General features: G+C 60.6%; 96 protein-coding genes, 1 tRNA gene and 1 pseudogene (2 of these 98 only partly in view). 39 read left to right on the top strand and 59 right to left on the bottom strand.

Annotated features, from left to right (window positions below):
• The 3 genes in view from CORGL_RS02760 to CORGL_RS02750 are tightly spaced (at most 60 nt apart) and all read right to left on the bottom strand, a layout consistent with a single transcriptional unit that may run on beyond the window.
• Window positions 1-1,860 carry the 5' portion of an FAD-dependent oxidoreductase gene (locus CORGL_RS02760; RefSeq protein ID WP_013708399.1) on the bottom strand. The gene continues 138 nt to the left of window position 1, outside the view, so only the first 1,860 of its 1,998 coding nucleotides appear in the window; it begins with the start codon at window positions 1,858-1,860; its stop codon lies off the left edge, out of view.
• 9 nt (window positions 1,861-1,869) lie between these two features.
• Complete coding sequence (locus CORGL_RS02755; RefSeq protein WP_013708398.1) at window positions 1,870-2,652, bottom strand: 3-ketoacyl-ACP reductase; 783 nt, start codon at window positions 2,650-2,652, stop codon at window positions 1,870-1,872.
• A gap of 60 nt (window positions 2,653-2,712) precedes the next feature.
• Complete coding sequence (locus CORGL_RS02750; RefSeq protein WP_013708397.1) at window positions 2,713-4,083, bottom strand: oxidoreductase; 1,371 nt, start codon at window positions 4,081-4,083, stop codon at window positions 2,713-2,715.
• 304 nt (window positions 4,084-4,387) lie between these two features.
• On the opposite strand from CORGL_RS02750, the gene CORGL_RS02745 reads away from it, so the two are divergent.
• Both CORGL_RS02745 and CORGL_RS02740 read left to right on the top strand, forming a co-directional pair.
• A complete protein-coding gene (locus CORGL_RS02745; RefSeq protein ID WP_013708396.1) occupies window positions 4,388-5,395 on the top strand; it encodes a LacI family DNA-binding transcriptional regulator in 1,008 nt (335 codons plus the stop codon).
• Window positions 5,396-5,504: 109 nt separating this feature from the next.
• A complete protein-coding gene (locus CORGL_RS02740; RefSeq protein WP_083809973.1) occupies window positions 5,505-6,602 on the top strand; it encodes a LacI family DNA-binding transcriptional regulator in 1,098 nt (365 codons plus the stop codon).
• Between the two features lie 71 nt (window positions 6,603-6,673).
• Here the strand turns inward: CORGL_RS02740 and CORGL_RS02735 are convergent, their stop codons facing one another.
• The 4 genes from CORGL_RS02735 to CORGL_RS02720 all read right to left on the bottom strand — a co-directional run bounded on the left by CORGL_RS02735 (window position 6,674) and on the right by CORGL_RS02720 (window position 10,094).
• Window positions 6,674-7,336, bottom strand: a complete 663-nt coding sequence (locus CORGL_RS02735) for a class II aldolase/adducin family protein (protein ID WP_013708394.1) — start codon at window positions 7,334-7,336, stop codon at window positions 6,674-6,676.
• A 67-nt stretch (window positions 7,337-7,403) separates the two neighbouring features.
• On the bottom strand, window positions 7,404-8,819 hold the full coding sequence (locus tag CORGL_RS02730; RefSeq protein ID WP_013708393.1) for a PTS galactitol transporter subunit IIC: 1,416 nt from the start codon (window positions 8,817-8,819) through the stop codon (window positions 7,404-7,406).
• A gap of 432 nt (window positions 8,820-9,251) precedes the next feature.
• The gene (locus tag CORGL_RS02725; RefSeq protein ID WP_013708392.1) at window positions 9,252-9,533 is read right to left on the bottom strand and encodes a PTS sugar transporter subunit IIB; all 282 of its coding nucleotides are present in this window, start codon (window positions 9,531-9,533) and stop codon (window positions 9,252-9,254) included.
• 93 nt (window positions 9,534-9,626) lie between these two features.
• Complete coding sequence (locus CORGL_RS02720) at window positions 9,627-10,094, bottom strand: PTS sugar transporter subunit IIA (RefSeq protein WP_013708391.1); 468 nt, start codon at window positions 10,092-10,094, stop codon at window positions 9,627-9,629.
• 324 nt (window positions 10,095-10,418) lie between these two features.
• On the opposite strand from CORGL_RS02720, the gene CORGL_RS09595 reads away from it, so the two are divergent.
• From CORGL_RS09595 to CORGL_RS02690, 6 genes are all read left to right on the top strand, one after another.
• Entirely contained in the window at window positions 10,419-12,140 is a 1,722-nt protein-coding gene (locus tag CORGL_RS09595) for a dihydroxyacetone kinase family protein (RefSeq protein ID WP_013708390.1), read from the top strand.
• Window positions 12,141-12,630: 490 nt separating this feature from the next.
• Window positions 12,631-13,980: a PTS sugar transporter subunit IIC gene (locus CORGL_RS02710; protein ID WP_013708389.1), complete on the top strand. Its 1,350-nt coding sequence runs from the start codon at window positions 12,631-12,633 to the stop codon at window positions 13,978-13,980.
• Window positions 13,981-14,018: 38 nt separating this feature from the next.
• Window positions 14,019-16,670 (top strand): glycoside hydrolase family 38 N-terminal domain-containing protein, encoded by a 2,652-nt coding sequence (locus tag CORGL_RS02705; RefSeq protein WP_013708388.1) that lies wholly within the window; start codon window positions 14,019-14,021, stop codon window positions 16,668-16,670.
• Window positions 16,667-17,956 carry a glycoside hydrolase family 125 protein gene (locus CORGL_RS02700; protein WP_013708387.1) on the top strand — a complete coding sequence of 430 codons (1,290 nt, stop codon included), beginning with the start codon at window positions 16,667-16,669 and terminating at the stop codon, window positions 17,954-17,956. Before CORGL_RS02705 ends, CORGL_RS02700 begins: the two co-directional genes overlap by 4 nt.
• Window positions 17,953-18,861: an ROK family protein gene (locus tag CORGL_RS02695; RefSeq protein ID WP_013708386.1), complete on the top strand. Its 909-nt coding sequence runs from the start codon at window positions 17,953-17,955 to the stop codon at window positions 18,859-18,861. Before CORGL_RS02700 ends, CORGL_RS02695 begins: the two co-directional genes overlap by 4 nt.
• 94 nt (window positions 18,862-18,955) lie before the next feature.
• Window positions 18,956-19,264, top strand: coding sequence for a PTS sugar transporter subunit IIB (locus CORGL_RS02690; RefSeq protein ID WP_013708385.1), 309 nt, complete (start codon window positions 18,956-18,958; stop codon window positions 19,262-19,264).
• Between the two features lie 85 nt (window positions 19,265-19,349).
• Here the strand turns inward: CORGL_RS02690 and CORGL_RS09330 are convergent, their stop codons facing one another.
• Window positions 19,350-19,994: a TetR/AcrR family transcriptional regulator gene (locus CORGL_RS09330; protein ID WP_013708384.1), complete on the bottom strand. Its 645-nt coding sequence runs from the start codon at window positions 19,992-19,994 to the stop codon at window positions 19,350-19,352.
• Between the two features lie 140 nt (window positions 19,995-20,134).
• Here CORGL_RS09330 and CORGL_RS02680 point away from each other — a divergent pair, with 140 nt between their 5' ends.
• From CORGL_RS02680 to CORGL_RS10070, 3 genes and pseudogenes are all read left to right on the top strand, one after another.
• A complete protein-coding gene (locus CORGL_RS02680) occupies window positions 20,135-21,613 on the top strand; it encodes a radical SAM/SPASM domain-containing protein (RefSeq protein ID WP_013708383.1) in 1,479 nt (492 codons plus the stop codon).
• 592 nt (window positions 21,614-22,205) lie between these two features.
• Window positions 22,206-22,298 (top strand): annotated as a pseudogene (locus CORGL_RS10135) (GntR family transcriptional regulator); the annotation flags it as partial.
• Between the two features lie 32 nt (window positions 22,299-22,330).
• Complete coding sequence (locus CORGL_RS10070; RefSeq protein WP_245526942.1) at window positions 22,331-22,471, top strand: hypothetical protein; 141 nt, start codon at window positions 22,331-22,333, stop codon at window positions 22,469-22,471.
• Between the two features lie 77 nt (window positions 22,472-22,548).
• On the opposite strand, the gene CORGL_RS02675 is transcribed toward CORGL_RS10070, so the two are convergent.
• Together CORGL_RS02675 and CORGL_RS09925 are read right to left on the bottom strand one after the other, a co-directional pair.
• Window positions 22,549-25,092, bottom strand: a complete 2,544-nt coding sequence (locus tag CORGL_RS02675) for an ATP-dependent helicase (RefSeq protein WP_013708382.1) — start codon at window positions 25,090-25,092, stop codon at window positions 22,549-22,551.
• A gap of 386 nt (window positions 25,093-25,478) precedes the next feature.
• The gene (locus CORGL_RS09925) at window positions 25,479-25,625 is read right to left on the bottom strand and encodes a hypothetical protein (protein WP_172633520.1); all 147 of its coding nucleotides are present in this window, start codon (window positions 25,623-25,625) and stop codon (window positions 25,479-25,481) included.
• 159 nt (window positions 25,626-25,784) lie between these two features.
• On the opposite strand from CORGL_RS09925, the gene deoD reads away from it, so the two are divergent.
• The 9 genes from deoD (at window position 25,785) to CORGL_RS02630 (ending at window position 35,232) form a co-directional block, all read left to right on the top strand.
• Window positions 25,785-26,516 (top strand): purine-nucleoside phosphorylase, encoded by a 732-nt coding sequence (gene deoD / locus CORGL_RS02670; protein ID WP_013708381.1) that lies wholly within the window; start codon window positions 25,785-25,787, stop codon window positions 26,514-26,516.
• 75 nt (window positions 26,517-26,591) lie between these two features.
• Window positions 26,592-27,674 (top strand): BMP family ABC transporter substrate-binding protein, encoded by a 1,083-nt coding sequence (locus CORGL_RS02665; RefSeq protein WP_013708380.1) that lies wholly within the window; start codon window positions 26,592-26,594, stop codon window positions 27,672-27,674.
• 148 nt (window positions 27,675-27,822) lie between these two features.
• Window positions 27,823-29,352 (top strand): ABC transporter ATP-binding protein, encoded by a 1,530-nt coding sequence (locus tag CORGL_RS02660; RefSeq protein ID WP_013708379.1) that lies wholly within the window; start codon window positions 27,823-27,825, stop codon window positions 29,350-29,352.
• Complete coding sequence (locus tag CORGL_RS02655; RefSeq protein ID WP_013708378.1) at window positions 29,349-30,626, top strand: ABC transporter permease; 1,278 nt, start codon at window positions 29,349-29,351, stop codon at window positions 30,624-30,626. The genes CORGL_RS02660 and CORGL_RS02655 overlap by 4 nt, the downstream gene beginning before the upstream one ends.
• Window positions 30,616-31,533, top strand: coding sequence for an ABC transporter permease (locus CORGL_RS02650; RefSeq protein WP_013708377.1), 918 nt, complete (start codon window positions 30,616-30,618; stop codon window positions 31,531-31,533). The genes CORGL_RS02655 and CORGL_RS02650 overlap by 11 nt, the downstream gene beginning before the upstream one ends.
• The gene (locus CORGL_RS02645) at window positions 31,530-31,985 is read left to right on the top strand and encodes a cytidine deaminase (protein ID WP_280985033.1); all 456 of its coding nucleotides are present in this window, start codon (window positions 31,530-31,532) and stop codon (window positions 31,983-31,985) included. Before CORGL_RS02650 ends, CORGL_RS02645 begins: the two co-directional genes overlap by 4 nt.
• A 6-nt stretch (window positions 31,986-31,991) precedes the next feature.
• Window positions 31,992-33,320, top strand: coding sequence for a thymidine phosphorylase (locus CORGL_RS02640; RefSeq protein WP_013708375.1), 1,329 nt, complete (start codon window positions 31,992-31,994; stop codon window positions 33,318-33,320).
• Between the two features lie 44 nt (window positions 33,321-33,364).
• Window positions 33,365-34,036: a deoxyribose-phosphate aldolase gene (gene deoC, locus CORGL_RS02635; RefSeq protein WP_013708374.1), complete on the top strand. Its 672-nt coding sequence runs from the start codon at window positions 33,365-33,367 to the stop codon at window positions 34,034-34,036.
• Window positions 34,033-35,232 carry a phosphopentomutase gene (locus tag CORGL_RS02630; protein ID WP_013708373.1) on the top strand — a complete coding sequence of 400 codons (1,200 nt, stop codon included), beginning with the start codon at window positions 34,033-34,035 and terminating at the stop codon, window positions 35,230-35,232. The genes deoC and CORGL_RS02630 overlap by 4 nt, the downstream gene beginning before the upstream one ends.
• Before the next feature lie 61 nt (window positions 35,233-35,293).
• Here the strand turns inward: CORGL_RS02630 and CORGL_RS02625 are convergent, their stop codons facing one another.
• Entirely contained in the window at window positions 35,294-36,259 is a 966-nt protein-coding gene (locus CORGL_RS02625) for an undecaprenyl-diphosphate phosphatase (RefSeq protein WP_013708372.1), read from the bottom strand.
• A 218-nt stretch (window positions 36,260-36,477) separates the two neighbouring features.
• Here CORGL_RS02625 and CORGL_RS02620 point away from each other — a divergent pair, with 218 nt between their 5' ends.
• A complete protein-coding gene (locus CORGL_RS02620) occupies window positions 36,478-36,915 on the top strand; it encodes a universal stress protein (RefSeq protein WP_013708371.1) in 438 nt (145 codons plus the stop codon).
• A gap of 22 nt (window positions 36,916-36,937) precedes the next feature.
• On the opposite strand, the gene CORGL_RS02615 is transcribed toward CORGL_RS02620, so the two are convergent.
• From CORGL_RS02615 to purH, 4 genes are read right to left on the bottom strand one after another with little or no spacing between them, the layout of a single operon-like run.
• A complete protein-coding gene (locus CORGL_RS02615) occupies window positions 36,938-37,990 on the bottom strand; it encodes a sensor histidine kinase (protein ID WP_013708370.1) in 1,053 nt (350 codons plus the stop codon).
• A 4-nt stretch (window positions 37,991-37,994) separates the two neighbouring features.
• Entirely contained in the window at window positions 37,995-38,660 is a 666-nt protein-coding gene (locus tag CORGL_RS02610; RefSeq protein ID WP_013708369.1) for a response regulator transcription factor, read from the bottom strand.
• Between the two features lie 11 nt (window positions 38,661-38,671).
• The gene (locus CORGL_RS02605; protein ID WP_013708368.1) at window positions 38,672-39,481 is read right to left on the bottom strand and encodes a hypothetical protein; all 810 of its coding nucleotides are present in this window, start codon (window positions 39,479-39,481) and stop codon (window positions 38,672-38,674) included.
• 10 nt (window positions 39,482-39,491) lie between these two features.
• Window positions 39,492-41,123, bottom strand: coding sequence for a bifunctional phosphoribosylaminoimidazolecarboxamide formyltransferase/IMP cyclohydrolase (gene purH, locus CORGL_RS02600; RefSeq protein ID WP_013708367.1), 1,632 nt, complete (start codon window positions 41,121-41,123; stop codon window positions 39,492-39,494).
• Window positions 41,124-41,407: 284 nt separating this feature from the next.
• Here purH and CORGL_RS02595 point away from each other — a divergent pair, with 284 nt between their 5' ends.
• Window positions 41,408-42,040 carry a GNAT family N-acetyltransferase gene (locus CORGL_RS02595; protein WP_013708366.1) on the top strand — a complete coding sequence of 211 codons (633 nt, stop codon included), beginning with the start codon at window positions 41,408-41,410 and terminating at the stop codon, window positions 42,038-42,040.
• Between the two features lie 131 nt (window positions 42,041-42,171).
• Here CORGL_RS02595 and CORGL_RS02590 read toward each other — a convergent pair whose 3' ends face one another.
• The 6 genes from CORGL_RS02590 to CORGL_RS02565 all read right to left on the bottom strand — a co-directional run bounded on the left by CORGL_RS02590 (window position 42,172) and on the right by CORGL_RS02565 (window position 49,753).
• Window positions 42,172-44,157, bottom strand: a complete 1,986-nt coding sequence (locus tag CORGL_RS02590) for a DUF2207 domain-containing protein (RefSeq protein ID WP_245526941.1) — start codon at window positions 44,155-44,157, stop codon at window positions 42,172-42,174.
• Window positions 44,158-44,341: 184 nt separating this feature from the next.
• Window positions 44,342-45,655, bottom strand: a complete 1,314-nt coding sequence (locus CORGL_RS02585; RefSeq protein ID WP_245526940.1) for a PTS sugar transporter subunit IIC — start codon at window positions 45,653-45,655, stop codon at window positions 44,342-44,344.
• Window positions 45,648-45,950 carry a PTS sugar transporter subunit IIB gene (locus CORGL_RS02580; protein WP_013708363.1) on the bottom strand — a complete coding sequence of 101 codons (303 nt, stop codon included), beginning with the start codon at window positions 45,948-45,950 and terminating at the stop codon, window positions 45,648-45,650. The genes CORGL_RS02585 and CORGL_RS02580 overlap by 8 nt, the downstream gene beginning before the upstream one ends.
• Before the next feature lie 18 nt (window positions 45,951-45,968).
• Window positions 45,969-47,363, bottom strand: coding sequence for a glycoside hydrolase family 1 protein (locus CORGL_RS02575; RefSeq protein WP_013708362.1), 1,395 nt, complete (start codon window positions 47,361-47,363; stop codon window positions 45,969-45,971).
• A gap of 29 nt (window positions 47,364-47,392) precedes the next feature.
• A complete protein-coding gene (locus tag CORGL_RS02570; protein ID WP_013708361.1) occupies window positions 47,393-47,734 on the bottom strand; it encodes a PTS lactose/cellobiose transporter subunit IIA in 342 nt (113 codons plus the stop codon).
• A gap of 75 nt (window positions 47,735-47,809) precedes the next feature.
• Window positions 47,810-49,753, bottom strand: coding sequence for a BglG family transcription antiterminator (locus CORGL_RS02565; protein ID WP_013708360.1), 1,944 nt, complete (start codon window positions 49,751-49,753; stop codon window positions 47,810-47,812).
• Between the two features lie 267 nt (window positions 49,754-50,020).
• On the opposite strand from CORGL_RS02565, the gene CORGL_RS02560 reads away from it, so the two are divergent.
• Window positions 50,021-51,415: an NAD(P)/FAD-dependent oxidoreductase gene (locus CORGL_RS02560; protein ID WP_013708359.1), complete on the top strand. Its 1,395-nt coding sequence runs from the start codon at window positions 50,021-50,023 to the stop codon at window positions 51,413-51,415.
• A gap of 47 nt (window positions 51,416-51,462) precedes the next feature.
• Here CORGL_RS02560 and CORGL_RS02555 read toward each other — a convergent pair whose 3' ends face one another.
• Window positions 51,463-53,433: a glycoside hydrolase family 127 protein gene (locus CORGL_RS02555; RefSeq protein ID WP_013708358.1), complete on the bottom strand. Its 1,971-nt coding sequence runs from the start codon at window positions 53,431-53,433 to the stop codon at window positions 51,463-51,465.
• Window positions 53,434-53,461: 28 nt separating this feature from the next.
• On the bottom strand, window positions 53,462-54,874 hold the full coding sequence (locus CORGL_RS02550; RefSeq protein ID WP_013708357.1) for a glycoside-pentoside-hexuronide (GPH):cation symporter: 1,413 nt from the start codon (window positions 54,872-54,874) through the stop codon (window positions 53,462-53,464).
• Window positions 54,875-55,158: 284 nt separating this feature from the next.
• Between CORGL_RS02550 and CORGL_RS02545 the strand changes: the two genes are divergently transcribed.
• Together CORGL_RS02545 and CORGL_RS02540 are read left to right on the top strand one after the other, a co-directional pair.
• Window positions 55,159-56,112: a helix-turn-helix domain-containing protein gene (locus tag CORGL_RS02545; protein WP_013708356.1), complete on the top strand. Its 954-nt coding sequence runs from the start codon at window positions 55,159-55,161 to the stop codon at window positions 56,110-56,112.
• A gap of 21 nt (window positions 56,113-56,133) precedes the next feature.
• The gene (locus tag CORGL_RS02540) at window positions 56,134-56,337 is read left to right on the top strand and encodes a hypothetical protein (protein WP_013708355.1); all 204 of its coding nucleotides are present in this window, start codon (window positions 56,134-56,136) and stop codon (window positions 56,335-56,337) included.
• 46 nt (window positions 56,338-56,383) lie between these two features.
• Here CORGL_RS02540 and CORGL_RS02535 read toward each other — a convergent pair whose 3' ends face one another.
• From CORGL_RS02535 to CORGL_RS02500, 8 genes are all read right to left on the bottom strand, one after another.
• Entirely contained in the window at window positions 56,384-57,223 is an 840-nt protein-coding gene (locus tag CORGL_RS02535) for a dicarboxylate/amino acid:cation symporter (RefSeq protein WP_049777669.1), read from the bottom strand.
• A gap of 105 nt (window positions 57,224-57,328) precedes the next feature.
• Window positions 57,329-58,297: a glycyl-radical enzyme activating protein gene (locus CORGL_RS02530; RefSeq protein WP_013708354.1), complete on the bottom strand. Its 969-nt coding sequence runs from the start codon at window positions 58,295-58,297 to the stop codon at window positions 57,329-57,331.
• On the bottom strand, window positions 58,263-60,671 hold the full coding sequence (locus CORGL_RS02525; protein WP_280985027.1) for a formate C-acetyltransferase/glycerol dehydratase family glycyl radical enzyme: 2,409 nt from the start codon (window positions 60,669-60,671) through the stop codon (window positions 58,263-58,265). The genes CORGL_RS02530 and CORGL_RS02525 overlap by 35 nt, the downstream gene beginning before the upstream one ends.
• Before the next feature lie 59 nt (window positions 60,672-60,730).
• A complete protein-coding gene (gene dhaM / locus CORGL_RS02520) occupies window positions 60,731-61,111 on the bottom strand; it encodes a dihydroxyacetone kinase phosphoryl donor subunit DhaM (protein WP_013708352.1) in 381 nt (126 codons plus the stop codon).
• A complete protein-coding gene (gene dhaL / locus CORGL_RS02515; protein ID WP_013708351.1) occupies window positions 61,104-61,748 on the bottom strand; it encodes a dihydroxyacetone kinase subunit DhaL in 645 nt (214 codons plus the stop codon). The genes dhaM and dhaL overlap by 8 nt, the downstream gene beginning before the upstream one ends.
• Window positions 61,749-61,820: 72 nt before the next feature.
• A complete protein-coding gene (locus CORGL_RS02510; RefSeq protein ID WP_172633519.1) occupies window positions 61,821-62,759 on the bottom strand; it encodes an alpha/beta fold hydrolase in 939 nt (312 codons plus the stop codon).
• A gap of 58 nt (window positions 62,760-62,817) precedes the next feature.
• A complete protein-coding gene (dhaK, locus tag CORGL_RS02505; protein WP_013708349.1) occupies window positions 62,818-63,813 on the bottom strand; it encodes a dihydroxyacetone kinase subunit DhaK in 996 nt (331 codons plus the stop codon).
• A 60-nt stretch (window positions 63,814-63,873) separates the two neighbouring features.
• On the bottom strand, window positions 63,874-65,013 hold the full coding sequence (locus CORGL_RS02500; RefSeq protein WP_013708348.1) for a glycerol dehydrogenase: 1,140 nt from the start codon (window positions 65,011-65,013) through the stop codon (window positions 63,874-63,876).
• Window positions 65,014-65,252: 239 nt separating this feature from the next.
• Between CORGL_RS02500 and CORGL_RS02495 the strand changes: the two genes are divergently transcribed.
• Window positions 65,253-66,299, top strand: a complete 1,047-nt coding sequence (locus CORGL_RS02495) for a PocR ligand-binding domain-containing protein (RefSeq protein WP_013708347.1) — start codon at window positions 65,253-65,255, stop codon at window positions 66,297-66,299.
• Here the strand turns inward: CORGL_RS02495 and CORGL_RS02490 are convergent.
• From CORGL_RS02490 to CORGL_RS02465, 6 genes are all read right to left on the bottom strand, one after another.
• Window positions 66,259-67,155, bottom strand: coding sequence for an L-ribulose-5-phosphate 3-epimerase (locus CORGL_RS02490; protein WP_013708346.1), 897 nt, complete (start codon window positions 67,153-67,155; stop codon window positions 66,259-66,261). The two genes, CORGL_RS02495 and CORGL_RS02490, sit on opposite strands and share 41 nt — an antisense overlap.
• Before the next feature lie 92 nt (window positions 67,156-67,247).
• Complete coding sequence (ulaG, locus tag CORGL_RS02485; RefSeq protein ID WP_013708345.1) at window positions 67,248-68,366, bottom strand: L-ascorbate 6-phosphate lactonase; 1,119 nt, start codon at window positions 68,364-68,366, stop codon at window positions 67,248-67,250.
• Between the two features lie 69 nt (window positions 68,367-68,435).
• Window positions 68,436-69,461, bottom strand: a complete 1,026-nt coding sequence (locus CORGL_RS02480) for a hypothetical protein (protein ID WP_245526939.1) — start codon at window positions 69,459-69,461, stop codon at window positions 68,436-68,438.
• Window positions 69,462-69,532: 71 nt separating this feature from the next.
• Entirely contained in the window at window positions 69,533-69,841 is a 309-nt protein-coding gene (locus CORGL_RS02475) for a PTS sugar transporter subunit IIB (RefSeq protein ID WP_013708343.1), read from the bottom strand.
• 102 nt (window positions 69,842-69,943) lie between these two features.
• A complete protein-coding gene (locus CORGL_RS02470) occupies window positions 69,944-71,491 on the bottom strand; it encodes a PTS ascorbate transporter subunit IIC (RefSeq protein ID WP_013708342.1) in 1,548 nt (515 codons plus the stop codon).
• 69 nt (window positions 71,492-71,560) lie between these two features.
• Entirely contained in the window at window positions 71,561-72,022 is a 462-nt protein-coding gene (locus CORGL_RS02465; RefSeq protein WP_013708341.1) for a PTS sugar transporter subunit IIA, read from the bottom strand.
• A 295-nt stretch (window positions 72,023-72,317) separates the two neighbouring features.
• Between CORGL_RS02465 and CORGL_RS02460 the strand changes: the two genes are divergently transcribed.
• Complete coding sequence (locus CORGL_RS02460) at window positions 72,318-73,115, top strand: DeoR/GlpR family DNA-binding transcription regulator (RefSeq protein ID WP_013708340.1); 798 nt, start codon at window positions 72,318-72,320, stop codon at window positions 73,113-73,115.
• Window positions 73,116-73,356: 241 nt separating this feature from the next.
• Complete coding sequence (locus CORGL_RS02455; protein WP_013708339.1) at window positions 73,357-74,037, top strand: hypothetical protein; 681 nt, start codon at window positions 73,357-73,359, stop codon at window positions 74,035-74,037.
• Between the two features lie 239 nt (window positions 74,038-74,276).
• On the opposite strand, the gene CORGL_RS02450 is transcribed toward CORGL_RS02455, so the two are convergent.
• From CORGL_RS02450 to CORGL_RS09320, 7 genes are all read right to left on the bottom strand, one after another.
• Window positions 74,277-74,367 (bottom strand) — tRNA-Ser (locus CORGL_RS02450).
• Window positions 74,368-74,516: 149 nt separating this feature from the next.
• Window positions 74,517-75,494 carry a tRNA glutamyl-Q(34) synthetase GluQRS gene (gene gluQRS / locus CORGL_RS02445; protein ID WP_013708338.1) on the bottom strand — a complete coding sequence of 326 codons (978 nt, stop codon included), beginning with the start codon at window positions 75,492-75,494 and terminating at the stop codon, window positions 74,517-74,519.
• Between the two features lie 23 nt (window positions 75,495-75,517).
• Window positions 75,518-76,036, bottom strand: coding sequence for a ferritin (locus tag CORGL_RS02440; protein ID WP_041738993.1), 519 nt, complete (start codon window positions 76,034-76,036; stop codon window positions 75,518-75,520).
• Between the two features lie 104 nt (window positions 76,037-76,140).
• Window positions 76,141-78,048 carry a tetratricopeptide repeat protein gene (locus CORGL_RS02435; protein ID WP_013708336.1) on the bottom strand — a complete coding sequence of 636 codons (1,908 nt, stop codon included), beginning with the start codon at window positions 78,046-78,048 and terminating at the stop codon, window positions 76,141-76,143.
• Window positions 78,049-78,799: 751 nt separating this feature from the next.
• Window positions 78,800-79,924, bottom strand: a complete 1,125-nt coding sequence (locus CORGL_RS09325) for an urease accessory protein UreH domain-containing protein (protein ID WP_013708334.1) — start codon at window positions 79,922-79,924, stop codon at window positions 78,800-78,802.
• Window position 79,925: 1 nt separating this feature from the next.
• Window positions 79,926-82,268: a heavy metal translocating P-type ATPase gene (locus CORGL_RS02415; protein ID WP_049777668.1), complete on the bottom strand. Its 2,343-nt coding sequence runs from the start codon at window positions 82,266-82,268 to the stop codon at window positions 79,926-79,928.
• 6 nt (window positions 82,269-82,274) lie between these two features.
• Complete coding sequence (locus CORGL_RS09320) at window positions 82,275-82,793, bottom strand: hypothetical protein (protein WP_172633518.1); 519 nt, start codon at window positions 82,791-82,793, stop codon at window positions 82,275-82,277.
• A gap of 527 nt (window positions 82,794-83,320) precedes the next feature.
• Between CORGL_RS09320 and CORGL_RS02405 the strand changes: the two genes are divergently transcribed.
• On the top strand, window positions 83,321-84,028 hold the full coding sequence (locus tag CORGL_RS02405; RefSeq protein ID WP_013708331.1) for a copper homeostasis protein CutC: 708 nt from the start codon (window positions 83,321-83,323) through the stop codon (window positions 84,026-84,028).
• A 77-nt stretch (window positions 84,029-84,105) separates the two neighbouring features.
• On the opposite strand, the gene CORGL_RS09580 is transcribed toward CORGL_RS02405, so the two are convergent.
• The 10 genes from CORGL_RS09580 to thiS form a co-directional block, all read right to left on the bottom strand.
• Window positions 84,106-85,641, bottom strand: a complete 1,536-nt coding sequence (locus CORGL_RS09580) for a class C sortase (protein ID WP_013708330.1) — start codon at window positions 85,639-85,641, stop codon at window positions 84,106-84,108.
• A gap of 107 nt (window positions 85,642-85,748) precedes the next feature.
• Window positions 85,749-87,359 carry a SpaH/EbpB family LPXTG-anchored major pilin gene (locus CORGL_RS02395; protein ID WP_013708329.1) on the bottom strand — a complete coding sequence of 537 codons (1,611 nt, stop codon included), beginning with the start codon at window positions 87,357-87,359 and terminating at the stop codon, window positions 85,749-85,751.
• 674 nt (window positions 87,360-88,033) lie between these two features.
• Window positions 88,034-91,384 (bottom strand): leucine-rich repeat domain-containing protein, encoded by a 3,351-nt coding sequence (locus CORGL_RS02390; protein ID WP_013708328.1) that lies wholly within the window; start codon window positions 91,382-91,384, stop codon window positions 88,034-88,036.
• Window positions 91,385-91,751: 367 nt separating this feature from the next.
• The gene (locus CORGL_RS09315) at window positions 91,752-95,087 is read right to left on the bottom strand and encodes a leucine-rich repeat domain-containing protein (protein ID WP_013708326.1); all 3,336 of its coding nucleotides are present in this window, start codon (window positions 95,085-95,087) and stop codon (window positions 91,752-91,754) included.
• Window positions 95,088-95,465: 378 nt separating this feature from the next.
• Window positions 95,466-96,995, bottom strand: a complete 1,530-nt coding sequence (locus CORGL_RS02380; RefSeq protein ID WP_013708325.1) for a hypothetical protein — start codon at window positions 96,993-96,995, stop codon at window positions 95,466-95,468.
• A gap of 7 nt (window positions 96,996-97,002) precedes the next feature.
• Window positions 97,003-97,668, bottom strand: coding sequence for an ABC transporter ATP-binding protein (locus tag CORGL_RS02375; protein WP_013708324.1), 666 nt, complete (start codon window positions 97,666-97,668; stop codon window positions 97,003-97,005).
• Window positions 97,669-97,811: 143 nt separating this feature from the next.
• Window positions 97,812-98,432: a thiamine phosphate synthase gene (locus CORGL_RS02370; RefSeq protein WP_013708323.1), complete on the bottom strand. Its 621-nt coding sequence runs from the start codon at window positions 98,430-98,432 to the stop codon at window positions 97,812-97,814.
• On the bottom strand, window positions 98,429-99,235 hold the full coding sequence (locus CORGL_RS02365) for a thiazole synthase (protein WP_013708322.1): 807 nt from the start codon (window positions 99,233-99,235) through the stop codon (window positions 98,429-98,431). The genes CORGL_RS02370 and CORGL_RS02365 overlap by 4 nt, the downstream gene beginning before the upstream one ends.
• A gap of 116 nt (window positions 99,236-99,351) precedes the next feature.
• Window positions 99,352-99,981: a sulfur carrier protein ThiS adenylyltransferase ThiF gene (gene thiF / locus CORGL_RS02360; protein WP_013708321.1), complete on the bottom strand. Its 630-nt coding sequence runs from the start codon at window positions 99,979-99,981 to the stop codon at window positions 99,352-99,354.
• A 1-nt stretch (window position 99,982) separates the two neighbouring features.
• On the bottom strand, window positions 99,983-100,180 hold the full coding sequence (gene thiS, locus CORGL_RS02355) for a sulfur carrier protein ThiS (RefSeq protein WP_013708320.1): 198 nt from the start codon (window positions 100,178-100,180) through the stop codon (window positions 99,983-99,985).
• 218 nt (window positions 100,181-100,398) lie between these two features.
• Between thiS and CORGL_RS02350 the strand changes: the two genes are divergently transcribed.
• A complete protein-coding gene (locus CORGL_RS02350; RefSeq protein WP_013708319.1) occupies window positions 100,399-101,181 on the top strand; it encodes an alpha/beta fold hydrolase in 783 nt (260 codons plus the stop codon).
• Here the strand turns inward: CORGL_RS02350 and CORGL_RS02345 are convergent.
• On the bottom strand, window positions 101,150-101,461 hold the full coding sequence (locus tag CORGL_RS02345; RefSeq protein WP_013708318.1) for an N-acetyltransferase: 312 nt from the start codon (window positions 101,459-101,461) through the stop codon (window positions 101,150-101,152). The genes CORGL_RS02350 and CORGL_RS02345 overlap by 32 nt on opposite strands.
• A gap of 150 nt (window positions 101,462-101,611) precedes the next feature.
• Between CORGL_RS02345 and CORGL_RS02340 the strand changes: the two genes are divergently transcribed.
• The 3 genes from CORGL_RS02340 to CORGL_RS02325 all read left to right on the top strand — a co-directional run bounded on the left by CORGL_RS02340 (window position 101,612) and on the right by CORGL_RS02325 (window position 104,022).
• The gene (locus CORGL_RS02340; RefSeq protein ID WP_013708317.1) at window positions 101,612-101,794 is read left to right on the top strand and encodes a hypothetical protein; all 183 of its coding nucleotides are present in this window, start codon (window positions 101,612-101,614) and stop codon (window positions 101,792-101,794) included.
• A 206-nt stretch (window positions 101,795-102,000) separates the two neighbouring features.
• Window positions 102,001-102,840, top strand: a complete 840-nt coding sequence (locus CORGL_RS02335; protein ID WP_245526938.1) for a GntR family transcriptional regulator — start codon at window positions 102,001-102,003, stop codon at window positions 102,838-102,840.
• A 432-nt stretch (window positions 102,841-103,272) separates the two neighbouring features.
• Window positions 103,273-104,022 (top strand): GntR family transcriptional regulator, encoded by a 750-nt coding sequence (locus CORGL_RS02325; RefSeq protein WP_013708315.1) that lies wholly within the window; start codon window positions 103,273-103,275, stop codon window positions 104,020-104,022.
• A 98-nt stretch (window positions 104,023-104,120) separates the two neighbouring features.
• Here CORGL_RS02325 and CORGL_RS02320 read toward each other — a convergent pair whose 3' ends face one another.
• The 4 genes from CORGL_RS02320 to CORGL_RS02305 all read right to left on the bottom strand — a co-directional run bounded on the left by CORGL_RS02320 (window position 104,121) and on the right by CORGL_RS02305 (window position 108,510).
• A complete protein-coding gene (locus CORGL_RS02320; protein WP_172633517.1) occupies window positions 104,121-104,402 on the bottom strand; it encodes a DUF4928 family protein in 282 nt (93 codons plus the stop codon).
• A gap of 55 nt (window positions 104,403-104,457) precedes the next feature.
• Entirely contained in the window at window positions 104,458-105,519 is a 1,062-nt protein-coding gene (locus CORGL_RS02315; RefSeq protein ID WP_013708313.1) for a DNA cytosine methyltransferase, read from the bottom strand.
• Between the two features lie 144 nt (window positions 105,520-105,663).
• Window positions 105,664-107,040 carry an MFS transporter gene (locus tag CORGL_RS02310; protein ID WP_013708312.1) on the bottom strand — a complete coding sequence of 459 codons (1,377 nt, stop codon included), beginning with the start codon at window positions 107,038-107,040 and terminating at the stop codon, window positions 105,664-105,666.
• A 213-nt stretch (window positions 107,041-107,253) separates the two neighbouring features.
• Window positions 107,254-108,510, bottom strand: a complete 1,257-nt coding sequence (locus CORGL_RS02305) for a DUF2130 domain-containing protein (RefSeq protein WP_013708311.1) — start codon at window positions 108,508-108,510, stop codon at window positions 107,254-107,256.
• A 175-nt stretch (window positions 108,511-108,685) separates the two neighbouring features.
• Between CORGL_RS02305 and CORGL_RS02300 the strand changes: the two genes are divergently transcribed.
• The 6 genes from CORGL_RS02300 to CORGL_RS02275 form a co-directional block, all read left to right on the top strand.
• Window positions 108,686-109,390 (top strand): response regulator transcription factor, encoded by a 705-nt coding sequence (locus CORGL_RS02300; RefSeq protein ID WP_013708310.1) that lies wholly within the window; start codon window positions 108,686-108,688, stop codon window positions 109,388-109,390.
• Between the two features lie 43 nt (window positions 109,391-109,433).
• A complete protein-coding gene (locus CORGL_RS02295; protein WP_049777666.1) occupies window positions 109,434-111,056 on the top strand; it encodes a sensor histidine kinase in 1,623 nt (540 codons plus the stop codon).
• A gap of 177 nt (window positions 111,057-111,233) precedes the next feature.
• Window positions 111,234-112,859 (top strand): amino acid adenylation domain-containing protein, encoded by a 1,626-nt coding sequence (locus CORGL_RS02290; RefSeq protein WP_013708308.1) that lies wholly within the window; start codon window positions 111,234-111,236, stop codon window positions 112,857-112,859.
• Window positions 112,852-114,066 carry a diaminopimelate decarboxylase family protein gene (locus CORGL_RS02285; RefSeq protein WP_013708307.1) on the top strand — a complete coding sequence of 405 codons (1,215 nt, stop codon included), beginning with the start codon at window positions 112,852-112,854 and terminating at the stop codon, window positions 114,064-114,066. Before CORGL_RS02290 ends, CORGL_RS02285 begins: the two co-directional genes overlap by 8 nt.
• Window positions 114,067-114,112: 46 nt before the next feature.
• Complete coding sequence (locus CORGL_RS02280) at window positions 114,113-114,346, top strand: phosphopantetheine-binding protein (protein ID WP_013708306.1); 234 nt, start codon at window positions 114,113-114,115, stop codon at window positions 114,344-114,346.
• A 10-nt stretch (window positions 114,347-114,356) separates the two neighbouring features.
• Window positions 114,357-115,343 carry the 5' portion of an MBOAT family O-acyltransferase gene (locus CORGL_RS02275; protein WP_013708305.1) on the top strand. It continues 591 nt past the right edge of the window, so the window shows 987 of its 1,578 coding nt (coding positions 1-987); the start codon lies at window positions 114,357-114,359; its stop codon lies off the right edge, out of view.

Below are 115,343 nucleotides of genomic sequence, written 5' to 3'. Positions count from 1 at the left end.
ACTTTTCTTTGTGATAATCCTGAGATTTGAAGAGACGCGCGTTTGCGCGCCCATTGAATTCAGCTCGATATTCCCACCAGATCTTTTGACAAATGCCGAACCTCTAGAACCGAACGTTTTTGCAGAGGCGTCGATGGCACTGATGACAGCTGCCTGAGAGATGATTGCATCGCGCGCCTTCACCAGATGTGGAAGATCTTCCACACATCGGACCCCCAGCAACTCTCCGCGCTCAACCGCCACTCTGATACCTGAAAGCTTCTCGCGAAAACGCTCGATCGCGTCCATATCGCGAACTTGGGCTGCAAAGGTGCTCATCGTCTTTTGCAATTCACTGACGATGGGACGGCACGTATCGGAGCCAGTTATATGCAATGCCAGCTTTCTTAAACAACTCTCAGCCTCTTTTAGAATGGCGGAGTTCTCAACAGTGAAAGACCCGAAATGTGCTTCGCTTGTAATCACGATGTGCTGAGCCGCTCTCATGGAGCCGACTTGCGTCGAGTTGAGTGCGCTCCCCCCTGGGCGGTAAGCGCCAAATGTGCCTGCAGCCTCTCCGGCGACATAGAGCCCCCGTATGCTTGACTGCCAGTTGTCATCCACTCGAATCCCACCGTTGCAATGCTGCGCACACATCGCGATTTCAACCATCTCATGTTCAAGATCGATTCCGTGATCCCAAAACAACTTGACAGCAAGCGGATTCATCTTCGTCAAACGATTGAAAGGATTGCCGAACAGCACACCGGATCTCTTCAGGTATTCAAAAGCCTCACCTGAAAGCTCGCTGAAACCGTTCTTAATGCCAAGAGGATTTCTGCGAAAATCCAGAAAGACGCGGTTTCCCTTGACCATCGTCTCCTCATAGACCGCTAGATCGATCCTCGACGACCCATCGCATTTCCCGACGTCGAACGGCCATTGATAGCCCTTGTAGAAGGTCATGTCCACAGCCTCGATCGGAGTTAAACCGTAATCCGAGAGAAACTCTCGTTCGTTTCCCTGCGAATCTATCGCGACATAGCGTGGTAGAGCCTGCTGATAGGTGCCTGAAATATTCCAGCGAAAACCAACAGATGCAAGTCCATATTGCCAATCTTGGAGATTCGCCGCCTCAGCTCCTGCCTGAAGTGCTGCACCGCTCATACCAGTCTGACTTTCGGGATATGCCACGACTTCGTATATGCTCGCCGGACTTCCCGTGCACCAGATCAAGTTCGAGCAGACGAAGATCACCAGCTTCAATCGTCCTTCAGCTGCTGAAAGCAGATCGAGACAGATCACTCCGCGGATACCATCAGATGAGGTGAGAATGTGGAACGCCATAAGCTTGTCGCGGATCTCGATGTTCTTCATCCTGACTGAACGTTCTAGAGCCTCAGTCATGTATCTCGACGTCAGCGGGCCAGCGCTTGTGCCGCGTTGACAGGGATCATGGTCGGTCTTATAACCTATGAATTGGCCGTAGGCGTCAGTCGGAAAGTCGACCCCTAGGTTCACGAGCTTCATGAAGCACCTGACTGAATTAGCCGCCTCCGCAAGCGCGACCCTTCCGTCTACTCCCCCGCCCTCGAAGAGCGCGCGCGCCATATCCGCTGTTGAATCGGGGTTTCCAGGCCCGATAGAAAGCTTATAATATGTCTGCTTGTCCGATCCAGCGTTGCGAGAAGTGCCCATGTCCATACCCTCGGTCACTAGCACGCAATTTCGCTGCCCCAGATCGCATAACCAATCCGCAGCGTTCAATGCTGCGGCCCCAGATCCCACCACTGCAACTGCACGGTGGCAGATTTCAACTTTAGCTGAAATCTTTTGTCCGACTCCTGTGATAACCGAAACTCTCAGGTTCTCATCTAGCACAATCTGCTCCTAAAGGCGTTGAATATGAAAGCCGCCGTCGACATCCAAATAGCTCCCAGTCGTATACGGAAATGCACCGCGTGCGAAGGAGGAGACGGCGAGCGCGACGTCCTCAGGCACGCCCCATCTTGAGATTGGAAAGACGCCGTCATGTATGAGTTTGTCGTACTTGTCTTGGACGGCAGCGGTCATATCGGTCTTGATAACACCCGGGCGAATCTCATATACATTGATGCCCTCTGGAGCCAGACGGTCAGCGTACAGCTTCGTGAGCATTGCGATTCCCGCTTTGGAGACGCAGTACTCACCGCGTGATATAGACGAAACAACCGCCGAACACGATGAGATGTTCACGATGACACCCCGCTCGATGATACCTGCTTTACGCTCTTGAATCATCTCGATGGCAAACTCTTGGGTGGTGAACATATTGCCCTTGAGATTGATATCGAGGACCCTGTCCCAGCTCTGTTCGCTCACGTCTAAGATATCCGCTCGATATTTCGGGGCCACGCCCGCATTGTTCACCAGGCAATCTATTCGGCCGAACCGCTTGAGTGTCTCTTGCAACAAATGAGATCTGTCCCGTGGGATGGACACATCGGCTCGAACGAAGAACACGTCTCGTTGCGGCTCTTCAGCCCACTCCATCTCTCCTTTGTAGTAGCCCTCGTCGTGAGTCCCGACTATAACGACAGCGAAGCCATCGTCAGAAAGCTGTCTGGCGATCGCGCAGCCGATGCCGCGAGTGCTTCCAGTGACGACGGCGGTCTTGTTATCTTCTCGTGCCAAGATGACTCCTTCTCCTGAATTGATCACACCTACTTCAAGTTGTTCGGTCTGCACAGCTCTTTAGAGCCTCTTCTGTTGAGTCGTTCGTCTACGACCATTTTGATATACAGGCAGATAGACTTCTGAATCCCTCACGACACACCCAGTTGTTCCGTGGTCGCGCATGATCTGTGTACATTTTGAGCATGCTACGCAGCATTTGGCCGGATCCATAGATCCGAAGGTAAATATATCGTGGGCGGCATCGGGATATGCGAACGCTGAACGCCCCTGTCCCACGAAACCGCAGCCGCCAGCAGCAAGATTGGCGGCCCCGGCATTGGGAAGAAATTGTCGCAACCACGAATACCCGTTGCCAACAATAGGAACTTCACCTGCAACGGATTGCAGTTCTCGGGTATAGCGAAATATGCCCTCGATAATTTTGAGCTGAGAATCCTTCGACGCGGGAGACCCAGCAGGTGCGATATTAGAGGGCCTACCCCATTGAGAGAATCGATAATAAGGGTTGGAGGAAGACAGTCCCAGCAGATCCGCGCCCGCTTCGATCAAGACTCGGACGAGCCGTTTTGGTTCAGAAGCGTCCCAGACCATATAGTCATCATGATCGACTCCAAATCCGTACGGATAGGGATGCACATCGAACGCATTGAGCCGGACTGCAACGATGAAGTCGTCGCCCATTGCCGCTCGCACAGCTTTGACGGTCTGGAGCAGGAAACGCGACCGTCTCTCCAGCAAAGAGCCTCCGTAACGGCCTGGCCGCGTGTAACCGCCAAGTAGCTCACTTACGAGATATTTGTGTACCGCTTTTATATCAACACCGTCAAACCCAGCATTTCTCGCCAAATGGGCCGACTTGACAAATTGCTCCGTGAGCATATCGAGATATCCATCGGTAACCACGATGGCGTTGTTCCGTGTCACCTCTGATTGTTCGAGATATGGGTCATGATATGCAACTAGCGGCTCAGGCGCGCCTCGGGGCGCGCTATACCTACCTGAATGGGTCAGTTGTAAGATGTTCAGCGGTGCGGCACCGTTTGAAGCGCGAGCAGCTCGTTGAGTCTGCTGGACGAGATCCGCGAAGCTGCGAACGTTCTTCCCAGTCAGCATCATCGCGCGAGGGTTCGCGCGACCTTCCTCGACGACTGCATCGGCCTCCCACCACAAAAGCCCCGACCCACCACTGGCATAGCGCATATATCGACGACAGGTCAGCTCGCTTGGAGTGCCGTCACCGGTGCAGTCACACCCCTCCATCGGAAGAATCGCCATGGAGTTTTCCGCTTTTTTTTGTCCGACCTTGACGCTGCGGTGAAGAGGATCGAGATCCTCGCTCAACTCAATATCAAGCTTTTCTTCATTTATCTCGCGCCTGAGTTCTTCTAGGCTCCGATAGTGGAACCTTTGAAAATTTTGCTTTTCCATGGTATTCCCTCTGTTTCATTGTAGAGTGGACCATTCATTGCTTCTATCGTTCTTATAACGTGTAAGCGCTTACATATAGTATATTTATTTACTGACTCTAAAATAACAATTATATCTTTTGATCGATAAATGGTAGCTAATAAAATGTAAGCGGTTACAAATGACTAACTCATTATTTGATATCGCGTCCTTCGACGACGCTAGGAGCGAATACGGCCTTTCGCTGATACAGAAAATGCGATACGCTTGATTTTGCTTTTTCAATCAGATCCAAGGCGATTGCCATGCGCCTGCAAAGGATATCATGACCATATACGATATCGCACAACGAGCGGGTGTCTCCATTGCCACGGTATCCCGTGTTGTCAACGGCTCTTCGAAGGTGCGCGATGAAACGAGACAGCGCGTTTTATCTATCATAGCTGAATCCGGGTATCTGCCGAATGCGTTCGCCCGAGGCTTGGGAACCGATTCGATGAAGACTGTCGGACTCGTCTGCGCAGATATCGCGCACCCTTTCATGGCGCACGCGGTATCCTATCTTGAGCGGGCACTGCAAAGCAATGGGTACGATTGCATTCTCGTCTGCTCCGACCTTGATGGCGATTATAAGCGTACGAGCATTCAACGTCTGCTGGCTAAGCGCATCGATGCGCTAATCCTCATCAGCTCAAAATACGAGGACGCGATCTCTTCCGATAACGAACCAGATTATGTCGCAGATGCAGCACGTTGCGTTCCGGTCTTTGTTATCAATGGCCGTATCCCAGGGGATAACGTCTATTGTACTTTCAGCACTGATTTTGATATAGTTCGCGAGATCACGGCCTCGCTGATCCGTTCGGGAAGAAAGAGGATCCTGTTTCTTTCAGATGCTCCACGATTTGTAGTTCTTCGTCGTCTCAAAGGGTATGAGCAGGCTCTACGGGATGCAAAAAAACCGATTGATCCGACTCTTCAGATCGTCACGAGAAATGAGATTGCGTACACGGAGCAAATGCTAGTCGAACGAGTGCAAAATGGCTTGAACTTTGACGCGGTCGTTGCAAGCGAAGATGATCTTGCGATCGCCGCGATAAAGTTTGCGGCGCATACTGGCAAATCCATTCCCGAAGATCTTGAGATCTACGGTTTCAACAACACGCCACTCGCATCGAGCTGCGAACCCGAGCTGACGTCCGTGGACAACCAACTCGAACTCCAATGCGCCGAAACAGTGAGAAACCTGCTTGCCGTGCTCAATGGGGAGACTGATATACTGCAAGCAAGGGTTTTTCCTGCCCAAATCGTAAAACGACAGACAACGCGATAAAGTATCTCAAGGGTGTATCCGTCTATGAACCTGCTGCACAGTCATGGGCGAAACCCTTCAGCTACCACCTCACTCCTGCAGCATTCAATGCTCCATCTGCTAGAATGACATGCGAAAAGATCTTCTCTCAGATGGGCTGACCATGCCAAGCCAAGGTGATAACAACCGGAAGCGTCCGTCGATCTACGAGGTCGCGGAGCGCAGTGGCGTCTCGATCTCCACGGTCTCACGAGTCATCAACAACAACGGCAGAATTTCTGGTGCAACCCGCAAACGTGTCAAAGAAGCAATAAAAGAGGTAGGATACATCACAAATACCGCTGCCAAAAGTCTCAGGATGTCAAAATCGAAAACGGTCGGTGTGATCGTTCCGGACATATCTGATGGCTGGCTCTCAGCTGTGGTCTCGGCTCTAGAGGGATTTTTGTTCGAAAAGGGCTATTCGACGTTTATATGCAATTCAGCTCGAGACGAGTCGAAAGAGGAGACGTATTTTTCGACTCTTGATGCGAAATATGTCGACGGGATCATCTGCGTTGCCGGACTTTCATCGTTTCCGATTGACGTGCTTACACGAGATGTCGCTCTAGTTTGCATTGATCGCAGGCCAGAAGGATTGAAAACCTACTACAGCGTGGAATCGGACCATTTCGAAGGTGGCTACCTTGCCGCCACAGAGTTAGCCGATGCAGGCTGCAGACATATTGCTTTCATCTCTCGTTCCCGAAAACTATCCACCAACCTCCTGAGATATGAGGGGTTTCGACAGGCTCTTCTTGAGCGAGATATGAACTGCGACAATCTTCTCGTTGAAATCGATGACAGGATGCCGAGTGCCGAAGCATCGCAAGCCGGCATGGGCAAGCTGCTGGATTCCGGGTGCCAAGTGGATGGCGTCTTTGCGACGAATGATTGGCGCGCCCTGGGAGCAATCTCCGCCCTCGTTGATCGAGGACTCAGGGTGCCCCAAGATGTGCGAGTCGTCGGATTCGACGACTCTGCCATCGCTTCTGCCATGCGTCCGTCTTTGACGAGCATCAGACAAGATATCGAGGGCATCGCACGCGAGGCGACCGATTTGCTCATCGCTTTGATGGAGCGCGCCATTCTTTCTGGATCTGGCAAGCGAATCGTTCTTCCCGTGAAACTTATTCGACGCGAATCATCCATGTCCGTGACTTCCGCCCCCCGCGCAAACGATATTTGATTTACGCGAAGCAGTCGCGATGCGGACTGCCGACGCTGTCATTGAAGCAGCCCACTTGGTCACGAAAACCATTACCCTTTACGATTTGACTCGCGAATCTTCATAAGAGCCTCGATTTCACATGCCGGAAGATCGCACATCGATTCCGGGAACAGCATTTTGCGGGTGAAGTATGTCTGGAGCAGCATCTCGACAGACATGATTTTCGAGTACGCTTCAAGAGGCGTCTCCCCCACTGCAAGCACACCATGCTGGGCCAGAAACACGACATCAAATTCCGCGATATAATTCGGCAACTCATCAATGATGTCCGGAGATCCAGGCGTCCCATACCCAAGACACGGCACGCGACCGAACAGAATTTGAAACTCAGGAGACGCCATATCCACATAATCCTGACCCGCCTGCGCAAACGCTGTACAGTGCGGGGCATGACAATGAACAACTGCATGTATGTCGTTGCGAAGTGTATAGCACTTCGTATGCATCGGAGTCTCCGAAGTAGGCTTGAGCTCCCCTTCCAACTGTTCTCCATTCATGTCAACGCAAATGATCTTTCCTTCTGTCAGCAGCTCCTTGCTCTGCATCGTGGGAGTCTCATATACTTTTCCCTTCTTTCGAACGGAAATGTTTCCCTCGTAGGTACCGACCAAACCTTTTCGATTCATCATCTTCGCGACTTCGACGATCTGACGCTTTATCTCATAATCCGGTACTTCATCGTATCCAATCATTTTCTCTCCCTTGAAATGATTTCATTTTCAAGAACTTATTCGATGTCATTCGATCTCATCCGTGCAGTCAAGCCGATGCAACCTCTACGGACCCATGCAGCTGCTCATTGATCTTCTTGTTGCGATGCTTGAAAACACGACAGAATAGGAAAAACAAACCTATAAACATAACAAGGACCAACCCCGCTATGATATTGCCAGAGAATCCGTTCGCAGCCGCCCATCTGAAAACCGGCGCTTCCATAGTCGCATATGCTATCGTCGCGCTATCTCCGATGCCTGCGAGAGCTGAGGGTGAGAACTGTCGGGCGAGCTGTGTCGCATAGGGAGCAAACGACGTCGAGACCATAAGGTAGATCGGTGTTGCAACAACTCCCATGATGAGCATCTTTACCAGATTTCCGCCAGCGAGGAACAAGACGCTTACGCCAACACTCAAGTTGAGAATTGACGCAAAGGGCAATACCGTGTTGCCAACTGGAACAAGTGCGATAGCCCATACGAGTTCGAACGGTATGAGCAGCACTGTGGTGACCCACAACTCGTTCGAGCCCGCCGTGATCGGCCAATCCAAACCTATGTAGAGATCTCGACCCCGGAATCGCTTTCTCATAAACTCACCGACATATTCCGATATCGGCGACAGAGCCTGCGAGAACAACTTTGAAACCATCGGGAAAAGTTGCATTGCGGTCGCTGCCTGCACAGCAAGCGTGAGCGCCTTTTGCAGATCAGCATATGCTACGATGCCGAGCACGAACCCGATGATCAAACCCATGACGGCGTTTTCCCCAAAGATGCCGATCTTGCTGCGCAGCCATTTGGCATCAAGCGAGCTGTTCTCAAGCGCAGGTATTTTCTCAAGCAGCAGCTCGATGGGAAGCAGCACGATCGCTGTAAATGTCATGCAATGAGGAACAGTCACATTTGGAATACCGGTGATCTTTTCGACTGTGGGAGCCCACATGTCCCCAAGCTTCAGCTCGATCACAACTTGGATGGCGGCCGCAGCGAAACCAACCCCAATTGATGCACCATCAGTAAATCCGGCACCCTTCGCAAGGTAATACGTCAGCACCGCCGTGAACAGTTTTGTCCAAGTGTTCCAAAGATCAACATTAAGCGTGTTGGTAAGCTTTGCCGAAAGCATGATGATGTTAATGCCAATCATCAGTGGGAAACACAGGACGCCAAGCGGCCATGCCCATGCGATAGCCGACATCGCCGGCCAACCAACATCAACTGTATTGAGTACCACGCCGGTTTTCTCTGCAAGTCCTTGTGCTGCCGGTGTCACGGCTGTTGTCATAAAATTGATCAGCACGTTCATACCCGTGAACGCAACACCGAGCGTCAGAGCCGCGATAAATGCATCACTTGGTTTCATGCGGACGAGCAATCCTACCGCCAGCATTATCAGGGGAACAAACACTGCGGCCCCGAAGGCCAAGATATAGTTCACGAAGTTTAAAAGAACATCCATCGATCAACCTCTCTTTACACGCGCGGCCAAGATTTGATCGCGCTGGCTTGTCAGGTCTCGGTCGAACTCCAACGGTGATGAGCTATTCTATTCGCGATCTCGCTTGACGTTTTCGCATCTTGTCTCGACGTGCGATGAATACCGCCCTGCAGGCCTGAATAGTTGTGAATCTCAATCCTTCTTGAGGAAGTCCAAGTTTTGCTCGACGATCCTGAAGACGGCGTTCGTAATCGGAAAACAATTGCCCTTGACCGTGTCGGTTGATGATGAGCGCGAGCCCAAGAGCAAGTAGTGAGGTCACCATGTTGCCGGACATCAAGGAGACGATGAGAGCTAACGCGTCAAGCCCGATAAGGCAAAGCCAGATGCATTTCGGTACTCCCACATCAATGGAATGCAAAGGAGCGGATGGCTTCTCCGGTTGCACGGCCGCTACCCCCGTAACGCATCGATGAGGTTTTGAAGCTCCGTGTCCTGCCCGACACCTGTCAGAAATGAGACACCGTTTATGACCGGGATTCCCCAGTCCGTATCATCTTTGACAATGGACACATATGCGCTCGCCCCACCGATATGGTGCTTGAGTGACTTGATATCGACAGCTTCGACTTCGGCGTCCACGTCTTTCTCTTTGAGCAGGCGAGCAATCTTGCTCGCAACCGCCTGAGATGTCGCAACTCCTGACCCGCAGGCTACGATGACTCTACCTCTCATACTGATCTCTCCTTTCATGAAAGCGCTTTGCGCGCTCTGGTTCGACCGACCGAGACCGAATACCATGCTTCGCTTTGCCAGACAAGGTTCATTTCATGAGAACTTTTCAGTGAGCGCATGCAAAAGAGCCTGCGGGGTGGTCTGACGCATGATCCTAATTACCAGTTGCTCATCCATAAACGTGCTCATGAGCGTCTGAAGGACTTGAACCTGTCCTCCATCACGACGCACACCAAGATTGATTACGATCCGCGCCGGAACAGGATCGCCTATCATTGCCATCGGTTGGAATATAATCGGATTTCTGGGTATCACCACCGCTATATACGGTTCCACAATGAATTCCGGATCCGTATGCGGAATGGCGCACCCTGTCGTTACGGTCATAAGACCCGTGGGATAAGATCGTTCCCGGGCACATATGCTCGACAACCACCCTCGTGTGACAAATCCCCTCTCCAGCAAGATTTCCCCGAGCTGAGTGAAAAGATCCTCAGGATTCACCGCTTGAAAGTCGAAAAAAACAAGATCAGGCTTGAAGAGACCTTTATCCGATCCCATGTTTCACCGCCTTGATTACGTGTTGCCATGAATAGAACAACGGATTTCCGAATGAGCGATGCACTGCTTCTTGCACGCAGATGACTATAGACAATTTCGAGCATTTTTGTGCAAACGTTTGCTCAAAGGTTAATATAATCCGGTAAACGGTAGCAAGATATTAGATTATGCTTAGTTTAATTTTCCGAATTTGACAAGTATTACCAGGAGTATTATTTCAGTGTTAGAAAGCTTATTGAGATTATCCATTGAGCAAACGTTTTTATTTCAGATTCGAGAAATCGACTTGAAAGATCCTCGTTCGGACTATAGGAGGAAAGCAGCATGAAAAAGTTGATGAATGATGCAGATGATTTTGAGCGCGAGACATGTGAGGGGGTAATCGCCGCGTATGCAGACTGCTTGGACACTCTCAGGGACAACGAACGAGTCATCATGAGCAGGTATCCCCAACAACCCGGAAAAGTCGGTATCGTCACCGGAGGAGGATCCGGGCATCTTCCGATATTCATGGGATATGTCGGCCAAGGAATGCTGGACGCATGCGCTGTCGGCAATATTTTCGCAAGTCCTTCTGCACGCACCATGGCAGATGCGATAGCGATGTCTGATCACGGATCAGGTGTCTTGTGCCTTTATGGCAACTATGGTGGAGATAAGCTGAACTTTGCTCTAGCTCGAGATATCGTCGCCTTGGACGGCATTGACACAAAGGAGCTCCTTGTCCACGACGACGTGGCTTCGGCACCAACCAACTTGGCGGGTCAACGACGAGGCGTGGCAGGGATGGTATATGCATTTAAAATCGCCGGTGCTGCTTCAGCTCGAGGTGATAACTTAAAAAAAGTCGCAGAGATCACCCAGCATGCGATCGATGCCACGCGTTCAATGGGATGCGCTTTGTCGGCATGCATCGTCCCTCGAGCAGGAAAACCAGGTTTTTCCATTGGGGACGATGAGATTGAAATAGGAATGGGAATCCATGGAGAGCGCGGCATTGAGGTCCGCAAAATGATGACGGCAAACGAGCTTGCAGAAGCCCTCTTTTCGAATATCGAAGGTGAGCTTGCGCTTTCCTCTGGAGACGAGTGTTCGGTTATGGTGAATGGCCTAGGCTCCACGCCGCTTGAAGAGCAGTTCATTGTGTATCGCAGGATATCCCAACTCATTGAATCCAAGGGAGCAAAAATCGTCCTTCCCCACGTAGGTGAATACGGCACGTCTCTGGAGATGGCCGGACTATCTCTAACGATTATCAAGCTCGACAGCGAACTAAAAGAACTCCTGCTCGCCCCTGCGCGAACCCCTTTTTACTCAAATCTCAATCGTATAGGCGTCAAGGGTTTTGCTGCTGATTCGTGGACTTCAATGAATGATGTTAAACCGGAAAGACACCATTCTGATATCGATAGTTCTGAGGAACGAGCAGCCCGCAGCACTCTTATCTCAAATGGAAGTATAGATGCAAGGGTCATAAAGCAGCGCTTTCAAGCTATTTCGAAAGCGATAGATGTAGAAAGCGAATACCTCACCGAACTTGATCGGCAAAATGGCGACGGGGATCTCGGCATCTCAATGAAAGCGGGTTTCAAAGCGATCTGCGGCAAGCTGGATTCCGAGAATGAAATGGATCTCGGAAGGCTTTTCTCCCTCGCATCTCTGACACTCAATGAAACGGCCCCATCGAGCTTGGGGACCATTCTCTCAATAGGATTGATGGGAATGGCAAAACTCATGCTGGGGAGAAGCAGTGTATCCATGAGCGAGCTGAGTTCTGCACTGCAAGAGGGTCTTGAAACGATAATGAGAAGAACGGGGACCAAGCCCGGAGAGAAAACCATCATTGACGCTCTCAGACCTGCAATCGAAACGCTTCAAGAAACACTTAGCCTGGATGAAGCGGCACGTGCAGCGGCAAATGGCTCCGAAGCAACCAAGCAGATGCTCGCGAAACATGGTCGGGCTGCATATTACGGAGCGAAAAGTCTAGGGGTACTTGACGGCGGATCTGCAGTTGGCCGCATCATCTTTGAATCCATTCGGTGAGACATCAAACGTAGCGCTGGCTGCGCATGTTGCGAACTCCACCTTGGATGTGAGATACATCTTGATCCAACCCCGAAGTCTTAATTGACGTAAGCTCCGCGCGCGGGCACCTTAACAGGTAGCGACAACAGCTAGAAGATGATAGGCTTCAGACTGTAAAGCGTGTATCGCGAAGACAGCGATTCCTGTCTATGGCCCCCCCCCGCGCGTATTCGCCTGTCGTTTTTATCTCATTGTGATTACGGTGCCTTGGAACGCCAGCGATCGACAGGCGGTCAATAATCTTCTGCGAGCGAAGTGCCAAGCGCCCCAGGTATGTCGTCTCCTGATCAATACTGCCTCATCGAACCAGTTAAAGAGGCAGTTGGGGGGATCCAGCAGAACGCAATAAATCTATTGACCTGCTGTGCCAGATGTTTATCTGGTTTAGGCATATACTCTATGTGATAAAGATTTTGTCACAATTGAATCGGAAAGGGGATTGCCACCTATGAAATTCGATCTCGAAAGGTTTCAAGACGCACTGCTCGGAGCATCCGCTTGGGTACAGCGCAACACGATCTTGCAAGCGATCAAGAACTCCTTCGTCCGAATCATCCCGTTTTCAGTCGTCGGCTCGTTCTCGAATCTGATAAAGATGCAGCTGGATGCGCTGATCAAGGCGAATGGCACAGACTGGGGCTGGGTGGGTTCCCTCAGCAACATGTTCGGATACATCGGCACCGCCACGCTGGGCATCGTCGGCGTCATCGTCGTGATCTCAAGTGCCTACGCCTATGCTGTCGAGATACAGCGCCGCGAGGAGAACAAGGGGCTGAACCTCATCATCGCGACGCTTCTGGCCCTCTCCGCCTATTTCGTGATGGTTCCGAACAACGTCAACTTCTCCGAGCCCCAGGCGAAGATCATCGAGGGCTTCGCGACCAGCTTCTTCAGTTACGAGGGTATGTTCACCGGTCTGATCGTCGGTATGCTGGCGGTTGCGATGTTCGCGAGATTCAGCCGCTCCAAGTTCACGATCAAGATGCCGGAGAGCGTGCCCCAGAATGTCTTTGACTCGTTCTACGCTCTGATCCCCATGGCCAAGGTGCTGATCATCTTCGCACTCGTTCGCCTCGGTATCCAAGCGATGGGCTTCACGAGCCTGATCGCGCTGATCTCCACCGTCATCATCAAACCCATGCTCGTCGTCGGCACCGGCCTTCCAGCCATCATCGTCGTCATCCTGCTCGAGCAGATCCTGTGGTTTCTCGGGCTGCATGGGTTCAACATCGTCTGGGGCGTTGTCTCTGCTTTCTGGTCTCCCCTGTTCTTGCAGGTCGTCGCCCAGTATGCCCAGACGCAGAGCTTTGATGGCATCCCCATCGCACCCAATACCATGACAAACGTCTACGCCATGATCGGCGGCTCCGGTGCCACATTCGGGCTGATCGTCGCAATGCTGATCTTCACCAAAAAGGGCGAACAGGAGCGTGAGGTAGCCAAACTCGCACTCGTTCCGGGCTGCTTCGGCATCAACGAGCCGGTCATCTTCGGGCTTCCCATCGTGCTCAACCCGATCATGCTGATCCCTTGGATCGTCGTTCCCCTGTTCAACGCTATCGTCGCCTATGTCGTGACTTCCATCGGATGGGTCGTGCCGCTGGTCGTCGCGAACTCTGGAAACGAACCGATATTCCTCAGCACGTGGATCCTCGGTGCCTTCCACTCAAGCCCGGTCGTGCTGACGCTGGTCCTCGTCATCATCGACGTCTTCCTCTATGCGCCGTTTGTTATCATCAACCAGAAGAACGAGAGGCGCATCGCTGCAGAGCAAGCGCAGCAGATCAGCGAGGCATGAACCGTCCGCCGAAACCGAAACGGAGCCGAGAGCACCCGATGAGAAGAGTACACGTCATACCGCACACCCACTGGGACTTCGAGTGGTACTTCACCCGGCAGCACGCGCGCGTGCAGCTCGCCTACCACATGGCCGAAGTGCTCGAGGCCCTGGAGACCAACAGGCTCGATTGCTATCTGCTCGATGGGCAGATGTCGATCCTCGATGACTATCTCAGTGACAATCCGAATAAGCGCGCGGCGATCATGCGCTTCGTGAGAGAGCGCCGGCTGTTCATCGGCCCGTGGTACACCCAGATAGACGAGATGGTGACCGGCGGCGAGGCGATCGTGCGCAATCTTCAGCTCGGCATCCGGATGGCAGACGAACTCGGTGGCGCTATGCGCATCGGATATCTGCCCGACTCGTTCGGACAGGGCCGCGACATGCCCAAGATCTATCGCGGATTCGACATCTCCGGCGCGGTCTTCTGGCGCGGCATGCCCATCGAGCGGAATGCTCGCTGCTTCCACTGGGAATCCGACGACGGCTCGAGCGTATGCGCCGTCGCTATCAAAGACGGCTACTACGCCGGCGCCGAGCTGATCGAGCGTGATGATTGCACCGATCTGCTGCATCGGCTGGACACCGACGAGGTTGACCACGATCTGGTGCTGCCGCTCGGGGGCGATCAGCGCTGTGTCGACCTCGACATAAGGGAGCGCATCGCCTGCGTGAACGCCTCCCAACACGAATTCGAGCTGGTGCAGAGCAGCTATCCGGCGTACTTCAGAGCCGTGGAGGCAATCCCGGGCCTGCCGACCTACACCGGTGAGTTCGTCGACGCCTCCTGCTCCAAGATCCATCGGGGAATCTATTCGTCCCGCGCTGATCTCAAACTCATCTACGACAGACTCGAGCACCTGATGATCGATGTGGTGGAGCCTATGATGGCGATCGCCGCGGATCACGGCATCGAACCGCAGCAGGGTCTGGTCGACAACATCTGGAAGGCGGTCGCACGCGGTCAGGCGCACGACTCCTCGGGCGGTTGCAACTCTGACGCAACGAACCGCGATATCGCCCATCGAGGCGAGGTCGCGATCGAGCTCGCGGAATCGCTGCGCGACTACCTGTTGCGCAAGCTCGCAAGCGGCGCGCCTTCGGGAATCGATCTGCTTTTCTGGAACCCGACCGCCGAGCGCGCAGACGACGTGAGACAGCTCGAGGTATCCACGAGAAATCCGACATTTCGCCTTGTCGACGAGGACGGCCAGCGCGTTCCCTTCGACATCCTCGCCCAGCGGCGCGTCGACCACGCGGTGCTCCGACGGGATCGGCACGCGATGATTCCCGATGTGATCTATCGCACCACCATCGCGCTCGGTCTAAAGATCGATCCCATGGACTGGACTGGGCTCAGCATACGCGAGGGCGACGAGCCCCGGGTGCCCCCAGAGACGGCCGCCTCGATAGAAAATAGCTGCTACCGACTGCGTTTCGAGCATGGGCATCTCTGGCTGAGCGACAAACGCAGCGGCCGGGAGCATCTCGACCCCATCGGCTTCAGCGATGGCGGCGACGAGGGAGACACCTATGACTTCTCCCCGGCCTTCGCGGACTGGCTGCTCGATCTGAGTTTGGCTGATGCGAACGCTACGGGCAGGCAGGGTGCCTATCAAAGCGAGTTGATTCTGAGCGGGACCTGGTGGCTCCCGGAGGACCTCGCCAAGCGAGCAGCTAAGACGGCCGACACCGCTGTGCCCTACACGCTGACGCTGACGCTGCGTGCGCAAGATCCCACCATCGGCTTCGATCTGCGCCTCGACAACACGGCGCGCGACCACCGACTCAGGCTCGTGCTCGCGACGCCGATCTCGGCGACCGAGTCCTTTGCCGACTCGCCGTTCGGGGTGGCCGCGCGCCCGGTCATAGACCCGCACCTGGATGTATGGCGAGATATCGGCTACTGCGAGGAGCCAACGGCGCTTCGCCCCATGATCCACTTCTGCAACACGCATGATGAATCCGCGAGCTGGTCGTTTCTCGCACTCGGCGAGAAAGAGTTCGAGCTGGTCGGAGATTCATTCGATCGGCTCGCCATCACGCTGCTTCGCGGAGTCGGCTATCTCGGCCGACCGGATACGCTGCGCCGGCCAGGTGACGCTTCGGGACTCCAGACCATGGCGGTCGAGACACCGGACAGCCAGCTCCCAGGCGCGCGTCGCATGAGAGGCGGCATCTGCATCGATCCGACCTTCGATGCAGCTGAGCTGCAGCGCAGGGTTCGTCGGCTCGCGATGGGCGGCCTTGGCTTCCAGAATCAGACCATCGACCGCTTCACCACGCCGCTGCAGTACTTCCCCATCAACGCGAACCCGACTCGCCTGATCCATCGAAGCCGGATGCGTCTCGAGGCTCCGAAACTGGTCGTCTCCAGTCTGCGCGGTACCAGATCGCGCGACGGATACGTGCTTCGCCTGTACAACCCGGCGGCGTCCACCTTGGTGAGTCCCGGATCCCTGAGCTTCTCGCGGCAGGCCAGCGTGCAGCTGATGAATCTGAACGGCGAGGTTCTGCAAGCGGTGGCCGCAGCTGTTGACGAGCTGGAACTCGAGGCGTTTGCGCCCGGGGAGATCAGGACGTACGGCATCTTCTTTCCGGTGGAGACCGGTCAGCGCGCGGCACTCGACGGGCGGGACGCGCGATGACGATCGATGTGAACGCTGCCGCCGGGGCCCTGCGCGCCTTCGCTGATCGGCACCCTCTGCCGACAGCTCAGACGCAGAGGATGTTTCGCGACCTGCTGCCCGATGCGCTCGAGAGAGCGGTAACGCTTCTCCCGGACGGAACCTGTTTCGTGGCAACCGGTGATCTGCCGGCGATGTGGCTGCGCGATGCGACCTTTCAGGTGCTTCCCTATGTGTATCTCGCCGATGAGATCCCCGCGCTGGCCGAACTCGCGCGTCGCGTGCTCCGTCGCGAGTTGCGCTTCGTGCGGCTCGACCCCTACGCCAACGCCTTCAATGAAACCCCCAGCGGGGCCCATTGGAGCGACGATGAGACCGATGTCGAGGTCAACCCGCAGGTGTGGGAGCGCAAGTTCGAGATAGACACGCTCTGCGCCCCCCTGCTGCTCGCGCTGCGCCTGATCGATCGCACCGGCGACACCTCGATCCTGGATGATGAGTTCTGGGCGACCTTCGATGTGATTCTCTCCACATTCGAGACCGAGCAGCGCCATGACAGCTCGCCGTACTTCTTTCGTCGCGCGGGGTGCGCGGAGAACGATACTCTGCCCTGCGACGGACGAGGAACCCCGGTCGAGCGCACCGGCATGATCTGGAACGGCTTTCGACCCAGCGATAACCGCTGCGAGCTCGGCTACCACGTGCCGGCGAACATGTTCGCGTCCAGCGTGCTCGGAGCGCTCCTGCCGCTGATCGGCGAGAGCAACCATGAGCTTGCGAGGCGCGCCTCGACGATGATCGCGGAGATCGAGCATGGGATCGAGGCGCATGCGGTTCTTTCGCTCCCCAACGGGCGTATCGGCTTCGCCTACGAGGTCGACGGGCTTGGTGGTGCCCGATTCATGGACGATGCCAACACTCCGAGCTTGCTCTCGCTGCCGTATCTCGGAGCGATCGACGCCGAATCTTCGCTCTGGCAGGCGACGAAGTCGTTTGTCCTGAGCGCTGAGAACCCCTATTTCTACCGCGGACGAGCGCTTTCCGGCATCGGCAGCGAGCACACACCGAAGCGCTACGTCTGGCCGATCGCCCTCGCTATGGAAGGGCTGGTCTCACGGGATCCGAGTGTCAAAGCGGATCGTCTGGAGCGAATCTGTGCGACGAGCGCGCAGACGGGCCAATGCCACGAGGGCGTGCACGCCGATGATCCGACCCGCTTCACGCGGACATGGTTCTCTTGGGCGAACATGACATACTGCCAGCTCGCCCTCGACTATCTGGACTACGGAAAAAGAGGGCGCATATGAGTCTCGCCGTCATCGATATCGGCGGCACCTCCGTCAAGTTCGCGCTCTATCGGCATGAGGGCGATGCGACCGGACTCTGCTGTCGAGCCGCCGTCCCGACTCCTTCGGATCTGAGCGCCTTCTACGCTGTTGTCGAGGACGCCGTCGCGCAGATGCGACGGATCGCCGACATCGAGGGTGTTGCGATCAGCAGCCCCGGTGCCGTCGACCAAGATGAGGGCCGCATCGGAGGAGCCAGCGCCGTCCCCTACATACACGGCTTTCAGATCGTTGAGGAGCTGGAGCGGCGCTTGGCGGCTCCGGTCGCGATCGAGAACGACGCGAACTGCGCCGCGCTCGCAGAATCGCTGTCGGGAGCCGCACGCGACGTCAAAGATGCGGTATTTCTCATACTGGGCACCGGCGTGGGCGGCGCCGTCGTGATCGACGGAAAGGTCCACCGTGGCCGACACCTGCTCGCTGGTGAGTTCGGTTTCATCCTGCAGGCCAGCGGACGCACCGTGAGCGACGCCGGCACCATCGTCAACGCGGCGAAGCGCTTCAACGCCGCCCGGGGCACCGTCTGCTCCGGAAAGGAGCTGTTCGAGCTCGCGCATTCCGGGGTCGCCGGGATCGAATGCGAGCAGGCGCGCGCGGAGGTGGATGCGATGTGCCATGTTCTCGCGACGACCATCTTCAATTTGCAGTACAGCATCGACCCGGACTGCTTCGTGATCGGCGGGGGCATCTCGCAGAACCCCGCACTTCTGCCAGACCTCGAGCGGGCACTCGATGATGTGATGGCGCGTGTGGCTATCGCTCGGGTGCGACCGGACATTCGGATCGCGAAGCACCAGGCTGAAGCCAACCTGCTGGGAGCAGTGTTCAATTTCGAACAGCAGATGAGACGAGGGAGGAAGCCATGATGACATCTTGAGCCCTCAGACGTTGGCAGACGTCGAGCTCGAGCACTTCAGCTGCCAACTTGGTGAGATCATCCATGCAACCAAGGAGAGAGACATGTCAAAGATCATGCTGGCTTGCGCCGCGGGAATGTCGACGAGCATGCTCGTCGGAAAGATGCAGCGCGCCGCCGAAGCCCTCGGCATCGATGTCGAGATCATAGCCGTCGCCGCAAACGATGTGGACGCGAAGCTCGCTTCCGAGCGACCCGACGTCTTGATGCTCGGACCGCAGGTGCGGTTCATGAAAGGCGAGATCCAAGCCAAAACGGAGATCCCCGTCAGCGTCATCGATATGAAAGACTACGGCAGGATGAACGGGGAAGCGGTTCTCAAGGCGGGTCTGGGCCTCATCGAACGTTTCTGAAACCATGAGGTGCGTCGCGATCTCGACAGCAAGTGACGGGAGCGTGCGGCTGCCGATGCATCGGCAGCTGGAATGGCACCCCGCGTCAGTGTCGGTCCCCGATCATGTCCACGTTGGTTCGAGTTGAGGCGTCCTCGGCGAGGATCCCGTTGATTCCCGAGAAGACGGCGGTGCTCGCCACCGCGGAGATGTCCTCGAGCGCGATCTCGGAGTCAGAGAGCAGCCAGCGACGATACATCGCCAGAAGGCCCGCTATGAAAAACGATACGCAGTAGCTGAGATAGGGCCCCATCGAGCCCAGACCCAGGTGGTCGTCCTCGATGAGCGCTTGGGTCAGCGGGCGCTCGATTCTCCTCAGAATGACTTCGACCGGCATATGCTCGGCGATTCTTTTCGTGCGAGAAAGATTCGGTGCCAGATTGGCGCTCAGATTGAAGAGCAGCAGGCCGACATCGATCGAGGATGTATCCTTCGCGAGGTCGGCCCGGAGCAGATCAACCAGGCGATCCGCCTCCTCGCGAAAGATCGCATCTGCCACATCCTCGATTGAGTCATAATGCAAGTAGAACGTCTTGCGATCGATATCGGCGAGACGGGCGAGCGCGGTGATCGTCACCTTGCGGTAGTCACGCTGCTCGATCAGGCTGAAAAACGCCTCATGGATGGCGCGTTCCGTTCGCGCGAACCTCCGATCCCGGTGCCTGCTGCTGCGATCTTCTCTCTGCACCATTGACTGCACCCCAATCTGTACGTATCTGTTGAATACACCCCAAGTGCTGACAAATTGGCAATTGCCCCACGATCACTGATTACTATAATCGCCAGAAAAGGGAATATTCAACGAGTGCTGAATACCCTAAGGAGGACTACATGAAAGCGACCGATCAGATCAAGCGCGCCGCACTCAACAAGACGATGGACTATCTCCTCGAGAACCCAGACCGCAATCTGGGCAAGATCATGGACATGGTGGACAAGGTGGTGCCGGCGGACTTCTTCGCGTCGCAGCGCAAAGCGATGCGCACCGCTATCGAGGGCGACAACAACTGGCATGATTTGCTTCTTCGCGTTCTCGATCTCAATCCGCAGATCCGCGACAGCCTGCTCAAGATGCTCGTGGTCGACGCCAATCTCATGGCGTGGCCACGACAGGAGGCGATGCGCGAAAAATACCGATGCAATATCCCCTGGACCGTTCTGATGGATCCCACGAGCGCGTGCAATCTCCATTGCACCGGTTGCTGGGCGGCCGAATACGGCGCGAAGGAGAACCTGACGCTCGAGGAGCTGGACTCCATCATCGAGCAGGGATGCGAGCTGGGCACCCACGTCTACATCTACACCGGCGGCGAACCGCTCGTGCGCAAGCGCGACCTCATCGAGATCTGCGAGCGACACCCTGACTGCGCGTTTCTCGCGTTTACGAACGCGACCCTCATCGATGAGGAGTTCTGTCAGGAGATGCTTCGCGTGAAGAACTTCGTGCCAGCCATCAGCGTCGAGGGCTTCGAGGAGGCGACCGACGCTCGTCGCGGGGCGGGAACCTACCGAAAGGTCCGCGATGCCATGCGGCTGCTGGCCGCCCACGGCCTGCCCTTCGGGGTATCATGCTGCTACACAAGCGAAAACGCTGACTCGATCGCCTCGGAGGAGTTCTTCGACTGGATGATCGAGCAGGGGGCGCTGTTCTGCTGGGTCTTCACGTTCATGCCCATCGGTGCCGACGCGCCGACCGAACTGATGGCCTCAGCCGAGCAACGCGAGCGGCTGTATCACTTCATGCGCGATATGCGCACAAAGAAACCCCTGTTCACGATTGATTTCTGGAACGATGGCGAATTCGTGGGAGGTTGCATCGCCGGCGGTCGGCGCTATCTGCATATCAACGCGGCAGGCGACGTGGAGCCCTGCGTGTTCGCCCACTACGCCAACGCGAACATCCGTGAGACCAGCCTGCTGGATGCGCTGCGCTCGCCGTTGTTCATGGCCTATTACGAGGGGCAGCCCTTCAACGACAACCTGCTGAGACCCTGCCCGATTTTGGACAATCCCGGCAGACTCGCCGAGATGGTCCAGCGTACCGGGGCCCATTCGACCGATCTTGAGCACCATGAGGATGCTTCGGTGCTCTGCGCGAAGTGCGAGCGGGCAGCCCGGGCATGGGAGAGCAGGGCCGAGCGCCTGTGGCGCGACCCCGGCGATCCCATGCATGATAGACGCAACAGCCCGGGGCAGGGCATGTCAGAAGCCGATATGCACAAGCTCGAGCGCCTGGAGCGCGCTCATCCGGTTGCGAGCGATGCGCGGAAGGACACGGCCGCGGAACGCGAAGCCGAGCCCGTTTCCTGAGAGGGGCTGATGTTAGGCCTCTGCTCGCGAATAAGCTTGATCAGGACGCCTCCAGAACCCACACGTCAAACCCTCGCGTCCATGATGCCCCTGTTCCGCGCGTCGGAGATGGGCGGTCGCACCGCTTCGCGATCTCGTTCAATACATCCCTGATCAGGCTCCTCGCCGGGTTCTCGGTCCCGGTGCCGATGTTCGCGCCTGCAGGATAAGATGAGGGCGCGGCCCGAAACAAAATGCCGCGCCCTCTTTAGTCTGCCATACTATCATGCGAGTGTATTGAATGCTCTTTTCGCGTCGCTGCTCATTCCACGTTGGCGTGTCTGAAATCCATCTGCTCCTGAGTCTGTTCGGTGAGTCGTTTGACGAGTCATCCGCTTCACCAATTGCGTGCCGCGACCAAAAAAATGAGAGCAAGCCAGCTATAATCACAGATAGAAAAATGAACCGCGGATTGACGAAAGGGTTCCATGTCACCGTTCAATATTGATCGTGATAACCCCACGCCCCTCTATTACCAGCCGCGAGAAAGCATAACAGCGATGATCGAGCAGGGGATCTACGCGGAGGGAACGCCGCTCACCCCGAGCAGTCGTTGATCGAGGAGTCGCAGTTGAGCCGCACAACCGTGCGACAGGCGATCGAACATCTCGTCAGGGACGGTATTCTGGAACGAAGACGAGGTGTCGGGACCTTTGTCCGAAGTCCGGAGCGAAATAAATGGCAGCCGTCGCCACCACGTACAGCCAGACCGAAGTGCCCGTCGATTACTCCATATCACGCGACCGGGGCGATCTGAGTCTGTACAAAGTTCATCTCGGCTACTGGTCCACCGAGCAGGTTCCCGATGCCGTCAGTTGATCTGACGATCACCATGTAGAAGTTCGAGGTCCGCGGCGCTGACGCATTCGCAGCGTGTCAGCGGTCGAGCGACGGCGCTACTCCAGCTTCACGATGGGCGCGAAGCCCTTCATGAGCTTCTTCGTCTTGCCGCTCTTGTCGAACGCTACCTCGATCATGTCGCCTGCGACGCCCACGACCGTGCCGGTGCCGAACGTCTTGTGGCTCACCTTGTCTCCCTCGGCAAACGTCGCTGCGGCTCTTGCGGCGTCGGGTCGCGGAGCCCGAGCGGCGGATGCGGCGTTCTCCGAGGCCTCTGCGCGCGAGGTGCCCAGGGCCGGCTTGAGTCCGGCGTCGGGGCTGATCGAGCCGCGACGGACGGCGTCGGAGCCCCCGGTTGAACGCGTGCGCGAGCCGAAAACCCTGCCGCCGTACATTTCTGATCCCATACCGGAGCCGAAGGTACCGCGTCTGTCGCCGCGCTTCTCCCAACCGGTGCCGGAAAAACCTGATGAACCGATGCCGGAGAAGCTGATCGTCTCGTCGGGGATCTCGCTCACGAAGCGCGAGCGGGGATTCGCCTGCGTCGATCCATATGTGCGCCTCGTCGCCGCATAACTCAGAAAAAGGCGGCGTCGCGCGCGCGTGATCGCCACGTAGGCCAGCCGGCGCTCCTCCTCGAGCTTGGCGGGATCATCGGAGAAGCCGTTGACATGGGGGAAGATTCCCTCCTCGAGTCCGGCGACGAACACGATCGGAAACTCCAGTCCCTTGGCCGAGTGCACCGTCATCATCGTGATGGCATGCGTGCCCCCGGCGAGCGCATCGAGGTCGGAGCGCAGCGCGAGCCACTCCATGAGAGCGGGCAGCGCCTTGCATGCAAGCGGTCCGTAGGCGTCCTCGATCTCAGCTGCTCGATCGCTCGGGGATACCTGCGCGCTCGGAGCAGAGGCATCTTCCGCGACGGCGTGCGGGCCCCGCACGGAGACGCCCGCGTCTGAGGCGGGCACTCCCGAGACGCCCGCGGCGCGCAGCTCGGCCAGACTCTCCAAGGTGCCCTCGATATCCTCATGGGTCTCCTCGAACTCGGCGGCCACACCCATGAACTCGCGAATGTTCTCGACGCGACCCTCCCCCTCGACCGTCATCTCGTTGTGGTGCGCGCGAATGAGACCGGAGCGATCGATGATCGCCTCGACGACTCGGACCAGCTCGCCATCCATACGCCTTCCCTCGTGCACGATCTGCACGAAGTCCGCCAGCGCCGAACGCACCTTGGCACTCAGGCGACCGGTCTCGGCCATCGCGATCTCGCACGCTTGGAAAAATGAGCAGCGGTTCTCGATCGCGATCTGCTCGATCTTGGCGATCGAGGTCGACCCGAGGCCCCGGCGAGGCGTGTTGATGACGCGTTTGACGCTCATCTCGTCGGCGGGGTTCACAACCATCTTCAGATAGGCCATCGTGTCGCGGATCTCGGCGCGATCGAAGAAGCGCGTACCGCCCACGATGCGATAGGGCACACCGGCGCGCAGAAACATGTCCTCCAATATGCGCGATTGCGCATTCGTACGGTAGAACACGGCGATGTCTTCGTAGCTCGCGCCGGAATCGTTGAGCCTGTCGATCTCCGAGGCGATCCAGCGCCCCTCGTCGCGTTCGTCGGATGCCTGATAGGCGCGGATGCGCTCGCCGTCGCCGGCATCGGTGAACAAGCGCTTCTCCTTGCGCTGCGCGTTGTTGCGCACCACGGCGTTGGCTGCGGCGAGAATGTTGCCGCACGAGCGATAGTTCTGCTCGAGCTTCACGACGCGCGCATGGGGAAAGTCCTTCTCGAAGTCCAAGATGTTGGCGATGTCGGCGCCGCGCCATGAGTAGATGGACTGATCGTCGTCACCGACGACCATGAGGTTCTCGTACTTCGCCGCAAGCAGATTGGCGATCTCATACTGGACATGGTTGGTGTCCTGGTACTCGTCCACCGAGATGTAGCGGAAGCGTTCCTGATAGTTCGCCAGCACCTCCGGCCGCGCGCGAAGCAGCTCGAGGGTGCGCACGAGCAGATCATCGAAGTCCATCGCGTTGGCGGCTCGCAGGCGACGCTCAAGTTCGAGGTAGACCTTGGCGGCTTTCTGCTCGGGCGGCGTGCTCGCCTGTGCGGAGAACTCCTCGGGACAGATCATCGCGTTTTTCGCAGCGGAGATCTTGCTTCTTATCATGTTGATCGGGAACTGCTTCTGCTCGATGCCCGCTCCCGCCATGATGTCGCGCACCAGACGGCGCGAGTCGTCGTCATCGTAGATCGTGAACTGGCCGGTGTAGCCGATCAGATCGGCGTCCTCGCGAAGGATCCGCACGCACATCGCGTGGAACGTGCACACCCACATGCCGCGCATTCCACCGTCCATGAGAGCCTGGATCCGCTCGCGCATCTCCGCCGCCGCCTTGTTCGTGAACGTGATGGCGAGGATCTGCCAGGGCCTGACCCCCAGGTCGGCGACCATATGCGCGATGCGGTAGGTGAGCACGCGCGTCTTGCCCGACCCCGCGCCAGCGAGCACGAGCAGCGGGCCCTCGGTGCTCAAGACGGCCTCGCGTTGCGCGGTGTTGAGCGATGCGATATCGATAGCTGAATCTGACATGGTCGACTCCAGAACGTGGGAGGGCGCGGCGCACCGGGTGCTGGCCCGCGACTCGATTTTGCCCAACCAGTATACCTGCCCACTCGGAAGGCGCGACGATTCGCATACATATGACATGGCACTCGAGTGGTCCATGCTCATCGCCCGCGTCCCGCGCTGCCCATCGTCCCGCGCAGCCACAGCCGCTCCCATTACCCCACAAAGATGCGCGCTTTTTGACTACCTCAGTTGAAAATAACCCCCTATTTTCAGTCAAAAAACGCGCATCTGCGCCGCATTCTCGGTCGATAGCATTCCTCAGACGATAGCATTCGAACCTCAGCCAGTCTGCCGAACGCAACGAAAACCTAGCCTTCGAAGAAGACCTTCTGCTCAGATTCTCCAGCTCAATTGATGAGCGCCAATGCACCTTCAAGCTCCTCATCATTGCTCCGCCGCGTATCAAGCTGCCTGATTTCAACGAAATCGAGATTCTCCAGCATGGCCACCTCAGCACCCGAGGGTGCGAATGGGATAAAGATCGAGATGGTCAAAGCGAGCGCACGCGATCGCTCGCGTGCTCATGGCCTTCTGCAGCGCCAACCAACATTCCACAGCTCGGAGCGGATCAAATGAATTAGAATCTCTAATGGTGGGGTCGAGATCGGCCGTACCGGTTTTCCCTGCAAACTCTTTTCCAAAGGAGATGGGCCATGGGATCTGCTCCCACCCCGCACATCGGTGCCGCCGCCGGCGACATCGCGAAGACCGTTCTCATGCCGGGCGACCCCCTGCGTGCGAAATTCATCGCAGACACCTATCTGAGCGATGTCCGCTGCGTCAACGAGGTGCGCAACATGCTCGCCTTCACAGGTGTCTACCAAGGAGCCCCCGTCACGGTCATGGGCGGCGGCATGGGCATGCCCTCGATCGGCATCTACTCCTTTGAGCTGTTCAACTTCTACGACGTGGGCGCTATCATCCGGGTGGGTTCAGCCGGCGGGGTGGCGTCAGACGTCGGTCTGAAGGACGTCGTGGCCGGCATGGGAGCCTGCACCGACTCGGCTTTTGCCGCACACTACGAGCTGCCCGGGACGTTCGCGCCCATCGCCGACTTCGGACTGCTCGCGGCCGCCGTCGACGCCGGCCGCGAGCGCGGCGTCGACGTGCGCGTGGGCAACGTTTTGTCGAGCGACCACTTCTACCTGGACGATCCCTCCTCCACCGAGCGGTGGCGCAAGATGGGCGTGCTGGCCGTCGAGATGGAGGCGGCCGCCCTCTACATGAACGCCGCGCGCGCCGGCAAACGGGCCCTGTGCCTGCTCACCGTCTCCGACCTTCCCCTCTCCGGTGAATCCCTGGACGCCTCCGAGCGCCAGACCGGTTTCACGCAGATGATGGAGATCGCGCTGTCTATCGCTGCGACGAGCAGCGAAGGAGCGTGATGCCGCTGGATTGGTACGGGCGTGGCAAGGCAATCCGATAGCAGAGTATCTCTGCGAGCAACTGAAGGGAACGGTATGAGAAAGATCGGCGGAATCGGCAAGACGCTCGTCGCGGGAGCTGCCAGCATCGTCGTCGCGGCGACACTGGTCGCATGCGGCGGAACGGCGAACAAAGGTGGAGGGTCGACAGGGTCGGCAGCCGATGGCGGCGGCACGTACAAGATCTCGATGGTGACCGATGTGGGCGGCGTGAACGATCAGTCGTTCAACCAGCTGTCTTGGGAGGGCCTGCAGAAGCTCGAGAAGGACGGAGGCGTCAAGGTCGGCTACACGGAGTCCAAGCAGGAAAGCGACTATCCCACGAACCTCGATCGCGCCGTCGACGGCAAAAACAACCTCGTCTGGGGCGTCGGCTACGCGATGGCGGATGCGGTGAAGACGGCTGCCAAGCAGAACCCCGATGTGAACTTCGCGATCATCGACGATGCGGGTGACACCTCCATCTCCAACCTCACCGGGCTGATGTTCCGCTCACAGGAGTCCTCGTTCGTCGCCGGATTCATCGCTGCGAGCCAATCCAAGACCGGTAAGGTCGGCTTCGTCGGCGGGCAGGTCAGCGACATCGTCGATATGTTCGAGTGGGGCTACAAAGCGGGTGTCGACTACGCGAACAAGGAAAACGGGACGAATGTGACCGTGAGCTCGCAGTACACCGAGAGCTTCACCGATGAGGCGAAGGGCAAGGCGATCGCTGCCAAGATGTACTCCGATGGCTGCGACGTCATCTTCCACGCCGCGGGTGGTGCCGGCAAGGGTGTCATCGATGCCGCAAAGGACGCGAACAAGCTCATCATCGGCGTCGACTCCGACCAGTACCGGTATGCGCCGAAGAATATGCTGACCTCGGCGCTCAAGAACGTGGACACAGCCGTGGTGGACATCTCGAAACGCATTCGCAAGGGCGAGAAGCTCGGTGGCAAGACCATCACGCTCGGCATGGAGGACGGCGCCGTCGGCCTGGCGCCCGAGCATGATCTCATGGACGACAAGGTCTACGATGCCGCCCAGAAACTGATGGACAAGATCAAAAAAGGTGACGTGAAGCCGCCCGCGAACGAGAAGCAGTACGACACCTGGCACGCAGAGCTCGAGAAGTAGCCTCGTTTCGCAAATGATCACGGATACGCATCAGGGACGGCTCGCGGACGCGAGCCGTCCCGTGGCGGAGACCTCGTTGCAGGTCTCCGCCACGGGACGTCCACAAGATCGGCGAGCGCTTTGTTTTGCCCTTCAGGAGAGGAGACACATGGAACCCGACCCTCGCTATGCCGTGCAGATGCATGGCATAGTCAAGCAGTTCGGCTCCTTCACCGCTCTCGATCATGTGCACCTCGATATCAGACGAGGCAGCGTGCATGCGATCCTGGGCGAGAACGGTGCAGGAAAAAGCACGCTCATGAACATACTCTACGGTCTGTATCAAGCCGAAGAGGGAACGATCTTTCTCGATGGCAGACCGACCGATATCAACAGCCCCGCCGACGCGATCGCCGCCGGTATCGGCATGGTCCATCAGCACTTCATGCTCGTGGACGACTTCACCGTAACCGAAAACATCATTCTAGGCGATGAGATCACACGCGGGCCCGGGCTGCTCGACATGAATCGCGCCCGCGAAGCGGTGCAGAAGATCATCTCCGAGTACGGTCTCGAAGTCGACCCGGATGCCAAGGTCGAGGATATCTCCGTGGGCATGCAGCAGCGCGTCGAGATACTGAAAGCGCTCTTTCGCGGCGCGCAGACCCTCATTCTCGATGAGCCCACCGCCGTGCTCACTCCTCAGGAGATTGACCGCTTGGTGGACATCATGCACGCGCTCGCCTCCCGCGGAAAGACGATCATCATCATCACGCACAAGCTGCGCGAGATCAAGGCATCCTCCGAGATGTGCACCATCATACGGCGCGGCAGCTACATCGACACGGTGCGCGTGGCAGACGTCAGCGAGCAGCAGCTCGCCGAGAAGATGGTCGGAGGCCACGTGAGCCTCATCGTAGAGAAGACACCGGCCGATCCCGGTGAGGTCGTGTTGGAGATCCGAGACCTCGTCGCGCATGACGAACGGGGTCTCGCTGCCTTGAAGGGTCTGTCGCTCGCCGTGCGCGCCGGTGAGATCGTCGGCGTGGCCGGCATCGACGGAAACGGACAGCGCGAGCTGGTCGATGCGATCGCCGGCATCACCCGCGCGCGAAGCGGCACCATCTCCGTGCACGGCAGCGAGATCCAGAACACGACGCCGAGAAACGTTCTCGAGCACGGTGTCGCGACCATCCCCGACGACCGGCAGCGCCGCGGTCTCGTGCTTCCGTTCACCGTGGCCGAAAACACGATCCTCGAGGGCTATCGCGATGCGCGCTTCGGATCCAACGGGATGCTCGATCGCAGGCGAATCGACGCGTACACCTCAAAGCTCATCAGCGACTATGATGTGCGTCCGGCTGACTGCGCCGATCTTCCGGCTGCGAGCCTGTCCGGAGGCAACCAGCAGAAGATCATCATCGGCCGCGAGATCGAGAGCCGCCCTGACGTACTCGTCGCCGCCCAGCCCACGCGCGGTCTCGATGTCGGCGCCATCTCCTATGTGCACGAGACGCTCATCGCCGAGCGCGACCGGGGAGCGGCGGTCCTGCTCGTCTCACTCGAACTCGATGAGATCATGAACGTTGCGGATACCATCGCTGTCATCTACGCGGGCGCGATCGTGGGCACCTTCAAACAGGGGCAGATAGACGAGAACCTGCTCGGCCTGCTCATGGCGGGAGGATCGCAATCATGAGGACTCTGATCAAGGTGGCCAGACGGCCCATCACCGGTACACTTGCCGCGATTCTGCTCGGTTTCATCGTTGCCGCGATTCTGCTCGGCGCTGCCGGGTTCGATCCCGGAGCATCGTTCACGGCGCTCTTTCAGGGTATCCTGTCGCGTCCCCGCTACATTTCCAATACGATCATCAAAGCGTCGCCTATCATTCTCACCGGCGTCTCGGTCGCCTTCGCGTTCAAAACCGGTCTGTTCAACATCGGCGCGGAGGGACAATACATCGCCGGCGCGGTCTGCGCCGTGCTCGTCGGCGCCAAGCTTGACCTGCCGGCGCCGATTCAGATCCCGATCGTGGTGCTCGCGGGCGTCGCCGGCGGAGCCATCATAGGCGCCATCACCGGCGAGCTCAAAGCGCGCTTCGGCATACACGAGGTCATCACGGCGATCATGCTCAACTGGATCATGCTCTACATCAACAACTTCATCGTCATGTCAGATCTCTACCATCGGCCCAATTCGACCGGAAGCCTCGCGGTGTCCCCTTCGAGCTTCACGACGATTCTCGGCGAATGGAAGATCTCACGAGCCGGACAGGATATGCTGCGCGGCATGGACTGGCTGCAGGACTTTCTCGTGCGGCCCGATGTGAACATCATGTTCGTCGCAGCGATTCTCGTGGCCGCGCTCGCGTGGTTCATGTTGCATCGCTCGAAGTTCGGCTTCGCGCTGCGCGCTGTCGGCTTCAACCGCGATGCGGCTGAATTCGCAGGCATCAGCGTGCAGAGAAGCATGCTTTGCGCCATGACGTTCGCCGGGGCCATCTCGGGACTCGCCGGCGCGCTCGTCATAACCGGAATGCAGCCGCACTCCCTGGCCACGCTCGCCGCCTTCGAGAACAACGGCTTCAACGGCTTCTCGGTCGCACTCATCGCCGGCTCATCCCCCTTGGCCTGCATCCCCGCGGGTCTGCTGTTCGGCGGACTCATCTACGGCGGCCAGAACATGCAGCTCGCTGTCGGGGCGCCGACCGAGATCATCAACATCATGATCGGCACGATCGTGTTCTTCGTTGCGCTCAAGCACGTCTTCTCGATTCTGACGTCTCGACTCGAGAGACGCGCCGAACGCGAGGCGCATCGCCTCGGCTCCGAGGATGGCGCCGCGCCCCCGCCGCCGGCTGAGCGGATGACGGAAGAGGCGAGCGCTGCGGAACGCGAAAGCGAATGCTCTAGAGCTCCAGGCGAAGATCGACGCGACGCTCGACAAGGAGGCGGCACCGATGCTCAATAACGTGACGCTGCTCATCGGCATCACTCTCATGTACTCGACGCCGCTTGTGTTCGGAGCGCTCGGCGGCACGATCTCGGAGCGCTCCGGTGTCGTCAACATAGGCATCGAGGGTATGATGAACATCGGTGCGCTCGCCGGTGTCGCCGGGACCTATCTGAGCGGAGATCCATGGTTGGGATTTCTCGCCGCAGGCGTCTGCGGAGGCGTGTTCGCCGTGCTCCACGCATTGGCAGCCGTGGTGTTCCGAGCCGATCAGAACGTGTCGGGAATCGCGCTCAACCTGCTCGGACCGGGACTCGCGCTGTTCATCGCCAGGCTCTTCTGGGGCGGCACGCAATCGCCAGCCGTGGCCGGGCTTCCCAAGGTCTTCGGCGCGAACGCGTTCTCGGACACGCCGTGGGCGAATCTGAACGTCGATTCCACGGTCGTGCTCGGACTGGCCGCCGCCGTCGCGATGTGGTTCGTGCTCTACAAGACGAAGTGGGGCCTGCGCATACGATCGGTCGGCGAGCATCCCGCTGCGGCGGACACGCTCGGAATCAACGTCAGTCGAACGCGCTTCGTCTGCGTCGTGATCTCCGGCGTGCTCGCAGGCTTGGGCGGAGCCTCGATCACGCTCGCGATCAGCTCGCAGTTCTCGATCACCGCCGTATCCGGCCAGGGCTTCATCGCGCTCGCGGCGGTCATCTTCGGAAAGTGGACGCCGCAGGGATCGTATTGCGCGTGCCTGCTGTTCGGAATGGCTCAGGCGCTGACCGTCGTTCTGGGCGGTGGGGCGATCGCGGTGCCGAGTCAGATCCTGGCGCTTCTGCCCTACGTGCTGACGCTTGTGGTGCTCGTCGTCTTCGTGGGCAAATCGGTGGCGCCGAAAGCCGATGGAACGCCCTATGAGAAGGGATCGCGCTGAGGGATCGACGCGAACGCGAACAGGAGGGAAATGCCATGGACGACACAGCATTGGTCCGAGCCGCCATCGAGGCGCGCTCGCAGGCCTATGTGCCCTATTCGCGCTTCTCTGTCGGCGCAGCGCTGAAGTGCGCTGATGGGGCGGTCTATTGCGGCTGCAACATCGAGAACGCGGCGTACTCCCCCTCCTGCTGCGCGGAGCGCACGGCGATCTTTCGGGCGATCTTCGATGGCAGACGCGAGTTCAGCGCCATCGCTGTCGTCGGCGGGCCCGCCGACGAGCCGATATCGCGCCTGTGCGCGCCATGCGGCGTGTGCCGCCAGGTCATGATGGAGTTCTGCGATCCGAAGACGTTTCGGATCGTGCTGGCGGCGCAGGCGGACGCGCCCCAGTCCCATCTTCTCGAAGAATTGCTCCAGCTCGGCTTCGGCCCGCTGGACCTGAAAGGCTGAGATCTCATGCGCATGTACGACATCATCGAGAGAAAACGCGACGGCCGTGCGCTCTCCGAGGACGAGATCAGCTTCTTCGTCAGCGGCCTTGTTGCGGGCGACATCCCCGACTATCAGGCTAGCGCCCTGCTCATGGCGATCTTCTTGCGCGGTATGGATGAGCGGGAGACCCTGGCGCTGACGCTGGCTATGGAGCACTCCGGCGACACGGTCGACCTGTCGCGCATCCCAGGTGTCAAGCTCGACAAGCACTCCACCGGAGGGGTCGGCGACAAGACGACGCTTGCGGTCGTGCCGATCGTCGCTTCGCTCGGCGTGAACGTCGCGAAGATGAGCGGACGGGGTCTGGGCCACACCGGCGGCACGCTTGACAAGCTTGAATCGATTCCCGGCCTGCTCACCTCGCTCGATCGCGAGCGCTTCGAGACGATCGTCAGGGAGCACGGTGCCGCCATCGTCGGTCAAAGCGGCAACCTCGTCCCCGCTGACAAGCTCATCTACGCCCTGCGCGACGTCACCGCTACGGTCGGCTCGATCCCTCTGATCGCTTCGAGCATCATGAGCAAGAAGCTCGCCGCGGGCGCCGACAAGATCCTGCTCGATGTCAAATGCGGTTCCGGTGCGTTCATGAAGACGCCCGCGGACGCTCGGCGGCTCGCCGAATGCATGGTCGGCATAGGAGCGGGCGCGAACCGTGCGTGCGTCGCGCTCATAACGAACATGGATCGCCCGCTCGGACGCGCCATCGGCAACGCGCTGGAGGTCGTTGAAGTCGTTGAGCTGCTGCACGGGCGCGGCCCCGCCGACCTCGAGCGCGAATGCGTCGAGCTGGCGGCGAACATGCTGCTGCTCGCCGGCCGCGTCCCCTCGCTTGAAGCCGGACGGACAGCAGCCGGTCGCGCCATCGTCGATGGATCGGCCTTTGAGAGACTTCGCGAGATCGTCGCCGCCCAAGGTGGCGATATCGGCTATCTCGATGACACGGATCTCTTTGTGCGCGCGCCCATCGAGTTCGAGGTCATAGCCCCGCGCGACGGCTTCATCACGGCGATGGACACGACCGCGCTCGGTGTCTGCGCAGTCGAGCTCGGTGCGGGCCGGGAGCATGTGGACGACGAGATCGATTACGCGGCGGGCATCACCCTGATCAAGACTCGCGGCGATGTCGTGCGCGGCGGAGAGCCGATCGCGCGTCTGCACACCTCCGATCCCGCGCGACTCGATGCCGCGCGGCCCATATTCGAGCAGGCGGTCTTCATCGGCCCCCAGGCACCGGCGGCCGAGCCGCTCGTGCTCGCGCGCGTCTGCGCATCCGGCTTCGAGCGCTTCGACTGAATCGCGGCGCGCGCTGCATACGACCACCAGAGAAAAGGACCATCATGAATCTGAACCGAACCGAGATCGCCCGCTACATGGATCACACCATGCTGAAACCGCAGGCGAGCGCCGACGACATCGACCGGGCCGCCGATGAGGCGAAACGCTTTCAGACCGCCTCGGTATGCGTGAACTCCTACTGGGTTCCGCGGGTGGCAACCGCACTCGCGGGATCTTCGGTCAAGACCGGTGCCGCCATAGGGTTTCCGCTGGGAGCCGCCTCCACCGCGGCGAAGGTCGCCGAGGCCACCGATGCCGTAGCCGCCGGCGCCGAGGAGATCGATATGGTCATGAACATCGGTGAGCTGAAGGGAAGTCGCGACCAGATCGTTCTCGCAGACATCGTCGCCGTCGCCGATGCGGTGCACGCCGGATCAGCCCTGCTCAAGGTTATCCTCGAGTGCTGCCTTCTCACCGATGAGGAGAAGCGGCGCGCATGTCGGCTGGCGGTGAGCGGCAGGGCCGATTTTGTCAAGACGTCGACCGGATTCTCAACGGGCGGAGCGACCGTCCACGACGTGGAGCTCATGCGCGCTGTCGTGGGGCCCGACTTCGGCGTCAAGGCCGCCGGCGGAATCCATACGGCGGCCGAGGCGCGCGCCCTCATCGAGGCCGGCGCGAATCGGCTCGGCGTCTCCGGGACCGCGGCGATCCTCGCGGAGGCGAGCGCATGAGATACGAGCGCATCCTAGCTATCGTCATGGACTCCATCGGCGTGGGAGGCGCGCCCGACGCCGAGAGATACGATAGCGTCGGAGCTGACACCTTGGGCCATATTGCGAAGTATTTCACCGACGAGCTGGGACGACCGCTTGATCTGCCCAACCTTGTCCAACTGGGACTCTCGAAGACCCATCCCGGCGGCTTGGCGGGCATCGATGCGGCCCCCGAGTCCAGAGGCGCCTTCGGTAGGATGCAGGTCGTGAGCTTCGGCAACGACTCCCTCGACGGCCACTGGGAGATGATGTGCCTGCCGGCGCGATTCCACGTCGACTACTTCCCCGAGGGATTCCCCGATAGCCTGCTCGGCGAGATCGAGGCCTTCTCCGGACGCAAGACGATCGTCAACAGGCCCTATTCGGGCACGCAGGTGATCTATGACTGGGGCGAGCGGCAGATGCGCACCGGCGAGCTCATCGTATACACCTCGGGAGACTCGGTGCTGCAGATCGCGGCGCATGAGGACGTCATCGATGTCGAGGAGCTCTACCGGATCTGCGCGCACGTCCGCTCGCTCGTGAACGGACCGGAGATCACGCTGGGTCGCGTCATCGCCCGGCCCTATATCGGACCCGATCGCGATCACTTCGTGCGGACGTCGCGACGACGCGACTACGGGCTCGAACCGACCGGGCCGACCGCCATCACGAAGCTGCAGGATGCCGGCTATGACACGATCGCGATCGGCAAGACGTTCGACCTATTCTGCGGTCAGGGTTTCGATCGCAGCTTTCACAACGAGAGCAACGCCGACGGCATGGACCACGTGGACGCCGTCATGGCCGAGGGCTGGACGGGGCTCACCTTCGTCAATTTGGTGGACTTCGACGCGAAGTACGGCCACCGCAGAGATGCGCGAGGCGATGGCGAGGAACTCGAGCTTCTCGATCGACGCCTGGGTCGGGTCATGGATGCGATGCACGATGAGGACCTGCTCATGATAAGCGCCGATCACGGCAACGATCCCACCTACAAGGGCACCGATCACACCCGAGAGCTCGTCCCGCTTCTCGTGTGGTCGCCATCGATGGCGCGCAGCGGCAGCGATCTGGGGCTGCGCAGCACCTGCTCGGATATGGGCGCGACGATACTTGAGAACTTCGACGTTCCGAACGAGGTGGGCACGAGCTTCCTCGAGCAGGTGAGCTGAACGAAGCGCGCATGGCCCGGGCGGCGTCGGCGGCGGCGAAGTGCCGTCGACGCCGCCGTCTTCAGAGCCCCAGTGCGGGCCGGACACCCACAAAGTACGCCAGCACGATGATGCCGAGCACGATGCGATAGACACCGAAGCCCTTGAAATCATGGCAGCGCACGAAATCCATGAGCCAGCGAATGGCAGCCAGCGACACGAGAAATGCCACGATGCAGCCGACGGCCATGATAGCCGTCTCGCTCGCCCCGAACGAGCCGCCCTTGATGAAGTACTTCACAAGCTTGAGCAGGCTCGCGCCGAACATGACCGGCACGGCCAAAAAGAACGTGAATCGCGCGGCCACCGAGCGCGTGCAGCCCAGCAGCAGCCCGCCGATGATCGTCGAGCCCGACCGCGACGTGCCCGGAACGATGGCGAGCACCTGGAACAATCCGATACCGAGCGCGGTTTTCCAAGTGATGTCCTGAAGCGTCGCGATCTCGCCGAAATCGCCCGTCTCTGAATCCGATCCGCAGATCGAGGTCGCCTCGGCGCTCGAAGCGAAATGGGTGCCGCCTTCCCGGATGCTTCGACCCGGCACCGCCTCGCATCCCGGCCCGAGATCGCGCGCGGCGCGCCGGTTCTCGATGATGATGAACGCGATGCCGTAGACGATGAGCGCGGCGGCGACCACGTAGGAGTTGTTGAGGTGCTCCTCCATAAAATCGTTGACCGCGAGACCTATGACCGCAGCCGGAATGCAGCCGACGATGATCTTGCCCCACAAAACCCAGGTCTGCCGACGCCCACGTGCTCCCTTGCGCGCAGAAAACGGGTTCAGATCGTGGAAGAACAGGACGCACACGGCCAAGATGGCACCGAGCTGGATGACCACCTCGAACATATTCCAGAACTGCGGTGTCACGTCAAGCTTCACGAACTCGTCCACGAGGATGAGATGACCCGTGGAGGAGATCGGCAGCCATTCGGTGACGCCCTCGACCAAGCCGAGAAACGCCGATTTGATGAGTTCCAGAAGATCCAAGGGAGCCTCCCCGAGTCGGTCGAGCGCGCGACAGGCGGCGTCGCCCGAATTGTCACTTTGCTCATTATCGCCCCTTTGGGGCCCGACGTCTGGAAAAGCGCCGCGTTCACAGAATAATAAGGGGTCCCGGGGGTCCTCGGGGTATAACCTGATGTTGACATGGCATACGTGCAGAAGCCGAGGTCCCACTTCGAGCTGCACCGTATCGAGGAGGTAACATGAACGAGGGCTATTCCAAGATCTTCGTATCGCTCGATGGCACCGAGCAGCAGGACTTCGTGCTCGCCCGCGCGATCAGAGTCGCCGCGAACAATCACGCGAAGCTGACATGCGGCCACGTCATCGATTCGACCGCGCTGGAATCCGCTGGCGCCTACCCGGCGGATCTCATCACGGGCCTCGAGACCGCCTTCAAGGAATCCATCGCCGCGCAGGTCGATGAGGCGCGCGCGAATCCCGAGATCGATGACGTCGAGGTCATCATTCGCGCCGGGCGCATTCGCGAGACGCTCAAAGACGAGATGCTCGATGTGATCCAGCCCGATCTCGTCGTGTGCGGCGCGCGCGGCCTCTCCTCGATCAAGTACGCCCTGCTCGGCTCGATATCAACGTTCTTGCTGCGGAACACCGAATGCGATATCCTGGTTGTGAAGTAGAACGGAGTCGGCAGCAGGCTCATCAGCAGAAATACTTGAACTTGTTCGTCGAGAAGGAGAGGGCGATCTCGAACCAGCTCCCCTCCTTCGACGCCGCCGAGATTCCGACATCCATCTTCTTGCAGAGCCGTTTGACCAGATAGAGACCGATACCGGTCGATCGCTTCACCTCTCGGCCGTTGAGACCGGTGAATCCCTTGTCGAACACGCGGGGCAGATCCGCTGCGCAGATCCCGCAGCCGTCGTCGCGAATTGACAGGATGACGGACTCACGCGCTTGTCCGGGGTTGTCGATCCTGCCGGAGAACGTGATCGTTCCCGCGCCTTCGCGGCGGTATTTGATGCTGTTCTGGACGATCTGGCCCAAGATGAAACCGATCCATTTCTCATCAGTGAACACATCGAGATCGAGTCCTTCGCAAACCGGCGTGATGTGGGCGCCTATGAGCTGAGAGGCGTTGGCCTTGATCGCATTCGATACGAGCCGGCCCAAGCTGTGCCGCCGGATGAGATAATCGCGCTCCAGAGCTTCTGAACGAGCGAAATACAGCGCCTGATCGATGTAGCCCTCCACGCGGTGCAGCTCCTCGCGCAAAGACGCGATGCTCTCGATCATCGCGGGGGCGTCGCTGTCGCGTTCGAGATTGTCAAGCGTGAGATGGGCTGCCGCGAGCGGCGACTTGGCCTCGTGCACCCAGGTCTCGATATACTCGCGATAATCCTCGACTTGATGCCGATGAGCTGCGATGTCGTCGTTGGCCGCCTTGGAAATGGCGCACAGGGCGTCATAGGCGATCTCGCCCTCGAGGTAATCGGGTCTCTCAACGAGTTCGGTGAGCCACAGAGGGTGCTCGATGTCAGACCCGCAGCGCTCCAGATCATCGAAGAACGGCCGTTTGCGAGCGTAGTCCCCTACCAAGAGGGCGAGCGCGCCCGCCGCCATGATGCCGCAGACGAGCAACGTGCTCGCGGTGCCCATCCTCGAGGTCAGCAGCACGAGGGCGCAGACCATATCGATGAGGGCGACGAAGCCGATCGCGGGAATCGCTGAGCGCAGATAGGCGGAGAGTTTCATGGCGCTACACCGAGTAGCCGCGGCCGCGATGCGTGACGAGGTAATCTCTCACGCCGATGCGATCAAGCGTGGCTCGCAGGCGATTGATGTTGACCGTCAGCGTGTTGTCATCGATGAAGGCGTCCGAGTCCCAAAGATCGCGCATGATCGCCTCGCGAGAAACGATCGAACCCGCCCGGGAGATGAGCAGCGCCAAGATCCGCACCTCGTTTTTGGTGAGTTCGACCTGGCGGCCGTTCGCACTCGCCGTGGAGCGACCGAGATCGATCGTCACGCCTTCGTGCGCGATCACGCCGCGCTCCTCGGGCGGTGCCGATCGACGGAGCAGGGCCTCGATGTGCGCTATGAGCACGCGCGCGCTGTAGGGTTTCGAGATGAAGTCGTCGGCGCCCATCGTCATGCTCATGACCTCATCGATCTCGGTGGTCCGGGATGTCAGCACGATGATGGGAACATCGCTGAGGCCTCGCAGCTCCCGCGCGATGAGTTGGCCGTCGGTCTTGGGCAATGTGAGATCGAGCAGCACGAGATCGGGTGCGGCCTCCACGATTTCTTCGACGATTTCATCAAATGCCGTGCACGCGGCGACGCTGAATCCGCTGCGTTCGAGCAGCCGAGTGAGCTCCCGGCGAATCGGCTCGTCGTCTTCGACCACGTAGATCAAAGCCATGTCGCTCCCCCTCATCCGCGGCCGCGCGCACCGCTCGCCGCTCGCAGCAGCTTGGAGTAGCATTCCTGCAGAAACGAGATGAATGCGGCGTCTCGCCGCTGCGCGGGAGTGTCCGGCACCGCATCCGAGGCGGCGACGATCCCGTGCTCATCTGAGACGAGAAAGACGGAGGCGGCCTCGCCGTTCGCTCCGCTGCGATCGACATCGTCGGCGTCGGCGAGCGCGATGCGCTCGATGCGATGCCCGCGCATGGCTGCCAGCTGCTCCACAAGCGTGAGACAGCCGCACGAAGCGAGAGGTGTCGAGGCGCCGTTATCCGATTGATCTCCGGCGGGCTTCGTGCACACCTGCAGCACCTCTCCGCGCGACAGGCACAGCACCTCGGGAGCCACGCCTGAGGCGTTCGCCTCAGAAGCCGCGCACATGGCGCGAGCGCGAAGCGCGGATGCCGATTCATCGGCCAGCGGCGCATAGGGGCCCGTCGACATCGCGGCGGAGCCATCGACATCGACCACGAGCATCACGACGCCGTCGAGCGCGTTCTCGGTGCCTCGATCGAGCGACAACTCGATGTGCTGGCCCACCCAAGCTATCAGGGCCGCGGGAAGCGCCCGCCCGTTGACGCGACGGGCCCGCAGCGCACGCAGGTGCCGTGCCAGCGCGGGCACCGATGCGCCCACCATGCGCCAGCGGCAGATGAGCGCCGGTTCCCCCAGTGCGAAGCCCTCTTCGGGTCGCTCCCGCTGAGCGCGGCAGAAGTCCTCGTAGGCACGGAGCTGCCCCGGATCGCCGATGAACTGGTTGTCGATCTCGTCGCTCAAGGAACGAATCCTAATGACGGAAGTGACGACGGCACGTGAAGATCATCGCGATCTCGTGATCGTCGCAGGCCTTGATGCACTCGTCATCGCGCACCGATCCCCCCGGCTGGATGATCGCCGTGACACCGTGGCGCGCGAGCACGTCGACGTTGTCCCGAAATGGAAAGAACGCATCGCTCGCGCAGGCCAGACCCGTCGGCGCGATTCCCATGCGCCGGCAGCACTCCTGCGCCCGCTGGCAGGCGAGCAGCGCGGAGTCCACCCGGTTCGGCTGGCCCGGACCCATTCCTATGCCCGCGCCATCTTTCGCGATCAGGATCGCATTGGATTTGACGGTCTTGCAGACGCGCCACGCGAACATGAGATCGGCCATCTCCCGGTCGGTCGGCCGACGCGTCGTGGGAAAGGTGAACTCCGATATGTCCTCGCTCACCGTGTCGACGCTTTGCAGCAGCATTCCGCCGTCGATCGATCGAGCCTCAATACGCGCGTGGCCCTCGGCACCTCCGCATGCGAGAACTCGCAGGTTCTTGCGCTTGGAGAGGCGCTCGAGCGCGCGAGGCTCAAAGGACGGGGCGATGATGACCTCGACGAACTGCTTGTTGCGATCGGCGAAGTGCTCGACGAGAGAGCGCGGCACCTCGCGATTCACGGCGATGATGCCACCGAACGCGCTTTTGGGATCGCATGCGAACGCGCGATCGTAGGCGCGGGTGACATCTGCGGCAACCGCGGAGCCGCAGGGATTCTGATGCTTCAAGATGATGACGGCGGGCTCATCGAACTCGCGCACGGCGTTCCACGCCGCATCGGCATCGAGCAGGTTGTTATACGACAGCGGACGGCCTTGGATCTGCTCTGCGCCGATCAGCGGACTTTGAGACGATCCGATGCGGGAGAACTCGTCGGCGAACCGATAGACCGCCGCCGCCTGATGGGGATTCTCGCCATATCGAAGATCCTGGCTCTTCACGAGATGAAGATCGAACTCCTCAGGAGGTTCGAAACTGATGTCCGAGTCGACGGAGGCCTCCTGATCGAGGTAGGAGTTGAGCCAGATCGAAATAGCCGTGTCATAGGCGGCGGTGCGCGCGTAGACCTTCGCGGCCAGTCGGCGGCGCGTCCCCGCCGTCGTGGAGCCCTCATGGATGCGCATCTCGCCGAGAACCCGATCGTAGTCTCGAGGATCGCACACGACCGTCACGAATCTGTTGTTCTTCGCAGCGGAGCGCAACATGGAGGGACCCCCGATGTCGATGTGCTCGATCGCGTCCTCGAACGTGACCTCCGGCTCTGCAACGGTCTTCTCGAACTCGTAGAGGTTGACGCAAACCAGATCGATCATCTCGATACCGTACTCGGCGGCCTCCGCCATGTGACGGTCCGAATCGCGTCGAGCGAGCAGACCGCCATGGACCTTGGGATGCAGCGTCTTCACGCGGCCGTCCATCATCTCGGGAAAGCCGGTGAACCGCTCGATCGGCTTGACGGGAATGCCAGCCTGCTCTAGAGAGGCGGCCGTGCCGCCTGTCGAAATGATCTCGACACCGAAGTCCTCGACCAGAGATCGTGCGAAATCGACCACGCCCGTCTTGTCCGTGACCGAGATCAGCGCACGGCCGATTTTCACATCTGATCCCATGCTGCCCTCCTTGTTTGGATCATGTGGCCCGCTCCTTGCCGGAGCGGGCGCGAAATATCATTGGACTACTGTATCGCAACACGACCCCCCTTTGGGCCGTCGCGCTCAGAGCAGTTGAAGAAACACGGGCGACGAGCGGGCGGGACCACCAGATGAGCCCATCGGGACGATGATGTTCCGTGGGTGTTCCACGGAGATATCGCGGCTGCGCCCATACACCACGAGAGCACCATCTTTCGCGACGCGATCCATGGTAAAACATGTCTGTCCCGAGGAGGAGCAGCATGTCCAGATTACTCTACCGATCATTCGAGGAAGCGGATTTCGACCGGATCGCGGAGATTCTGCGAGCGCTGTGGCATGAGGATGCCTGCGGACGCCCATTCGGATCCCTCGAGGCATCGCATGAGCTCGCCGTTCATCTGTCGCATTCGACGTTCTCTCAAACCGTGCTCGTCGACGATGTGCCGATCGGACTGGTGCTCGCCCGCTCCGGACACGAGCGCACCGCTCAGATGAGAGCATGGGAGCAGCGTTGCGAGGATTACCTCAAGAAGATGGCGGAGCTGGATTCTCGAGCTCAAGCGAGCTATCAGATGAAGCTTCGGGCCGAACGCCATGTGAACGCCGAGCTCCTCAAGGCCAGCGGCGTCTCGGATGACTTCGAGGTGACCCTGCTGATCGTCGGCGGGTCAGCCCATCATCGCGGCATCGGCAGCGTTCTTCTCGACGCGGCCCTCTCCTATCTGTTCTCCCAGGGAGCGCCGAGCGCGTTTCTCTATACGGACTCATGCTGCTCATGGGGCTTCTACGACCGCTGCGGGCTCAAGCGCATGGCGACTCATCGCGCGACCCGTGAGGAGCGAAAACTGCTCCCACGCGAGATGTATCTCTACGAGTACAAGCGATCGGACTGAGCGACGATAGGGCCACGTCTCGCTCCTGCGAGCCAGCTGCCCTGCGTGCTCGGCTCATCTGAAGGATCGCGATGCACTCCGCGATCCACCAGCTGAAATGATGAGATCGCGCCGCCTCGGCTCCGCCGGCTCTAGAACGTGCCGCCCCCGCCGCCTCCGACGCCACCGCCACCGCCGCCGGAGAAGCCGCCTCCGAAACCGCCGCCTGAGCTGCGCATGCTCGACGCCACATCGGCGACCGTGGCGCTGTAGACCGAGTGCATGGCGCTCACCGGAGCGCCCATCGAGCCATGAGGGTAGATCCACCAATACATCGGGAACAGATAGAGACCCTGGTCATCCTCGCGCAGATGTCTGGGAACGGCATCAGCCAGCTCGCGCAGCACCTCATCCGAGACGCCGAGCGCGACTCCCATGACGAGCAGCTTGTTCCACAGCACGAGATCGGCTGGTACGGCCTCGCCCAGACGCGTGAAATCCTCGAGCCATTTCTTGAGCGCCGCGCAGCGGGAGCGAAGCTCGACGCCCTCCTCCGAGTAGACACGGTAGGTCGCAGCAATCGCCACGGCTGCGACGAGCAGCGCGATCGAGATCGCGATCACGGGTATGTTCAGCCATCCGATCATGCCCGCGAACGCTACGTCGAGACCGAACATGACCAAGGCCAGCGCGCCCGCGCCGAGCTTCATGGCCACCCCGCGCGATTTGATGAACCCGCGCGCGCACAGCGCGCCGGACACCTCGGCCTTGAGATCATCGATGCGCGCGGTGTACTCCTTGGGATCGGCGTGGGCGAGGCTCTTGAGGTCCTCGAATCTCATCTCGGTCGTTCCGTCTGACTCCGGACCGAAATACAGCTCGATCGCCGCCCTGTCGATGGGGTCGACCGCGGCGCTGCGATCGATGAGCCTGATAGCATAGTCCTCGACGGCGCGGCTGCCGAACAGAGAGCGCTTGCTCACATGCTCGGAGCTCAGAGCGATCACGCGATCGTCGGTGAGCTTCATCAGCGTGGCGACGACGGCTTCGTCTCCGACCGAGCCGTCCTTCATGAACGCGGAGATGACCGCCGGATGATCCGCAGAGGGGACATCGCGAAAGTAGGTATCCTGAAAGAGCGGTTTGGGATTGCGGCCGCGCGTGAGCTTGAGCGCGATCACGCCGATAAGAAGAAGAGCCGGCAACAGGATCTCGGCGACGGTACCGATGGCGAGCAGCGCCCGCGCGCGTTCGCGTTCGCGGTTGGCCTCCTGCGCCCACGAGCGCTCCTCTGACAGGATATCCGGCAGTCTTTCGGTGGACGTCGCAGATGCAGGGACCGCGCAGGCACCCACCCATGCGCGCGGGAAAGCGATGCGCGCCTCGGCGAACTTGCCGGATGAGACCGTCGGCACGACATAGTGCACCGAGGGGACGGCTTCGTCGACAGAGACGCCCCCATCGAGCGACCCGTGGCCCCACGCTCGGAAGCTCTCGCCTTTCTTCGGGCGCTCGATATCATTGGACCCAGCAGGGAACGTGACGTCGAGCTGGACATCTTGAGAGTTCTCCTCCCAGCCGGGACCGACGAACTTCCAGTAGAGCTCTGCGGTGTCACGCCATGCCATGACGGCACCGGAAATCGTGTAGGAAAGCGTGAACGTCTTGGACTGATCGGCGGATGCCGGCGCGAAGACCTTGAGCTTCACACCGGCGCTGGAATCTTCCGTCCCGCTCACCGTGTACACGCGCGTCTGACCCGCGTGGGCAGAGTCGACCTGCAGATACTTGTGCGGTGATCCGTCGATGAGCTCGACGACACCGGTCTGAGCGATGCTCGAGGGAGAACCCTGCTGATTCTCTCCGAGCGGGATCGTCCAGTACACGCCGTTGACGTACTCGCTGAACTCGAAGGTGCGCGTCTCGCTCACCTGCACATCACCATTCGGCTGCACCGCGGCTTCGATGCGCGTGCGCGGCAGGCTGTAGGTGCTCGCCCAAGCGCTGTCAGGCCATGCGGCAGCCGCGATGACCAAACAAGCGAAAATCAACGAGATCGCCATGAGCGAGCGGGTCCGATGGGAATCGAGACGTTTGAACGAGCGCATATCCGTGCCCTTCAGATCGAGCTGTGTCATGGCTGTCATTGTACACGTTTCATCAAACAGCTATGACGGTTCTCGGTCTCGAATGTATCGACCATCTCGCGAGCGCCCTGCTTGCGTACTGAGATGCGCGCAACACTGCGCGAGAGAGCGGGTCAGCCGGACGCCGCCTGTCTGGGCAACGTGCCTGAAAACGCGCGCCGGATCACAGATTCCACTACCCCTCTTCCAATTTGACGTCATTTCCCTCCTGCTCCAAGCACTCTCTCTCATAAGCTTTAAAGAATGGAAAATAAATCACCATGTCGACGATGATGAGCGCCGCAACGAGAAGAATCGCCTTTACATCAAATGTTGACAGATATGCGCCGATGATACCGGGCATATTCCAAGAGAGCAGGGCAAACGTTTTATTAACCAAACCGATCATCATACAAAGATATGCAACGATCGCATTCACAGTCGAGGTCAGCAGAAACGGTATAAAAAATATCGGGTTCATCATAAGCGGAACGCCAAAGATAATTGGCTCGGAGATATTGAAAACAGCCGGAACCAGTCCGACTCGCCCGATGGTTCTGAGCTGCTTTGATTTTGAACGCAGCAAAAGTATCGCCAGAGCGAGCACCGAACCGCAGCCGCCGATGGCAACGAAGTACACCCAAAATGGCGTCGTGAAGATGTTGGGCAGCGACTGGCCAGCTGCATGAGCGGCTGCGTTGATCGACAGTCCACCGTCTCGAATGGGACCGAGCACACCTGCCAGGGCGGCATCGTGAATCCCAAAGAACCAGAAGAACTGAACAAGCAACGTGGCCATTGCAGAAAAAGCCAGCGAATCGGTCGCATTGAACATCGGAGACAAGTGCGTGTAGATGAATGCAGGAAGGATCGTATCGATCATGTTGAAGATGCCGAAGACAATCGTGTGCACGAACAGAATGATAAGACCGGGAACTAGCGATGCAAATGCTTCGGACAAAGAGACGGGCACAGAGGGCGGGAGCGATATGCGGCCGACATTTCTGTCGCGCATCCATTGATATGATTCGACAGCGAATATGGCTATAAAGATCCCGACAAGCAGGCCTTTGCCATCAAGATACAGAATATTCGCAGTCTTGACATCCCAGCCCAATTTATCCGGCCCCACGCAGATAAGCAAAAAACCCGCCATCGAGAGCACTATGGGAATGAATGCATCCGTCTTGTAATGCTTGCATAGAAAATAAGTCACTCCTATGCAGATATAAACCGACATCGCCCCCAAAGTCATAGTATTTGCCCATGTTAAAAGGAGCGAATTCGATTCAACGAAATGGGACCATCCGAGCAGCAGAGGATTGGTCGACCCTTCAGGTGAGGGTGCCGATCCAATGATCGTCGCAATCCCTCCGAAGAGCGTGATGGGGACGATGGAGATGAACGCGTCGCGGATCGCATGCAGATGCCGCTGAGTGCTCATCTTGTTTGCAATTGGCAAGACGCGCCTTTCAAGGTATGCGGTGATTCCACCCATCTTGCTACTCATCGTCATCATCGCCGATTCGTTCGATAATCTGTCGAAGCACAGCCGCACCGTCCATCATGCCGTACGCCTGAGGCGCAATGAACTCGACAGGGCACGATACGATCTGCTGGATATTCGGAACCAGATATCGTATCTGAGGACCAACTAAAATCATATCGACACCTTCGACATGATTTTCAAAATCGGCTTCGCCGCATGCAAGGACGTCCACATGTCCCTCTGCGGCCTCCTCGATTTTTTTGGCCATGATCCCGGTGGACATTCCCGCGTTACAGACCAACATGATCTTTTTCATCGGTCGCTTCCTCTCTTTTCACTTTTCTGCGGTACTCTCTCGCGCGATGAAATCGCGATACCAGCCGAAGCTTTTTTTCGGTATGCGACGTAAATCCCGATCGAAATCGACTCCGATCAGCCCATAGCGCTTTTCGCAACCATTCTTCCATGAATACAGATCGAACGAGCTCCATGCAAAATAACCTCGAACGTCTGCGCCCTCGTGCATTGCAGCCTTGATTGCTTCGATATGGCTGCGCATAAATGAAATCCGATACTCGTCATCAATAGGTTCAGCATTGATTTCCTCAACGACTCCGATCCCGTTCTCCGTAACATAGATCGGCAGGTGATAGCGATTGTAGACATCGAGCAAACCACGCCGTAGACCATCCGGATAGATTTCCGTCCCCCAAGCGGTGACCTCCATCCCCGGATCATCGAGAACTTGCTCGAACCAATCTTTGAGAACAACCCGTGGTTTCTCCTTGAATGATGCGCCCGTGTTGTTCACCACTATCGATGTTTCACCTCGCGTGTAGGGTTTCACCAGTGTTCGCGAATAGTAGTTCAGACCGAGAAAATCAACAGTATTATCTGCGATGACGTCGAGCTGACGAGACGACATGAATGAGAGATCGTATCGCTTGTTCAGATCTGCGAGCAGATCTATGGGGATCTCACCTTTCGCTGCGGTGTCCATAATCCAGTTGTTGCAGTAGTTGTCTGCGTAGCGCATCGCGATACGCGTCTCAAGCGTCTCATCGATGCCATCAACCGGCGAGAAGCTGTGCACGATACCGATCTCGCCTTGAAAGCGTCCATCTCGAAATACCTGAACACAGCAGGCGGAGGCGTACATGACGTTGAATGCGGCACGAATGGCAAGTTGCGGATCGTTCAGACCGGGAGGGTAGTTTCCGATAAGATACCCACTCGCGACGAACCACTTCGGTTCATTGAATGTGGCCCAATACCGCACACGGTCGCCAAGTCGATCAAAGCAAACCCGAGCGAAGCGGACATAGGCGTCTGCGACGGCAGGGTTGAGCCAGCCTCCCTCGTCCTGCCAATACTGCGGCAGATCCCAATGATAGAGGGTGACATAGGGCTCGATGCCAAACTCGAGGCATGCGTCGACAACACGACTGTAGAACTCAACGCCAGCCTCGTTGACATCCCCTTCTCGATTCAGGATGATTCTGGGCCAGCTGAGCGAAAACCGATAAGCATTTTGGTTTCCCTTTGCCATGAGTTCGATATCTTCGCGATACCGATGATAATGATCACTTGCAACGTCTCCATTTTCCAGATGAGCTTCATGCAGATATCGATCCCACAGCGATTCAGCTTTGCCTGCCTCATTCCATGCGCCCTCGCATTGATAGGAAGCTGTTGCGCTGCCCCAGAAAAAAGGACTTCTGGCATTCATAAGATCTTCTTGCCTCCCCTTCTAGGTTCTCAGCTCGCACGATCCTGCTTGATCTGATGGAGCGCCATGATTTCTCGTATGAGCTCGCGAGCCAAGCATGCTCCCATCAGATGATCCTGCGCATGGACGAGCATCACGTTGACCTCGGTGTGATCTCCGTTCGCTTCCCTCACCAGAAACGCTGTCTGCTTCTCATGTGCACTGAGAAAAGCCTGATCGGACTCGGCCATAAGCTCTTCCGCCCGTTTAAAATCTCCCTTCTTCGCCTCATTTAACGCCATGAATGCGAGGCTCTTCGCATCCCCGGCATCTGCGATCAGGCCGAATGACATGAGGTCATCTGATTTCGAATCTGTTTGTGAATCAATCATATTTTCCTTTCTCTCGATATCGACGCCTTTCGCGACAAGCCAGCCGGCATTCCGGATACCATCTCACTTGAATAGCTACTCATGCGCGTTGCCAGTTGAACCAAATTGGTAGATGAACGTCTCGAAACGACGGGTTTCCAGAAGCCGCTTCACTTTGAGAGGATTGGACAGGAGACGTGCGGCCCTTGAAAAGAAGAAATCCAATGCCTCGCGATCGTCGATGCCTATCGATACAAGCAAAACAATCTGAACCTCCTGTTCTCCCCATGCTACAGGCTGATCAAGCAGGCCCACGCAGATCCGTGTGCGATCGGAGACCGCACGGGCTGGATGCGGAAGCGCGATTGAGTTGCCGAAAGCAGTCGACGCCTTCTCCTCTCGGGCGATGACCAGATCAGTCAGCTTTGGGCTCACGTTGGCATCTTTGATCAGGCGATCGCACATTGAATCGAGAATCGCAAATCGGTCTTGACCTGTTAGATGCGCAATAAACAGATCCTCGTCAAACAACTGCGTCAGAAATCTCGTTTCTCGAGAGCTTCCATCCAGAAGCTTATCGATATCTGAGATATCGTCAGCATCGAGGAAGCAACTGATCTGTTGAACCGGAACGGGCACAGACACGTCAAGGGGAACGGTGGTGAACACATAATCGATGCCGGAGAAATCGATCCCTTGCACATGAAGAGCGTCGCAGTGGACTATGTCGCCGATCTTCGCTCCGAACGTTCGCCTTATAGCCGATTCGAGCAGGCGCGTCGTACCCAGTCCGGTGGCGCAGACCACAAGGATATTTCTCTTGGGCGATGCGCTTCGCTTTCGCTCGAGGGCAAGAGCCAATGCAAGGGCGATATATCCAGTCTCCTCCTCGCACAGTTGCGTGCCCGACCATTCCTCCAACGCGATCCCTACATCAAGTGCCATGGAGAACGCAAGTGGGTAGCGCAACTTGATCTGGTCAAGAATAGGGTTGTCTGCCCTGAGACGATATTTCAATCGTGAAGCGAGCGGTACGAGATGCCGAGCTAGATTCATGCGCAGCTCAAGATCGCTTCTCAAATCAAACTGAAAGGACTCCCAGATGCGATCGAGAGCCGCGCTGACCGCAGACCAGATTTCTTGAGTGATGACCAGTTCGCCCTGACTGCTTTCCGGATCTACCCCGACGTGTGAAACGAGGGTTTTCTTCCCCGCGAGATGAATGGCGATGTATGCCATCTCAGATTCGGGCACATCGATCTTGCATACATGTCCGATGTTCATCGCGATTCGCCGCGCGATGGGAAACTCCGGGCTATCGCGTAGTGCGCTCAGTTGCTGTTCATCGAGAGGGATGTAGCAGGCTTTGGTGATTCGAAAAAGAGCTACGACAACATGGGCGACCAGATTCGAAAAGGCGACGGAGCTCAGATACAAGTCAGTTTCATTCAGCACGTTTTCGATACAGGTGGTAACTCTACCCGGATTTATCGCGAGCTCACCATCTGATCTCAGGGCGAGCCGATCGATCTCATTCGGATACTGAGACACGTAACCTGCCAAGCACAGTCGGCGTGCCATCTCTGAGCCCTCGATGCGAATTCCGTACCGCGGCTTTTTTACAATGCGGAGGCCATACCGTGCAATGATCGTTTCGGCAGCTTTCAAATCCTTTGAAATGCTCTGAGGCGATATGAATAGCAGCGTGGCGAAATCCGAGATCGTAACCCAATCCGTCCGCTGGATCAGATCGTTGATCAGATATGCGACACGACCTTCAGGCGAGAGACGATTGCTGTTGCTGACAAGGCTCTCGCTATGCCCAAGCCACACGTCAAGTGCGCGCCCATCGTGTACCAGCAGGTGATAGCCATTCAGTTGGCGCGAGAACCGAATTGAAGCAATACCTTTGAGCGCGGTGTTTGCTTCATGAATATGGGCGCGAACGGTTCGAACGCTTGCATCAAATCGCGACGACAGCTCTGATGCTACGGCACAATCCGTACTCCGAAGGAAACGAACCAGATCGATCGTCTGCATCTCATCCTCCCATCGTCGACTATAGTATGAGAACAGCGCATCCGACTCCATCGCCCGCGCTGCCTTCCATATTGCATGATCGCTATGAGATAGGCCCCGAAGTGGGTATTGCATGTGTACACCAAATTTCGATACGGAACGTAACGGCTTGCCTCATGTGAGCACATGGCGTAGCGTAGCGTGAAGACGGTATCGCCTAGGCTGATTCGCATCCGGACAGAAGTCTCCGGCTATTGCAACACGCCCTCCGAACACGAGGAGTTATTCATGAAAGCAGACGTCATCATCGTCGGAGCTGGCCCTTCGGGCATCTTTACTGCACTCGAGCTCCTGCGCACCCGATCCGATCTTCGCATCATGATGCTCGAGCGCGGCCTGCCCGTGGAGAAGAGGAGCTGCCCGAAGGATCGCTGCGGCCGGTGCACGGAATGCACGCCGTGCAACATCACGACCGGCTTCTCCGGTGCCGGTGCCTTTTCCGATGGCAAGCTCTCCTTGTCAGCAGAGGTGGGCGGGGATCTGCCGGAGCTGATCGGCGCCGAGCGCGCGCAGGCGACCATCAAAGACGTCGATAACATCTACCTCGGCTTCGGTGCCGACGAACGCGTCGAGGGCACCGGGGACGGTGAGCAGATCCGCGAGATACGACTGCGCGCGATACGCGCCGGGCTCAAGATGGTCGACTGTCCCATCCGCCATCTGGGAACCGAGAAGGCCCAAGAGCTCTATCTTGCGATCGAGCATCATCTTATGGACGCGGGCGTGGACATCCGCTTCAAGACCGAATGCCTGGATCTCGTGATCGAGAACAGCGAATGCACCGGTGTCATCGCGCGCGGCGCCGACGGCGAGCAGCGCATCGATGCGCGACGCGTGATCATCGCGACCGGCCGACGCGGTGCCGACTGGCTCGAGCGCCTGTGCAGCGAGCATGATATCAGCCATACCCCGGGCCCGGTCGACATCGGCGTTCGCATCGAAATGAGAAACGAGGTCATAGAGCACGTCAACCAGGTGCTCTATGAGGGCAAGCTCATCGGCTACCCCAATCCGTTCCGCAACAAGGTCAGGACGTTCTGCCAGAACCCCGGCGGTTTCGTCGCCCAGGAGAACTACGATGGCGGGCTCGCGGTGGTGAACGGCCACTCGTTCAAGCAGCGCAAATCGGATAACACCAATCTCGCGATCCTGTGCTCCCACAACTTCCGCGAGCCGTTCAACCAACCCATCGCATACGCTCAGAACATCGGCAGACTGTGCAACATGCTCGGAGACGGGCACATCCTCGTGCAGCGCTTCGGGGACGTGTTGGATGGCAAACGCACCTGGCAAAAGGAGCTCGATCGCTCGAACGTGCAGCCCACGCTGCCCGACGCCGTGGCCGGCGATATCACGAGCGCGCTTCCCTTTCGCACCATGACATCGATCGTGGCGTTCATGGTGGCCGTGGACAAGGCGATCCCCGGATTCGCCTCGGCTGAGACCCTGCTCTACGCACCGGAGCTCAAGTTCTACAGCAACCGCATCTCCATGGACGCCGACTTCACCACGAACGTGGCGAATCTGCACTGTCTGGGCGATTCGAGCGGCTGGACGCGCGGCCTCATGATGGCCTCGGTCATGGGTCACCTCATGGGCGTCCGCCTTGCAGCCGAGCTGTAGGACGGACGCCGACGCGATACAGCGGTCCGACTTAGCGATGCTCCTGTTCAGTCGCCTGAATTCAGCCACACCTGCATCTGTCCGTTCTCCCGGTTGGCCCAGGCGAAATACGGGATCAGGGTCAGCCGAGCGGCTTCAGCCGGCGCGGCGGCGGCATCGGTGTAGAGCGCCGCATCGGCGCCATCCTGCGGCTGGCGCCGCGCATCGACTTGGATGATCTCCACGCCCTCAAGCAGATCGGACTCGTAGCGAGCATCGGTCTTCATATCGTGACCGAGCGTGTAGAGCCACAGCGGGCCCTCATTGTCAGCCTGCTCGGCGGCATAGACGATCGGTCCGCGCTGTACGGCGAGCTTTCCGAAGGTCTCCCGGACACGGTTGGATGCTCGCATGAGCCTCACGCTCATGTCGAGCTCAAGCTCGATGGTGAGACGCGAGCTGTCAACGTTCACGTACGCAAAACCGTCGCGCGCATCGATATCGCGAGCCACGCCGTCCACGGTCAGCCGAGCGGTGCCAGCCGACCATGAGGGAATCCGGAGACCCAGCTTGAAAGCACGCCTCACGGGATTGTCGATCTCGTAGCGGATTTCGCCATCCCAGGGAAAATCATTCGTCTGGGTGATGCGAACGCCATCGGTGAACGTAGCAGTGTTCGCGATGAACTGATGCGACAGAATCGCTGTGCCGCTCACGGTATACAGATAGCGATCGACCGAGGCGATGAGACGCGCCAGGTTTGCCGGACAGCACGCGCAGCCGAACCAGTCCGCCCGTTGGGTCAGAACGTGACTCTTGCCCGGGTTGCCCGCAGTGGCCGCTGGATCGGCTTCAAGCGGGTTGACATAGAAGAAGTGCCGTCCGTCAAGGGACATTCCGCTCAGCGCACCGTTGAACAGCTCTTTCTCCAGCACATCGGCATACTCGCCTCTCGGCTCGATCTCAAGCATCTGACGCGCGAAGAAGGACATGCCCACCGAGGCGCACGTCTCGCCGTACATCGTGTCAGCAGGCAGATCGTAGTCGTAGGTGAAGGCCTCCCCGGCCGTTGTCGAACCGATGTTTCCCGTGATGTACATCCGGCGCGAAACGATGTCCTCCCACAGACGGTGACAGGCGTCGAGCAGGTCCCTGTCACCGGTGAGCCGCGCCACATACGCCATGCCGCAGCACAGATAGACCACCCGCACCGCGTGGCCATCGGCGGTCTTCTGGTCGCGAATCGGCTCGGCCGCCTGATAATATCGGCGCGGAAGGCCGCGCATGATCGGGATCAGATCGCGCTCCCAGCCGTCCGCCTCGATCTGGCGCTCGAAGAACTCGGGATCGACTCCGCGCTGGCTCAGAAAGAAGTGCGCGAGATCGAGATAGCGCTGCACTCCGGTCACCTCAAAAAGCCGCGCCAGTGCCAGCTCGATCTCAGCGTGCCCGTCATAGCCGGGGATCTTCCCCTCGCTCAGGCCGAAGTTCTCGTCGATGCAATCCGCCATACGTCGAGCTATCTCGAGGGCGAGCTTGCTGCCGGTGACCTCGTAATAGGCCACGCCCGCCTCGATGTAATGGCCCATCGTGTACAGCTCGTGGGACTGCTGCAACCGCTTGAAACGGCGTTCAGGAGCTTCGATCTGGAAAAATGTCGATAGATAGCCATCCGGCTGCTGCGCTGCTGCGATCAGCTCCACGAGATCGTCGGTGATGCGCTTCAGATCGGGGTTTGGCGCGTAGCTCATCGAGTAGGCGGCCGCCTCGAGCCACTTGTACACGTCGGTGTCCTGGAACGGAAACCCGTAGTGGTGCCCGTCCATCCTGCCAGCTGCGATCCTCAGATTGGCCACGGCATGCGAACTGCGATCCTGTCCGTTTCGCTGCGGGTCCATTGTGATCTCGATATCGGCCTCGTCGTTCATGACAGCCCACTGGTAGGGCAGCACCTCGCGAACTACCAGCTGGCGGTAGCGCTGCCAGAACCCGGATGTGATGTCGACGCTCTCCAATTTCACTGCGGTCTCCACGCTCATGGTGAGGACCTCCTCTCTTTGTCGTCGTCTAGGCGTTCTCAGAAAGCTGCGCCGTCTCTTGCGCATGGAGCCGTTTCAGACCAGCCCGGACGATCGGCTCCTGACGCTCGAACCGCCGATAGACGACCATCGGAATGATGTTGATGGCAAAGATGATCGCCGGCAGCCACAGGAAGGAGAACGCTATGCCGGCGAGCGCCGTGGCGCTCTGAGACGAATCGGCGACGTACCCGAAGGCGCGCAGAATCTGCGCCGGCAGAAACGAGCCTATGCCAGAGCCCATCTTGATGCAGAACGAGCTGCCGATGGCCGTCAGGAATCCAGCGGCTCGAATGCCGGTCTTCCACTCACCGAAGTCAACGGTGTCTCCGACCATAGCGAAAAACATCGTGCACGCCGATCCGCTGCCGATGCAGGCCAAACACCAACCGAGCATCAGAATCGAAAGGTTGTCGCCGCTCAGGCCCATGATAACATGACCTATGATCGCAACCGTCAGGCCCGTCGTCGTTGCGGCCCACTTGCCCCACACCTTGACGACCAGCGGGATGCCTGCCATGCCGATGGCCTGAATGATGGAGACCCCGTTGAACAGCGCGATCAGGTTCTCGTCATGCATGTTGTACTGGAAGAAGTATGCCAGCATCGAGTTTCTCGTCATGAGGCCGACCCAGAAGATGACGTTGGCGACGACGATCAGCACCCAAGGCCAGTTGCCCTTGGCCGCCCGGAGGCTCTGCCTGATCGTGACGGTCCCGCATGTCTCAATGTTCTTCTCCCGCATGTCCCAGAAAGCGATGAGCAGAAGAACCAGAGCCACCACGGCGTAGACGGCCACGGCCATCGACCAGCCACGCTGCCGATCCGCACCACCGAGCATCGTTGCGAACGGCAAAATGAAGGTCACGGCGAAGAAGTTGCCGATGTTGCCGCCGATCATGCGGAACGAGTTGGCGATCGTGCGCTCTTGGGGGTCTGAGGTGAGATTGGGCAGCACGGAGGTGATCGGTGTGGACATGCCAGTGTAGGAGATGCCGGCGAGGATGTACATCACGCCGGCATAGGCGACCTTCGCCGGACCGGAGATGTTCGGCGTCGTGAACAGAAGCCATACGAACAGCGTGAATGGCAGGGCCATCCAGAGGAACCACGGGCGACTCTTCCCGTACTTGCTGTTCGTGTGATCGATGATAATGCCCCAGATCGGTGCGTCCAGAGCGTCGAAGAAACGGGCCACGAGCAGCAAGGTGCCGGCGGTGCCCACGGACAGACCGAACACCTCGGTAAAGAAGTAAAGCAGAAAGCTGGAGATGATGCAGTACAGCAGATTTCCGGACACATCGGTGAACGCGTAGGTGATTTTGCGATGCAACGGCAGATGATCGTCGCTCTCAACAGCGGCCACGGTGCCGGCATCGGCTAAGTCACGGGTTGTTTCCATAACAGGATCATCCCTTCGGTCGTAGCGTCTTGGCAGACCGTGCGCACGCAGTCTTGTCGACTTGGAGCTATCTTAGGCGATTGCATTCTCACCGAAAAGGTCGATAATGCATGAAGTGGTGTTCATTTCCGACGTAAAGCTAGAATCATTCTTTTCTTATCAGGCTTTTCGACTTTTGGTGACTATTTCCGATATTTCAATACGACAATTTCCCGAGCTCTGGCAACAGTTTCCGACATGGTTTGCACGCGTGCTCAACGCACCCGGCGGGAAGGAGAAGCCTGATGCAGTTTTTTCCGTTTCACCTGGAGCGGCCGGTCCTGTTCTACAAGGGCGGCGAGTTCTCCTGCACAGAACCGTGGAGGCATCGTGCGGTCTATCACCGGGGGGATTACGAAATTATGTTCTGCATCAAGGGGCCATTCTATCTGACCGTGGGAAAAGAGGACTATACCATCGGTGCGGGCGATGTGTTCGTCGTTCCCCCGTTCACGAGGCTCGAGGGCTCTCGAATGTCGCAGAAGCCGGTCGATTTCTTCTGGCTGCATTTCTTCAGTCAGCACGAGGAGGTGCCCTTCACCACCGACTCCGAGCTCGGTGACATCCTGCGACTGCTCGAGGCATCCTCGCAGCAGATCGTTCTGCCTATGCAATTCCAAGCGCCGGATAGGCATCGTCTCCTCGTCGGCCTGCACGAGATCCTGGCAGAGCGCTGTACATCGAACGTGGAGTTCGGACTGGACGAATGCGACTACCTCACATCTGCCCTGTTGATCGAATTGTTCAAAAGCTATGCGAACGTTCATCGAACAATTGAGGATGATCGCATGAGCTACCTGCAAGAATGGATTCGCGCAAATATGTCTGCCACGCTGAGCGTCGCAGAGATCGCGCGCACGGCGCATCTGAACGTCGACTATCTGACGCGTCTGTTCAATCGGAGCACCGGAATGACGACCCTGCGCTACATTAACCATCTCAAGATCGAGGTCGCCGAGGTCTTGCTCGTGCACACCGAGATGACGATCAAAGAAGTCGCCCGCGCCTCCTACTTCAACGATCCAAAGGTCTTCATGCGGCATTTCCGGACGGCCACCGGGCTCTCACCGTCCGAATACCGCAAGACGAACAGCAGAGTCCATCTGAACAATCCTCATGTTGATCCCCAGATCCCCCTCCCGAAACGCATCTCGGACAAGATCGGCTACATCCCCGAAAACGGCGACATACCCGAATAGATCGACAGAAAGGTGAATCTCATGTTGAAATGCCTCTTCAAACCCGTCGGCGGTCAATCCTGTGTCTCCTGGCTCTTACAGATCGCCCTGCTTGGCGTCGTCTGGGCCGTATACGAGAAGATGATCCCGCTCGGCGCGACAACGCTGCTCGGGGCAGCGGCATTGGTCATCGCGATCTACGCCAGCTTCGCTCTGACCAAGCGATTCGAGACCAAAGGAGACTGAGGCCGGCTTGTTTCGCCTCTGCGGAAAGGCCTGCCGCGTCACTCCATCATGCGGCCGCACCCTCGGACTCGATGTCCTCGTCTTGTTTCTGCGTCAGAGCTTTGCTGAACCAATCTTTGCCCTCGACGAGACGTGCGACGATCATAGCCAAGCCGGAGTCCCCGGTAGCGTTCACCGCGGTCGCCACCGAATCGGTGATGGTGCCGATGAGCACCATGATGGGAAGGGCGACGGACGGAAACCCGAAAGCGGACGCGATGATGACCTCGGAGACGTAGCCGCCTTCCGGAATGCCGCCTTCGACGATGGAGGCTATCAGCGATATCACGATCACCACCGCGATGTGCTCCGGTGTCGCGAGCACCATGCCGAACGCGCCGAAGAGAAAGCCGATCTTCATCATCTGCGTCAGACACGAGCCGTCCTTGTGCAGGCTCAATCCGACGGTGATCACCAGATCGGCGATCTCCTCAGGGACGCCGAGCCCTTTGGCCTGCGCGAGATTGGCCGGCAGTGCCGCAGCCGATGAGCAGGTCCCCAAGGCGGTGAGGGTCGGCGGGATGCAGCTTTTCCACCATGCCTTGACTCCGCGTCCGCCGGCGGCGATCCAGGCGAACGCGGTCTGGGAGACGACGAAGTAGAACACGCTGACCGCGATGAAGATGATGACGCAGCGCGCCAGAGGACCGGCAAGCTGGTTGCCGTGCTCTCCGATGAGCATGCAGAAATAGCAGCCCAAACCGAGCGGCGCGAACTTCATGACAAGGCCGATGAGCTTCTTGGACACCGCGGCCATGGAGACCATGAAGCTCAGCACCGGCTTTCCCCGGTCACGTGCCAGAACGATCGAGACGGCGAAGAGCATCGCGAACACGATGAGCGCCATGAGATTGATCTCTGATTCAGGTGCCAGAAGAGCGACACGTGCGCATCGCCCATCAAAGCGCGGTCGTCGCCGCGCTCATTCGTCAATTTGAAAACCTGATCGCCTCTATCGATCACCGTGATCCGCCCGGACCTCATCGCGCACGGTGGCGAGCAGGCCGGCGTCTGAGCACGCACGAAGAGCGTCCGCAACCTCTGACTCGGTTGGCTGCAGGACGCCGCGGCAGGCGTAAGGGAGGCCGAGCGCATCGTACTTGCCCTCCCCCAGCTGATGGAACGGCAGGATATCCGCATATCGAATGCCGAGCGCGCGGGCCCGGAGCGCATTCGCCCTCACATTTGCAAGATCATTCGTATAGCCCGGCACGATGGGCATGCGTGCGACGATCGGAGTACCCAGTGCGATGAGACGCGAAACGTTGGCATCGCGCACGACCGGATCGATTCCCGTGATGGAGCGGCTCCTTCGTCTGTCGGCGATCTTGAAGTCCACGAGGAGCGCGTCACACGCCTGCGCCAGCGCTTCGGGATCTGCAAGCGGTGTCGCCAGCGAGCTCTCGACGACGCAGGATATGCCGCGGCGCCTGCAGCGGCGCAGCAGCTCCGTGACGACGCGCTGGCGCGACGGACGCGCGAGCGCCTCGCCTCCCGAAACGGTGAGCCCACCGCCGCTCTCCTCATAGAAGACCAGGTCGCGCATGATCTCCTCGACAAGATCGCTGACTTCGCGAACGGTACCCGCCAGTTCCTTTGCCCCGGTGGGACAATCACTCGGCGCGGTGGCGCACGGGCAGCCGTTCGCGGCGAGCCGGCCCCCCGCACGAGCCGTGCAACCGATGCACAGCCGCGAATTGAACGAAATCTGCGGTTCGTCCGACAGATCCTCGGGGTTGCAGCACCATGGGCAGCGAAACGGGCAACCCTTGCAAAAGACGACGGTCCGTATGCCCGCTCCGTCGTGCAGAGAGAATCGCTGAATGTTTGTGACGCAAAGCGATGGCGCGCTGCCGCCGGATCGGTCTGCGCGCTTCGCGGGCTCCTCAGAGCACATGCTCGGTGCGCGCGATGATGTCATCTTGTATCGCCTGCGAAAGCTCGCAGAACATGGCGCTGTAGCCTGCCACGCGCACCACGAGGTCGCGGTGGCGATCGGGATGGCGCTGCGCGTCCTCCAGCGTGGCGCGATCTACGACATTGAACTGTATGTGCTGGATCCGAAGGCGCGAAAACGCCTTCAGGTAGGCCTCGAGTTTCTCGAGACCCGTCTCGCCGCTGAGCGTCGCGGGAGAGAACTTGACGTTGAGCAGGCTTCCATTCGAATCGAGCTCGTTTTCGAGCTTGCTGACCGAGCGCAGACTCGCTGTGGGTCCGTGTCGGTCTCTGCCCACCATGGGCGACAGCCCGCCGTCGGCGAGCTGCTCGCCGGCGCGGCGTCCGTCGGGTGTGGCGCCGCATGCCGCACCGAGCGGAATATGGGCCGACACGGTGTAGCTACCTGGCTGGAAGGTGCCGCCGCGCACATTGGAATGCCGCGCGACCTCGGTGGCGTAGAACGCCAGAAGCTCGGCACCTATCCGATCGACCTCGTCGATATCGTTGCCGTACTTCGGATAGCGGTTGATGAACCTCTGTCGCCAGGTCTCGCCCTCGGTGCCCTTCCAATCATCCCTCAGCAGCTTCAGGAGTCCCCCGTAGGAGATGACCGGCTCGATGCGCTCGCCGTGCTCCCCCTCCCCGAACACGGCGCGCTTCATGACCATGAGCGCATCGGCCAGATTCGCCGTGCCGACACCCTGGACGCCGGAGGGGTTGTAGCGCGCGCCGCCCGAAGTGATGTCGCGTCCCTTCTTGAGCGAATCGCGGACGAGACATGAGAGCAAAGGCGTCGGCGATGTCTCGCGATGCGCCAGATCGCACGTGTTGCAACCACGAACCATGAGCCGCACGTAGTCACTGATCGTATTCTTGAGCGCCTCGACGAGCGCCTCGAAGTCGGCAAACCCGTCGGGGTTCTCCTCGATGGTCAGCTCAAGGCAGCGGACCATGTTGAACATCGAGATGTCGTGCAGTCCGTACATCCTGCCCGGGATAGACAGCTCGACACAGCCCACCACGCCGTAGTCGCGCGCGTCTCGCAGCGCGATGCCGCGTCTCACAAAGGCGTCGATGTTCACCTCGTCGTTGAACACCTGTGGCAGCCCGTCACCCAGCCGAATGATCTCGCATGTCCGACGATACAGCTCCGGCGGCGTATGCGCATGGATGCGCACCGAGAGATTGGGCTGCGGCAGACGTGTATCCCGTTGGACGTCAAGCAGCAGGTCCGAGAGCTCGTTTGCGCAATCCCGCCCTTGGTCGTCCACCCCGCCGACCACCAGGTTGAATCCGATGGGGAACCCGGCGAAAAACGAAGCGCTGCTCGTCGAGCGAATGGCGACGATCGAGTTGGTCTTGAGGTAGAAGCACTGGATGAGCTCCCTGATGAAGTCGGGCGACTCGCCGTTCGCGACGCTGGACTCATAGAAGGGCCACAGATACTGGTCGGCTCGACCGAGCGACAGCGAACTCGCGTTGCTCTCGTGCTGAAGGGCCACCTCGGTGAGCCACACGAGCTGCAGGGCGTCGTAGAGATCTCGCGCGGGCTCGGTGGAGATGCGATGCAATATCTCGGCGATCCGCGCGAGTTCGCGGGCCCGGGTGGAAGCAGCTCGGCCGGACATGTCGATCACCTCGCGCTCGTAACGGCGCACGTAGGCGATCACCGCTTCAAGGCAGATCACCGCAGCGCGAAGAAATGCGTTTTCTGGATCGCGCGCGAGCAGCCCGCTCGCCTCGGTGAGGACGCCTCCATATCCGCGTGTGAGGATCTCGGAAAAATCGCAGATGATGTGCCCTTGTCCCTTGTCGGTCTGTGCGATCGAGAACACGCCATCGCGCTCGCCAGCGGCGACCGAATCATCCAGATGCTCGACGTAGAAGTCGTTGAGAGATCTGCCCTTCCAGTAATCGTACAGCTCATCTCGATAGAACGACGCCGCCCGCTCTGATATCTCGAAGGGATCCTGCGGTCGCGTGGGGAACCCATCAAGTTCGCGGAAGATCCAGTAGGGCGACATCTCCGGCGAGAGCACGCCCGCCCGCGGAGAGGCGCTGCGATTGCCCACCAGCAGATCGAGATCATCGATCACGATCTCGTGGTTGGCAAGCACGTGACGAAGCGCTTTCGCGCGCCGAATGATGACGGGCTCACCTTCCGTGCGGCGGTACGACTCGGTGAGAAGCCGGGCGCGTTCAAGCGAAACCCGTCGTCTCCCCGCAAAGAGACGCTCCTTTATCGCACGTGTCCGATCGGTGAGCATGTCGACCCCCCTGATACGGCGACACTCATCTCTGAAGACAGAGATGAGTGTCGTACTCGATCGCAGCGCGAACGCATCCGGTGCGCTCATCCAACCGAGCGCACTCAGCGGATGCGACGCGCTCGCTATGCCTCGCGTTGCATCTCTCGCTACTTCTCCATCACCATATCGGCGGTCTTGCCCTCGATCTCATCGAGAGCGGTACCGCCCTCCACATAGGTTGCCGTGACGAGCGCGCCCTCGACGAGCGGGATCTTCAGAACCTTCATCTTCGAGGCCCTGTCGCCCATGAGACTCATGGCGACCTGGATGTTCATACCCGCCGAGCCGAGATCGTAGAGAAGAACCACGCCGTCATCTGCCCAAGCTTGCTCGACCGCCGCGACGATCCTGTCGGCGGCGGTACCGATGCGCCCGTCCCCGGTCCCGCCGGCGGCGACCATGCGCACGCTCGGTGCCATCTGCGAGGCGATCTCGACGACGCCCTCGGCTACCTTCTCGCTGTGGGAGACCACCACGATGCTAGGCATGCGCGGCCTCCTTCTTCTCGAGCTGCTGGCACATGACCTCGATGAGCAGGGAGCACGAGCGGGCGCCCGGGTCGAGGTGGCCGATGCTGCGCTCCTTCAGATAGCTCGCGCGGCCCTTCTTCGCGAGCATGTCGCGCGTGGACTCGCACTTCTCCTCTGCCAGCGCGATCACCTCGGCAGCGCTGGCGTGGCGGCCTTCGCCCTCACCGCGCCATCCGGCGAGAAGATCGTCGACGGGGGCGAGCACGTCGTACATGGTCTTGTCACCGATCTCGGCCTTGCCCAAGTTGTGCACCGCGAGCACTCCGGCGTGAAACGCATCGGCGAGCAGAGCGCCATCAGCGTCCGCGCAGCCCTTGAGCGGAGCGCCCATCTGGATGAGCAGCGTCCCGTACAGCGGCCCCGATGCGCCGCCGACATTCGAGAGCAGCACCATGCCCTCAGCGCTCAGCAGCTCGCCGATGCCGGCGTACTCCTTGTCATCCAGATCCTGAACGATCAGCGAGAAGCCGCGCGCCATGTTCGCGCCGTGGTCTCCGTCGCCGATGGCGGCATCGAGCTCGGACAGCTCATCCTTGTGCTCGGCGATGACCGTGTTCATGCAGCGCAGAACATCGGAAAACTGGTTCACGTTCACAGCTGATCCTCCTCAGAAACAAAAATCCAGAAAGCATGGTGCAAAGGCTTTGCACCTGTCTGACAGCATACTCTATTCGGATGCGAGAACGCCCTCCACGAAACCGATGAGATCGCCCTCCACGTCCGCGCGAATGGACCGCTCGTTTTGGATCTCATGGCGATAGCCCGGATAGACGCGAGATGAGACCTGGTGGCCGGACTCAGCCAAGGCGTTCACCGTATGGAAGAGCCCCTCGCCGAAGTTCGTCGTCGGATCCTGATCGCCTGATATCAGATGAAACGGTATCCGCGTGTCGACGCGCTCGGCCCACGCCGGGTCGCTGATAGACCGATAGAGCTGAACCGCGTCATAGGCGAACTGCACCGTCAGGTCGAATGAATTGAAGGGATCTGCGCCGTGATCCGCGACGACCTCGGGATCCGACGCGATCCAGGCGTTCGGACCCTCGTCGGCCCCGAAGCGATCGTTCGCATCGCTGAACGCGATCTTGAAGTACTCCTCTGCCGAGCGCTCGCCGTCGGCGTCGGCATCCGCGGCGATCCGCGGCTCGATCTCGACCATCCGCTCGAAGCCCGCGAACTGCGAGACGACGCCGCACAGCATCACGCCGAGAAGATCCTCGCCGTACCTCGCCGCGTACTCCCGTGCGATCATAGAGCCCCAGCTGTGCCCGAACAGGAAATACGGGACATCGGGGACGCGGCGGAGCGCCTCATCGTGCAGGGTCCTCTCATCGCGCAGATACGCGAGGTATCCGTCGGATCCGTGCGTGCCCGGATTGCCCAACCCGGCGTTCTCGATGCCGGTCTTGCCGTGCGCCAGATGATCGTCGGCCGCGACGACGAATCCCGCCTCCAAAAATGAACCGATCATATGCATGTAGCGCCTTGAGTGCTCGCCCATGCCGTGAATGAGCTGGATGATGCCGCGCGGCTCGCCCAAGGGGGTGTAGATCCATGCGCAGATCTGATGGCTCCCATTTGCTGATTGAAACTTCAGTTCCTCCATAGCCATAGAGGCCTCGCTTTCTCATCGCGTGTAAGAAGCGCTGCCGAGCCCTGCAGACTCAGACGCGCATCGCCGGTGCATACGACTTATACCCGAGCAGCTCCTTCAGCTCCTCATCGAGCTTCAGCAGGGTGATCGAGAATCCCTTCATCTCGATCGAGGTCATGTAGTTGCCCACGAGCGGATGGACCACCTTGAAGCCCTTGGCCTCAAGCGCATCGTGCAGATGGTTGTAGAGGATGTCGAGCTCCATGAGAGGCGTGCCTCCCATGCCGTTGAGAATCGGTGCGACCTCGTCGTCCGCGCGCAGATCCATATCGGCCAGAATGATCCCGAGCAGCTCATCGACGGTCGCGTCGGCGCTCTTGATCTTCTCGCGATGGGTGCCCGGCTCGCCGTGGATGCCGATGCCGATCTCGATCTCATCGTCGGCGAGGGTGAAGTTCGGCTTGCCGTTGGCGGGCACCACGGAGGGCTCGGTTGCCATGCCCATGCTGCGCACGCCGGCGATGACCTTCTCGGCGACGGCTTTGACCTCGGCGAGCGATCCGCCCATATCGGCCTTGGCGCCGGCGCACTTGTGAACGAGCACCGTGCCGCAGATTCCGCGGCGTCCGGCGGTGAAGGAGCTGTCCTCGACCGCGACGTCGTCGTTGACCACGACCATCTCGACATCGATGCCCTCGGCGGCGGCGAGGCCCTTGGCCATCTCGAAGTTCATGACATCGCCGGTGTAGTTCTTGACGATCAGCAGCGTACCGGAGCCCGAGTCGACCGCTTTGATGGCCTGGTAGACCTGATCGGGGGTCGGCGAGGTGAAGACCTCCCCGCACACGGCGGCGTCGAGCATGCCGGCGCCGACATATCCGGCATGGGCCGGCTCATGACCTGAGCCGCCACCGCTCACGAGGGCGACCTTGCCTTTGACGGGGGCGTCGGCGCGCACGAGCACATTGGTCGAGCTGAGGCGACGCAGCGCGCCATCGGATGCCTTGAGCGTTCCCTCGATCATCTCTTCGAGAACGCATTCGCAGCTGTTGATGAGCTTTTTCATGTTCTGCTCTCCTTTCATGAGCACGGGGCCCCGCGGGCCCCGTGCCACAAGCGATCGCACTCAGGCCAGACGGCCGTGCTCCCGATAGTTCTTCCCGATCTCATCGGCTGCGATGATGGCGTTCTTGACCATCAGGGGATCGACCGCGAACGGGATGGAGTGCACCGATTCCTCGGGTATGCACGCCTTCTCGGCGACGGCCAGCAGCTCATCGTCGGTGATCGACTCGGCGCCGATGTCGGCGAGCGTGACGGGCAGACCGACCGCCAGGCAGAAGTCGAGGACCTCTTTGATCTCGCTTTGCTCGGCACCTTGCATGACGAGCATGGCGAGCGTGCCGAAGGCGACCTCCTCGCCGTGGTACATGTGCTTGGATCCCTTGTAGATCGTGAATCCGTCATAGATCGCGTGAGCCGCCGACAGACCACCGGATTCGAAACCGAGTCCGGACAGCAGGATGTTCGTCTCGATGATCGCCTCGAGCGCGGGCGTCACGACATGGCGCGCGTTGGCGTCCCGTGCCTGCTCGCCGTATTCGAGCAGGTTGCGATAGCACGCGTGCGCGAGCACCTGAGCGCTCAAGGTGGACTTGGCCGGTGCGGTCTGCTTGGTGAGGTATCCGCAGGGAAGACCCGCGTTGACGTTCGCGTTGGCGCGGAACGTGTTGCGCGCCTCGAAATAGGTCGCCAGCGCGTCGCCCATGCCCGAGACGAGAAAGCGCACCGGGGCCCCCGCGATGGTCGTGGTGTCGATCAGGATGACCGAGGGGCTCTGCTTGAAGTAGAAGTAGTCGTCGAACGTGCCGTCCTCATGATAGACCACGGCGGAGTGGCTCGTCGGCGCATCGGTCGCGGCAATCGTGGGGCAGATGATGAGCGCTTCGCCCTCGGCGACGCATTTCGCGGTGTCGAGCGTCTTGCCTCCGCCGATTCCGATCGTGCAGTCGCACGACTCGTCAGCCGAGACCTTCTTCAACCTGGCGATCTCCTCGCGGGAGCACTCGCCGTTGAAGATGCCGATGTACAGATCGATATCGAAATTCTTCTTGGTCTGCTCGAGCTTCGGTTTGACGATGTCGTAGACCTCTTGGTCGATGATGACCAGGCCCTTCTTGCCGAACGTTGTGACGAAGTAGCCCAGGTTGAGCAGTTCGTCTTCACCCTGCACGTATTTCGTCGGGCAGATAAAAGCTTTTCTCATCGTTGTTGCCTCCCGTTTCGTTTCGTATTTCGCCTTCCGGGAGCCCTTCGCGCGCCAAAGAGCCCTCCGCACGCCAAAGATCGTCCGAGTCGAATCTCGGATTGCATCCCATTATAGAGATACCCCGAATGCGCTATATACCGCATGAATCTAATAGTCGCGCAAGAAGTATCGTCTTTATGCTATCGTCCTTGAAAGTGGAACGATCTTGTCGTGCACGTCGAAAGCAGGGTGTCGCTATGGAGAATGGGAACTACCTCAAGCAACTGGTCGCGCTGCAAGATGATATGGCAAACCTCTTCAACATGGCGATACTGATCGTGGACTGCTTCGGCCATCCGGTGGACAAGCACAGCGGCAGGACCGCCTTCTGCGAGAGGGTCCGGGAGGATCCCGAGCTGTGCCGGCGATGCGAGAAGTGCGACTCCCGCGGCGGCATCGAGGCGATGCGCCTCGGCGTGCCCTACATCTACCGCTGCCATTTCGACATCGCCGAGATCGCCGTGCCGATCGTCTGGGAGGGCAGCTACCTGGGCGCGATACTCGCCGGGGAGTTCAAGCTCAGAGATTCCGGCGGAGGCTGCCGGCCGGAGCGCGTGGTCTCCCAGCTCTCCCAGCTGCCGAGCGCCGAGTTCGCGCGCTACTACGGCATGCTGCCCATCATCGATCAAGACGAGGTCATCAAGGTCTCATTGTTTCTGCTTCACCTCGTGGGCACGCTGACGTCGCTGTTCAGCATGGCCGAGCGCCAGGCGGGTGCGGCGCGAGGGACTGACGGCTTTCGCGGCCTCGCTCCGTTCGACAGGGGTTTCGAGGCTCCCGCGCAGCGATGGTCGCGCAACGACCCCGCCGCGATCGCCCAGACCGGCTCGCGTGAGCGATCGCCTGATGAGCACCTCACGAGATTCGACTTCACCGAGACGCTCGTGCATTTCCCCGCGCTCAAGCCGGCGCTCACCTATATCATGGAGAACTTCGACGAGAATCCCAAGCTGCCGTTTCTCGCCGATCTGTGCCATCTGAGCACCTGCTATTTCAGCAGGCTCTTCGCGCGCGCCATGGGGAGGCCCTATTCGGTCTTCATCCATGAGATCAAGATAACCTGGGGCAAGGATCTGCTCCGAAAAACCGATCTGAGCGTCGCCGATATCAGCTTCTATCTGGGATACGCCTGCCCCAGCTACTTCATTCAGCGCTTCAAGGCGGCGACCAACCTCACGCCGGGCGAGTACCGCCGCTTCGCCGTCAAGACGTCCGAGCGCATGACGCAGCTGGCGGTCGGCTGAGACCCCGGCCGATCAGAGCCGCCTCGATTCTGGCGCGCACGAATGCCGCCGCCGCGGACGTCTCCTGGCGCCATCTCTCGGATCCGACGTACCAGAACTCGGCCACAAATCTTCTAACCCCTTGTTCGACGAGAGCGGCGAGGGCGCCGTCGTAGTCCGTGGTGCCCTCGCCGAACGCGATCTCCCTATAGGCTCCCGCAACGGTCTCCTTGCAGTGGCACGCGATGATGCGCCCGCCGCCGGTCGCTATGTCGTCGGCCACCGGCGAACCAGAGCGCAGCGAGGCGTTCGTGAGATTGCCGATATCCGGATAGACCCCCAGATAGGGGCTCCCGATCTCGTGCACATACCTCATCGCCTTCTCGACGGTGTCCATGAACGGCGTCTCCATCGTCTCGAAACCGAGCAGGACCCCGGAGCGCGCCGCCATCTCCGCGACGCGCGCGAGATTCTCGGCGAAGCGCTTTCGCGTACCGGTATCGGAGGGCTCATAGTAGACGTCGTAGCCCGCGAGCTGGATCGTGCGGACGCCCAGATCGCAGGCGAGATCGATCGCGCGAGCCATGATATCGAGCGAGCGGGCGCGCACGGAGCGCGCACGGGCTCCCAGCGGATAGCGACGATGCGCGGACAGGCACATCGAGCTGACCGGCGTGGCCGTCTCGCTGACCGCGCGGGCCAGCGCGCGCCGCTCATCGGCGCTCCATCGCAGACGGGCCAGACGCTCATCGGACTCGTCGATGCTGATCTCCACGTAGTCAAAGCCGCTCTCGCGCGCGACGCGCAGCCGGGCGGGCCACCCCAGCGATGCCGGCACGGCCTTCTCGTACATGCCGAGTACATACTCCGGATCCATGGTTCCTCCTGTATCTCGATGCGGGCGGGCAGCCCGCGCATCCTCTGGCCCCGATCGCGCGGGCGGCGAGCCGCGCACAGGCGCCTTCCGAGCTACAAGACGCTGGGAAACGGCACGTTGGGCTCGTGCTCGAAGCAGTCGTGGAACCCACGGTCATGGTGATACGCCAGGCGATCCCTGTCCGCGGGGTAGGTATAGTGACCCCCCACCTCCCAGAAAAATGGATGAAAGCTGTAGTCCAGGCGGTCGCGGCGCATCTGCCACAGGACCTTGATCTCCTCGAGGTCGGCCTGGAAGTTCGTCCACACGTCGTAGTGGATGGGGATGACGACCTTGGCCTTGAGGCCCTCGGCCATGCGCAGGATGTCCCCGGACTCCATCTTGTCCTGCATCCCCACCGGATTGCATCCGTAGGAGCCGAATGCCACGTCCACGCCGCCGTAGTCGCGCGCGATCTGCTTGCCGTGCGCGGCGAAGCGGATCGAATAATGCGAGTCACCGCTGTGGTAGATGTTGCCACCGGGCGTGCGGATCAGGTAGTTCACGGCCTTCTCATCCATATCCATCGGACAGACCCCCCGGAGTTCCTCGCGGTCCGCTCCGGTGGAGTCCGTCGTGGTGATGCACGTGCGGTCGAACGAGTCGAGGACCACTATCTCGAGGTCCTTGATGCGTATGACGTCTCCCGGATGAACGACGATGCAGCGCTCCTGCGGGACCCCCCATCTGACCCACGTGTCGACCGACTTCTGCGGTCCCACGAAGGGAACCGGGATCTCGGTTGCGCTCTCGTCGCGCGTCATCATCGCGCTGCGCACGACGTGGGCGGCGAACTCCTTGCTCATATGGTCTTGGTGATAGTGGGTCGCGAGCACGGCGTCGACGTGCTCGACGGCGAACGGGTCGATCACAAACGGAATGGCGCGCAGGTTCGGCTGCATGTCGCGAACACCGGCCATGTTCGCCATCTGGTGCCCGACGGCCATCTTGCCGTTTCCGTGCGTCCGCTTGCCGTTACCGCTCCACAGATCGATGGTGATGTTCGCGTCGCCCGGCGTCTTCATCCAGATGCCGGTGCAGCCCAACCACCACATCGAGACCGACCCGGGCTCGACCTCGGTGCGATCGATCTCCTCGGTGAGCCAGGTGCCCCATTCGGGAAACGTGCTCATGATCCACTTGTCGCGTGTCATCTCGGATATCTCAGACATGTGTTCTCCTCAAGCTGTAGCCGTATCGATAGCGGCGCGGCCGCCGCGTTTGCTCGTAGTCTTCGGGTGTCAGGCGCGGGGAGGCGCGTAGAGGGCGATCTCGTCCGTTTCGCGATTGGCCGCTGCGATCACGTCGGCGCCCGCGTGCTGAAACACCATGCAGTTGGCCGGGCCGGCACCGCTGTCCACGACCTCGAGCCGATAGGCGCCCCGCTCATGTGACAGCCGGAGCAGCTCTCGCGCGCCCCGGCGCGCGCCCACGAGGGCGGCGGGCTCGCCTTGGAGGGTGCCGCCCCAGATGGCGTGCAGGAACTCTCGGCGCTGCGGTGCGCTCCACACCCGCTCGTAGATGTCCGGGGCGGCCGCCTCGTGCCATACGCTGATCGTGTCGCCGTGAAACGGCGCGAGGGTGACGATCTCCAGGACCCCGTCGCCGTCGAGATCGACCGCGCATATATCGCTGGTCGCCCCGACGATCAGGCACCGCTGCTCCCATGTGGCATCCGGGGTCGCCGGCGGCGTGAAACGGAAGACGCCGGCGGCGGTTGAGACCAGCGCGAACGCTGCGTCCTCAGGCGTCCAGAAACCGTGGTTCTGAACCTGGCAGCAGGCGAGCTCGGTCATCTTGAGCGGGTGGGCGGCGTCGTAGCTCGCCAGATCGGCGTCGATGAGCCCCACGTAGATCGCGCCCGGGCGCGACCAGTCATCTTTCAGATCCCGACAGGCGCCCTTGATGGTGCACGCGATGAGCCACGTTCGAGCATCCGCGCCCCGAACGATGCCGAAGCGGTGCACATAGGGCAGCGCGCAGACCAGCGAGCTGCACCATGTGCCATCCGCGGCGCGGGTATGGCACACGATCCGCGCCTCGTCGCCGCCGTGGTTCGGAGAGAAGAATCCGCTTGTCGCCAGGACCTGATCGGTGCGACCCGGCACCTGGGCGATCGTCATGACGCCGCCAGGGCCCTCCGAGACCGTCTCCATGGGCTCGCCGTCGAGCGCGTAGCGCTTGATCGCACCGCTTTTCTCCGGACCGATCAGCAGGCTGTCGGCACCGCCTCCGCGCAGCATGCCTATGGCATAGCAGAGATCCATTCTCGCAATGACCTTTTTTTCGTATCGCATCTCTCGCCTCCCAGCCGATCGCCTCGGCGCATCAGCCATCGCTATGCCTTGAACTTCTCCACCTGGCCGCACTCGACCAGATGCTTCTCGACCTCGGCATCGGACAAGACGTTGCGCAGGCCGATCACGCACACCCCGGCGCTTTCTGCCTCGCTGTACATATCCTTGAAGTTGAGCGGTGCGAACACGATATCAAACTGGCGCGCCGAGCTGACCGCCTCTGAGAGGGCGCAGTGGTGGATGTCGGCGACGGCCATGCCGAGCCGTTTTGTCACGCGCTCGACGGTCATCTTCATCATGAGCGACGTTCCGGCTCCGTTGGCGCACGCGACGAGGATCTTTGCATTCATGAGATTGCTCCGTTCCGGACCCTTGGGTCCTGTTTGCATCGGAGGCGATCGCCTCCGATGGGCGCGGGACCCCCGTGAGGGCGGCCCCGCTGACAGATATGACTAGCGCTTCGCCGGCACGGGCACCGCCTGGTCGGGATCGGGCTGCTCGGCGCGGCCTGCGCGAGCGCGCTCGGCGCGCATCCGCTTGGCGCGGGGATAGTCCTCCACCTCCATGAAGTACGTGTCCCTGTTCGCGCGGTACTGCAGCTGCGGGATCGCGAGCAGAGCGATCACAACGATCGCGAGACCCGCGAACGACAGGATCCGCATGACGCCGGTCATAACGGGCCACACGACCGCCCAGTCCCACATTCCCAGATAGCCGCCGTATGCCGCCATGCCGACCCAGCCCGCGATGAGCGCCGATCCGAAGACCTGCAGCAGACCCGAGACGAAGGGCAAGACGATGCACGCCTTGAGACCGCCCTTGTTGTTGGCGTACACGCCGATGGTCGCGTTGTCGAAGAACAGCGGGACGAAGCCGGCTATGACCACGACCGGGCTCTTCAAGATGAGCAGCCCCGCGATGGCGAGAAACTGGCCGAGAGCGCCGAACAGGAAGCCCACGGTCACGGCATTGGGCGATCCGAAGCCGTAGGTCACCGCGCAGTCGACGCCGGGCACAGAGCCCTTGAGCAGCTTGGACGAGATGCCGTGGAACGAATTGGTCAGCTCGGTCACAAAGGTGCGGACGCCGAGCTGCAAGATCGATAGATACACCGCGAAGCTGAACGATGTGGTGAGGATGTACATCAGGAAATCCTGATTCTCGGTCATGAAATGCTGTTCCACCAGAAACGGCTTGCCGAGCACAACGAGGATCGCACCGAAGAACACCGTCATGAGGATGGCGGTCGACACCAGATTCTCGTTGAAGATCTTGAGGAATCCCGGCATCTGAATGTCTTCGATCCTGCGCAGGCGCTTTTTTGATCGGGTACCCATCCACGCGGCGATCCTGCTCGAAACGTAAACGCCGAACATCTGCTGATGGGCGATGGTGAGCCCGGCGCCGTCGGTGAGGTCCTGCGTGGGGCCGATGCACAGATTGGCGCCCACCGCCCAGTACACTCCCAGAAGCACCGTCATCACAGCGAGTACGGTGACATCGTTCAGCTGCGGAAAGCAGAACAGCACGAGCCAGAACGCAGTCGTCGCCTGCTGCACTTGGACGTGCCCGGTGGTGAACAGGGCGCGACACTTCGTGTAGCGCTTGAGCGCGACGAGGATGATATTGAGCACGAAGGCGAACAGCAGCAGAAACATCACGCTCGAAAACGTATGCCCGGCGATGAACGCGGGCCCGTGGGGGTCCTCCATGCCGGCTTGAACGGCGTTCTGACCGAAGTAGGGATCGATGACCATGGCCGACAGATTGAAGCGCGCCTTCAGCCCCACGAGCACCGGGCGAAACGCGCTCACCAGCCCCCCGGAGCCGACGAGCAGGATCTGATAGCCTATGACGGCTTTGATGAAGCCGGCGATGATGTCGTAGATCGGCTTTTTGAGCAGGGCGTAGCCCACCACGACGATGCAACCGATGAAATAGGCGGGCTGCGTGAGGATGTTGTCTGCAAACCAGGACCAGATTGCCAAGAGCGCGTCCATGGGAGCTCCTTTCGATGTTGAATACCACATGAGGGATCCGCGGCGGGCATCGCCGGGAGTCGGGGCCCTCTAGCCCCCCTGCACCAGCTTGTCGATCTCGAGCAGATCCTGGGCGCGGGTCGCGAGCTTGAGCTTGGCGACGACGGCATCGTCGGTCAAGATGCTGTAGAGCTTGGCCATGTTGGCGAAATGGGTCTCCTGATCGGTGTCGCACAGCGTGAAGAATATCTGCGCGTCGCGCTCGGGATTGCCCTGCTCGAAGGAAACGGGTTCGGAGCAGCGCATGAACCCGATGGCCGTGGCGTTGCATCCGGTCGCGTTCTCCGTCGAGTGCGGCATGGCGACGCCTGGGATGAGCACGATGTAGGGCCCGTGCTTCTCCACGCATGCGATGATCTCCTCAGCGTAGATCGGCTCGATGGTGCCATCGGCCATGAGCGGAGCGCAGCACGCGCGTATCGCCTCCCTCCAGCTGAGCGGACCGGCGGTGAACGCGTAATGGCCCCGATCATAGATTTCCTTGAGTAGCATAGCCCCTCCTGTATCTGTCGCCCCGATGTCGGACTCATGTCCGAGACGATGCTTTCATGTCCAATGTGATATCACATATGAGCGATAAGATCATTTTAATATAACGGTTTTAACGTAAACGGTCTTTTTTTTGGGTTGAATGGAGCATTTAAGTGTTCAAAACATTCAATTTTGAATAGACGCATTGCCTGAGCCCTTCTCATCTATAGTGTCATGTAGACGATTGGAGCCCGCGCGCAGCCGTCTTCGGGTCGCGCGCGGCCGAAGGATACGCATCGCAGGACGGAAACGGCATATGAAGCAGACCAGATCATTTGTCACGCAGAGACGCGAGGACATCCTCCAGACGCTGCGGCGAGCCGGCAGGATCGGCGTCGGTCTGCTCGCCGAGCAGATGGGCGTCTCACCGCTCACGATCCGACGGGATCTCGACTCCCTCGAGAAGACCGGCCTCATCTATCGCCGCTACGGGGAGGCGGTCCTGGCAGACGATGCCGCCGATCGCGCGGCATCCGCGCGACATCGCGCGATGTCGGCCATCGCGCGGGCCGCGGCAGCGCTCGTGAGCGATCACGAGCTGCTGTTCATCAACACGAGCGAGACCGCGCTCATGGTCATCGCGCACATCGCCGCGCGCGACGTGACCATAGTCACCAACAGCTCGGCGACCCACGAGCTCAGCGTGCCGCCGAGCGCGACCGTTCTGGTCACCGGCGGTGAGATACGGCCCCCTCGCGGCGTGCTGTCAGGCGAGTTCGCCCTGGCAAATATTAGGAGCGTCTCGGCTACGACCTGCTTTGTGGGATGCGCGGGCATCTCGACGGCGACCGGTGTCACCTCGTGCGCCCAGCAGGAGGCGACCGTGAACTCGCTCATGGTCGAGCGGGCGGACCATGTGGTGCTTCTCGCGGACGCGAGCAAGATCGGGGCGGAAGCGGGCTTCACCTACGCCGCTCTCGATCGCATCGATCTTCTCATCACCGATGAGACCGCATCGGATGCCGATGTGAGGGTGCTGAGCGCCTCGGGCGTGGCCGAAGTGCGGCGGGTGCCGATCGAGCCCTGTCCGCTGAGCAAAACCGACCGTATATGAGATCGCAGTCGACAGATAAGGTGATACGGCCTATACTGCATATTTACGTATCAGATTCGCCTGGGCTACCCTGTGGCGAATCGATGGCATGAGCTGTTCGCAACGACAGAGGGGGTGAGCGGGATCATGGAGTCGATCGCTGAGATGGCTGCGAGCGCGCGACTTCACTCGCTTCCGCTCCTTCTTCCGAGCTCCGCCTCATCGAAGCTGAGCACGACGACGCACGGGGATGGTATCACACATGGTTAAGAAAACGAAGAAGATCGACAAGGACCTCCTGTTTGAATTCGAAGAGATCCCTGAGCCGGAAAAGCAGGAAAAGAAGTCCTCGAAGAAGAAGTGCAAGAAGAAGCGGAAGGACAAGGAGGCCCGCCCGGCTGAGCAGGTTCTCGATACCAAGGTCCAGCTGACCCCCGAGATGAGCATATTCATGCACATGAGCGAGAAAGTGCTCAATCGCATGAGCGAGGACGGTCTGAGCGACGAGGACTACCGCAGCTTGAAGCAGATGTATGACTCCTATTCGGAAAATGAGATGTACCGGCGGGAGTTCGCGACGCGCTTCGAGTGCGCCCGCGACGTCTACCATCACAGACCCGATGACTCCGCGCTGTGCTTCTATATCGTATCCATGTTCTTCTACTTCTTGGCTGCCCTGACGTTCTGCCTGAGCCAAACCGATGGCAACAAACCCATGCCCTTGTACGGCGGATTGGTCTTTCTGCTCGTCGCCACCTCGCTGCTCGTGCTGTTCCGCGTCGTCCGCAAGAAGATCGATGTCCCCGACAATCTGAGAAACATCGAGAGATTCTATTGCTACATCCACAACGTGGACTCCGGTGAGCTGCTCGAGAGCCTCGAGCCCGCACCGGTCGTGAACGCGATCAGGAAGCGCTTGTCATTTCTCCATCGGAGCAGCTGACAGGTTCTTCGCGCTGTGGGGCGGCACCGCACGAGAGCGCCGGCCCGAGCAGATCATCTGCCGTGGATTCGGGCACCGGAGGCGATTGCATCCGGTGCCCTCTTCATGAAGACATCGATGGGACAGCCGGGCTGCAGCCGCGATGCGCTCCTCTGGGGACGCTATGAGGATGGCAACCGAGCGGGCCGCCGCGATGCGCTCCCTAGAGGGGCGCTATGAAGATTTGTATAACGGATGAATGGCGGAGAGCTGGGGATTCGAACCCCAGAATCCCTTGTGGGGATTACTCGCTTAGCAGGCGAGCACCTTCGGCCGCTCGGTCAGCTCTCCGCGGGAGCCTGTAGATGATAGCGCACTTCCGCCCGCTTGCACAAGCGAAAACGCAGAACTCTTCACAATCATATGCTCTCTTGCAACGAAATCTCTCCCAGCTGGCGATCGAGCGGATGCGGCCCGTCGCGCGAGAACTCCGTGATCGCTCATCCGAGATCGGCTGCGGACACCTCTATGTCGCGGCGATGCGCGCGCACGAGGCTCCAGCTGAACGTCTCAGCGAGGCGCTCGGCGCTCACGGGCGTCGCATCAGGCGCCAGACCCGTGAGGTGAGCGAGCCAACCCAGAAGCCGCTCAGGTGACGCGAAGCGCGCGCGCAGCTCGCCCATATTCAGATCGCGATCGCGCTTCGACAGCCGTCTGCCGCCGGGTGCCACCAAAAGCGGGACATGGGCATAGGAGACCCGCTTGAAGCCCAGTAGATTCTGAAGGTAGCGCTGAGGGGCGACCGAGCCCAGCAGATCGCGCCCGCGCACCACCTCGGTGACGCCCATCTCGGCGTCGTCGACGCACACGGCCAATTGGTAGGCGATGACGCCATCGCTTCGCTGGACCACGAAATCTCCGCAATCGCGAGCGAGCACCTCGGTTCGGGACCCGTAGACCCGATCGCGGATATCGATCCTGCCGGCGGGATCTCCCGCATCGGGCACCTTCAGGCGTCTGGCAGGCGATCTGATGGCGGAGGCGCGCGCGATGTCGGCCTTCGACATGAAACGGCAGGTGCCCGGATAGATCGGCATGTCAGAAGGTCCATGCGGCGCCGAGACGCTATGAAGCTCCGCGCGCGTGCAGAAGCACGGATAGACGAGCCCCATCCGATCGAGTCTCTCGAGCGCGGCGGCATATCGATCGAGACGGTCGCGCTGGCACAGCGGCCCGATATCCCACGTCAGACCGAGCCAGCGCAAATCGTCCAACAGCAGATCGACCCACGGACCGCTTCGCGTCCGCTCGTCGAGGTCCTCGATGCGCAGGACCACGGAGCCCCCGGCGCTTCGCTGCGAGAGCCAGCAAACAAGGGCCGTATAGATGTTTCCCGCATGCATGCGGCCCGACGGGGAGGGTGCGAAGCGCCCCACCGACGGGCCGGACCCGCATGCGGCCCCGGGTGCCGCGCACATGGCGGGGCCGCTCGAGGGCGACTCTAGAGCGGCAGGGCCGTCAGCGGCGTGTACACCCGCATCTGATTCTCTCGGTCGAGATCGAACAGGCCTTTGGGGTCGGATCCGAATAGCTTCATGTTGCTGATCATATCGCGCGCGTTCATCTCCTCCTCGGCCTGCTCGCGCACGAACCAGTCGAGCATCTGCATCGCGCGAACATCGTGAACGGAGCTCGCCACCTCGTAGCAGTGGTTTATGAGTCCGGTTACGTACTCCTCGTGCACGAGCCCGGCCACCACCGGTGCCAGATCGTCGTCGAATGTCTCAGTCGGCTTCTCGATCGCCTCGAGCACGGGCGTCTGCTCGTTGTCGAGCAGGTAGCGCCTGAGCGCCATGCCGTGGTCAAGCTCCTCGCGCGACTGGATCACATACCAGCTCGCGAAGCCCTTGAGCCCGCGCTCCTCGTAGTAATCGGCGAAGGTGACGTACAGATACGCCGAGTAGAACTCAGCGTTGATCTGCGCGTTTAAAGCCTCGTAGACCTTTGTGTCCATAGCCATATCGATCATGTCTCCTAACGTGTCCGTCTGGTCGACGCGCGTTCGCGTCGGCTTGGTTCTCTGTTGCGATTCGCTGCCCCGGCGCGTCATAGCGCCTCCCCGGGTTACGTGAACGAGCCGCTCATGGCGCTCAGCTCCTTGTCTCCGAGAAGATCTGAGAGGTATGTCGCGCAGCGGCAGGCCAGAAAATGAAATCCTCCCTCGGTGAACAGAACAAGAGCGTCGCAGAGCTGCCGCCTCACCTGGTCGGTGGGCGGAAGCGGAAGACCGGCCGCAGCCAGCGTGAGCGCGGCGTCCTCCGGGGACGGTGGCGTCTCGACGCCCATCTGGCGCATGAGACAGGCGGACTCCACGTTGACCTGGTCGCGCAAATGATCGTCGCCGAGCACCATGCTGTAGCTTGCGAGCGCCTCATCGCGGCTCCCCACCTGCCACAGCGAGTAGGCGATCCTGTAGAACAGGTAGGCAGCAGAATCACGATCGCATGCCAGGCCCAGACCGTGCTCGGCAACCTCGATCAGATCCTGATGGCGACCCAGCGCTCCCAAGACGTTGATGAGGGCGAAGTGGGCCTGCATCGAGGTCGACGCGATATCCAGCAGCCTGCGCGCCTCGATGAGCGCCGCCTCGAGGTCCCCGTCCCTCATAGAGGCGTTCACGAGCTCATAGCGGGCGAAGTACAGCGCATCGGGTACGCGCTGGATGCGCGTGGCGCGATCGTCCTCATCCAAGGGCAGCAGGATCCGTCCGATGTAGTTCTCGCAGAACTGACTGCGCATCGGAACATCGCTCAGCAGCTCGTTCGCGACGCACGTCGCCTCCAGGCTCTCGATGAGCGCTTTCAAGCCGTCCAGCGCCGCGGCGCGGTCCGTCGCCAGCATGGCCTTGAGCTCGTTCACGCGATTCCGGGAGCGGCTGTCGGGGCTCTCCATGACCTCGAGATCGCTCACCGCATCGGCGAGCAGCAGCTCGCGCAGCGCCTCGGGAAGCGCGCGATCATCGCGCCCCGGCGCGAGCTTGCGGCCGCGCGCGCCCCTGAGCGCGGCGATGCGCTTCACCATCGCATCGGCGAGACCGCGAGCGGCAGTGCCGTCGAGGGGCTGACCGCTCAGGCTGCTCGCGAGATCAAGATATCTGCCGAGAAACTCGGCTCGCTCGAATTGCAGACGAATGGTGCCGTCGGGCATGGAGGCATCGTACATCTCAAGGCTGCATCGTTCGATGAGGATGCCCGAAGCGAAACCGGCCGCGGCCAGCAGAAGCGCTATGCGGTATCCGTACTCCTTCGCCATGACGCAGCGCTTCTCCCAGGACAGCTCGATCCACTGGGCGTCCTTGGCGTCCAGGATGCGCCGCGGCATCTCCGACGCATCGGGAGCGCGAAATCTGATTCGCATGACCTTCGCAGACGCGAGGCAATCGTAGGTGAACTCCAGGCGAACGACGACATCGAGCTTCGAGCACGCCTTTGCGAAGCGGCTCCTGAGGTCCCATTCGCCGCCGACCGCGGGCCTGCTCGAGGAGCAGTCCATCCATGGATTGGGCTGGTCGATCGTCTGAATCAGATCCTGCGCGCCGGAGGTGAGCGTGGTCAGAATCCGCTGCTCGATAAGCGAGCAGTCCTCAGCCGAAGGCGAGGACGTCGCCGGTTCGCTGCTGAAGCCCAGATAGCTGAGGCAGAACTGAACCCTGTTGATCGCCGACTCGACGCTCAGCAGGAACTGCTTGTCTCTTTTGGAAACCTGGAACTCATCAAAGGCGAGATAAAACCGGTTATCCTCCTGCTTGCACAGCCGAATACGCGATTTCAGCATGAGCGATCTGAGACGGCGCAGATCGATATCTCTAAACGTTGCGAACGCGAAGCGCTCTATCCCCGATGGCGCGTCTCTGGCGTCGACGCGGAAGAGAAATGCATCCAGAGCATCGGGCAGCGCGACGCTGCAGAAGTTCGCGAATATCTCGACGGGCTGTTCCAGCCGCGTCAGAGCGATACCATTGGAATCTGACACCGGGACACCCCTTTCGCTCGAGTCTTGCGATCCAGTCAAGACGCGCGACGACGAGTCGCGCGAGATCTCAACCCGGCAGGCAGTCCCTTCATGATACGACCTGATAACGATATAGGATGGCCGCCCGGGTACCTATTCACCTTAATGACATGCGGCTGCGGCGCTGGCACGGGGCGACGCAGCCGGCCACGGGCGGCTGCGGGCGGGCGCGAGCGGGAACGGCTGAGTAGCGGGCGGCGGCGGGCGGTGGCAGGCGGTGGCGGTGGCGGTGGCGCGGTGGCGGGCGGCTGCGGGCGGTGGCGCGGCGGCGGGCGGTGGCGGTGGCGAGGGCGGTGGCCGCGGGCGGACGCGGACGGAGGCTCGGCAGCAGGCGGTGGCGGGGCGGTGGCGGTGGCGCGGGGCGGGCGGCTGCGGGCGGTGGCGCGGCGGCGGGCGGTGGCGGTGGGGACGGGGGCGCACCTGAGGCGTGCGGCAACAAAAGCGCGGTTTTTGACTAGAATACTATTTTGTAACCCCCTGATTGTGGTCAAAAAGCGCGCGGTTGTGGGTCGGACGGCCGCCAACGCCTCCACGGGCGCGTGCCGCCACGGCCGCCAACGCCTCCACGGGCGCGTGCCGCCACGGCCGCCAACGCCTCCACGGGCGTGTGCGACGCCACCGCGGTCGCAGATGTCGCCGCAGTTGCGGAGTCAGCTAAGAAGCGGGCGGGGCGGACGCGGAGCGAGGACGTATCCGGCGATGCGCGATCGCCTCAGAGGACCATACGCAGACCAGACAGCAGCATCCGGATGCCGAGGGCGACCACGAGGATGACATTCACCCTGGTAGCGAAGCCGACGCCGCGCTTGGGAAACGCCTGAGCGAGAGCGCCCAGCACCAACATGAGCGGTACGGTGCCCAGACCCCATGCGAGCATCGCGAGCGCACCACTCAGCGGCTGGCCGCTGGATGCCGCGACGAGCCACATCGTCGAGGATGCCCCGCACGGCAGGATTGCGTTGAGCGCGCCGACCGCGACCGGACCGAACGGGCCCGAACCGAAGCGCTCGCGCACGAGAGCGAGCAGCCGTGACACCGCCGAAGTCCGACCGAGCTTGATGCCGCGACGAGAGCGCAACGCATGACCCGAGCGATCCGAGCGATCCGCCGCCGGGCTCCGGTTCCGGGACGTGCCGATACCCGGCAACACGCCCCACATGACAAGACCCGTGCATGCGACGGCGGCGCCCGTCAGAGCATGGAGCCCTCCCCGCTCGATTGCGGAAAAGGACAGCGCCGCACCGAATGCGCCGAAGAGGGCGCCGAGCGCCGTGCACGCCGCGACCCGACCTGCGTTGTATGTCGCAGCCAGACCCAGCCCGCGCCTCCAGCTACCCCTTCCCGCTCGCGAAGTCTGCGAGAGCATCAGACCGCCGCACATGACGACGCAGTGCGCGCTCGTCGCGAGCCCGACCGCAAGCAGGTACACCAGAGACGAGCCCTGGTCCGCGTGAGGGATGCCGGGCAGTCGGATCAATCCCAACGCCTGCACGACAGCGGCGATCGCAGCGACGCTCAGCACGTTGGCGAAGACGCCATGCAGTCCCTTGCCCGGAGGATAGCCGATGTCGGCAAGCAGGCGGACGAGCTCCGCTTCCTCCACGAAGGCGGGATCGAAGCGGATCGTGACCGCGCCCCGGATCCATCGCGCCTCGGCGGCGGCCACTCCGCGCACCGCCGCGAGCTCTCCGCCGATCACGTCCTCGCAACGTCGGCAGTACATGCCGCGAACGCGGAGCGTGACGGTCTGAAGCGCCGTCGCCGGCAGCATGGCGCTCACCGGACCCTCATCACGCGGTTCGGATCCGGCATCGAGCTTTGCGGCCCGCGCATCCATCTCATGCTCGCGCGCGGCGCAGGCGCAGCGAACGCATGAGCACGATGATGGAGGAGACCGACATCGCAGCGGCAGCCAGCGAGGGATTCACGACGCCGGCCGCCGCCAGCGGGACGAACCCGGCGTTGTACGCCAGGGCCCAGGCGAGATTGCCGCGGACGGTCCGCATGACCTGGCCGGAAAGGCGAATCGCACGCGGCACCGAGGCCAATCTGCCGCCTACTAGAACGATACCTGCGGCGTCCCTTGCAACATCGACGCCGCCGCCCATCGCGAAGGACACGTCGGCGGCCGCCAGAGCCGGAGCGTCGTTCACACCGTCGCCAACGACCGCGACGCGACCGCCATCCTCTTTGAGCTCGCGAACAAGCGCCTCCTTGCCCGCGGGAGTCACATTGGCGCGAACCTCCGCCACACCGATCGATGCCCCGACGGCCTCTGCGATGCGGCGCTCGTCACCGGTGGCGAGCACGCAGCGCACGCCCATCGCCGTAAGCTCGCGCACGCAGCTCACCGCCTCGCCGCGAACGGCGTCGGCGATGAGTATCTCGCCGGCGAGCACCCCGTCCACGATGACGCGAACACGCGAGCGGATGCCAGCCGCCGGCTCGCTGCTCCGGGAGCGCGCCGACTCGACGCCCAGCTCGGCCATGAGCGCACGACCGCCCACGGCGACACGATGGCCGGCCACAGTGGCCTCGACGCCCAGACCCACGCGCTCCGCGAACTCACTCGCCGGCATAGGCAGCGCGGCGGCACCCCGCTCGGAGCCGACCGCGCGCTTGATGATGGCATCGGCGAACGGATGGCTCGAGTCGCGCTCGGCGGCCGCGGCGAGTGCGATCAGCTCCTCCTGAGTGAATCCCGCCCGCGGTATGACCGCGCTCACCTCCGGGGCGCCATAGGTGAGCGTCCCGGTCTTGTCGAAGACGATGCGCGTGATCTCGCAGGCGCGCTGGAGCTGCGTGGCATCGCGAAACAGGATTCCCAGCTCGGCCGCCCTCCCGGTGCCCACCATGACGCACGTGGGCGTCGCCAGACCGAGTGCGCACGGGCACGCGACGATGAGCACGCCGCACGCAGCCAGAATAGCCAAGGCCAGCTGGCCGGGTGCCGCCAGCAGATACCACACCGCAAACGTCGCCGCTCCCGCGCCGATGACGAGCGGGACGAACCACCCCGCGATGCGATCGGCGAGCTCCTGAATCGGTGCTCGCGAGGCCTGCGCGCGCTGAACCGCTTCGATGATCTGCCCGAGGCGAGATCGAGCACCGAGAGCGGACACCGAAACGCGCCCCGTCCCGGCGCGATTGAGCGTACCGGCGCTCACCTCATCTGATGCCCGCCGAACTTGTGGTGCGCTCTCACCGGTGAGCATGGACTCATCGACCACGAGCTCGCCGGCCAGCACGATTCCGTCGGCGGCGATGCGCTCTCCGCTGCGCACGATGAGCTCGTCGCCCGCAACGAGCTCATCGACATCGACCTCACGGGGCCCGCCCGCGCGCTCGACGAACGCCCTGCGGGGCTGCAGCGTGATAAGCGCGCGCAGCGAGCGCATGGTCTCGCCGCGCGCGATGCCCTCCAGATAGCGTCCGAACAAAATAAGGGTCACCAGCAGGCATTGCGACATGAAATACAGCTGTATGTCGGAGACGGCGGTCAGCGAGATCCAAGCGCTGTGCGCGTAGACGCTCAGCGTGGAAATCACCACCAGGACATCCATGCCGAGATGCCCCGCGAGAAGCGAGCGCCATGCGCCGCGCCAGAACACGCGCCCCGGACCGAACTCGACAGCGGTGGCCAAAGCGAGCTGAATCCAAGGAGCGGGGTTCCACATGAGCGGTGCGGTGAGCACGGCGGCGACGACGAGTCGTTTGAGCTCTGAGATCTGCGCGTCTTGAGCCGCCTCCTGCTCGCGGGCGTCCCACGCGGTGATTCGCGCCTCGATGCCGCCTGCGCGCGCGCAGGCGAGCAACTCGGCGGCGCGCACGCCGACCGGCCAGAGCTCCACGTCGATTCGATCGTGATCGCGCTGGACGGACGCTACGCCGAACACCTCGCGCAAATCGGCTGTCAGCCGCTCGAGTGCGGTGGTCCGGCCGGCTGGCGAGGCCCCGCACTCGATCGTGACGCGCTCGCGCGGCAAAGAGAAGCCGCAACGCCGGACGGATGACTCGATGCGCGCGAGATCGACCGTGTCCTCGCAGGTGACCGAAGCGGTGCCCCCGGCGTAGCTACCGGTGGCGCCGAGGACATCGTTCGAGCGCATCAGCACCCGCTCAAGCTGTCGAGCGCACGCCGGACAGTCCATGCCCGCGACGCGAAGTGCGAACTCTCGCATGTCCGTCTACAGATTCCGCCGGCGCGCCCGCATGAAGGCGCGGATCGCGATAAAGCTCGCGGGCAGGCACAAGATGGGCACCTCGATGAGAAAGACCCAGCTGATCCAATCGACACCCTGGAACCAGACGCCGTCGTACATGACGCCCTTCATCAGGGCCGGGTAGGAGTTGTTCCAGACCCCCCACGCGCCGGTGAACGAGCCCAGCAGGTGAAGCATCAGAAACGAAACCGTGATATACAGACCGGCTATCGTCGTGACGACACCAGCCGAGATCCTCCTCATCTTGATCAGGAAGATCGCGATCGCAGGCAGCACGTACACCGTGAGATTCACACCCCAAACGGAAAGTGGGATGATATAGCCCCAGTTGATGGCTTGGCGAATGTGATCGGCGTCGTGAAGCAGCGCGGCCGCCAGAATCGCAATCATGCAGTGCGCGAGCGTGCGCGCCGTTTTCTCATCGAGCGGGGCCGAAAGCCCGTCTGCCGTCTTTCTCTCGTGCTCTGTCAAAATGCGCCTCATTTCATGTCGCGGTTGCAAGAACCTGATGTCTCGATCACTGGACATGATACCCAGCTGCGACCGCATCATGCGCGGGTGCGGGTGCGGGCGGGCGGGCGAAGGCGAGCGGGCGCGGCCGAGGCGCGGCCGCACGCGCGGACGCGGAGGGGGCGGGCGGGTGCGGGCGCGAAGCGCGACAGAAGCGCGGTTTTTGACTAGAATACTGCTGAATAACCCCCTGATTGCAGTCAAAAAGCGCGCGGCTGTGAGTCGGCCGCTGGCAACGCCACCGCAGTCGCGCGCGCCGCCACGGCCGCCAGCCGCGCTTTCGCAGCCCGGCCGCACACAATCCGCCCGGCCGCAGCCCGGCCGCCGGCAACTGCAGTGTTGCAGCCCGGCCGCACTCAATCCGCCCGGCCGCAGCCCGGCCGCGCACAAAGCGCCACCACGGCCGGGCCGCTGGCATAACGCGCAGCCCAGCTCACTTGGGTTAGAATCAATGCACGCGCTGCGCTTTCAAGCGCGATCTCTCGAAACGGAGGATGATCATGGACCTGCTCAAGGAGTATTGCACGGAGAACATGCTCGATGTACCAGAGGCGGTGATGGCAGGGGCACGGCGCATCGAGCTGTGCGACAATCTGTCCGTAGGCGGAACCACCCCAAGCTACGGCACGATAAAAGCAGCTGTCGACTTCGCGGAGAGGCGCAGGGTCACCCTTATGACGATGATCCGCCCGCGCGGGGGTGGCTTCGTGTACTCCCGCTCTGAGCTTGAAATCATGTTGCAAGACATCTCAGTGGCTCGCGCTCTCGGTACGAACGGCGTGGTCATCGGTTGTTTGCAGCAAGCACCCGAAGGCGGCCTCGAGATCAATTACGAGCAGCTCGAGCTGCTCATGCGCGCGGCACGGAACAGGCCCTGGACCAATCTGTCTGCTCTGTCGGCCGATCCTCATGTCATTCCCGTACAGGTCACATTTCATATGGCTTTTGACTATATAGCCGAGGACAAACAGATCGCCGCTCTGGAGATCCTGGCGGATTTCGGTGTCGATCGCATCCTCACTCATGGTGGGCCCGCGGGAACCCCGATCGAGGACAACCTTCCCCGGCTCGCCCAGCTCATCGAAAACGCAAGACCTCGGATCGAGATCATGCCCGGCGGCGGCATAACCTACAAGAACGTTGAAGACGTCGCATCGGCACTCGGCGTACGCGAGCTGCACGGCACAAAGATCGTCCGCTTGGTCTGAGCGAGTCAGACACAGCGCGTGCGCGAGCGTTTGCGGCACGCGAAGAAGAAGGGCTTCGCAGCAAGAGGCGCCGGCGGCTACGCCCGCTTCTTTCTCTTGGAGCCCTTCTTCGTCTTCGCGGACTTGCCGCTCTTGGAGGTGCGGTCCGCCTTGGCATCGCGATCACGCTTGGAATCGTGATGACGCTTCGAATCGCGGTTTGATTTCGATTCCTTCTCGCGCTTGGCGGCCTTCTGCGCCTTGGAGCCCTTCTTGACCTTGTCCTGCTTGCGCTTCTTCTTCGCCGTCTTCTCTGCCCGCGCATCCTCGAACGCGAGCTCCTCGATCAGCTTGTTGAAGCCCTTGAGATCGCTGGAGCTCTGAAGAGGAGCCGCCTTGCGCTTGCGCTTGGGTGCCATGGATGCGGTCACGTCCGCAGCCGGCGCTGGAGAACCGGCGGGGGCTCTGTGCGACGGTCGCACAGAGCTTTTCGACAGAACGGGGACAGCGCCGGGTGCCTCGGCGTCGAGGCGCCCTGTGAAATCGGCGCCGGGTGCGCGCGACGAATCCAATCGAGACGCCCGATGCCGACGGCTCGCGCGCTCCCGCCGTCTCGCGTGCTCCTGAAGCGCTGAAAGCTCTCGCCGGCTCAGACGCTGCGGCGCAGACCGCGCGTTCGCCGGCTTCGGCGGCGATTTGATGCCGGTGAGATTTGCGATCTGCGCGGCGGTCTCAGCGGCATCGATAGCCTGCGCCTGCATGCGCTTGCGCCTCTTGCGGCGCTTGAGGATGAGATAGATCGAGAAAATGAGGCCCGCGATTCCCAAGCCGCCGATCGTGTAGACCCAAAGCGGGATGTCCTTCGGACTCGTGGGAATGAAGTCGGTGTTCTTGCTGTCCCGATTCAACCAGGTATCCGGCAGCTCGGTGCGCTTGGCGTGAACAAGAAGCCGGTGCGTGTTGACCCCGTAGGGCGTGCAGGTCACGAGCGTGACCAAATCCTGCCCATGTTCTATGACCAGACTGTTCGTCTCCTCCGGCAGAACGACCTCGGTGGATGTGACGGAATAGGCGTGATCCTCCCCGAGAACCTGTATGACGAAGTAGTCGCCGACCTTCAGCTTGCCGATATCATCGAAGATCTTCACCGAGGGCAGACCGTTGTGTCCGGCGATCACAGCGTGGGTGCTCTTGCCCCCCACCGGAAGCGATGTCCCCTCGAGGTGTCCGGCTCCCCTTTGCAGAACATCTTCTGTCGTGCTGTGATATATCGGCAGCTTGACCTTGATCTTGGGGATGACGATGTCGCCCATGACGCCGTCGCCGGCGAGATTGAGTCTCTCGGAGTACTCGCGCGCGGTAACGGGCTGGTTGTTGGGATCGAACGGGTCGGTGAGGACTGTGCGATTGTCCAGCAGCCGCGCGTTGTAGTCGATGCACTGCTGCAGCTCATCCTCGAGGCTCGATCTGTCCTTCTCTTGAATGATCTCCTGCTGGTTGCGGATGACCTTCGATTGTAGATACTTCTGATACCAATCGCTGACATAGGGGTAGAGGATGCACCCGACGCCGACGAAAAACACCAGCGCGGCGATGATCGATGCAAACAACCTACCTTTTCGCCGCTTCGCCATCTTCTTCCCCTGTCGGTCATCCCGTGAGCAAGAGCGGAGGACCCGAGGGTCCTCCGCATGAGAATGCAACTATACAGAACTCACATTATAGAGCAACGGACTTCGGGTTACTCGTGCCTGCGCGAACGAACGATCCAGACAAGCGCCGCAACCATCAGACCAACACCGATGACGGTCAGAGCGATCGTGCCGGGCCCACCGGTTGTAGGAAGAATCTTCTGATCGGGCGTGTTGTTAGGTGTGTTGGCTATGGTTTGAGTCAGGACCGAATTATCCATACCTTCAGTCGTCAGCGTAACCTTGGTGTCATCCGTCGGAGCTATAAAGCCGGCGGGTGTCTTTGTCTCTACAAGATAATATGTACCCAGACCCAGAGCGGGGATGGTCGCGGAGTATCCATGCTCAGTGGTGGTCGTAACCGTCGTCACAGGATTATCCTCCTTTGTACCATCTGACTTCGCGCGGTAGAGATCGAATACCGCTCCTTCCAGAAGCGCGCTCGGGTCCTTAACGCTTACCTTTTTGACCTTGAGTCCGTACTCGTTGATCTCAGCTTGGATTGGTTTCTTATCTTTTCCCGTTCCCGTGCTGTCGATCGTCATGATGTCTTTTTCGGGATCAATACCGTAACTGTTCTTTGAGAACGTCTGTGAAATAGGAACCACCATCTTGGTTCCGGGAGCGACTTTTTCGCCAACCATTCCCTGATAGGTGATCGCGATCGGCTTACCTTGAGCTTTCTTCAAGAACTCTGCCATCTTACCCTCATCCGGAGAGATCGTGATGACGCCGGGGTTAGCCTCCTTATTGTCTTGGATTTTGAGGAGATCCTTGACATCCTCTCCATTACTCTTGATTGCGAACGAATTATCTTGAATTTCAATTTTCCCGGGCGTTTCTTTCGTGTCGTTCGGGTACTGGATCGTGAAGGACAGCGTTCTGGAGTTGAGGTCTTTGTCGGTGCCCACATACCTAGGGATCATCGCGGTCGTCTGGAAATATGCAGTCTGGTCGCGGCCGACCGTATCGACTACGTTTTGGTCAAAAGGTCCGGCAGCCTTATCGGAGACAAACTGGTTGATAGCCTTGTCCATCTGCGTGCGCTTCGGCCCGCTTCCGCCTTTGGGTTGATGCCAATGACCTTTATTGTCCGGCTGAGGAATCACGGCCGTGATCAGGTTCTGATAGACGTAGGTCGCGTTATCACTGTTGTCGATAACGGTATAGTACAAACCGGCCGGAAGGTTTTCAACAGTCAATACCCCATCAGCGACAACACCAGTACTGGAAAAATTAGGCAGCTTACCGAGGAAATCATTTGCTTTCCCGGAGATCACGTTCGATAATTCCTCGAGTACGGAGGTATCTTCATTACTCGCCGCGTCGATCCAGGTTTGCACCTCACAGCCATATATTGTGGATCCTTCAGGAGTCTCTTGATCCTTATCATCCGGATCGACCCACCTCGTATAAAGCCGATTGCTCGTATCCAGCTTGGTGCGACCGATCTGGTACATGGTCACCTTGTCGCCCGGGTTGAGATTGGTGAAGGTAGCTATGCCGTTATCGACCGTCGGATCCCAGTCGGGGGTATCCGCCGCATCGTCGGGACCGTCCTCGAGGGCCGACGCCGTGCCGGGTGTTTGGAGAACCACCATCGCCACTGCGAAGAACAGCGCAAGGAAGACCCCCAACCATGTTTTTGAATTATGTCTCATAATGCTCTCCTTCTTGTGTGTCCTCAGGCGGCCGAATTGCCGCTCATGCTCTAGCCTGCACACGTTTATTTCCTCACGACGTTCGTGCGCCCTCGCCCGACCGGGAGCAACGAAACGGTGTTTGCTGTTCAAGGATAACCCTTATTTTGAGACGGCATGGCACCGAACCCCCGATGCGACCGATGTCGCGCATGCGAGATGATCGCTGATGCATCTCAGAAGTTCACCGGGGCCCGAGAAACGCTCGCCTAGCCGCTCAACCGAAGAGATCGAAACACGAATTGATGCGTTTTCGCTGCTAAGCATAGCCGGTCATTTCTCCCAACCCCCATTGAACACCTGAAAACCGAACCAGAGCAAGCAAAATATCAAAATCTGAGCGATGAAATACCGCTGGTCGGAACACATATCAATACTTAAGATCCTCTTAATGGTATTTCATAAATGTCATTATATAGATAAACCTCTAAAATATGTCTCTCTCACAAACCATCCATATCTAGAATATCGCCGATGTCGTCATATGGCAACATATTTCCGCTCGAATCCCCGTAAACGGACGCCCGTTCCGCCCCCCCCCCCGCCTGCGGGCGGGCGGGGGCGTCAGGCGGAAGGGGGGGGGGTTCCGGGGCCATGCGCGGGTCCGTCGGGTGCGCGGGAGGCCGACCCAGCTCTCAGCAGGTGCCGTTGCGCCTCATGAGCCACATCGTCGCCGCGAAGATCGACAACACGGCTATCGAGGCGCCCGCCTCCGTCAGGGCCGCGGCCCCGACGCCGGTGAACCATCCCGTGCCCGGCAGGTCGGGCGCCTTCCCGTATGAGATGGTCACTTTCACGGCGTCGCCTTCGATACTTGGGGTCGCACCGTTGACGGTGACCCCGGCACTGCTCACGACGATTACAGTGGGCTCGGAAGGCGCATCGTAGCCCGCGGGCACGCCGACCACGTGCAGATAGTAGGTTCTGGCGTCGTCCTCGGATTCGCCCGCCTTGATATCAAGCGGTTTTAGCCAGTAGGTGGTGATGAGACCGTCTCCACCCGATGTGAGCGGCCAATCGACCTTTTTGGTCTCATCTTCGTTAGTGTAGAGGTCGGTTACATAGTGCGACTCGTCGCTGTCCTCCGAATCGGTGATGACATAGCTCACGCCGCCCAGTGGGTCCGTGCTATCCTTCTTCTTGCTCAGCACTCTCAGACCGACGGCCGCCTCGGATTTCCATCGGGCCTTGAGCGTCACCGATCCGTCTTGGATGTTGCACACTTCCACCTTGTCGTCGGCATACCAGTGCTCGTCAGCGCTCTTGGCCCAAGCTAGAAACTCGTAGTTTTCTCGCTTGAAGTCACCGACGAGATCGTGGAACGTGGTGCCTCCGTAAGACACGCGCGTCTTCGTGACAGTGTCTTTTCCGTCGCGGGACCTACCGCCGTTCCCGTCGAAGGTGACATTGAAGGTCACAGGGTCGAGGTTACACTTGCGCGTGAGCGTCGTGTAATTATCGTCTTCGTTGCCGACGGCGTTGTATGGATGAGGGGACACTCCCTTGCCGTCCGAAGTCTTCTTCGGATAGGTGATGGGCCAGCCATCGGGGTCGGTGAAGGTCGCCTCGATAACGGTCGCGCAGAAGAAGGAATGGGGATCGACTGTGACCCCGGTGTCCTCAGGGTCGATGTCATGATTGGCGAGGTCCGGTTTGGGGCCCGGTTCGGCAACAAACGAGCCGAGATCATCGCCACCGGTGTCGCTCAGCTTGACGTTGCCGCTTCTGTTGTAGGAGTATGAGAGCAGGGCTTTGGACGTGTTCGCGGTTCGCTCTGCGGCCATCCCGCAGAGCGGATTCATGATGATGAGCTTCTCGGCTTTTTTTGTATGCGGTGTGACCTCATAAATTGATTCGTCGTTATCAGATTTGTTTGGATCCTTCCGGCCAAAGATGTAGCTTTCGGTGCCCTCCCATGAGCCCTGCACGTAGAGACTGGGGATGTATTTTCGCGATAATGTGGTGTTGAAGTAGTCGAATGCTTTTTTGCCGATCTTCAATTTTTCTTTTTCGCACAGGATGTAGACCGCTTTATAGGCCGATTCATTTGCAGCGGACGCCGCCGAGAATGCCTGATCCCCGATGCTGAGCTTCCCTTCGCAGCCGTTGAGCACCAGATCGCCTTTGTTCTCATCAGCGTTGCCCTCTGACCCCAAGTATGGGTCGTTGTAAAAAGCCTGCTTGCCGATCTTCTCGACAGTCTTGTTCGTCGCGAGCCCCGTCGAGGTCAAGCCGCGTTTATTAGTGGTATCGAAGCAATCTGAAAACGCGCTGTCACCGATCGTCTTGACAGTATTGTTCGTTTCGAGCCCGGTCGAGGTCAAACATATACACTTTGCAAACGCGCTCGTTTTGATCGTCGTTATAGCACTGTTGGTTTCCAAGCCGGTGGCGGTCAATTTTCCGCAGCCATAGAACACGTTGCTCTCGAGCTCCGTTACGCCTGTCGTGTGGTTGCCCAAGCCCGTCGACTTCACGCCTGAATTACCAAAGGCCCATCTTCCGAGGGTCTCGACCTTGCTGTTGTTCTCCAATCCGGTCGAGCTCAAACCGGAGCAGAACTGAAAGGCATACTCTCCGACCGTCGTGACAGCGCAATCGGGATTCTCCAGACCGGTGCTTTCAAGCAATTTATCGTACGCGAACGCAGTATCTCCGATATTGATGACGGTGCTGTTATTCTCGAGTCCGGTCTTCTTGAGCCCGGTTTTTGCGTCTTTGTCACAGCAGGTGTAAAACGCACTGGGTCCGATATCTGTGATCGTCGTGTTGCTCGCGAGACCGGTGGAGCTGAGGCGGTAACAATTCGCGAAAGCGTGGTCGGGAATTACTTTCAGCATGTCGTTGTGCGCCAAGCCCGTGTCCTGCAATGCGGCGCACGCGGCGAAGCAGCCCGTAGCTATTTTAGTTTTGTCATCTTCTTCAGGGTCCTTGTTTATCAACACTTCATTGTTCGCGAGACCGGTATTCTTCAAAGAGGTGCAGCCTGCGAATGCGTAATTTCCCAACAACTGCACGGCGCTGAGCTCCAGATCGGTCTTCTCAAGGTTTCTGCAGTTATTGAATATGTAGTCGGGAAGCTTTGTGATTCTCGTGTCGCGCGCCAGACCCGTGGTCGTTATTCCCGATTCGCTGAAGGCATAAGCCCCGATCTCCTCGACCATGCTATCCTTCAGGTCCGTGTCTGTAAGGTTCGCGCAGCCCCGATACGCATCTTCCCCGATCGATGTTATCGTGGCACCACCGGGATTCTTATAGCTCAGCAGCCCGGTGCTCGTGATCGAGCATCCATCGAATGCGCGTTTGTTGATTTGTTTGATGCTGTAGCTTGCGTCTCCCCACGCCGAATCTATGACGGTCGCCGGGATGAAGACCTTCCCCGTGAGCCCGGCGTCGATCGCCGGATCAGTACCTCCGCCAAGCAGAGCCTGGCCATCTTCCGACACTTGGAACGTACACGGGACGTGGTCGTTCTCGCCGACGGTGATGTAGCTCGTGAAGATTCTTCCGGCTGCGACGCCACTCGATCCGCTGGTGTCCCGCTGCGCCGGATCGCGGGGGGCGGGCACGGGAGCAGCCGAGGCGTCCCCGTCGGCCTTCTTGCTCTTGTCGGACTTGTCAGACCTCTTATCCTTGTCGGCCTTCTTGCCCTCGTCGGTCTTCTTGCTCTTGTCTGACTTGTCGGCCTTCTTATCCTTGTCGGCTTTCTCGCCCTTGTCGCCCTTGTTGCCCTTGTCGGCCTTCTTGTCCTCGTCGGTCTTCTTGCCCTCGTGGGACTTGTCGGTCTTGTCGGCGTCGCCGCTCTTCTTGTCCCCGTCGTGATGGGGGTCCACGGTGGCCTCCTCGCCTCGCGAGATCTGATCGGCCTTCGCGGCCGAGGAGCTGTCCGCCCAGACGTTGGGGACTATCAAGATGAGCAGAAAGAGCAGGGCGCATGCAAGCGGCGCCACGATCCTATGGGCTATGTAGCGTGCAGATCTGTGCATCCTTCTCCCCAACCTTCTGTCGACGGCCTCGCGAGCGCACCGTATTCGAGATAGCGAATATACAATGGAACAGTAATAGTATCATTTATATAGCCATGCACATATATTCTATTCATAGTTGGACGTTCGCACAAACCCACCATAATCATCACGGCATTGCTTGCGCACATCGATTCCTCGAGACCGGACGCCCTTTCCGTCCGGTGGCACCATTGCGGTTTCAATCGCCCCGAGGTCTTCTCTTCTGATGGCCTCGAGACGGGCTGCGCCAACGGCACCGGGGCCATCGACCGCATCCTCCCTTCCGTCGGCTCCGGAGCGCTGATCCTCCGATTATTGAGAACTATCGGGGTGCGCGCCTCGGCTCTCAGCAGGTGCTGTTGCGTCTCATGAGCCACATCGTCACCGCGAAGATCGACAGCACGGCTATCGAGGCGCCCGCCTCCGCCAAGGCCAGGGTCGCAGCGCCGGTGAACCATCCCGTGCCCGGCAGGTTGGGTGCCTTCCCGTATGAGATGGACAGATCCAAGATGCGATCGTCTGTGATAGTCGCATCCTCATCGTTGACCTTGACGCCATTGCTGCTCACGACGATTTTAGTGGCCTCGGAGGGCGCATCGTAGCCTGCGGGCACACTGGCGACGTGCAGATAGTAGGTTCTGGATTCGTCCTCGGTTTTGGGCCCGTCCGCCTTGGGGTCGAGCCAGTAGACGGTGGGGGTGAGGCCGCTTTCTTCGTCCGATACAAGCGGCCATGTGACCCGGTTGATCTCTTTATCGTCGGTGTAGAGGTCGTCCAGGCCAGTTGGAGCGTCTCTCTCGTCCGACGAATTGCTGATGACATAGCTCACCTTGCCCAGCGGGTCATCCGTCTTCTTCTTGCTCAGCACTCTCAGACCGACGGCCGACTCGGATTTCCATCGGGCCTTGAGTGTCACCGATCCGTCTTGGATGTTGCACATACCGGCCACCTCAGCTTGGGCCGGCCAGAGCCGGTTCTCGCTTTGGCCCGCGGTCTCAATCCAGTCCAAGAACTCATCATCACCTCGCTTGAACTCGACGCCGAGCACATCGTCGATCTTTCTGTTCCCATAAGGGACTTCTGTCTTCGTGACGGAGTCTGCTTTTTTTCCATCGTCGGTCTTACCGCCGTTCCCGTCGAAGTTGATCTCGAAGGTCACAGGGTCGAGGTCACGTTCGTGAGATCCTGCGGTGTCGCCATTGTAAGAATGCGACTTGGCCCCAGCCGGGTAGGTGATGTGCCCGTCATTGGGGAGGGTCAGGGTCACCACGATAGTGGTCGCGCCAAAGGGAAGGTTGGTCTTGCTGGAGGAATCATAGACGATTGTATGCTTCCCTGAACCACGGTTTTTTTTAGGATCCAGCTTGACGTTGAACGAGTCGACGACGACCGCGTTACCGGCATCGCGGTAGCTCACGCTCACGTTGCTGTTCAGGTTGTAGGAGTATGAGAGCTCGACGTCGGACGTCTTCGAGATTCGCACCGCGTGCATCCCGTAGAGGGGATTCATGATGGTGAGCCTCGGGAAGCCTGCATAAGCATCGACGCTATACGATGATTTGTCTTGCCCCTCACCGAAGCTGTAGTTTGTAGTGTCCTTCCATGAGGCTGACACGTAGAGATTTGGGATGTATGACTGCGACGTCTTTCGACTATCGATATCGTAGTCGAATGCCCTTTTGCCTATTTTCAAGTTTTCTTTTTCGCACAGGATGTAGACTGATGTATATTTCGGTGCCCCCGAGAACGCCTGCTCCCCGATGCTGAGCCTCCCCTCGCAGCCGTTGAGCACCAGATCGCCAGGGTTCTCATTTTTATCATCTTTGTTGACTGTACCTAAAAGCACATCGCCGAGAAAAGCCTGCTTGCCGATCGTCTCGACGGTGTGATTCGTCGCGAGTCCGGTCGTCGCGAGTCCGGTCGAGGTCTTCAAGTTCGTAGAATAACAACCTGCAAACGCGCTCTCTCCGATCGTCTTTATATGCGTGTTGGTGGCCAAACCGGTGTCGGTCAAGCTTCCGCACCCTGAGAACACAGCCTTCTCGAGCTCCGTTATATGCCTGTAGTCTTTGGGGTCGTCGGGGTCGTATGGATTCTGCCCCAAGCCCGTCGAAGTGACGCCTGTTTGAGCAAATGCGTATTTTCCGAGGGTCTCAACCGTTCTATTTTTCGCCAATCCGGTCGAGCGCAAAGCGGAACAACCCTGAAAGGCGTAGTCTCCGACCCACCTGACTTTGCAGCCGGTACCCTCCTCTTCGGAGCTGGTATTCTCCAGACCGGTGCTTTCGAGCAATTTATCGAATAGAAATGCATCAGCTCCGATTTTGGTGACCTTGCTGTTATTCTCCAGTCCTGTCTTCTTGAGGCCGATTTCGGCCCCGGTGGCTTTGTCGTACTGATAGCAGCTGGCAAACGCATCATCTCCGATAGTTTCGATCGCCGTGTTGCCAGCGAGACCGGTAGAGGTGAGTTTGGGGCAGTTATCGAAAACTTGTTTAGGGAGTAATGTCAGCTTGTTATTGCCTTCGCGACCATTACCCGTCTTAGCCAAGCCTGTTTCCGTCAAGGCTATGCACGAAGAGAAACAGCCTTGCTCAATGCTCTCCAAACATGTGTTGCCAGCGAGACCGGTATCCTTCAGCCGCGGGCACGATGCAAACGTATACCATCCAACAATCTTTGTCACCTTGCTTGTCTCCAGATCGGTGCTTTCGAGGCTCCCGCAGCCATAGAACGCATAGCCGGGGAGCGTTTTGATCGTCTCGTTGTCCGCGAGACCTGTGGCCGTTACTCCCGAGTTGCCGAAGGCGTATTCCCCGAGTTCCTCGACCCCGCTGTCCTTCAGGTCGGTAGACCGAAGGTTTTGACAGCCACAATAGGCGTTGCTCCCGATCGATCTTATCGTGGCGCCTTCGAGACTCTTGCTCTTAAAGCTCAGCAGCCCAGTGCTCGTGATTCTCGTGCATTTATAGAATGCGTAGTTGCCTATCGTATCGACGGTATAGCTTGTGCCATCCTCAATAGCCGTAACTGTTTTTGGAATGAAAACATCCCCGCTGAGCGCCGTGTTGATTGCTGCTATACCACCTTTGCCAGAACAGACTGCAACATGGTCTGCAGTAATCTTGCCGTCCTCATCTTTATCTATTGTCTCTTGAAACGCACACTCGACCTGCTTATCGCCGATGGTGATGTAGCTCGTAAAATCTTTCTTTTCTCGGTCATTGACGCCACCCGATCCGCTGGTGTCCCGCTGCGCCGGATCGCGGGGGTCGGGCGCGGGAGCAACTGAAGTGTCCCCGTCGGTCTTGTCGGCCTTCTTGTCCTCGTCGGCCTTCTTGCTCTTGTCGGACTTGTCGGCCTTCTTATCCTTGTCGGACTTGTCGGCCTTCTTATCCTTGTCGGCTTTCTCGCCCTTGTTGTTGCCCTTGTCGGCCTTCTTGTCCTCGTCGGTCTTCTTGCCCTCGTGGGACTTGTCGGTCTTGTCGGCGTCGCCGCTCTTCTTGTCCCCGTCGTGATGGGGGTCCACGGTGGCCTCCTCGCCTCGCGAGATCTGATCGGCCTTCGCGGCCGAGGAGCTGTCCGCCCAGACGTTGGGGACTATCAAGATGAGCAGAAAGAGCAGGGCGCATGCAAGCGGCGCCACGATCCTATGGGCTATGTAGCGTGCAGATCTGTGCATCCTTCTCCCCAACCTTCTGTCGACGGCCTCGCGAGCGCACCGTATCGAATACCTGAACTAAAATGAAACAGTTATAGTATCATTTATATGGCGTTATATACATTTAACATTTGCATCCAACCGTTCCCGCATGCGCAACAAAACCCTCTCAGCGCTACTCGAGCAAATCGCCATATCATGGTTTCACCTGCTTAAATGACAAATTCACGACAAATGAACAACCACCTTGGCAATTAACTATATTACCCGGAGGGCAAGTTGGTATAGATTTTGATACAAATCCCCTCTGCTCCCACAAAGGTAACATACTCGGAGAAACACTGTGCGATGCACGCTGCCCTCAGCTGGTGCAGGCGAGTCTGCTAGGCGCGACGGCCATCAGCTGGACCGGCGCGCCAGAAGCGCCATGAGTACGATATCGAGACCGGCAAGACCGCACAGAAGCGGAGCGATTCCGAAGAGCGCGAGCAACCCGGCACATATCACCAGCAAGGCAGTGCCGACCAGACAGGACATGCGCATGCGCCGCAGCGTGATCTGAACGCCGTCAAACGCCGCGGCAAGCGAGAGGGCCACGGTGATGAGCGGCGCCACCAGAACCTGAGCAAGTGAGATCCCGACGTGGCCGACAGCGGCGATCATCAGCAGCGACGCGACGGAGCACAGGCAGGTGAACGAGACGGCGGGGACCGCATCGATCAGGGCCAGCCGAGCGTCTGAGAAGGGCAGAGCCTGGCGGACTATGCTCACTGCCATATCGGCGCGAAACGCAAGCCCCAGCTCGCGAACGAGCGGAACCGCATAGATGAGCTGCAATCCCCAGACGACGAGCAGAGGCGCGGGAACGGGCCGAGCGAGCAGAAGCGCGCCGAGGGGCACCTCGAGCGCCCCCAGCAGCAACAGGCGAATGATGCTCTCATACTGTCGTATATGGGCGAAGACGGCCCGCGACAGCGGTGCCGCCGCCCCGGCGGCAAACCGAACCCTCAGCAGATGGGAACGGCGCGCGATGCGCAGGCGGCGACGGATATCGTGGTAGGCGATCGAATCGAGCCAGACCAGACGGCGAACGCCGAACAGAGCGGCGTAGAGCCCGCTGTCCTCGATCACGCGCACGGCGTCGATCGACACGGAACCGGCCGCCGCGGCCGCCGCGGCCGCGACGACGAGCGCGGCGTCGAGGGCGGGCGCGCCGCTCACGACACCGAGCAGGCGCGACGCGGACGCAGCGCCCCCCAGGCCCGACAGGTTCCATGCGCCCCAAGCGAGTGCGATCTCGATCGCTATGACGCCGATCGAGCACGCGACGCGGCTGATGCGCGTGCGGACGACGGGCGCGCCCGCGATGGAGAGCCTGGCGTAGCCGAAAGAGCGACCGATCGAGACGGCTGCGGCGGTCTGGATCGCCAAGCCTGAGGCGAGCGCGCCCGCCGAGATGCCGTAACCGGCGGCCTCGAACCCGAAGCCCAGCATGAACATCACGACGAATCCAACGATCGCGACGGCCCCCGCCGTCTCAAGGACGTCAAGGACGGCCATAGATCGCATCGAGAACCCGGAAGACACCAGAAACGTGATGTCGGCATCGATGAGCTTGAGCGGCGATCGGATCAGCCCGGCGATCGTCGCGATGAAAAGCGCGATCCAAGGTACGCCGAGCGCTGTTATCGAGAGCATCTGGAACAGGGACGATGGGGCCGCGACCGCTGCGGCCTCGACGGCGGCGCGCAGTGCAGACCAAGACATGATGGCCCACCCGCCGAGCGCGATGATCAGATACGCGCGGTAGAGGCGATCGATCAGATCGGGTCGCTCCTCGAGATCGACGCCGAGCGCGGTGCTCCAAAACGTCACCGCGGTCCGCAGGTGCCGGCGCCGGAGCCAGATGAGCAGACGGATTCTATCCATCGAGACGCTACTCATGATCGAGAATGCGAACGTGACCGCCGGACAGCTCGTAGACCACGTCGGCACTGACATGAGGCAGGTCGTGATGGCAACTCATCAGCACGGCGGCGCCCATCTCAGCGGCCTTCTTGACGTAGCGGCCAAAAAGCTCGCATGATTGCGGATCGAGCGGCCCGGTGGGCTCATCGAGCAGCAGCAGGCGGGGATGCGTCATGAGACAGATCACAAGCGCGAGCTTCTCGCGCATGCCGCGCGAGAACGCGCTCGGGTAGGCATCGCATGAGCCGGTGAGCCCGAATGCCTCGAGCATCTCCTCGGCCTCGGCTCTGCGCCCCTCCTCCCGGTTTGCCCGCAACAAAAACTCGATGTGCTCGCGCGCCGTGAGATCGTCATAGAACGCCGGCACGTCGCTGACAAACGAGATCGCGCCGCGAAGACGCGCGGAACGACCGGTCAGCGTCTCTCCGAGCACCCGGATCTCACCACTGGCAGGTCGCATCCAACCCGCGAGACATTTGAGCAGCGTGGTCTTGCCGGATCCATTGGGACCGACGAGAAAGGCGATGTCACCGGGATACAGTGCTATATCGACATGGTTCCACACCAAAGCGCGCCCGTAGCGAATCGAAAGATCAAACGCATCGAGAAGCGGCTGCTCGTCTGCAGATGTCATCTGGACCCCCTAGCCTGCCCATATGTTTCGAGAATGCTAGGTCTTTCGCTGGGGCGCCGTCAAGTCTCGCGGGAAATGGCGCTCGGGCGCTCCGCCGGGCCCCATCAAAGCGCGGAGACGTGCGGTCTTCGCGCGCCTCCGGCTCACAGCAGCATATAGCCACTCATTCTGCAGGCTCCGGCCGCTCCGGTCGAGCGCACGGCGCGCTCGGCCGCGTCGTCGATCCCGCCGAGCGCGAGCACGGGCAACCGCGCGCAGGCAAGGACCCGCTCGAGGAATTCGAGGCCGCGCGCAGCTGCCAAGGGCTTGCAGGAGGGTTTGAAGATCGGACTCGCCATGAGGTAGTCGGCTCCCGATCGCTGCGCGAGCTCGACCTCATCGGGCTCGTGGACATTGGTGCCCACCCAAGCGATTCCCGCGGGTCTGCCCTGCTCGACCAGCTGCGGCAACGGAAGGTGGACCGCGTTCAAGCCCATCCTTCGCGCCACCGCGGGTCTGCCGTGGACGATGAGGGCGACACCGGCCTCGTCGCACGCGGCGGCGACCGCGCGGGCGAGACGCTCGTAGGCGTCATCATCCAGATCGCGCTCGCGCACAACGATGGCGTCGATGCGCCCGGCGATACGGAGCACCTGTTCGGGGAGCGGCCGGGCGCAGTGCACGCGATCGGTGAGCGCGACGCGGGCGAACCCGCTCGCGAAGGGCGGGTCGGAGCGTGCGGGCTCTCCGAGCTGACAGGTCGCCGTCGCGGCGATGGACGTCATCGCGCTTGGTTCGTGATGACGCCGGTGATCGGAGAAGACGCCGAGGCGCGGTCGAGCACGCGGCCGGGTCCGGCCAGGCGGGCCTGACGGCCCGCTTCGATCGCGCGGCCGAACGCCCAAGCCATGCGCGCCACATCGCCGGCCGTGGCGACGCCGGTGTTCACCATGCACGCCGTCGCACCCATCTCCATCGCCTCGCATGCCTCCGAGGGGCGGCCGAGCCCGGCGTCCACGATGACGGGCAGGTTGATCTCGTCGATGATGATGCGGATGAACTCACGCGTGAGCAGACCACGGTTCGAGCCTATGGGCGAGCCGAGCGGCATGATAGCGGCTGCCCCAGCCGCCTCAAGCTCGCGCGCCGTGTTGAGATCGGGATAGACGTAGGGCAGCACGGTGAAACCGCGCTCCACGAGCGACGCGCATGCGCGCACGGTCTCGGCGTTGTCGGGCATGAGGTACTTCGGATCGGGGATGACCTCGAGCTTCACGAGGTCGCCGCAACCCAGTTCGCGCGCGAGCGCAGCGGTGCGCACGGCCTCCTCGGCTGTCGTTGAGCCCGACGTGTTGGGCAAAACGGTCACGCCCGCCGGTATAGCCTCCAGGATCCCGCCGGCTCCTGTCGCCCCGGCGCGGCGCACCGCGACGGTCACGATCTGCGCGCCCGCGCATCGCACGGCCGCCTCCACGAGCTCGTTGCTGTACTTTCCGGAGCCGAGAATGAACCGCGAGGTGAACGTCTTGCCCGCGATCTGCCAACTGTCCTGCTCGAGCGCCGGCGCGCCCGTCTTCATGTCTGTCATGGTCCATGCTCCTGTCATCGTCTGCGATGTTGCCACACCGCTTTCCTGCCGAATTCTTGCTCCGAGCCGATCGCGCGTCCGCGAGATTCCCGCCGAGTCCGGCGTCTCTGGCCGCCTCACGCCGGAGCCTGCTCCAAGCCCAGGATGAGCCGCACCGCGACCAGAGCCTGCTGCGCGGCGCACAGCGCCACATGGGGCGCAAAGAGGGCTGTGCCGCTCGCGACGTCGGTCGTGCCGTCGCCGCACAGGTAGAAGCGCGGCGAGAGCCGCCTGGTCGCGACCTCTGATGCCGGCCCCGCTCCGGCGACCCCGCTCGCGGCGATCACGACGGTCTGCGGCGCCTCGGCGAGCAACGCGTTGACGAGCAGCGCCTTCGCATCGGGCTTATCGAAGGCCTCGCAGACGATCCGCTCGTCCGCGAAGAGCGCGACGGCGTTGTCCGCATCGATCCGCGCCGCGTCGAGGTCGAGCTCCACGTCCGGATTGATGCGACGCAGCTGCTCGGCGAGCGCCTCGGTCTTGCGCATGCCGAGATGGTCGCGGAAGTAGTGCTGCCGGTTCAGGTTGCTCTCGTCCACGATGTCGAAATCGACCAGATGCAGAGCCCCCACACCGCTGCGCACGAGATGCACGGCGATGTTTGAGCCCAGCCCACCGAGCCCGGCGATGCCCACGCGCGCGCAGGCCAGCCGCTCGGCGGGCTCCCGGCCGATGCGATCCGCGAGCACCTCCTGCGCGCGATTCATATCAACCACCCCCTACGAAGCTGACGATCTCCAGCTGCTCGTCGGCGGCGATCCGATGCGCGTGGTAGTTTGCGCGCGCGACGATCTCGCCGTCCGCCTCGCACGCGACGCGGCACGGATCGTAGCCCTCGGCGGCGAGCAGCTCGTCGAGCGGCATCCCGATGACATCCGCGCGCGCCACGCCGTTGACCTGCGCCATACCTTCCTCCCTTCCGAGCGCGCCGCCGCAGCCCGGCGGCGCAAGAAAAAACGCGCACGAGGAACGCCGCACCCAAGGTGGTGCGCCCCTTCGTACGCGTCTCGTACTCTGCGCGAGATCATAGACAACAGCGGCGGCGATGTCAAGCTGTTAAGATGGATGTCCGGACGCAAGGCGATCTATCGGCCCGGTCGGGCGCAGGGGAAGGGAGCACACCTATGAGAGAGCATCTGATCGAAGCGCTGGGATGCCGTATGCGCTATCAGGATCTTCCCGGCACGGAACGGCCGCTGCTCTTCATCCACGGTCTGGGATGCGCCGGATCCTTCGATAACACGGAGGTCGCCGCGCAGCCCGCGCTCGCAGGCCATCGGCGCATCCTCGTCGACCTGCTGGGAGCCGGATACAGCGACGCGCCCGCCGACTTCGATTACCGGGTGAGCTCGCACGCGCGCTACCTGAGCCGCTTCATCGACACGCTCGGCCTGCACGAGGTGATCGCGATCGGACACAGCTTGGGCGGCCCGGTCGCGATCGAGCTCGCCGCGCTGCGACCCGACGCGATCATGCGGCTCATCCTGACCGAGCCCAATCTCGATCCGAGCGGCGAGGGCTCGACGAGCCGCGCCATCGCGAGCGCATCGGAGCGCACCTTCGTCCAGCGCGGCTTTCGCGAGCTGATCGAGGCGAGCCTTCGCGACGGAAACACGATGTGGGCGGCGACGGCCGCCCGCTGGTACCCCGCGGCGCTGCATCGCTTCGCCTGCAGCGGCGCCGCGGGCGGCGATCCTTCCTGGCGCGATGCGCTGTATTGCCTGCCGATCCCCTCAGCCTGTATCTTCGGCGCGAACACGCCTTCAGAAGATGAGCGCGCGGCGCTTGCCGCCCACGGGGTGGCGCTCGAGACAGTTCCGAACGCGGGCCACTCGATGGCCTGGGAGAACCCTTCCGGGCTCGCTGGGGCGATCCTCAGAGCCGCCTCTCATAGGGAAGCTCGGTGAGCACGAACTCGCCGTCGATCGCGCGGACGAAGACACCGGGGACCCTCGTGAATCCGTTGCGTCGGTAGAAGTTGATGGCCGGGTTGTTGAAGATATCCTTCTCGAGAACGTGCGCGAGATGGTCTTCATCCCAGACCGGCAGGGCGCGCTGCTCCAAATCGGCGAGGATCTCGCGAAACAGGGCGCGAACCTCGGGCAGATCTTCGGTGCGCGCGAGCCGGAGCCCTTCGACCGATATCGGATCCTCGGAGCGGGGTATCTCGATCGCCTCTCCAGCCATGACCAGACCACTTCCATCTCGGACGCCTCGTCTCCACACGAGGCTGTTCGCTCGGGTATAAGCATAGCCCACAACGTGGCCATGCGGATGTCAGTCCGAGGAGCCGCAACGAGGCTTCCGAGCCCCGCACCGAGAAAGATTGGAGCCATCATGCCGATACCGGACCCGCGCGCAAACGAAAAGAAGGACACCTACATCTCACGCTGCATGGAGACCGTCACGAGAAACGAGAAGAAGCGCTTCCCGCAGGAGGACCAGCGAGCCGCGATCTGCTACTCCACCTGGGATCGATGGCAGAAGGAGCACGGGCACCCTGAGAAGGCCGAGAGCTAGGGGGCTGCGCGCCCACGCAGCGCAAGGCCGCCTCCACGAGATCGTTGATGCGCTTTCCCGATCCGACGATGAAGCGTTGAGCGAACGTCTTGCCGGTGATCTACCAGCTGTCCTGCTCGAGTGCCACAGAGCTGCGCTTCGAGCCGAGATGACACCGGGACCGCTGTCTCCGCTGGCGACGACAACGGTTCATACGACATATACGCATGAGCTGCACCTACGTTATACTCAACTTCGTAATTACACTCGCTTGCGAGACATTCGCGCTTTCTAGGCGCACGGAGGACGGCATGCACATGAAGAACCATAGCGAGCGGATCACCCCTCTACCTCTCTATCAGATCGTGAAGAACGACTTGCGGCAGAAGATCATCACCGGAGCACTGCGAGATGGCGTCTGCCTTCCGACGGAGAAGGAACTTTGCAATCAGTACGGGTACAGCAGGGCGACCATTCGAACTGCCATCGAACTTCTTGCTGAAGAGGACCTCGTCATCAAAATTCGAGGAAACGGCACCTTTGTAACGTTCTCCCCTCCAGGCGGGTCGAAGGGCTCAGAGCTCCGTATCGATTTCTGCCAACTCTCGCCTCAGAATGATGAAACGTCCATCCGTATGCTGTCTTACAACACCATCGAGGCATCTGACACGATATGCAAACGGCTGGGTATTCCTCGTCAGACCCTTGTTCAGCAGATCGGCCGGTTGATCATGGTCGACGACGCGCCTCAAGCAATCCAAGTGGTATACGCAACCGAAGAGATGCTCCCCCATTTGTTTGATCACCTGTCTTCGAACGCCAGCATCGAGCGGGCACTCGAGAACTACGGCATGGCCGCTCTCACCTCAGATCTGACATTCCGCTCATCGGCTGCAACATCAGAAGAGGCCACCTTGCTTTCCTATGTCATCGGTGGTCCCACCTTCTCATTCGAGATTTGCCATCGTCAACGGCTATGCCAGACAATCGCGTTCTCAACGATGACATGGCGAGCCGACAACTTGGTCTTTCATGCCGAAGTAGATGCAAACGAACAGCTGCGTTGAGTTCTGAGTACATGGTTCTCCTCGTCACTGCGCTTTTGAACGCTAATAGATCATACTATATTCGTTATCAATATGATCAATCTTCTATGAACGGTTGATTTTATCTGGTAAACGGTAATCAAGCGATACCAGTTGAAAATACGCACGTGACCGCTACGGGATCAGTAAGCCGCTCCGCGTATTGCGATGCACCAATCCGAGGGGAAGAGATGGGGATGCACCCTCATGCACGCAGTCGACGTGAGCGGTGCCCCGGCCCGATTCGGGGCAAGATGACATCAAAACCGCGACCTGCGCTAGCCACAACAGCTTCTTGCCGATACCCGAGGTGCTCTCGATGCGGTCGAACCATGCGTACGATATACTCAACATGGCCATGGAAATCGTCAGCAGGCATAAGCATCCTCTGGAAACGCGAGAATCGACATCAATATGGAAAATTGCAACGAGCGCTCAAAACCGATGCCTCTCTACCAGATCGTGAAGAACGACTTGCGGCAGAAGATCATCACCGGAGCCCTGCACGACGGTGAGTGTCTCCCCACCGAAAGAGAGCTCGCCAAACAATACGGATACAGTCTATCGACCATTCGAAAAGGAATTGAGCTTCTCGTCGAGGAAGACCTTCTCATCAAAATCCGTGGAACAGGCACCTTCGTCACGTTATCTCAGGTGTTCGCTTCAAAACGATCCGCGCTGCTCATCGACATGTCCGATCTTTCGCAATTGGGCCCGACGACGGCCATACGCATTCTCTCGTGCGGAACAGTCGAAGCTTCTCCGACGATATGCAGACAGCTTCGACTTCCCGAACAGTCCGCTGTCCAGCAGATCGAGCGTCTGATCATGGTCGACGATGCTCCTCGGGCTATCGAGGTGGTATACGGGGGCGAAGAGCAGCTTCCGAACCTGTTCATCTCCTTGACGGAAAACGTGAGCATCGCCCGGGTGCTCAGAAGATACGGCATGACCAATCTCACCACCGACCTGACCCTGCACTCGACAGCAGCCACACCAGAGGAAGCGAAGCAGCTTTCATATATCAGCGGCGGTCCAACATTTTCGCTTGATCTGCGCTATCTGCTTCAAGACGATCACCCGGTCGCATTCTCGACAATGATATGGCGAGCGGACAGCATGTCTTTTCATGCCAAGATAGACGCAGGCGGACAGCTGCTGTAAACCTGATCCCGTTGGGCTCCAACATGGTGCTATCGCGCGTAACTACCCCGGGCGCCCTCGGATTCCGCATCGGGGCCGACGACAGACCGCACCTCCGGTCACGGTGCGGTCGCGCGCGATAGCGCAGAGCGCTCCTTGTTCGGCTCAGCCGTCATACTCGATATGCAAGCTCGGGTCTGTTTCGAAGTCATCGATGATGCCGTTGTATAATCGGTGCGGCCCGCCTCCTTGGCTAGTTGCCGTGTGATGTCATGCTCCTTGAGGATCTTCCTTAGATTCCCCTCCCCCAAGCCGTCGACCTGCCCTTGTCTTCCGGTCACGTATTCGCGCGGATCGATGGGAAGCGAATCCTCGGAGAATGCCCTCGTGATCTGTACCATCAGTGCCAAAGCACCCTTGCCCTTTATCCCGTTGGCATGGCGGAAGTCATCCAATTCATCCCACCGCATAAGCTGCCTCGACAAGCTTTGAGAGAAGGTTGTTCGCCAAGTGGCGTGCCACGGGGACGACGGCGTCGCCCATGGCGAGATATCCGTCGTTATAGGATCCCGGCAGTCTGTACCCCTCCGGCGCACCCATGAGGCGCGCGACCTCCCGTACCGTCAGCAGACGGGCGCGCATCCCCTCGCCGTCCCAAGCGATGAGGTACTGACGCGAAGAGCCCCCCGAGGGCGTTCGCAGGCAGCCGGCGGTGCCGTCGCATCGCAGCTCGAGAACCTGCCTGCCGGCTCTCGTGCGCCGGTAGCCGGTCGCGTAGCGCTGCCGTGAGGCGCTGAGCTTCGCGACATGGGAATCGGGAATGAGCGCCAGCACATCGTCTCTGTCAAAGGGAGCATCCGGGTCGACGATGTCCTCCAGCGACGCGGTCCGCCCTCTCGGCTCGGGAAGGCTCCACCAAGTGAAGCCCTCGATCGCCTCGCCGAGCCCGACCAGAGCGGCCGGATGCGCCCATGAGCAGCCATCGCCGAGCAGGACCTCAGGTATCCGGCCCCTCGTCCCGACGACGAACACGCGCGGCCTCGACTGGGGGGCGAAGCGATCCGCGTTGATCAGAAGCGCCCCGACGGAGTAGCCCCGTCGGACGAGAGCGGCGTGCAGGCACCGATAGTCGCGTCCGCCGTGCGCGCTCACGAGACCCGCGACGTTCTCCAGGCAGATCACGCCAGGAGGGTCTTCGCCGACTTCATCGAGGACCCTCAGCCACTGCCAGACCGAACCGGAGCGATCGGAATAGATCCCATCGATATTCCCGGCCAGGGACAGGTCCTGGCAGGGAAAGGACGCCCAAGAGAGAGACGCCGCGGGCAGATCCGCTCCGCTCACGCGCGAGATATCTCCCACGTGCAGAACCGACGGATCCAGATTGGCGCGATACACGGCGGCTTTGCGCTCGCTGATATCATTGGCCCACACGGAGCGAAACCAAGGTGCCAGCCCGCAGCCCACCAGGCCGGAGCCCGCGAAGAACTCATGAAACGGAAAACGCTCGCCTGTCATGTCCTCTTCCTTTGACACTCAGCGCTTCCGGCACGTATAGAACCAAACTACCATGGCGCATGAACACAGATCGGCATGGCGATGCATAAGCACAAAAGCTTTTCCTGCCTTCCGTATGCAATCAAGTCTTTCTCAGGACCAGCGTCAGGATCGACGTCTGCGCGAGGCCCCCACCGGCGAGCGAGCGATGTAGCCGATCAGCACGGCCACCATAAGAAACGAGATCGCAAACGATGCCGAAAGTCCCACGGCAAACGTCGAGAACGCGGTCGCGAGCACACCGAACACCGCGATGCCGATCGCGCCGCCCACCTGTCTGAGCATGTTGAACATCGCGCTGGCGATACCGGCCTCCGAGGACGGCGCGCTTGTGAGCACGAGGTTGGCGAAGGCAGGCGCCGAGATGCCGTTGCCGATGCCCACCAGCGAGACCGCCGCGGCGATCTCGAGAGCGCCCAGCGCCCGGGAGCAGGCCAGAAGCGCCGCGAAGCCCACAGCCATGAGACTCACGCCGACGATCATCGTGAACTTGATGCCGCGCCAGTTGGAGAGACGGGCGCCGAGCAGATTGCCGGCGGCCGAGATGAAAGCGGTGGGAACGAAGACGAGGCCGCTCGCCAGCGGTGACAGCCCGAGCTGCTGCTGCAGGAAGAGCGTGCACATGAACACCACGCCGTTCCAGTTGAGGATCATGACGAAGCCGCCGAGAAGCGCGACGCGCATCCCATGCGGTCCGAACAGACCCAGCGGCATCATGGGATGGGCCACCCTCGTCTGCGAAACGAGAAACGCCGCGACGCCGATCACGCCGACGGCCAGCAACCCGACCGGAAGCGGATCGGAAAATCCGATCGAGCCGCCCTCGATGATGCCACCGACCAGACAGCCCAGCCCGATGATGGCCAGCACCTGCCCGATGAAGTCGAACGGAACGCTCACCGACGGCGAGCGCTTGAGGCCGCGACACAGCCCCAGCAGCACGATGCAGACCGGCACGTTGATCGCGAACACGAGACTCCAATGGATCGGCACGAGGAGTCCTCCGAGCAGAGGTCCGCACGCGGTCGCAGCCGAGCCCCCGATGCCCCAGATCGACAGCGCGAGCGAGCGATCGTGTTCGCGACTGTATGCCTCGTTGATGATCGACATCGAGGAGGGCAGGATGAGCGCCGCCGATATGCCCAGAAGCAGACGTCCGCCGATGAGGATCTGGACGGTGGGCGCCAGCGCGCACACCAGCGAGCTCAGCGCGAAGCCGACGGTCCCGGCGAGAAAGATGCGCTTGGCCCCAAAGCGATCCGACAGGTTGCCCGCGAGCAGCAGCAGCGTGGCGAACGGCAGCGTGTAACCGTCCACGATCCACTGCTGAGCGGCCATGCCACCGCCCAGCTCGGAGCTGATCGTGGGCAGCGCGATGTTGGTGATGAGCACGTCCATGCAGGCCAGAAAAAACGCCGCGCAGGCCACGGCGGTCGGAATCGGATCGAAGGACATCGGGCGGTCGGTCGTGTGCGATCTCATGCTCATCCAATCTGCGGTGTGAAACGTTTCCTATCTGTGATACACCCGCGCGCGGCTCCCCGCGGCGAGGCCGCGTCAAGCGACACGCGGATAGCACACGGATCCGCATGGAGCAAAGGCGAGCTCGCGGACCGCGGGCGGTCGAGCTCGCGAGCCTCGCGTCGATGCGCTTCATCGTGCGGGGGCGACGGGCCCGGGCGCGGTGGCGCTGAGCTATTCGGACGCGTCGACCTCGTCGCCGCGGGCCTGCTCGAACTTCTTCTTCATGGTCTCGTTGCCCCGCGTGAGCCGGCGTATCGTGAGGCGCTCGGCCTTGTCGTTGGCCAACCGCAGATTGCGATCGGAGGACATCAGGTTGTCCTTCACCTTGTTCAGGTGATCGATCGTCTTATCGATCTCATCGATCGCGCTTCGATACTTTCTGCTCGCGAGCTCGTAGTTCTTCGCGAAGCCGTCCTTGAAGTCATTCACCTTCCGCTCGAATGTGGTGACGTCGATGTTCTGCTGTCGCACGGCGGCCAGCTCGCGCTTGGCGGCCAGCGCGCCCAGCGCTGCGCTGCGCAGCAGGGTGATCATCGGGATGAAGAACTGCGGCCGGATGACATACATCTTGGGGAAGCGATAGGACACGTCCACGATGCCGGCGTTGTACAGCTCGCTGTCCGGCTCGAGCAGACTGACCAGGATCGCGTACTCGCAGCCCTTCTTCTTTCGGTCCTGATCGAGCTTGCGGAAGAAGTCCTCGTTTCTATGCCTCGATGCCGTGGTATCGATCTCGTTTTTCATCTCGAACATGATCGAGATGATCTCGGTGCCGTCGTCGTCGAGCTCTCGGAAGATGTAGTCTCCCTTCGTGCCCTCGACCACCTCGCTGTCCTTTTCGAAGTAGGCTCGCGGAAACGCGGTCATGCGGAGCCGGTTGAACTCCGTCTCGCAGTGCTGCTCCAGGCTCTCCCCCACCATCTTCGTTGAGAGGCGCGCTCTCATGTCGCGCAGGCGCTCGATCTCCTCGTCCTTGAATCGCACCATCTCCTCGCTGGTGCGTTTGACCTGCTCGATCTCGGTGGCGCGCCGCGCCTGCTCGCGCTCGAGCGCGGCGGCCGCCTCGCGCAGATCCGAGGTGCGCTGGATCCTCTCGCGCTCGAGTGCGGCGGCGATCTCGTCGCGCGCTCGCTCAGCTCGGCCGACGGCCTGCGCGACGGCCAGCTGCCGCTCGGTCTGCGTTGCGCTCAAGCGTTCCCTCAACTGCGCGAGCTCGGCGTCGCGCGCGGCCACGATGCGCTCGAGCTCGGATTTCGCGGAGGCGGCGGCGAGCTCGGCCGCCTGCTTCTCCTCGCGCTCGTGAGCCTGCTCGCGCGCCTCCAGCTCCCGCAGAAACTCCCGATCGCGCACCTGCTTGACGATCGCGGCGTAACCGCTCTCGTCGACCTGGAACACCGTCGCGCACTTGGGACACTTGATCTCGTTCATGATGACCTCCGAACTTTCGTCTGCGGCTCCATCCTCGCATACGATAGCGCATGCGAGGCCCACTCGATTGCAGGGAACTTGTCAAATACATGTATGCGCCGATCTCAGGTGCGCCCGGCGACTAGAATGTAGAGCAGCTCTTGCATGCGCAAGCGGTACGGGGAGGTGCACATCTGTGGCGGACACCGTTCTCATCGCCGAGGACGACGGGGACATCATCGAGATACTCTCGTTGTATCTCGGAGGCAGCGGCTACGAGGTGCGCGCCGCGCGCAACGGAGCCGATGCCCTTGAGATTCTGCGTCGGGAGCAGGTGGCCGTCGCGCTCGTTGACATCATGATGCCCAAGATGAACGGATACGACCTCATCAAGGCCGCGCGCGCCGAAAGCCAGGTCCCCATCATCATCATATCCGCGCGCGCCGAGGCGGCTGACAAGATCATCGGACTCGATGCGGGCGCCGACGGCTATATCACCAAGCCGTTCGACCCCTTGGAGGTCACCGCATACATCCGCGCGGTCCTGAGGCGCGGAGGCTCCCATGGCCACGCGACGCAGAGCCTCTCCGGCAGAGGCGATGGCCGCATTCAGGTGGGCGATCTCGAGTTCGACACCGAGCGCCTGTGCTTGGCGAAGGGCGGCGAACCCATCGCGCTGACCGCAGCCGAGCTGAGAATCGTCGCGGCTCTCATGTCACGTCCGGGCCGCATCTTCACAAAGGCCCAGCTCTATGCCTGCGTGAACGGCCGTCCCTGCGACAGCGGGGCGAACAGCGTCATGGTCCACATCTCGAACATCCGAGCGAAGCTCGAGGACGATCCGCTGAGCCCGCGCTTCATCAAGACCGTCCGCGGGCTGGGTTACCGCCTTGAAGGCTAGCGGAGCCGCCCGAGGGCCGCGGGGGCGGCTCCGCGGCCGCCAGATGAGCTGGCGCTCGGCGCGCAGCGGGATCGCCCGGGCGCTCGGTGCCGCCAAGGCGAGTCTGGCCATGCGATGCCTGGCGAGCGTCTTGCTCTATGCGCTCGTGATCGCAGCTCTGCTCTTCGCGGTCGATTCGGTGCGCAATTCGATGTTCGACAACGCGTTTCCCTCTATGTCCACCGTGCTCGCCCACAGCTCCGCGCTGGCGCGCGACGATTTCGAGGAGCTTTCGGACACCGCTCTGGCCCGATGTCACATCGTCATCTTCGACGCGGACGGCGGCAGGCTGTACGCATCGAGCAGAAGGATCGCCAGGCAGATCAGTCCCGATGAGCTATCCGTCATCAACGACTACGACCAGCGAACGTTCTACGAGGTATTCTCTGGAAGGGCTGACGGAGATGACGGTTACACGATTCTGAGCTGCACCTTCGATGCAGGTTACATGAAGCGCATCAAATCGAGCTGCACCTTGGACAGCGACCTCAACATCTTGGGCGGCTCGCTGTTCCAGGGACGGCGCGCCCTCAAGAAACAGGAATTCGACTTCATCAAGGGCATCTACAACACGAGCATGTCCGTCGAGCGCTATGACTACCGAACCGCCAGCGGCGAGGCGCGCACCCTCGTGCTCATCGCCCCGCTGGTGAGCGATGCGGCCTACGCGCGCGTCGTCGCCGAGGCGAACCGCGTGTGGATCTTCGCCGCCCCGCTGTTTCTCGCCGCCACCGCGGGAGCCGGATGGTGTATGGCCCACCAGATCAGGCGTGCGACCCGGCCGCTCGACCGGGCGATCGGAGCGTGGCGCACGCAGAGGGTCTCTCTGGTCGACCGAGAGGGGATCCCCACCGAGCTGGTTCCGGTCTACGACAGCTTCGTCGAGCTCATGAGGCAGGTCGAGCGAGCACATGACGAGCGCCAGCGTCTCATCACGGACATCTCGCACGATCTCAAGACGCCGCTCACCGTGATACGCGGATACGCCCGGGCCTTTCTGGACGATCGGGTTCCGGCCGACAGGCGGCGCGCGTACTTCTCCGCCATCAGCGACAAGGCGGTAGACGCCGCCGAGATGATCGACGACCTGTTCGCCTACGCCAAGATGGAGCACCCCGAGTACCGGCCCCAGATGAAGCGCGAGATCCTCGGTGAGCTGATTCGCCGCATCGGCGAGGAGGCTGACGCCCAGGTCGAGCAGTCCGCCTGCTCGCTCGATATCTCGCTGCCCGATCACGAGATGGCGGCATTCGTCGACGCGCAGCTCATAGGGCACATGCTCTTGAACCTGATCGCGAACGCGTGCGCCCACAACCCCGCCGGTACGCAAATCCTCGTGAGCCTGAGACAGCAGGGCGCATATGCCGAGCTGAGCGTCGCCGATGACGGCGCGGGCATTCCGCCCGATATAGCGGAGCGCGCCTTCGAGCCCTTCGTGACCGAGAACACGGCGCGCACGCCGGGGGGCGGATGCGGATTGGGGCTCGCGATAGCCAGACGATGCGCGGAGCTGAACGGGGCAACCATCGCCATCGCCGAGCGGCCGCACGCGCCCTGGCGCACCGAGATCCTGGTGAGGATCCCCCTAGCCGAGGGGCCGGCGAGCGGGTTGGTCGGATCCAGATGAGAACGGCACATGGATCGCAGGCCGGCCGAGCGAGGCGAATCGAGACATATAAAGAAATCTTTAGGATCCACTCAGTCTGCCTTAAGACGAGCCTCGTATGATGAGTACGTCTCAGTTGCCTCACATGACCCTCACGACAATCATGATAACCGGTACGGACTTAGGCGGTAGCTCCCCATGGTATCAAGCGCACTGACATTTCTCGAGCGAAGCGCGACGCGGCACGCCGACGCGCGTGCCGCAGTGGATGAGAACGGCTCGCTCACCTACGCCGAGCTGCTCGATCGCAGCCGACGCGTCGGCTCCGCGCTGCTCGCTCGCGACGGCGCGCCGCGCCCGGTCATCGTCTTCATGGAGAAGAGCATCGATGCTCTCTCGACGATGCTCGGGGCGCTCTTCTCGGGGAGCTTCTATGTCCCCCTCGATCCCACCACGCCCCCAGAGCGAGCCCGGGCCGTGTTCTCCACGCTCTCGGATTGCCTGGTCGTCGTGAACGAGCGGACGCGCCCCTCAGCGGAGAGCGCCTTTCCCGCCGAGGCGATCGAGGACGTCAGCGCGTTGCTCGCCGGGCGGCTCGATCCGCGCGCGCTTGATCGCGCCGCGGCGGCGCGTCTGGACACCGATCCGGCCTACGTTCTGTTCACATCGGGTTCTACCGGCACGCCGAAGGGCGTCGTCGTGAGCCATCGCGCGCTCGTGGACTTCATCACTCAGTTCACATCGACCTTCGACCTCACCTGCGATGACATCATCGGCAATCAGGCTCCGTTTGACTTCGACGTCTCAGTCAAGGACATCTACGGCTCGATGGCGGTCGGTGCCACGCTCGTCATGCTGCCCAGGCGGCTGTTCTCCGAGCCCGCCGCCCTCATAGACGCGCTGCGCGCCCATCGCGTGACGACGATGATCTGGGCCGCCGCGGCGCTGTGCCTGGTGAGCACCCTTCACGGGCTCGACTACGCTGAGCTTCCCTGCGTTCGCCGTGTCATGTTCAGCGGGGAGGTCATGCCGCTCAAGCACCTGCGCGCCTGGCAGAGCCACCTGCCGCAGGCCCTCTTCGTGAACCTGTACGGACCCACGGAGATCACGTGCAACTGCCTGTACCACGTCGTCGATCGAACGCGATCCTACGATGAGGGCATCCCGCTCGGCGCTCCGTTCGCGAACCGGCGGGTGCTGCTGCTCGACGAGAACGGCAGGCCCGTGGAGCGCGCCGATGAGGTCGGTGAGCTCTATGTCGGCGGGACCTCGGTCGCTCTGGGCTATTACGGCGACGAGGCGCGCACCGCGACCGCCTTCATCCAGAACCCGCTCCAGAGCGCCTATCCCGAGATCGTCTACCGAACCGGAGATCTGGCTCGGCGCTCGGCTGACGGCGAGCTGTACTTCTGCGGTCGAGCGGACAACCAGATCAAGCATCAGGGGCACCGCATAGAACTCGAGGAGATCGATGCGGCGTTCGAGCGCCAAGACGGCGTCGAGCGGTGCCGCTGCGCCTACAACGCCCGCTTCAAGCAGATACACGCGTTCTTTGAGGGCGATGCCCGCGCGGAGACGCTGCGCGAGGCGATTGCGGCGTATCTGCCCGCGCCCATGGTGCCGACCTCCATCAGCCGCGTGGAGACGATGCCGCTCACGAAGAACGGCAAGGTCGACCGCGCAGCCCTGCTGGAGTTCGCGCGCAGCGCGCGGCGCGCGGCGCGGTCCCGCGAACGCGGGGGGCGCGCCCATGCGGGCCGCACCGATCCGGCGGGTGCCCTGGCAGGCATCGCCAACGCATCGAACAGGAGCGATCATGAGTGACGACCGACTTTTGGAGCTGGCGGCCGCCTTCGGCACGCCGCTGTACATCTTCGATGAGGCGGTGCTCGCGGCACGGGTGGATGCGCTGAGACGGGCGCTGCCCGACGTCGTCGATCTGTGCTACGCCGTGAAGGCGAACACGTTCATCGTGCCCGGCCTCGCCGGCTCGGTGGAGCGCTTCGAGGTCTGCTCGCCGGGCGAGCTCGCCATCTGCGAAGCAGTCGGTGCGCCCGCGAGCGATATGGTCATCTCCGGGGTCTACAAGGATGCCGCCACCGTCGAGCACGCGCTGGCCGGCCCTGCGATGCCCGCGGCGCTCACCGTCGAGTCGAGCTCGCAGCTCGAGCTCATCGCCGACGCCGCCGCCGCGGCGGGCGTGCGCGCTCCGGTGCTGCTGCGCCTCACGAGCGGCAACCAGTTCGGGCTCGATCGCTCCGAGATCCTGCGCGCCGTCGATCGCTTCGCCGAAGATGAGCGCGTGGAGCTTTTGGGGATACAGTTCTTCTCGGGCACCCAGAAGACCTCCCTTCGCCGCATCGGACGCGAGCTGGACCGACTGGACCGACTTGTCGCCGAGCTGGTAGATGAGCACGGATGGGCCCCCGGCGAACTCGAATACGGACCGGGTCTGCCGGTCAGCTATTTCGAGGCCGACAGGTTCGACGAGACGGCGCTTCTCGCCGAGCTGGGGGACATGCTGAGGGGCATGGCGTTCGGCGGCCGCATCACGCTGGAGATCGGTCGATCCATCGCGGCGTCCTGCGGGACCTATCTCACGAGCGTCGTCGACACGAAGGTCAACGCCTCCCAGCGCTATGCCATCGTGGACGGCGGCATGCACCAGCTCGTCTACTATGGCCATTCCATGGCGATGAGACAGCCTCCCGTGCGCCTGCTCGGAGCGGCGGGGAGCAGCGGGGCCGAGCAGGCGCAGCCGTGGAACATCTGCGGCGCGCTGTGCACGATCAACGACATCCTCGCCAAGCAGCTGCCCGTGGAGGGGCTCGATGTGGGCCGCGTGCTCGCGTTCGAGACAGCCGGGGCCTATTGCGTCACGGAGGGGATGTCACTGTTCCTCAGTCGGGATCTTCCGGCGGTGGTGCTGCTGGGCGTCGATGGAGCACCCCGGCTCGCGCGCGAGAGGATGCGAACCGACGTGCTGAACGCTCCGGGGGGCCTCGCATCCGAGCTTGAACGTCATCAGTAACGGAGTTGACGATCGAACCCGATCGTCACGACAAGAAGGAGAGCACATGGACGCGATACTGGATATTCTAGAAGAACTCAAGCCCGGTCAGGACTATCGCGGGCGCACCGATCTCGTCGACAGCAGAACGCTCGACTCCCTCACGATCATCGCGCTCGTCTCAGAGCTGGAGGACACGTTTGACATCGTGATTCCCGCCGTCGAGATCGTCACCGATAATTTCAACTCACTCGATGCGATCTGGAAGATGGTACAGCGACTGCGCGAAGAGGATCTGTAGGCCCGAACACATGACATCCTATTTCTCCGTGGCGGTGCTCGCGATCTTTCTGCCCGCCACCCTTCTCGTCTACCGCCTCACCACGCGGCGTGCCCGCTGGATCGTGCTGCTCGTGGCGAGCTACGTGTTCTTCTGGAGCATCAGCGGCGACCTCATCGTCTTTCTTCTCGGCTCGACCGTATCGATCTGGGCACTCGGATTGCGGCTCGGAGCGCTGCAGCGGCGCCGACGCGCCGCGATGAAGCGCGCGGGCGCGGACAGACGAGCGATCAAGAGGGCCTACCGGCGGCGCATGCGCTTCTGGCTCGCGCTCGGCGTCGCGGCGAACTTCGGCGCGCTGATCGCCGTCAAATACCTCGGATTCTTCGGCTCGCTCGTCGCCGGACTCGGCATCCGCGTGCCCTGGGTGGTGCCGGCGGTGGGCATTCCGATCGGCATCTCGTTCTACACGCTGCAGGCGGCCTCCTACCTCATCGATGTCTATCGCTGCACGATTCCAGCCGATCGCAATCTGGCCCGACTCGCCCTGTTCATGGCTTTTTTCCCCGAGATGACCGAGGGCCCGATCTGCCGCTACGCTGATACCGCCGAGCAGCTGTGGGCGGGCTCGGACGTGACGGCGCAGAACCTGCTTCAGGGCTCGATGCGCATTCTGTACGGCCTGGCGAAGCGGATGGTCGTCGCCAATCGGCTGAACGCGTTCGTGAAACCGGTCTTCGAAGGGTACGCCTCCTTTGACGGCGGCATGATCGCTCTCGCTGCGGTGCTCTACACGTTCCAGCTGTACTGCGACTTCTCCGGCACGATGGATTTCGTCGTCGGAACAGGACAGATGTTCGGCGTGAGGATGCCCGAGAACTTCCGTCAGCCGTTTCTCTCCAAAACGGCTTCGGAGTTCTGGCAGCGCTGGCATATCACGCTCGGAACCTGGTTGCGCGACTACGTGTTCTATCCGATCTCGCTCTCCGGTCCCGTCAAGCGATTCGGCAGATTCGCC

This window comes from Coriobacterium glomerans PW2 (assembly GCF_000195315.1).
GTDB lineage: Bacteria > Actinomycetota > Coriobacteriia > Coriobacteriales > Coriobacteriaceae > Coriobacterium > Coriobacterium glomerans.
The sequence above is the reverse complement of the archived record's forward strand: the minus strand, read 5'-3'. Positions and strand labels throughout refer to the sequence as shown.

Coding starts and splice junctions, on each gene's coding strand:
- CORGL_RS02750 (WP_013708397.1), bottom strand. CDS start 4,083: ATGGAAAAGCAAAATTTTCAAAGGTTCCACTATCGGAGCCTAGAAGAA.
- CORGL_RS02745 (WP_013708396.1), top strand. CDS start 4,388: ATGACCATATACGATATCGCACAACGAGCGGGTGTCTCCATTGCCACG.
- CORGL_RS02740 (WP_083809973.1), top strand. CDS start 5,505: ATGCGAAAAGATCTTCTCTCAGATGGGCTGACCATGCCAAGCCAAGGT.
- CORGL_RS02735 (WP_013708394.1), bottom strand. CDS start 7,336: ATGATTGGATACGATGAAGTACCGGATTATGAGATAAAGCGTCAGATC.
- CORGL_RS02730 (WP_013708393.1), bottom strand. CDS start 8,819: ATGGATGTTCTTTTAAACTTCGTGAACTATATCTTGGCCTTCGGGGCC.
- CORGL_RS02725 (WP_013708392.1), bottom strand. CDS start 9,533: ATGAGAGGTAGAGTCATCGTAGCCTGCGGGTCAGGAGTTGCGACATCT.
- CORGL_RS02720 (WP_013708391.1), bottom strand. CDS start 10,094: ATGGGATCGGATAAAGGTCTCTTCAAGCCTGATCTTGTTTTTTTCGAC.
- CORGL_RS09595 (WP_013708390.1), top strand. CDS start 10,419: ATGAAAAAGTTGATGAATGATGCAGATGATTTTGAGCGCGAGACATGT.
- CORGL_RS02710 (WP_013708389.1), top strand. CDS start 12,631: ATGAAATTCGATCTCGAAAGGTTTCAAGACGCACTGCTCGGAGCATCC.
- CORGL_RS02705 (WP_013708388.1), top strand. CDS start 14,019: ATGAGAAGAGTACACGTCATACCGCACACCCACTGGGACTTCGAGTGG.
- CORGL_RS02700 (WP_013708387.1), top strand. CDS start 16,667: ATGACGATCGATGTGAACGCTGCCGCCGGGGCCCTGCGCGCCTTCGCT.
- CORGL_RS02695 (WP_013708386.1), top strand. CDS start 17,953: ATGAGTCTCGCCGTCATCGATATCGGCGGCACCTCCGTCAAGTTCGCG.
- CORGL_RS02690 (WP_013708385.1), top strand. CDS start 18,956: ATGTCAAAGATCATGCTGGCTTGCGCCGCGGGAATGTCGACGAGCATG.
- CORGL_RS09330 (WP_013708384.1), bottom strand. CDS start 19,994: ATGGTGCAGAGAGAAGATCGCAGCAGCAGGCACCGGGATCGGAGGTTC.
- CORGL_RS02680 (WP_013708383.1), top strand. CDS start 20,135: ATGAAAGCGACCGATCAGATCAAGCGCGCCGCACTCAACAAGACGATG.
- CORGL_RS10070 (WP_245526942.1), top strand. CDS start 22,331: ATGGCAGCCGTCGCCACCACGTACAGCCAGACCGAAGTGCCCGTCGAT.
- CORGL_RS02675 (WP_013708382.1), bottom strand. CDS start 25,092: ATGTCAGATTCAGCTATCGATATCGCATCGCTCAACACCGCGCAACGC.
- deoD (WP_013708381.1), top strand. CDS start 25,785: ATGGGATCTGCTCCCACCCCGCACATCGGTGCCGCCGCCGGCGACATC.
- CORGL_RS02665 (WP_013708380.1), top strand. CDS start 26,592: ATGAGAAAGATCGGCGGAATCGGCAAGACGCTCGTCGCGGGAGCTGCC.
- CORGL_RS02660 (WP_013708379.1), top strand. CDS start 27,823: ATGGAACCCGACCCTCGCTATGCCGTGCAGATGCATGGCATAGTCAAG.
- CORGL_RS02655 (WP_013708378.1), top strand. CDS start 29,349: ATGAGGACTCTGATCAAGGTGGCCAGACGGCCCATCACCGGTACACTT.
- CORGL_RS02650 (WP_013708377.1), top strand. CDS start 30,616: ATGCTCAATAACGTGACGCTGCTCATCGGCATCACTCTCATGTACTCG.
- CORGL_RS02640 (WP_013708375.1), top strand. CDS start 31,992: ATGCGCATGTACGACATCATCGAGAGAAAACGCGACGGCCGTGCGCTC.
- deoC (WP_013708374.1), top strand. CDS start 33,365: ATGAATCTGAACCGAACCGAGATCGCCCGCTACATGGATCACACCATG.
- CORGL_RS02630 (WP_013708373.1), top strand. CDS start 34,033: ATGAGATACGAGCGCATCCTAGCTATCGTCATGGACTCCATCGGCGTG.
- CORGL_RS02620 (WP_013708371.1), top strand. CDS start 36,478: ATGAACGAGGGCTATTCCAAGATCTTCGTATCGCTCGATGGCACCGAG.
- CORGL_RS02615 (WP_013708370.1), bottom strand. CDS start 37,990: ATGAAACTCTCCGCCTATCTGCGCTCAGCGATTCCCGCGATCGGCTTC.
- CORGL_RS02610 (WP_013708369.1), bottom strand. CDS start 38,660: ATGGCTTTGATCTACGTGGTCGAAGACGACGAGCCGATTCGCCGGGAG.
- purH (WP_013708367.1), bottom strand. CDS start 41,123: ATGGGATCAGATGTGAAAATCGGCCGTGCGCTGATCTCGGTCACGGAC.
- CORGL_RS02595 (WP_013708366.1), top strand. CDS start 41,408: ATGTCCAGATTACTCTACCGATCATTCGAGGAAGCGGATTTCGACCGG.
- CORGL_RS02590 (WP_245526941.1), bottom strand. CDS start 44,157: ATGACACAGCTCGATCTGAAGGGCACGGATATGCGCTCGTTCAAACGT.
- CORGL_RS02585 (WP_245526940.1), bottom strand. CDS start 45,655: ATGAGTAGCAAGATGGGTGGAATCACCGCATACCTTGAAAGGCGCGTC.
- CORGL_RS02580 (WP_013708363.1), bottom strand. CDS start 45,950: ATGAAAAAGATCATGTTGGTCTGTAACGCGGGAATGTCCACCGGGATC.
- CORGL_RS02575 (WP_013708362.1), bottom strand. CDS start 47,363: ATGAATGCCAGAAGTCCTTTTTTCTGGGGCAGCGCAACAGCTTCCTAT.
- CORGL_RS02570 (WP_013708361.1), bottom strand. CDS start 47,734: ATGATTGATTCACAAACAGATTCGAAATCAGATGACCTCATGTCATTC.
- CORGL_RS02565 (WP_013708360.1), bottom strand. CDS start 49,753: ATGCAGACGATCGATCTGGTTCGTTTCCTTCGGAGTACGGATTGTGCC.
- CORGL_RS02560 (WP_013708359.1), top strand. CDS start 50,021: ATGAAAGCAGACGTCATCATCGTCGGAGCTGGCCCTTCGGGCATCTTT.
- CORGL_RS02555 (WP_013708358.1), bottom strand. CDS start 53,433: ATGAGCGTGGAGACCGCAGTGAAATTGGAGAGCGTCGACATCACATCC.
- CORGL_RS02550 (WP_013708357.1), bottom strand. CDS start 54,874: ATGGAAACAACCCGTGACTTAGCCGATGCCGGCACCGTGGCCGCTGTT.
- CORGL_RS02545 (WP_013708356.1), top strand. CDS start 55,159: ATGCAGTTTTTTCCGTTTCACCTGGAGCGGCCGGTCCTGTTCTACAAG.
- CORGL_RS02540 (WP_013708355.1), top strand. CDS start 56,134: ATGTTGAAATGCCTCTTCAAACCCGTCGGCGGTCAATCCTGTGTCTCC.
- CORGL_RS02535 (WP_049777669.1), bottom strand. CDS start 57,223: ATGGCGCTCATCGTGTTCGCGATGCTCTTCGCCGTCTCGATCGTTCTG.
- CORGL_RS02530 (WP_013708354.1), bottom strand. CDS start 58,297: ATGACATCATCGCGCGCACCGAGCATGTGCTCTGAGGAGCCCGCGAAG.
- CORGL_RS02525 (WP_280985027.1), bottom strand. CDS start 60,671: ATGAGCGCACCGGATGCGTTCGCGCTGCGATCGAGTACGACACTCATC.
- dhaM (WP_013708352.1), bottom strand. CDS start 61,111: ATGCCTAGCATCGTGGTGGTCTCCCACAGCGAGAAGGTAGCCGAGGGC.
- CORGL_RS02510 (WP_172633519.1), bottom strand. CDS start 62,759: ATGGAGGAACTGAAGTTTCAATCAGCAAATGGGAGCCATCAGATCTGC.
- dhaK (WP_013708349.1), bottom strand. CDS start 63,813: ATGAAAAAGCTCATCAACAGCTGCGAATGCGTTCTCGAAGAGATGATC.
- CORGL_RS02500 (WP_013708348.1), bottom strand. CDS start 65,013: ATGAGAAAAGCTTTTATCTGCCCGACGAAATACGTGCAGGGTGAAGAC.
- CORGL_RS02495 (WP_013708347.1), top strand. CDS start 65,253: ATGGAGAATGGGAACTACCTCAAGCAACTGGTCGCGCTGCAAGATGAT.
- CORGL_RS02490 (WP_013708346.1), bottom strand. CDS start 67,155: ATGGATCCGGAGTATGTACTCGGCATGTACGAGAAGGCCGTGCCGGCA.
- ulaG (WP_013708345.1), bottom strand. CDS start 68,366: ATGTCTGAGATATCCGAGATGACACGCGACAAGTGGATCATGAGCACG.
- CORGL_RS02480 (WP_245526939.1), bottom strand. CDS start 69,461: ATGGATCTCTGCTATGCCATAGGCATGCTGCGCGGAGGCGGTGCCGAC.
- CORGL_RS02475 (WP_013708343.1), bottom strand. CDS start 69,841: ATGAATGCAAAGATCCTCGTCGCGTGCGCCAACGGAGCCGGAACGTCG.
- CORGL_RS02470 (WP_013708342.1), bottom strand. CDS start 71,491: ATGGACGCGCTCTTGGCAATCTGGTCCTGGTTTGCAGACAACATCCTC.
- CORGL_RS02465 (WP_013708341.1), bottom strand. CDS start 72,022: ATGCTACTCAAGGAAATCTATGATCGGGGCCATTACGCGTTCACCGCC.
- CORGL_RS02460 (WP_013708340.1), top strand. CDS start 72,318: ATGAAGCAGACCAGATCATTTGTCACGCAGAGACGCGAGGACATCCTC.
- CORGL_RS02455 (WP_013708339.1), top strand. CDS start 73,357: ATGGTTAAGAAAACGAAGAAGATCGACAAGGACCTCCTGTTTGAATTC.
- gluQRS (WP_013708338.1), bottom strand. CDS start 75,494: ATGTGCGCGGCACCCGGGGCCGCATGCGGGTCCGGCCCGTCGGTGGGG.
- CORGL_RS02440 (WP_041738993.1), bottom strand. CDS start 76,036: ATGGCTATGGACACAAAGGTCTACGAGGCTTTAAACGCGCAGATCAAC.
- CORGL_RS09325 (WP_013708334.1), bottom strand. CDS start 79,924: ATGGATGCGCGGGCCGCAAAGCTCGATGCCGGATCCGAACCGCGTGAT.
- CORGL_RS02415 (WP_049777668.1), bottom strand. CDS start 82,268: ATGCGAGAGTTCGCACTTCGCGTCGCGGGCATGGACTGTCCGGCGTGC.
- CORGL_RS09320 (WP_172633518.1), bottom strand. CDS start 82,793: ATGAGGCGCATTTTGACAGAGCACGAGAGAAAGACGGCAGACGGGCTT.
- CORGL_RS02405 (WP_013708331.1), top strand. CDS start 83,321: ATGGACCTGCTCAAGGAGTATTGCACGGAGAACATGCTCGATGTACCA.
- CORGL_RS09580 (WP_013708330.1), bottom strand. CDS start 85,641: ATGGCGAAGCGGCGAAAAGGTAGGTTGTTTGCATCGATCATCGCCGCG.
- CORGL_RS02395 (WP_013708329.1), bottom strand. CDS start 87,359: ATGAGACATAATTCAAAAACATGGTTGGGGGTCTTCCTTGCGCTGTTC.
- CORGL_RS02390 (WP_013708328.1), bottom strand. CDS start 91,384: ATGCACAGATCTGCACGCTACATAGCCCATAGGATCGTGGCGCCGCTT.
- CORGL_RS09315 (WP_013708326.1), bottom strand. CDS start 95,087: ATGCACAGATCTGCACGCTACATAGCCCATAGGATCGTGGCGCCGCTT.
- CORGL_RS02380 (WP_013708325.1), bottom strand. CDS start 96,995: ATGGATAGAATCCGTCTGCTCATCTGGCTCCGGCGCCGGCACCTGCGG.
- CORGL_RS02375 (WP_013708324.1), bottom strand. CDS start 97,668: ATGACATCTGCAGACGAGCAGCCGCTTCTCGATGCGTTTGATCTTTCG.
- CORGL_RS02370 (WP_013708323.1), bottom strand. CDS start 98,432: ATGACGTCCATCGCCGCGACGGCGACCTGTCAGCTCGGAGAGCCCGCA.
- CORGL_RS02365 (WP_013708322.1), bottom strand. CDS start 99,235: ATGACAGACATGAAGACGGGCGCGCCGGCGCTCGAGCAGGACAGTTGG.
- thiF (WP_013708321.1), bottom strand. CDS start 99,981: ATGAATCGCGCGCAGGAGGTGCTCGCGGATCGCATCGGCCGGGAGCCC.
- thiS (WP_013708320.1), bottom strand. CDS start 100,180: ATGGCGCAGGTCAACGGCGTGGCGCGCGCGGATGTCATCGGGATGCCG.
- CORGL_RS02350 (WP_013708319.1), top strand. CDS start 100,399: ATGAGAGAGCATCTGATCGAAGCGCTGGGATGCCGTATGCGCTATCAG.
- CORGL_RS02345 (WP_013708318.1), bottom strand. CDS start 101,461: ATGGCTGGAGAGGCGATCGAGATACCCCGCTCCGAGGATCCGATATCG.
- CORGL_RS02340 (WP_013708317.1), top strand. CDS start 101,612: ATGCCGATACCGGACCCGCGCGCAAACGAAAAGAAGGACACCTACATC.
- CORGL_RS02335 (WP_245526938.1), top strand. CDS start 102,001: ATGAGCTGCACCTACGTTATACTCAACTTCGTAATTACACTCGCTTGC.
- CORGL_RS02325 (WP_013708315.1), top strand. CDS start 103,273: ATGGAAAATTGCAACGAGCGCTCAAAACCGATGCCTCTCTACCAGATC.
- CORGL_RS02320 (WP_172633517.1), bottom strand. CDS start 104,402: ATGGTACAGATCACGAGGGCATTCTCCGAGGATTCGCTTCCCATCGAT.
- CORGL_RS02315 (WP_013708313.1), bottom strand. CDS start 105,519: ATGACAGGCGAGCGTTTTCCGTTTCATGAGTTCTTCGCGGGCTCCGGC.
- CORGL_RS02310 (WP_013708312.1), bottom strand. CDS start 107,040: ATGAGATCGCACACGACCGACCGCCCGATGTCCTTCGATCCGATTCCG.
- CORGL_RS02305 (WP_013708311.1), bottom strand. CDS start 108,510: ATGAACGAGATCAAGTGTCCCAAGTGCGCGACGGTGTTCCAGGTCGAC.
- CORGL_RS02295 (WP_049777666.1), top strand. CDS start 109,434: ATGAGCTGGCGCTCGGCGCGCAGCGGGATCGCCCGGGCGCTCGGTGCC.
- CORGL_RS02290 (WP_013708308.1), top strand. CDS start 111,234: ATGGTATCAAGCGCACTGACATTTCTCGAGCGAAGCGCGACGCGGCAC.
- CORGL_RS02285 (WP_013708307.1), top strand. CDS start 112,852: ATGAGTGACGACCGACTTTTGGAGCTGGCGGCCGCCTTCGGCACGCCG.
- CORGL_RS02280 (WP_013708306.1), top strand. CDS start 114,113: ATGGACGCGATACTGGATATTCTAGAAGAACTCAAGCCCGGTCAGGAC.